The following is a 115,343-nucleotide window of genomic DNA, read 5'->3' on the forward strand; positions in this document are numbered from 1 at the left end:
TGATGGTGCATCCCAAGGTAGTCCATCTTATTTCGTTGAGGTGGATTTAATAGCTTGGCTATCATGATCGTTCGCCGCTGAGCGCCACAGCATATGAAACTGGACCGAAAACATCTCGACAATGTGAGTATCTCGAGACACTAAAACAATCGGATCCTGCCCGGTGCTTCTGAAATCCCAATTGAAGAGCACTTCCTTTTCGCCGCTTTTGTACTCCAACAGAATGAAATTTATCTGTGGCTCTGCATGGGTAAGTATTTTGAATTTATAGCGGCCCGCCTTACCTGAATTGATACTCATGGTTCGCTGATGAATATCACGAAGGCCAGCAGTCGCACCCAGATCGCCCAAATCTTTCCATATCAGTTCATCCCGACAGTAGGAGGGGATGTCTCGGTTGAGCCGATTAAAAATATTGCTTTCGTAAAGTTTTTCGGTGGCACGCTCGATTTCATCCGACGTGTTGAGTCGAGTGTTTTGTACCTCGCTAAGAATGGGCAAGCGGCTATGAATATAGCGAAATGCCGCCTCTGGCGAACCGATCTTCGTAACGTGAAGATAATTTTTGATCGCGTCATAAAGTCTGTCCGAATATTGAGCCGACTTTTGGACCTCCGTTACAGTAACCAGCCATTGCCCTATCATAAGTGTCACCATAGAGAAAAAGAAGGCCGCGATGGCCTTCGTTTCCTTAAGTCCGAGAGGGTCAATCCAATAGCTGACTACAAACGTAACAATGGCTACGATCGGCCCCCCGATGACTGGCAGCCAGACATTTAAGATTCGGCCTTCTTTGTCAAAAAATCTCACGATAATTCCTAGTTATTGATTGAAGTATTTTTTGTAATAACCACTAAACAACTTTTAGTTTTGCAGACAGTGAAAGTTATCGCTTATAGCTGTAAATTTCGATGTTCGCGCGAGGGTCTATCTTGCGAAGATAGCGCTGAAACGCCTCGCCATTTTCTGTCGTTAAAGCTGCAATTTTTGAGATTTTTCCACAAACGCGACACGTGAGTTTTTGTTCTTGGATAGGACGCGAACTGCTGGCGATTCGGATGACCGGCATCTGGCATTGGGGGCAAGCAAGGGCAATGTCATCCTTCATGGGATTTTCTCGTTATTGGCTAATTGTGGAGAGGAAGAATCTGAATTCGTCGGTCTGAGGGTAAGTTTATCTCAGATTATAGAAACGTATTGCTGCCTAGTCCTAGGATGGTCAAGAGTGATCGTACTACGTGCGTCCGAACTGCCGAATCGTGAAGATTTTCGTGCAATACTTGATGGTGCCTTGGTCGCGCGATTTCGTTTTTTCATCTCTTCGCAATCTCAGCGCCATAGATTTTTTGCTAGTTTTATGCCTGAATTTGGCTTTTTATAGTTGTTGAATTTGAGTGACTAGAATTCTACATTTCGCGGAAACGCTGTAAATCAGCACGACTGACGTCGAAGGATTGCATGCGTCAATACCCTTAAAGTTTGGCGAGCGAGCTCACCGCATGTTGAGTATGTAGGCGATCTGCCCCCTGCGCTAATTCAATATAAATTCAAAGGCGAGGGTAAAGAAATCATTTAATGGGGTCCGGCTTTTTTCTGCCTTCATTCGAATCAGAGAACCTTGCCAGGAATTGAGTAGAAAGCGGGCGATTTGATCCACATCTAGTTTTGAATTTATTTCTCTCGTGGCTTGGGCTTCACGCAAAACCTGTGCAATGAGACCACTCCAGATGATATAGCCATCCCGAACCGCCGCACGTATCCTTGGATGAGATCTGGACAGCTCTGTTCCAAAATCAGCGATCATGCAGCTACGCTCATACTCCCATTGATCATGCCGGCCTGCTAGAAATTCGAAGTGACAACGTAGCCGCTGCAGAGGTGCTTGCTTTTTGTCCAACAACATTTCTGTATGGGTTTGCTCCTGATAACGTGAAAGCGCTGCCAGCGCCATCAGTTCCTTGCTCTTAAAATGATTGAAGAATGAGCCCTTGGGTATCCCCGCCGCAGTTGTGATGTCTTGGACAGCGCTGGCATTGAAACCATAAATATGGAAGATTTCAAGACCGGCTGATATGACTTTTTCTCTGACGCTAGGTTTGCCCATCGTTTACTCCTGTAAAAGCGCTGACACTGATTTTCTCTATGTTGATGACGGAGCTATTTTCCGGATGACCTATCTGCCGGCAAGCTAAGGCAACTCACAATACTTCCAATGCCAGCGCAATTCCTTGTCCGCCACCAATGCACAGTGTGACAATCCCTCGCCGCAGACCATCTGCCAGAAGGGAATGAACAAGCCGTACAGTCAAGATTGCCCCTGACGCTCCGATCGGATGGCCATGCGCAATTGCGCCGCCATCCACATTTACCAGTTCTGGGTTGATTCCTAGTTTGCGAATCAACGCCAACGGCACCGCCGCAAATGCCTCGTTAATTTCAAATCGGTCTACATCGCCAATAGACCAACCTGCACGTGCGAGCGCTTGCTGGATGGCCGGAACTGGCCCCAGTCCAAATAGGCCTGGTTCCACAGCGCCAACACCGAAGGAGATTAGTCGCGCGACCGGTTCAAGACCTAAATGTTCAGCTTTTGCGCGGTTAGCCACGATCATGGCTGCAGCGCCAGAGTTCAATCCGGGAGCGTTCCCGGCCGTGATCGTGCCATCAGACCGAAAGGCAGCTTTGAGCTTTCCTAGGGTCTCAACAGTCGTCTCGGGACGATTGGACTCATCCTTGTCGAACACCTTTGTCTCGCGACCAACTTTGACATTGACGCCGACGATCTGAGAGCTGAAACGTCCAGCCGCCTGTGCTTGAGAAAAACGTTGCTGTGAGCGTGCCGCCCACTCGTCCTGATCCAATCTTGAGAGGCCAACATTTGTGACCAAGTCCTCCGTATGCCAACCAGAGTGCTGCCCCGAGAATGCATCGTTGAGGCCATCGCGTAGCATGCTGTCGTACATGATGGAGTCGCCCATGCGGTTTCCCCAGCGACCGTTAGGAACAAGATAGGGGGCTTGGTCCATGTTTTCCATGCCACCTGCGATCGCCACGTCGGCAAATCCCAGAAGAACCTCCTGGGCCGCGCTCGCGATAGCCTGAGCCCCTGAACCGCAGACGCGGTTCACCGTCAGGGCCGGCACCGACACGGGAAGATTGCCGCCAATGGCAGCTTGTCGCGCTGGATTCATGCGCCCGCCCGCTTGGATGACGTTGCCCATGATGACGGTATCGACCTTGTCTCCCGGTAGTCCAGAGCGCCACAATGTTTCGGCAATAACGACGCCGCCCAGTTCTGTTGCAGGAATAGCCTTGAGCGAACCGTTATACGTTCCGATAGCGGTCCGAACGGGATTGCAAATTACAATTTCTGTAGCACTCATTTTTTTACATCCTCATATAACTCTGAAAAGTTTCATCGACTGCATTTTTTTGATACATCTACATCGCCGTCTGTTCAAAAGTCCGCTGTTCCAGGAGAGCGAAGAAGTTGCTCATAACGTATACGCAAATGATCTCCAATCAACTTCTCTTCCTCAAAAGAACTCCGTAATGTTCGCCAAGTCGCAGTGGATTTAGGACTGCAAGTGCCTAAGGGGCCGCATTCATCGAAATTGCCGTACCTCGTGAAAAAACTACTGATATCCCGTGCGGCGGTCTCGCGATACTGGTGTTATGGGTTGATGGCCCATGCCAATATCAACCGTAATTTCTTTCGGATGTGTACGCACTGCTTTTTTTCTTAAAAATGCTTCGTCGAACTTGTTTCTGCGGGCGATCTCTTCATGAAGTGAGATCATCTCCACGCGCCTGACTTTTTCGGAATATATGTGCTGAGGAAGCTCATTATTCTGATGTTCAAATTCGTTTCTTCTCTTTTTAAAGATGTCTTTAAAGGCGAAGAAAAACACAACGCCTGTGCTGAACCAAATAAGTACGACGATCAATCCAAAATAGTGATCTAGAAAAGCCGTCACAACTCATTCCTTATATACGGGTACCTTTATGTCGTGTATTGAGACCTGGGATAGATTCATATCTCTTGATTGAACCGTCTGTTTCGATAAGCGCAATTGCTTGATCTACTAACGATTCTGTCGCAGTGGCCATTATTCTTCGACTAGGGAGTCGATCAGTTTTTCAATCATAGTTTCCGGTCGTGACGTGACACATTGACAAACCCTAGCTCTGCATTTTTCTTGATATCGAAGCACCGAGTCTTCAGTAGAACGGTTTAATTTCGAAACCTTCGTGTATTGTAGATATTAGAGTTTAATTCTGCAACCATTTGTGACGTTTTAATGGCACGGTGCTGGTCATTGGTTTGCATGCTCGGATGGACTCTGTGTTTAGGAGCGGCGCCATCGCCGGAACCGAAGTTCCGATGGTGGAGTACCTGCACGACAAGCCCCGTTGACGCATTTTTTCGTATAGCGTCCTCGCATTGGCGATGAGAAAAAATGGAGCTTATTTGTGCATAGTTGGATCTTTATTCCGTCAAGAAGAACTCTCCGTGTGCAAACACTACGTATCTGTTATTAAATTTGGACGTGCGAATACCGGCTGCATCCTTGGAAGGGGATGTAGCCGGTCAATTGAAGAAAAATCGTTTAAGCGATTTTGATGAGGCCGATATCCTTCAGAAAGAGTTGGACGCCAGGGTGAATATGGTCGAAGCTGGGGGCTGCAATCAGGGTATTTTGTGGTCGTGTCTCTGCCCCCTGTTCCACGAGTTGCGTTAGCTTGGCGTGACCGCGGTCGAGCGCCTTCGCAAAGCGATAAGCGACTTCGTCATCCAGACTTGTCCTACTAAGAATGTAGCTCCACGATCCTACCGCCAGAATCGGTTCAGATTGACCGGGATAGGAATTGGCGGGGACGGTAATGGGTGTCAAGAAGCTGTGCTTCGTGCGAATTTGCTTGATTTCGTCAGCTGTGAGACCGATCAATCGGCCGCCGGCCGTGGTAATTGCGGTGAAGCCAGGCCAGCCAATTCCCGCACCCCATTGTGCAGCCACGCTGCCTTCAGCGACCTTGACCGGGCCGTCTCCAGCTTTGTCGAGATAGACGGGCTGAAAATCTGTTTCGCGGTCCAGGCCAAGGCCATCCATTACATACTTGCCGAGCAGGGTAATGCCGGAGGCACGGGTTCCCCATGAGATCGGCTTACCGACCAGGTCCCGTACGGATTTCGCTGGACTGTCAGACCTGACGGCGAACATCCCTGGGCTGGAGTAGATTGCAGCAATGATCTTCAGTTTCGATGCTGGTCGGCCGATGCCAACAAAGGCCTCATAGGCGGGCTCACCTGCGACGAGTGCCATGTCGAGCTCGTCCGCTTCCAGTAGGCGAATATTTTCTGCGCTTCCCGCAGTATTTCGTGTTTGTACGAGTAGCGATGAATCGGTTTCGTTGATGGCGGCTGCCGCTGAGTCTCCGTACAGAGGGAAGCCTCCACCTGGCGTCGCCGTTCCCAGTACAATTTTTGTCGGTGAAAGTTTGATGTTCATATTGGTTTAGTAGAAAATTTCAATTGATAAGCGACGCACGCCACTCGCTGGAGAGCTAGCTTGCTAGCCTTCATATTGCAAAATGTGCAGGCCGGCATTCGGGTCCGTCAGGTAAATCAATCCTTCGTTGTCCACAAAAAGGTCACCCGATTGCACCACTGCGGGCGCGTTCGGCCGAGAGTCAATCATGCGTGCAGGTGGTGGCGGTACGTAGTGCGCCACTTCTGTTGGCTGGAATGGATCGCCAAGATCGTATACTCGTACTCCCGCATTGAGGTAGGACGCGAAGATGATCTCGGAACTTTGAAACGATCCAGGTCGATTCTCGTGTAAGTTGTGCGGACCGAATTTCCCGCCCTTGGCACAATAGTCAACCTCTCGAGGGACCGGCAGCGTCGCAATCGGCACCGGCGTCTCAGGTCGTCGGATATCCATTACCCAAATCCGAGGAATCCCATTGGCGCAATTCACCGTCGTTGCCTCATCCGCGACTACCAGCAGATTTCGATCAGGAAGGGGAAGTACGGTATGGGTTCCGCCGGTGAACGGCGGGGATAAATTCAGATGACTGACCATAGACGGCTTGCTCAGATCACTGATGTCGTGGATGGTAATGCCGCCGTCACGCCATGCGCCGTAGGCAATGTCGCCGGCAACGATTGCATGGTGAGCGGCGTAGCGACGTCCCTTTGGCAAGTCAGACTGCTCGCCACCCGCACTCCACTGACCAGGCAGCCACCATCTACTCACAATCTCCGGCCGCTCAGGGACCGAAAGATCGATCACTGCCATGACGTGATCGGTGTAGCCCTGCTCGTGAACTGCTACATACGCGTATCGACCACCGGTCCACCAGATGCGGTTCACGCCAAGACCTGGAATGTCAAGGAACGCAATTTCTCGAGGCGCCGATGGTACGCTGATGTCGTAGATTCGGACGCCGGCAGCGAAGGCAAGTTCGCTGTCTTTAAACGAGGTCGTTAGCGTACTGGCGAAATACTTACTCTGGTCCTGAAACTGAGCCAGAGTCCAGATACTTGGACCGTTGATTGCGAGAAGCAGGTTATCAGCGACTTGCAAGTGATGTGAGCGCGTATTCTTCGGCATTGGCACGAATGCCACTGCTTCCGGTTTTCGTGGGTCTCTGACGTCCAGCACGCTGAAGCCGTCACTGAACATGTGACCAACGTAGGCGTAACCTTTATGCACGATGACTTGCACACCATCAGGTCGTCCACCTTGGTCACTGTATGAGACAAGCGAAATGTTTTTCGCGGAGTCCGCTTTCGTCATAGTGCTCAAACCTCCGCAGCCTTACGCACACGTGCTACACCACGGATGAGCTCCACCAGTTGCTCAGCGTCGTCCGGCACCGAATTGCCACGCCAGGCGACATATTGATCCGGGCGCACCAGTGTTAGGCCCGTCTCATACTGACCATCTGCCTCCGAAGGCTTCAGATCAAGAACTTTGATCGGGACGTTGCGCTTGTGTGCTGCCTGAACCAGCGGGCCGATGCTGATCGTCGGATCGATCCGAACGAGGGTGTAGTAGGGACCCAGTTCGTCATAGAGCGAACGTCGGCCTTCTAACCACACATGGGGGGCCCGGCAACCAGGGACAGTCGATGGTTGGTATTCGTGCATCGAATATGCCGGATGGTCCGCGCCGTCATATGCAATGATTGGAGAGCCAGAGTAGAAGTAGCCGTAGTTGAGGCCAGCTGAGCACTGCTGTTGAAGTTCAAGTTCATGTGACTGCTCGCCGACACGTTTGCGAGATGCCTCGCCGGCAGGGCTATCCTCTTCGATATCTTCAGGCACGTTACGGCGCTGGTGCATGACTGCGACAGCCATTTCGGTGATGATGTTGGAGATCTGCTCGGTGATCGGCTTGCGCTCGGCTTCATAGGCGTCCAGGATGCCGGCATCAGCCCAGCCTTGCAGCGATGCTGCCAACATCCACGCCAGATCGGCTGCGTCCGCGATACCCGCATTCATGCCATAGCCGGCGGCAGGGATCCAAAGGTGACAGGCGTCGCCAGCGATGAAGACTCGGCCATCGCGCATCTTATCGGCCACCATGCGCCGTCCCACCCAGTTTTCCTGCGAGATGATTTCATACTCGAAGTCGGGACCCACGCCGAGGAGCTGGCGGATCGCCCAGTCACGATCAATGTCGTCGTAATCCTCGTTGTTGTAGAGGAAGTTGTGAACGTTCCAGCGTTCCTTGCCATCGATTGCAATGATGGTGCCACAGCGGCGCGGATTAAGGGCGTAGTACATCCACGCTGGATTCGATCCGATCAACTCCAGCAGTTTTGGCGCGCGAATGAAACTCGACTGCACTTTCTGAATTTGCGGGGTACCAATGAACGTGGCGCCAATCATCGTGCGGATGATAGAGCGGCCACCGTCGCAGCCCACGAGGTATGCGCCGGAAATTTCCTTGATCTCGCCGGAGTCCAGGTCGCGAACCCGGGCGACCACGCGATGCTTTTCCTGAACGTATTCAGTGAACTCGTGCCGGTTCAGGATCGTAATACGTGATTGTTTCGATGCGTGTTCGAAGATGACAGGCTCGAAAAATATCTGGTTCGCACGATGCGAAGGTTCGGGAGTGGGCCACCAGCTATCAGGGGACGGGACACCTTCCTTTCTGCCGTTACGAGACGGCAGGACCAAGCGAGACAGCGGGATGCCCGTGACGCTTGTCGTCGAGAGCACATCGGTGCTGTGGTCCGAAGGAAGGCCTACTTCGCGAATCTTCTTGGCGATACCAAGCCGTCTGTACACTTCCATAGAGCGCGACGAAATAGAGTTGCACTTGACCGCAGGAGCTTCTCCGGGGGCGCGCGTCTCGACCACTACCACTTCGATGCCCCGCGATGCCAGATCCATTGCCAGCGTAAGACCCACCGGACCAGCGCCGATCACGATTACTTTCGATTCAGTCATATTTTTGATTGCTTTCAGTCATGTTTGTGATTGCTTTGAGTTCTATGCAAAATTGGACCGGCTATCCATTAAGCCGCGGAGTGTCTCCTGAATATCCAATGTGCAGAAGAATCGTACTGAGCGACACCGGAGGGCGGAAGCTGCATATTCATTTACCCCTATCGGAAAGGCCGATGGGCTTCTTTGGTGGCGGGAGGGCTGTAGCCGGGTAGGCGAGATATTGCGAATTGCGAGTGGATAATTCAAAAATGCGTTCGGCCGAAGCCTAAAGGTGCGGGAATGACACTCGTAGTCGAGATCGTGCAGCGGTGCTTGGCAAAGTTCTCCTAGCGCGCGGCGGACGCATCCTCGCAGGGTTACTGCATGAACAAAACAGTACACGTCCTTGTTGGTCGACCTTGAGGTCGGGGTGTACAGCTTGCGAGCTCAGGTGTTGCCAGTGGGGTTCGCGCTGGGGGAGCGCGCCGTCCGATGCGGACTTTTTTGTGAGTATGGCGGCAGTGAGTTTTTGCACGCCCTACCTGCCAGTTACTTGAACGGATGGGAGTTATCGCGCCTTCCTATAGGGGTAACTGAATTTCCAGCTTCTTTAGTTGAAGCTTGTCCCGCTACCATCGAAACTATTCCATGCGGAGAGTGATTGATCCACATAGCTCAGAAGATCTGAGAGTCAACCGAGCCGGCACCTTCTCTTCCCTTGTTCATCCTAATAAGCTTGGCACCAATCGTACCTCCCGATAGGTTGCTGTTCATGCGACTGCATGGTACGGCACCATTTTGGGTGGGGAGGCTTCGTGAATCCTTTACCGTATCAGAGAAAAGTTTCCGTGCGACACAACATGAGCCTGAGCCGCATTACTAAGGCGCTAAAGATGCGATATTTGCGTGGGGTCGGCGTGATTCTTCCTGGATTGCTGAATTGCTTTCTTACTTGCGTCGCGGGAGCCTTTGCCAACGTTGCGTTTGAGCGTTGGAGTCAAAGCTCTTGGGATCTGCTGACGCGGCGAATTCTCGTGGGATATTTGGGTGCCGTCGGCGTCGTCATTTTAGTCTTGCCCTGGATTCATCAATTCTGGATGGCTCGTCGGCGAGCTCGTCAGCAGAACTAGTTATGTGTGGCAATGAATCAGCATTTCAGGGAAAGGCAGCAAGGAAATCTGCCTGTTGAAGCCGAATGCTTGCAGTAGGAGCTATAGGGAAAACAGATAGGGCTGGTCGAAATTCCAGCTTCCTGTCAATTTCGGTTACGCATATCATTTTTTCATCAAAAAGCCGTTAAAGAGGGATCGGTTCTAAGTTTTCAGAACTCCAGGCTGTATTTTCGCCATCCCTTTGCCTACCCTCTATAGTTCGCCTTAGGTGGGCTCGCGACAGGGGCGGCTTTGCAATCAACCAGAGTACTGCCTAAGTTAAAACAATAGAGGCAGACATCTGTGAAAAAAATATCAAAACGTGGAGACCACACAAATGCTTCGACAGACTTGTATTGCATGTAGCTTGCTCGTTTCCCAGGCCGCGCTCGCGCAAAGCAGCGTGACACTCTGGGGTTTTCTTGACGACGGCCTTGCCTATGTTAATCACTCGGCCCCCACGGGGACTGTGGTGGGCCAAAAAATCTATCGGGTTGCAAGCTCAAGCGAGTCGCGATGGGGCTTAAACGGTCGGGAAGACCTTGGCGGCGGCACGCAGGCGCTCTTGCAGCTCGAATCCGGCTTCAACATCAATAACGGCGGACTAAGCCAAGGTGGTCGACTATTTGGCCGGCAATCTATTCTAGGTCTTCAAAATCCTCGCTTCGGTAAGCTGGTACTGGGTCGTGACTACGACTTCGGCGCCGAGTATGTCGGGGCGCTGGCGTCTTCCAAGCAATGGGCAGGGGGCGTCGGCTCGCACGTAGGTGACTCGGATAACCTCTATAACTCGTTTCGACTGAACAACACTGTTAAGTACTCGACACCGGACATCGCTGGATTAATACTCGGTGGGGGCTACGCCTTCAGCGAACAAGCATCAGGTGGCACCGGTACAGGCTTCACCAATGACCGTGCCTATACGTTTGGTGCTCGCTATCAAAACGGCCCTTGGATTGCGGCGGCGGCTTACCTCCAAGTGGATCAGCCGGCAGCGGGGAACACTGGGGGCAGCAACCCGACTGGTGCCGTGTCCGGCGACTATGTGAATCTCCGGAATATCTTTTATGGCCCCGTGGCCAAGCAACAGGTCGCTACAGCAGGCGCAAACTATACGCAGGGGGCTTTCACGACAGGGTTCATCTCCAGCTGGGTGAGACTTAACTACGGCGACCGCACAGCTCTGAGGCTGATGAACTATGAGCTTAATGGTCGCTACAAATTTGCCCCTCAATGGCAGGCGAGCGTCGCATTCATTTATACAGACGGACAAGGTGAGGGAGGCAACAGCCTAGGGAAGTTCGCGGTCGGTAATCGGCCAAAATGGGAGCAGATCAACCTCGGAGTTGAATACACCTTGTCAAACCGTACTAGTTTGTACGGAATTACTGTCTGGCAAAAAGCGCTTGGCGATGCCACACAAGCTGCTATTTACAATGCCGGTGGCCTCTCGGGGTCAGCTGATCGTAGCCAACTTTACACTACGATAGGAATGCGCACTAAATTCTAGCAACTCACGCCAGTCACTGGCGAAGCCCCGAAGTGAGCGTATAAAAATTTCTACAGATCACTTCGGGGCAGAGAAATATTAAAAAAGGATGGAGATACACATGTCAGAACCTGTAGCAAAAAGACCGTCCCGCTGGTATCGCGGGCGTACGTTTCAAGTTTTCGTTGCGGTGCTCTTAGGTCTTATCGTTGGTCATTACTTTCCGGACATTGGAAAAGATCTGAAGCCCCTGGCAGATGTTTTCGTGCGTCTGATCAAGATGGTCATTGGGCCCATCGTCTTTATCATGATTGTCACAGGAATTTCAAGCGCGGGCGATCTACGTCAAACGGGCCGGTTGGGCTTTCTTGCGCTGATTTATTTCGAGATTGTCACTACAGTGGCCCTCGCGCTGGGTATGGTGGTCGCTAACTTTGCAAAACCTGGTGTTGGCGTCGCCATCGGAGACATAGCAAATGCGGCACTTCCTGCCGCTGCAAAGGTGGCTCCGAAGCCATGGGTCGAGACAGTACTGGCAATTTTCCCAGACAATGCAATTAAGGCATTTGCGAATGGGGACCTTGTTCAGATCATTGTGTTCTCAATCTTCTTTGGCTGCGCGCTGTCGTTGCTAGGGCCGCGTGGAAAACCTGTCGAAGAATTCTTCGAGAAGATCTGCGAGGTGTTGTTCGGCGTGATCAAGATCGTGATGAAATATGCTCCCATTGCGGCTTTTGGTGCGATCTCGTTCGCCGTAGGAAAATATGGTGCCAGCTCGTTGATCGTGCTTGGCCAACTGGTCATCTACGTGTACCTGACAATGGCCTTCTTTGTCTTCGTGGTATTGGGTTTGATTGCACGCTTCAACGGGTTGAGTTTGTGGCGTCTGTTGAAGTATTGCAAAGACGAAATCTTCCTCGTTCTCGGAACCGTACCAAGCGAAAGCGTACTGCCTACGCTGATGGCGAAGCTTGAAGCGCTGGGATGCTCCAAGCGCTCTGTGAGGCTCGTCATGCCGACCGGCTATTCATTCAACCAGGATGGCGCCGCAATCTATCTTTCGATGAGCGTTCTCTTTATCGCGCAGGTCTATGGCATCGAACTTGGAATGGCAGAGCAAATCGGGATCCTATTAGTTTTGATGCTCACATCCAAAGGATCCGCTGGTGTCACAGGTAGTGCCTTTGTCGTACTTGCATCGACTGTGGCCTCGACACACGTCGTACCAATTGAAGGTGTGGCGCTACTTCTCGGCATCGAGCCATTCATGTCCATTGGTCGAGCAACCCTTACTGCGATCGGCAACATAGTAGCGACAGTGGTCGTGAGTAAGGCGGCGGGAGAGTTTGATTCGGACATCGCACTGGAGCGATACAAGAAGCATTTTTCGGATGCGTCAATGGTCAGAATTTGACCGTCCTAACAGATGTGGCTCGGCTCTCTTCCTAGTGAGTCGAGTCAAGCTAACAATGATTTCTTTTTTAGGGATTTTATGAACAAGTCAAACACCAACGCGAAGATCGGCGCGGTCCTCTATATCATCTGGGCGCTCTTGCATGTCATGGCGGCAAATTCGGTCTACATGATGGGGCGATCCTTGGAGCCGTCTATGCTGCAAGGGCGAATTTTCCAGTCTGCCTGGAATCTTCTGTTCTTTTCGATCACCGGGATCGCCATCGCTATCACATTGAATTGGAAAAACAATGTGTGGGGATACTGGATCAACTTCGCCGTTGTTGGAGTGGCTGATGTTGGCTTCATCCTCTTCGTTCTCGTCCCGGGCTACATGCCCGTTTGGCCGGGAATTCTCGGTCCGTTGTTCTGGGTCCTCGCGATGTTTTTCTCGACAATAGCGTTACTGGCGCGAGGCCAGGACGTGACAAATGGCAAGCTGGGATCCGTATAAGCGATCGCAGGACGTCAGTGTCTAGTTGTACAAGTCTTACGGAAAAATACAACTTAAGCTGTCGTTTCCCTAGATTTTTTTTGTGAGAGAAAGTCGTGAAGGGAGGTACTGCACAACATGCTGATGAAATTTAGATTTGAGTTGTATCAGGTAGTGTAAGTCCCGGCGAGCTCGTCGCCTCAGTTTCAATGAAATAACCCGAATGCAAACCTGACGCACTCGCACTGGTTCAGAGCCAGTGTGTTGGTTTTGCTCGGCCGTACGAAACGTTGAAATCCCCAAAAGAGGTGATTCAACTCGAGCTGTTTTTACCGCTTGATAAATAAAACTATATACGGAGGAGACCATGAAAAAGATGAAATTGGCTGCGATCGGATGCGCTTTCATAACAAGCGCTTTCTGCATGCAAGCTCAAGCACAGAATGTGACGATCTATGGAGTCTTGGATACAGGGATCGAGTACATCAACAACGCGGCGGCCAAAAAGGCTTCTGTCGTGCGGATACCCATCAATACGGGGACGGCGCCATCGAGATGGGGGTTGACGGGGAAAGAGCCGTTGGGTGACTCGTGGCAGGCGCTGTTTACTTTAGAGAGCGGATTGGATGTCGGGACAGGCATCATGAAACAAGGGGGAAGATTATTTGGCCGCCAGGCATTTGTTGGAATTGAAGGGCCTTACGGAACCGTGACCCTTGGTCGGCAGTACTCAATGCTGCTGCAAGAGTTCAGTCAGTTTAGCTGGGTCGGATCCAATATCCATGGGTTCGGATCTCTGGATCCGTGGATTCCGAATTCACGTTCAGATAACACCGTGGCCTACAAGCACAGCATTGGTGCCTTGAACACCGGCTTGAGTTATTCATTCGGGCGAGACAATTCGCCACCTGGAGGCTTCAATACGCCCGGCGAAGGTACTTGTGCCGGCGAACTGCCAGGAAACGCTTCTGCTTGCCGAGAGTGGTCGGCCATGCTGAGCTTCACCGGAGACCCGTGGGGCGTTGGCATTGCTTATGACAGCCAATATGGTGGCCCCGGATCTGCTGTGAATATGTTCAATGGCGTGGCGCCGCTCACTTTCACATCAAACTCAAATCGGGATAATCGTCTGTTGACGAACCTCTACTACAAAACTGGCGCTCTCAAGATGTCGGCGCTCTGGGAACATCGATACGTCTCGCCCCAAACGCTGTCCGGGGCTTCAATTACTTCCAATCAAATGACGTTGGAGGCGCTGTATCAATTCACTGCTGCACTCTCAGTTCAAGGCTTGGTTCAGAGGATTATCAATTCTCAACAAAATACCCGGGCCACCATGGAGATGGTCAACGTTACTTATTTTTTGTCCAAGCGTACGGCCCTGTATGCGAATTTAGCGTTTCTGCAGAACAGTGCCAATGCCGCTTATTCAATCAGCCTCGGAGGAACGACGCCGGACAAAGGGACGAACCAGGTGGGCACCATGATTGGCATTCGGCATAGCTTCTAACGAGGTGGAAGTTTAGACACCAGACGGTTGTTCATCACCGACGAAGTTCGGGGGTATGAACACCGTCTACTGAAGGATGAAGAAATGCAGGCCTCAAAGGGTAGGACCGTGCCGATCTCCAATGCGCATAGTGAAGTACTTAGAGAATCGGCGTGAAGAGATCAGGCTGGACTAAGAGCGCATTGTTGCCAGGAGACGGCAGTATAAGTACGCGGTGTATAGATTCGAAAGGTAATAAATATGAAAGCGAGAAGATCGTGAAGAATTGGAAAGTAGTCACGCGGCTTGCGGTGCTTGCGGGAATTCTGTGCACGCTACTCATTGGGATCGGAACCTTCGGACTTTGGGGAATGCAAAGAGCGGAAGGGGGTATGAAGTCAATCTACGACGATCACATGCAACCTGCGCTTGTGTTAGGCGGGATCGGCGACCGCTTACTGAGTGCGCGTCTCTCTCTGACAATTGCGGTGCACACAAGAGAAGTGACTACACAGAATGCGCAAATCAGTTCCATCGAGGCGAATCTAGCAGATGTCGACAAGACATGGAAAGCCTATACGCAGCGTAGGGGAGATATGGAGGAGGCACGTTTGATTAAAGCCTTTTCAGACGCAAAACAAAAATTCATCAGCGCCGGCTTGCGAGCGACGTTGGAAGAGATCCAGAAGAATAACGCTGAGAATGCCAGGCGTCTCCTTGTCGAGTCCGCAGGACCATTGTTTTTGCCAGTGAGACAGAGTAATCAAGCGCTCCAAAAATATCATATTCAGGAAGCTCAAAAAACTTTCATTGAGGCACAAGAACGGAACGCCAGGTTACGGCAATATTTTCTCTCGGCCATCGTCGGGGGCGTATTCTTTGCCATCATTTTTGGAACTTGGGTTGTGCAATCTCTTAGTCGACAACTCGGAGCGGAGCCGTCGGAAGCGGCCGAATTTGCGAGGCGGGTGGCCAGCGGCGATCTAAGCGTGCCGATCGTACTGAAGATGAATGACAATACTAGCCTGATGGCGCAGCTTAGAAGCATGCAAGACAGCCTGGCTAGTGTCGTGAAGGGTGTTCGACAAGGAGCAGAAACGGTAGCCACCGCCAGCGAGGAAATTGCCCTCGGAAATCTCGACCTTAGCCAGCGAACGGAGGAGCAAGCCAGTGCGCTTGAGCAAACGTCTGCATCGATGGAAGAGTTGGGGGTGATTGTTCACAATAATTCCGACAACGCACACCATGCCAATGAGCTTGCTGTAACTGCATCGCAAGTTGCCACTGCGGGAGGCGAGGTCGTGGGGAAAGTTGTACAGACCATGAATGGGATCAATGATAGTTCTAAGCAGATCGCTAACATTATTGGAGTTATTGATGGTCTGGCATTTCAAACCAATATTCTGGCATTGAATGCCGCAGTGGAAGCTGCTCGGGCGGGAGAGCAGGGGCGTGGTTTTGCCGTCGTCGCGAGTGAGGTTCGCAATCTTGCCCAGCGCAGTGCTCAAGCAGCAAAGGAAATCAAGGAGCTGATTTCCAACAGTGTGCAACGGGTGGACCAAGGTATGGAGCTAGTTGGACATGCAGGGGCGGCAATGCAAGAGATTGTCGATGTCATTGCGGATCTTTCAAGCATCGTGAACGAAATCAGCGCTGCCGGTGCGGAGCAGAGTTTAGGCGTTGCTCAGATTAGCAAGGCTGTCAATCAAATGGATGAGGTTACTCAGCAAAATGCAGCGCTCGTTGAAGAAAGTGCAGCCGCTGCCGAGCAGTTGAAAGTACAAGCCCAGGGGCTTGTGCAAGCCGTAGCCGTTTTTAAGTTGTAAATTGTTTGGGCTTTCGCCGAGTCGGGGGACGAGTCGGCTAATCTCACTTCGATCAATTGTGGGTTCGTGACTAGTTAAACAACCTGCAGCGCTTAAGTCGCCCTCGGTTGCCAGTCTTTAATGTCCACGTCCGTCAACGGAATTTGTTTCCGGTCCCATTGTTTTGGCCAGGGTCCTAAGGTGCTCGACGAAGCGCTCTACCACGGGGCTTAGCATGCGTCTCTTTAGTGTAATGAGGGAGATCGGGGGCGGCGTCATGTGAACATCCTCCATATCTAGCGCTTTAAGTGACCATTGAGTGGAATTGCCCGACAACAGGGAAAGAGGCATCACGGAGATGTAGCGTCCTGTAGACAGGAGTTGATTACGGAGAAGGATAGACGCCGCGTTGACGCTCACATTTAAATTGAGCTCTCTTTTCTCGAATTCTGCTTTTACAAACTTTTCAATAATAGAAGACGGCGGCATGATCCACGGCTCATCGGCGAGATCCTTCAGGGCGATGTTAGTTCGCTGCGCCCAGGGACTGCTTGTCCCTGCAACGATGTAATGCGGATCTTCGAACAAGACCTCCACATTGAGATCGTCATCTGAAAAATTTCTTGGAGTGCGGGCAAGTACAAGGTCAACAGTACGTTCCTGCAACTCGCGATTTTCTAACGTAGTGGTGTCTTGTTGGACAACGCTAAAAACTACGTGTGGATATTGTTGGGAAAATTGACCGATCGCGTTTGGCAGGAAATTTGCCGACAAAAATTCTGCGCAAGCGATACGAATCTCGCCAACTTCTGGATTGGCAAGAAATTCAATGTCGTTGACGCCCTGCATCAACTCATCAAAGATCACCTGGCCTCGTTTGAGAAGCGCATCTGCGTAGATTGTGGATTCAACGCCTTGCGCATGACGATCCAGGAGCCGCACACCCAACGCTCCTTCCAGGCTTGCTATGGCCTCTGATACGGCCGGCTGAGACATGCCGAGGTGAGATGCGGTCTTTGCCATGCTTCCCCAACGAACGACAGCAGAGAGTATGTATATATCGCGCAGCTTCAATCGTCTGCCTATTCGATTCATCCAGTCTGCGGGTGTACGTGTCATCGGAAATGCCAATAAGGTTAAAGGTAATAGCTGCTTCTCGCTATTGGTTGCAAGTTATATCATTTTTTGAGTGGGACGCAAAGGTTGAGATTGTGATTCCACGGAGCAGAAATGTGCTTGTTAGTTTTTGATGCCGTTAGTTGGATATCTGGTGAGGAATATCAAGTTCGTCACGCGAGAGGATCTTACGCGGCATCGCTTTTTCAGAAAATATAAGGAGGTGGGCAGAAAGCCACTTTCCCGCACAGGAGATTCTTAATGCCGCCTTCCTCTGAATCGCATCACGCAGATTCAATCGTCAACGGTGCGCCGCTATGTGCTGCTCCTTTATCCAGCCTGATCACTCCTCGCGTCATCTTGCCGCCTAACGCGTGCGATAGCCACTTTCATATTTTCGGCCCTGAGAAGCGCTATCCCTATAGCCGCGGCCGAATCTATACGCCACCGGACTGCCTCTTGACGGACTATTTGGCCCTTCACAAGAGCCTGGGATTGACACGATGCGTGCTAATTCAGCCGAGCGTCTATGGCTCCGACAACACTGCGCTACTGGATGGCCTCAAGACACTTGATGGTGCCGGCCGTGGTGTCGTCGTTTTGAACGGACGGGAGTCTGCGAGCGAGCTGCGCGATATGGATGCCCTTGGGGTTAGAGGGGTGCGAGTTAATCTCGTGGATGTCAAGGCACCAAGCGCAGATATGCCAATTGAGTCATTGCTTCGTATGCAAGATCGTGTTGCTTCCTTAGGCTGGCATTTAGAGCTGCTTGTGCATGTGGATAACTACCCGAATCTCGATGAGGCACTTGATCCACTCGAAGTGCAGGTTGTGTTTGGTCACATGGGATATCTGTCGCGAGGCGTGAGCCCCGATCATCCAGGCATGAAAGCGATGTTGGCACTTCTTCAGGCTGGTCGTGCTTGGGCCAAGATTACAGGCCCTTATCGTATTGGCACGGAGGGGCCGCCTTACGACACGGCTGGACATATCGCGAACTGGCTTGCACAAACCAGCATGGATCGGTTGGTCTGGGGTAGTGACTGGCCCCATGTCATGGTGAAGGGCCACATGCCTCACGACACGGACCTTCTCAATGCCGTGGCTGAGTGGATTCCCGGCGAAGGTCCGCAGCGAGCCCTCTTTTCGGACAATCCTGCTCAGCTCTATGGATGGATCTGACGAATTTCTTTGAGGCTGTCATCAATTCAGGCGCAGAAGCATGAGGCCCTGTTCTTGATGTTCTTAAGGCTCATTTCATTTTTCTCTTTTCTTTGACCTATTGTCGACGGCTAAAGCTTTGGCTGTCGACAGTAAGGGCAGCGGAAATTCTATCAAGCAACTTATTGGAGTCAAGAAATGTCAAAATTGTGTGGAGGGGTATGGGTCCCCGCAGCAACCCCTTTTGCGGTTGATGGTCAGGTCGACCAGTCGCTGTTTCTTAAGCATTGTCAGTACCTGATTGATGAGGGTGCTGACGGCTTAGCTATTCTTGGAACGACGAGTGAAGCTAACTCACTCAGTGTTTCGGAGCGCCTCGATCAGCTCAATCTGCTACTCGCAAACGGTATTCGTCCGGACCAGCTGATGCCGGGCACTGGTTCTTCAGCGATTACTGATGCCGTTCAACTGACGAAGGCGTCAGTAGATGCTGGCTGTGCAGGTGTCTTGGTGCTGCCGCCGTTCTACTTCAAACCTGTCAGCGATGATGCCTTGTTTGCATATTTCAGCGAACTGATTGAGCGTGTGGGCAATGCAAATCTGCGGGTATATCTTTACCATATTCCACCGATTGCTCAAATTGGCTTTAGCTTGTCTTTAATTGCACGTTTGTTAAAGACGTATGGCCCGGTTATCGCAGGTCTTAAGGATAGTTCAGGAGACTTCAACAATACGCTCGCTGTCATCAAAGAGTTTCCTTCTATGGGTGTTTTCCCAGGATCCGAGGCTTTCCTGTTGGATGGTCTGCGCGCCGGCGGCGTCGGCTGCATCACGGCGACCGGGAATATCAACGTTCGTGAAATCAAGAATGTATATTCGAACTGGACCACTGCATCGGCAGATGCACTGCAAGAAGCTATTACTCGTCGTCGGAAAATTGCACAGTCCTATCCGTTAATTCCTGCTGTCAAGGCGGTATTGGCCCATCGCTACAATGAGTCAACTTGGCGTCGCACGCGAGTGCCATTGCTGCGACTCGACAAAGCACTTGAGGACAAGCTCATTCAGGAGCTGGTGCTAGATGGTTACGAGATTCCCGCTGCGAAGGTGTCGTAGCTTCGTCAGAATCAGGTCGTACGCGGGCGGTGGGTGAGAACATCGTCAGTAACGTGGTTTTTCACTCCCAGATTGAGGTGTTTCCGTTTGGTGGGACCACGTGAGGTTTCTTAAAAAGGGGCGTCGTTTAAGCCCCTTAGACATTTTAACTTTTATGTAAGAGGGTAGATTCATGAAAACCAAACCGGTACTCGAGATCGACGACGTCGAATTGATTCTCGCCGGCGCCCGGCGTGAGGCGGAGGAAAACGGATGGGTCGTATCCATCGCAGTTGTGGACGACGGCGGTCATTTACTTGGCCTTACTCGTCTCGACGGTGCCGCGGCACTTACTGCCTACATGGCGAGTGAGAAGGGGCGTACGGCAGCATTGGGCCGTAAGGAAACGAAGGTGTATGAGGATATGATCAATCAGGGGCGTTATGCCTTTTTGAGCGCACCCCTCAGCGCTACACTTGAAGGTGGTGTGCCCATTGTTCTGGGTGACCAGGTTGTCGGTGCCGTCGGTGTATCGGGCGTTAAGTCGGATCAAGATGCTCAGATTGCTAAGGCAGGTATTGTCCGTCTTGGCACCGAAGTTGGTTAAACGGAGACCTGATTAGAGGGGCTTCCGAGTAGGCGCCTCTACATTAAACCAATTGGTCGCATGATCAATAAGGCTCGGAAAAAAATCTTCCGAGCACTCCTTTGAACCGGGTAACAGCACCGCTTGTTCGAGACCGAACTGAATCATACAAGCTTTAAAATTCCAACACGCACAGATCTTTCTCCCTTTGACTAGTTGAAGGGGGAAAAGTCTTTATTGGGTTCTCGCAACTTAGCGTAGGCGCTGTCGACAATTGAACCCAGCTCAGTGGATAGACCTGTGCCAAGTTGCCGATCAACTTCATCTTGCGCCAATCGCCAATTCGGCCAAGCTTCTTCCAGCTTCCTCTGACCCAATGCGGTTAGTACCAACGCAAGAGAACGTCTTTCGGCATATCTATTCTTCGGTAGATCGACGGTCGTCACCCACCCTCGGACAATCAAGGGTTTAAGGGTACGACTGAGTGTACTGCGACTCATCCCTATATCGATCGCCAATTCAAGATTCGTCACCTGCCCCAAGCGCCCTATACTACTAATCAGCGAATACTGCGTAATGGTCAGTTTATTCGGAAGCAAGTAATGGTTGTAGATCGTCGTTATCTTCCGCGTGAGACGGCGCAATTCCGAACAAGAGCAGATGTCATAACTCATATGATTCTCAGGTCGTAAAGCAGATCAGATTTGTGTTTGCTTGAGGCATGCTCTTCAATCAGGACTTCAGGTTCTATTGAGTTCTTCAAGACTTCGTCAAGAGAAAAGCCACAACGAAATAAACAATAGAGAAATCCCTGGCCTATTAGCTAGACGCAGGGATTTTTGTCGCTATCGATAAAGTTCTTACTCCAGAATTAGTTTTGGATACTTTCGTGGTTGATGACCTTCCAGGACGTCACGTCCGCGGGCAGTATCAGCGTAGATACGGCCGTAGATGATTTTTCCATTCTTGATTCGGAACAGGAAGAGATGCTCGTTCTCCATCGAATAGCCTGTCTTGGTCTTCGCACGGGCAACTACTGGAACCAGAAGGTAGTCTCCAGAAGCTAGTACTGCACGAGCGTCATAGTTGAAGTATTCATACTCTTTGTAGACATGTTTCCAAAAGGCGAGGAACTCCTTCTTTCCGGAGTACGTACCGCCGTAGGGAAGCGAGTCGGAGAACTCGAATACCACATTGTCATCAAGCGCGGCGATCATGTCCCCCCGGTCGTTCTTGTCAAAACCAGTAAGTCCTTTGCGGACTGCTTCGATTAACTCGGGTGACACGGTGGTAGTTACGGTTGTCTGCACCATGCTTATTGCGTCCTTATCTGCAGCAACGGATAGGTGGGAATAGCCCGCAAATGTCATTGCCAATACAATGGTTGCCCCAAAAATGCTTTTGCTCATGATTTAATCTCCTCAGTATTTACGCTTATATGCGCGTATTTGCAAAAAAGCCATCCACAAATTGTTGGATTTGTGGTGACTGCTATGAGCGGTTCTGTGCTTACGCTTCGTCAGCCCAAGGTTCAAAGCCGCTATCTAACACCGAGCGTGCTGCAGTGCGCAAGGTCTTTGCTTCCTTTGCACCATATGCACGCTCGAATTTCTCTTGTACTGCCTCCCAAAGTGGAAAGGCTTCTTGGTAACCCAGCATGCCTTTCGGCGTCAATTTCACGTCTTTCGTACGGCCGTCAGTTGACGACGGCACGATTTTTACCAATCCATCACGCTCGATCGGCTTGAGATTGGCCGAGATTGTGGTGCGGTCCATTGCCATTGCGGTCGCCAGTTCGCCGATTGACATGGTGCCTTCTTTAGCGAGCCGGTACAAAATGGAAAACTGTGTAATCCGAAGTCCGACGTCCGACAGCGCCTGATCGTATAGCGCGGTTAAGTAGCGCGAGGCCTGTCGTAGCGCAAGACAATTACAGCGACCGTCTATGTTTTCAATTTTTACCGAAATTGTCATGCCATCTATTGTTTAGGATTGAGATCTCCCTAGTGTACGATGATATGCACGTAATTTCCAATCCCTGTTCGTTTTATGACACTGTTTGTAAAAACACCGTAATCAAACGTGCCGTCGTCCTTGGTTGCTCAAGGTGCGGCCAATGGCCGGAGTTCGGGATGAAACGCAATTGTGCTGATGGGAAACGCTGCGTATGAATCTTGCGTACCATCTCAGGAGCTATCACGGGGTCCTCTTCGGCGCCGATTATCAGGATGGGAGACTCACACGTCGTTGTCGAAAAACCTGCTGAATCACCACCCGTGAAGGCGTCGTAATAGCCGCGCGCAGCCTCTTTTCCCATCAGTACATTCGTCGTTGTTGAATTTCGAAGATCATCTGCACTGAGGTTTTTTGAGAACGCCTGACGTATTCCTTCTTGTGCGGGCGCATCGCCACCGCTCTCACGCAACATCGACCGAACAGCGTCCGGTAAATTGTTACCTTCTAGGGGGGTGGGGGTAAGCAATATCAATGCAGACACTTTGTTTTTTAGTCGTGCGGTCACCAATTCTGCAATCTGCGCTCCCATGCTGTGGCCAATGAGGATCACTGGCGTACCGTCTTCTCCAACATGGTCAACGATGTCTTTCGTAGCTCGATCAAGTGTATATGGTCCAAGATCAGACCGTCTTGCTCCGGCGCCTGGCAGGTCTGGAGCAGTACATTTATATCCGGCTGTAGTGAGTATGCTCATCAGGGGTTTCCAGAGTGAGGCGTTATCAAGGAAGCCGTGAATGAACACGAGGCGATGGTCGGTGACACTCGAAATTTTATCGCGCGACATGATGTGATCTCCTTTATTTTTTGGCTTGCTAACTGCTCTTGGTATGGATAATATGAGCATATGCGCGTAATGTCCAGAAAAAAGAGTTGAATATTTTTTTGTTGTTACAAATACGTTGATATCAACATTATTTACTGAAGAGAAGATATGGTTACTCGACACGATATTGAATTCCTTGGAGAGCAAGACGTCCTCTTGCGCGGTTGGCTATTTATTCCGGAGGGTACTGGATCTCACCCTGCGATCTCCATGTGTCATGGATATGCAGCAGTGAAAGAGCATGCACTCGAGAAATTTGCACAATCTTTTGCTGAGGAAGGTTTTGTCGTGCTGGTACACGATCATCGGAATTTTGGTGCCAGCGATGGAACCCCCAGGCACGACATCGATCCGTGGATGCAGATCGCCGACTGGCGCCGCGCCATCACCTTTCTCGAATCAAGGCCGGAGGTTGACGCCGCTCAGATTGGCATCTGGGGTTCTAGCTACAGCGGTGGCCATTCACTAGTGTTGGCTGCCACAGATCCAAGGGTGAAATGCGTGGTCTCACAAGTGCCAACCATAAGCGGTTTTGAGCAAGGCCGCCGCCGCATATCCCCTGACAATTTGCCGGGCTATCTTGACCATCTCATGGATGACATGCGTCGTAGTCATAAAGGACAACCGCTGACTATGCAAGCGATCGTCAGTGAAGACACCCAGGTCACGGCAGCGTATCGATCTAAAGAAGCCAGCGAATTTTACTTAAGAGATATCGGCGCGGCCGATTGGTCCAACACAGTGACGTTGCGATCAAGCTTTGCCGCGCGATTGTATGAGCCAGGCACCTGGATCAGCAGAATTTCGCCCCGTCCGCTGCTGATGATCGTGGCGACCGATGATCGAGTCACCATGACAGATCTTGAGCTTCGCGCTTACGAAGAGGCGTTAGAGCCGAAACGGCTGGTCACTATCGCTGGGAATCATTTTTCCCCTTATGACGCCGCATTTTCCGTTGCTAGCACCGCGGCGATCGATTGGTTCAGATTGCATTTGTCCGTGCCGCAGACCCATCCCGCCATTTGAACCGGCGGTTGTTAAATAAAAGGAGATTTTATATGCCAGTTTTTCACGCCCACATCCCTAAAGGCCGCTTTGGAAAAGAGCAAAAGAAAGCCATCGGTAATGCGCTTAATCAGTCCCTAATCCAGGGGTTGGGTATCCCACCAGGTGATCGCTTCATCATCATTAGTGAACATGCCGAAGATGAGTTGTTTATCGATCCTACTTTCATGGGTATGGAGAGATCGGAGAACGCAATGATCATCAACGTGCTTATCGGCATGCATCGCCCCTTGAGCGATAAGCGTACGCTGATGGCGGCAATTACCCGTCTTCTCGAGGAGTCCGTCGGTATCTCTCCTGACGACGTATTTATCGCGATGGTGCCGGTGCCGAATGAGAATTTTTCGTTCGGCAAGGGTATTCCGCAGCTCGCCGAGATTACGCCGAAATGGTGAAATGCGGGATGAAAGAAAAAGAAGATATATCTTTCATCGAGCGGGAATTGATAGCAGTTACGCTCTGATTCGCATTTGCAAAACGGCTATGCTGGAGAGGGATTGTATCGACGCTGCAGTCACTTCGTGACATGGTCGATACACCCGGCTCCATACGTAGGACATAACGCACTTAAATACAGTCGCCAATCACGACGTCTTCTTTTGTTTCAGGCGGAAATCGCTCGGTCCTAGGATTTTTCCGCTCTGAGTGGTCAGACGCAGTCTGGCGAGCGGTTGTTCATTGACTGTATCTACCATGACGTATCCCACTTCCCTTGGTTCGAAACAGTTCTCTTCTCCCCATTGCCAGAGAGCGACGAGAACCACCCCGAGTTGCTCGCCCTTGGGCGTCAATATGTAAAGATGACTTAATGCAGACTCGCTATCTGGTTCGATGCGAAGTATCCCTTCGTCAACGAGTTTCTTCAGTCGGACCGACAGAATATTCTTAGCAAGACCGAGACTTTTCTGAAATTCTCCGAAACGCCTCTGTCCGCGGAAAGCATTGCGGATGATGAGAAGCGTCCACCATTCGCCTACAACTTGGAGTGTTCGAGCAATTCCACAATCTGTTTCGCTCATGTCGGCTTTCTTGCCTTTCATTTCATTCTCCGTCGGACTTAATTGATATTGGTTGCAAAGATAAACCATTGCGCCTATTATGTCGAAAGGTTTTAAAATTAAACCATTCGCCGGAAACGTTCGGCTTTGATATGGAGAAATGCAGATGAGTAATTTATTGGAGCTGGCTATTACGGCTCATGGTGGCTGGGATCGGTGGCAAGCGGTGAAAAAACTGACTGCTCGGGTGGCAATCGGCGGCGGATTGTGGCATCTCAAAGGGTGGCCAGGCGTTCTTGCGGACTCCAGCGTTTCGATTGATCCACATCGGCAGCACGCCGAATACTCTCCCTTCACCGAAGTTGGGAGGCGTAGTATTTTCGAGACGGAACGAGTAGCAGTTGTTGACGTCAATGGTGCGACTGTCGAAGAGCGCACGTCGCCTAGGGAGGCATTCAATGGGCACACATTAACAACACCTTGGGACATGCATCATCTGAATTACTTCAGCGGGTATGCAATGTGGACTTACCTGACGACACCATTTCTGTTTCAGTTTCCAGGATTTCAATCTGAAGAAATTGCGCCGTGGAACGAGGATGGAGATACCTGGCGTCGCCTGAAAGTGATTTTCCCGCAGGACGTACATAGCCACTCAACCGAGCAAACGTTCTATTTTGACGCTACAGGTATTCTTCGTCGACATGACTACAGCGTCGACATTATGGGTGGAACCTCTAGCGCAAATTATGCTACTGAACCTAAGGAATTCGGCGGAATTATTTTCCCGACCAAGCGTCGAGTGTATGCAATCGGCCAAGACAACAAGCCACTTCTGGACCGCGTGGCTGTATCAATTGATTTTCTTAATATCGACGTCGTCTGAAGTGCAAGTTTGCCAGGCATCTTAGATGTCTGGCGTAGTTGTTTAAGGTAGTGTCGAGATCGGGGTTGGGCATTCTCAATCTGTACTCAAGATATTCACGCGTGCGACACCGGAACATTTTCATTTGTAATTGAGGTTTTATCTGTCACAGTCAAATTTACATTCAATGTGACGTGTGATGATGGGCGATGCTCGGAAGAGTCTGTGCTAAAACCGGAAACCTTATAGAAAAAGAGGATCCATGGACAGAATACAAGCAATGCGCATCTTCGTGAAGATAGTGGAGCAAGGAAGCTTCCAGCGTGCAGCGACTCTACTGCATCATTCAACAGCAGTAATCAGCAGGCATATTGCAGATCTCGAACATCAACTTGGTGTGCGCTTACTCAATCGCACGACACGCAAGCTCTCCCTCACCGAGGCAGGTCAAATTTATTACGTCAGGGTTCAACGTATCTTGTCCGACATAGAGGATGCTGAGTCACTCACATCTTCATCTGCAAAAGAACCTGGCGGGAAGTTTCGCCTCTATTCCCAACTGGGATTTGGTCAATTCTGTCTTCCTGAAATCTTATCCCGCTATGCGCATCTTCATCCAAAGACTACTTTGGAGGTGACTGTGTCCGATCGCAATATCAATTTAATTGAAGAGGGGTACGATGTAGGCATCTATAGCGGCATACAAAAGATCAATGGAAGCATGATTGGTCGCCAGCTGGCAATAACCGAAATTGTTTTTTGTGCCTCACCGATCTATTTGGAGGCCCACGGCATGCCAGAGCGGCCATCGGATCTGGGGCGCCATGACTGCCTCTGCTTCTCTTTCGAAAATCTCGACAAGAAATGGCCTGTTCTCGGGTACCAAGAAGAGCATCTTGTACCGATACAAAGCAAATTTGTGTTAAACAATCTGGAATTGCTCCGCCATTACGCTCGGAAAGGTATGGGTATTATTCTGAGTCCTTCCTATTCACTGGAAGAGGATCTGCGAAATGGTAGCTTGGTGTGCGTCCTACCAAAGTATCACGCAAGGAAAATTCCACTCATACTGGCCTATCCAAATCGCAAACTACTTTCAACTGCCGTAAGAAATTTTGTCGATTTTATGGCGAGAACATTCCCGTATCCAGAGATTGATCACTGGATAGACTTGGCTTCGCTGAAGGCCTCCTAAGAAGGTATTCATCGTCAGATATTCAGTCTCAAATCATCTTTCTGGCCAACCCGAAGTATCTCTTCCAAACCAGTTGAAAGCCTAATAACCCGATAAAGTGCCAGTACTATCGCGCCCCGATGATGATGATGAGCCCGATTCATATCTCGGGTATGGCAGTTGTGCCGAGTCGAGATAGCTTTCTTTTGTAGTTGGTAAATGAGCGGACGGATCAATTCATTTCGCAGGTAAAGAAGGCTTGAGGTCTTTTTAGGGGCGCCCTACGCAGGGTGCTCAGATTTTTTGGTGCGCTTCGTGCGTTGTACTTCGACTGCGTTGTGTACTTGAATGCCGAGCGTGATTTGCTCTCGATCAAATTTTTCAAGAGCGACGACGCCATCGGGTAAATTGGCATACACCATATCGTAGATTTCATAGCATCGAGTCGTCCATGGATAGCTAGTCCGCCAGACGAAACCGAGCGTTCTGCCGACATTCGGCGTACCCAATCGCTCCTGAAACCCGCCAGTCCCTGCAATCATCGGAGTGGCGGTGAGAGGAGCGATAACTACGCAATTGCTGCTGCTCAGCAGTGCATGGAGCGTGGCAATGCTGGCAACGTAGGGTACGGTATCGGATTTCCAGCCAATATGGTCCTGCAGACTGACCCGTAGACTGGTTGTTCCTCCGTATGCATAAGTGTCGACGGCGCCACCTTCATCAAGAATGTAGCTGGGAACATCCACTTCGGAGACGTTGTGTCGGACTGGGGCCTTTGCACCCTTGGGTACCTGGCCGCAGACAATGTAAGGCTCCCAGAATAGCGGTAGCCATCGAAGGCCAAGATCCTCGGCCGGCGCCGGGCCGATGATCAAGTCGATTTCGCAGTTCTTGAGTTGCGCAAAGAGATCCGACGCACTACCTTCCCTTACGTCGATCTTCATCTCAGTGAATTTTTCTCGGACGGCCCGTATAGCTGTCTTGAGAAGTGCGGGAGCAGCGCTGGGGACGACTCCCAGTCTAAGGCTTCCCCCGGGAAGTCCACCGGAATCACGCGAAACGCTCTTAATGGCCTGTGCCAGTTCAAGCAAGCCCCTGGCGTATTGAGCGATCTGCAGTCCAATCGGTGTTACATGAACGCCGCTACCGATGCGTTCAAACAGCGGGACCGCCAGTTCGTCCTCCAATTTCTTGATCTGCGCGCTCATCGTCGGCTGAGTCACTTCGCAGTGCTCGGCAGCGCGACTGATGCCCCCATGGTCGATGACAGCCAGTACATAGCGCAGTTGAGTAAGAGTCATGCTCGCTTCATTTCTAAATGGCCAGCACAGATTATTGCATAGATAAAACCCTATGAATATAAAGAAAAATCATGGTGGCCTGGCCGCTGAGGGGCGATCATTGCATAGGCTCGACCCAATGACGTTGTACGTGACGTAGGAATTCCACCATCTGTTCATGGGGGGCGTTGTGGTTGGCGGCTTCCATCACATACCCACTCCACGGTGCGCGCCACAAAGGAGGAGCAGAGCAGGAATATCTCTGAGCACTGCGGGAGGCCGCGCTCAATGTCGGCCAAGCTTTTGTGGTTCTGCTCAGATCTCCATGAGCATCCAGTGTGCCAAGTTAGTCATCAACAGTCGCTTGCAGGTCATTCAGAGGCGCTTTGATGGAGGTTAAGTATATAGCCAATAAACAATTGAATATAATAAATTCATCGTATATTATCTATGTTAGGCGATTTAACCAAAATGGAGAAAAAACATGGGACGACTAACGCTTACTTTTGACAACGGCCCCGAGCCGGAAATGACGTCACACGTCTTGGACGTGCTGAAAAAGCACGACGTACAAACGACTTTCTTTGTCATCGGAAAGAAAATGGCACACCCCGGAGCGCGAGAGGTCTTGGCGCGTGCCCGTGGCGAAGGCCACTGGATTGGGAACCACTCCTTCAACCATCGTGATTCGTTGGGTAATGCGCCTACCGAAAGCTTCTTCGACGATGAAGTGTCACGTACCTTCGATGCCTTAGGTGACCTGGCACACCCGGACCGCTTGTTTCGCCCCTTTTGTAACGCGGGCTTGATCGACCGCCAACTGTTCAAAAAAGAGGACATTCAAAAAATGTCGGCCGCCAAGATCACGTGCGTGCTGTTCAATTCCGTTCCCCGGGATTGGGAGCATGCCGATGCTTGGGTGGGCCGGGCTTTGTCCGAATTGACGACCAAGCCTTGGACGACGATGGTTTTACATGACATCTACGGGTATCCCGATGGCGTCGACGTTCGCGCAATGTTGCAATTGGATCGTTTCATATCCCTGGCGAAAGAAAATGGGCATGAATTTCTTCAAGAGTTCTCTCCCGACTGTGTCCCTATGCGCCGTGGAGAAATCCGCTTCGACATTCAGTCCCTCGCGAACTGAGTTTTGATTGCGGTCGCGCAAGCGTTGCGGGCAAGTGAAGTCAAGTCTCCCAGCGAGCGTGACGCCGAACTTTCTTGAATATTAAGAGGCGAAAACATGAAATTGTTACGTTACGGACAGGTCGGTTCTGAGCAGCCGGGTGTTCTGGATAGATCCGGAAACATCAGATCCCTGTCCTCAGTGATCAACGATCTGGGGCCGGCGACTCTGGGGTCGGTGCAGGCCAAGCTGGCCGGTTTATCTATCGAGAGTCTGCCGCTTTGTCCCCCGGGTACACGTGTGGGCGCGCCCATCGCCAGGCCGGGCAAGATCGTCTGCATCGGACTGAACTACCGAGCGCATGCGGTGGAAGCCGGGATGCCGATTCCGCTGGAGCCCGTGGTCTTCCTGAAGGCGTCGAGCTCACTGTCGGGCCCCTATGACCCCGTGATCCTACCCGTGAACTCCAGCAAATGCGACTGGGAAGTGGAGTTGGGAGTGATTATCGGCCGCAAGGCCAAGCGAGTGTCTCCAGATGCCGCGCTTGACCATGTTTTGGGCTACTGCGTGGTTAACGACGTGAGCGAACGGGCATTCCAACTAGAGCGTGGAGGGCAGTGGACGAAGGGAAAAAGCGCCGACACCTTCTGCCCGGTAGGCCCATATCTCGTGACAACCGACGAAATCGCTAACCCGCAGGCACTGCGTTTGCGATGCGAAGTCTCTGGCCGGGTGGCTCAGGATAGTAGTACCTCGGACATGATTTTCAGTGTAGCTGATGCGATCAGCTATCTGAGCTTTTTCATGACTCTCGAACCTGGCGATCTCATCTGTACAGGCACCCCGCAAGGCGTGGGTCACGGCCACAAGCCGCCGATCTACCTCCAAGACGGCGACGTTATGACCCTGTCGATTGAGGGCTTGGGCGAACAAAGGCAACCCGTGGTGGCGGAACGCTAGTGACAGCGATTCCCGCGCGCCTCGCGGGACTTTAAAAAATTAAAAAAACACACATAAATGATAGGAGACAAAAATGAGCAACGATCAGGTCGTATTGTCGAATACAGACAGCGCAGCCGGCAGGGACTCTCTTGCGACCAAGCGTCCCATGACGCCAGCCGAGAAGCGGGTGATAGCAGCTTCATCGATGGGCACCATTCTCGAGATGTACGATTTTTTCCTAGTCGGCGCGTTGTCGTCCGAGATTGCCAAGCATTTCTTCGCGGGGGTCAATCCTAGCGCTGCCTTCATTCTGTCGCTGCTCGGATTCGCTGCTGGGTTCGTCATGCGACCATTCGGGGGCATGGTGTTCGGCCGCTTCGGCGACATGTTTGGCCGCAAGCGCACCTTCCTGGCGACGATCTTGCTCATGGGCGTGGCCACGTTCGTGATCGGGCTGCTGCCAGGGTACGCATCGATCGGCTTGACGGCGCCAATATTGTTCGTGCTCATGCGGATGTTGCAAGGGCTCGCCATCGGCGGCGAGTTTGGTGGGGCTTTTATCTATGTTGCGGAGCACGGATCGAAGCATGATCGTGGGTTTCGCATATCCTGGGTTGTGTCGACGGGGGCCGGTGGGCTACTGCTGTCGTTGCTGGTTGTTCTGCCACTGCGCTATTTCTTGGGGGACGCTACGTTTTTTGATTGGGGGTGGCGCCTTCCTTTCTTGTTTTCCATCCTGATCCTGCTGGTTTCGCTTTGGATCCGGCTAAAGCTGGACGAGTCCCCCGAGTTCCTGCGTATGAAGGCCGAAGGCGGCATGTCCAAGGCGCCCATCGCTGAGACGCTTGGCGAATGGAAGAACTTGAGACTGATCCTGATCGCTGTGTTTGGCGTGATGATGGGCACGGTCATCATCTTCTATAACGGCCAACTGTACACGATGTTCTTCCTTACGAAACTACTGAAGGTAGATCCCACCACGACGAATATTCTCGTCATTAGTGCGACGTTGCTGACGGCACCGCTCTATCTCGTCTTCGGAAAGCTGACCGATGTAGTGGGGCGTAAGAAGGTTCTTGTCGCGGGCTGTCTGCTGGGCTCCCTGTTCACCATGCCCCTGTTTAAAGGACTGACTCACTACGCCAATCCCGCCCTTGAGAAAGCACAACTCGAAGCGCCCATCGTGGTCAGGGCCCGTCAGGATGAATGCGCCTTCCAGTTCGATCCGACAGGGACTGCCAAATTCACTAGTTCCTGCGACATCGTCACCAGCAGCCTTGCCAAGGCCGGTTTGAACTACAGCAGCCTACCGCTGGAGAGCGGAGAGGTCGCGCAGGTCCATATCGGTAGCGACATCGTGGAAGGCTATCGCGCTTCGGACCCCGATGTTGCAACCAAAGCCAAGCAGTTCAATGCGCAACTGCAGGCGGCCGCGGCCAAGCATGGCTACAATAACGGGATTGCCAGCAAGGACGATATCAATACACCGATGGTGCTTTTGATCTTAATGGCTTTAATTTCCTTTAGCGCCATGGTGTTCACCGCGAGCATTGCGATGCTGGTGGAGATGTTCCCGACTCGAATCCGCTACACAGCGATCTCCATTCCCTACCACCTGTCCTCCGCGGTATTTGGGGGCTTCCTGCCAGCAACCTCCTTTGCCATCGTGGCCGCGACAGGCAATATTTATTCCGGTCTCTGGTATCCCATCCTAGCTTCACTACTGTCTGCGCTAATACTGATCGCATTTGCGAAAGAAACCAAAGGCGCTAGTTGAGCGCACGAACCAGGTGCCCTCGCGTTGACGGCCACCTTCCTACTTTGTCCTAAGGAGTAAATCTATGTCTGCCTATTTCATCGTACGAGGCAATATTCACGATCGTGTTGCCTTTCAGGAGTATGCCAGCCGGTCACCCGGTGTGCTGGCGCGCTTTGGCGGCCGTCACATTGCCCGTGGCGGCAAGAGCATTTCATTCGAGGGAGCGGATGACCGCCCTCATGTGGTCATCGCCGAGTTCCCCGATTTCGAGTCAGCGGAGAAGTGCTATCGGTCCGAAGCTTATCAGGCGCTCATTCCTCTCAGGAGTGGCTGCGCAACGCTCGAATTCACGCTCATTGATGGGATGCCTACGTCACCCAGCACCTAATTCCAGCATGAGCCACCATGGCTCATAGCGCTATAGCTGAAACATTTGATCTACAACTGGTCGACAATCCGGCCCAAATAAACAGGTAAAAACAGTATGACTAAGCGAACATTTTTGATCACGGGAGCCAGTAAAGGCATTGGTCGAGCACTTTCCAACAGGCTAGCAACATCAGGGCATCACGTCGTCGGTATCGCTAGGCGTGCCGATGACGCCACTTTCCGGGGGACTCTCGTTTCGGCGGATCTGGCAGACCGTGAAGCAACGGACAAGGTTTTGCGAGAACTCACTACGAAATTCTCTTTCGATGGTGTGGTGAATAACGTCGGATTTATACGCCTCGGCCGAATTGGTGAAATTGATATCGATCACCTCGAGGAATCATTTCGACGCAACCTGACACCGGCGGTACAGACGGTTCAGGCTGTATTACCTGCGATGCTGGAGAAGAAATGGGGGCGTGTGGTCAACATATCGAGTCTGACGATTCTCGGCGTGGCCGATCGGACGTCATATGCAGGCTCCAAGAGTGCCCTTTCAAGCTTCACCCGTACGTGGGCGCTTGAACTTGCACAACACGGTATTACCGTCAACGCGGTCGCGCCAGGTCCGACTGACACGGAGATGTTCCGCGAGAATACCCCCGCCGGCAGCGACGCGGAGAGTCGCTTTCTCTCAATGATCCCGTTGAAGCGTCTCGGAAAGCCAGACGAAATCGCGGCTTTGATTGCTTTTCTCCTTTCCGAGGATGCAGGCTTCGTCACTGGTCAAACTCTATTCGCGGATGGTGGAGCGTCTATCGGCAAGGCAGCAGCTTAGAAAAAAGAGTGTCCGTCAACATCCAGTTTGTGGTCTTCGTCGGGACGGCGGCCATGGCCGTACTGCAGATCGGCTGCGCTCCGGGCGAACGAAATCACGACCTTTCGTGACGAGAAACTCTAGCGAAGGTGCTGGACGTTGACAGTGGCGCGGAATTGCCACTGTCGACGGGTAACATCCTCCTCAATATCGGGAATGACAAAAAAGGCAAAACTTGCGCAGAGTAGGGAGTACTTATGTGGACCCATGCGTGCTGTTTATTGACCAAAGCCGTTATAGATCGTACGGTGCGTCGACATCTATTACTTGGTATCCAGCTCCGGCTACTTGCGAACCATCAGTCTTAGTAATACTGCGCTCAATGTTTATATTCAACTTCGACCATAAAAACGGTGAGGCTGAGAAACTAATCCTCACTCCTTTACTATCGTCGCCATATCGGAGCCACTGTCCAGATTGTTCAGTTGTTTGCAATGTCCATGAGCTGAAAAAAAATAGACCTGGATCTAATTGAGCATTCCTGAACGGAACTTCAGCCGTATCATCAAGACAATCTGCCCGAGTAAATCGTAAAGTCCGATTTTTAAAATCAGAGGAAGAGTCAAAGCTTTCGTGTAGTGACGAATTCTCATTAGATCCATGCCATTTTCTTCGATGGATGGAATAGTCCTGTCCGACATCTCTAATTGGCCGTTCGCGGTCCGCTATTTACAGCGACTGAGCGTTAAAATCACGGCAGCGTAGCTGAGTTCGAAATTTCATGTTTGCTCTCCTTGAACTCCAGAAGCCAATTCGGGTTGAGAAATTCCACCTTCATTGAGGATCCATTTCTCAATTTTGTCGTGCCATGAGCGTAATAGGTCAAGAGGCCTACGTCGATAATGTTTTTCGGCTAAGGCACTAGGCTTATGTCCCATCAGTTGTGCGGAAATACCGCTGGGCATTTCAATCCATTCGCACAGCGTCCCAAAAGATCGTCTTAGGCCGTGCAACGTCAGATGGGGAAGTGCTGCCTGCTGCAAGGCCTTCTTATGCGACCACGTTGCATCCGCAATTTTTCCGTCCGCAGATGTATCGCTACTGAATACCCATTCCGATGCAGACCAAACTTCTCCACGTTCCGCCATGCGTTTTATCTGACGGGAGCTAGGAGGTATTGCATTTAATTGTTTCAATTGTTCGAGCAGTTGGCAAAGATAAGGTGTCAGAGGAATAGTGCGTCCATTTTTTTCTACTTTGTCGGAAATGGTCAGACTGCGCCACCGAAAATCGACGTCAGTCCATTTGAGGCAGGCAAGCTCTTCTCGACGTGCGCCTGTAATAAGTAGCCCCTGCAAATAGGTGCTGACGATGGGATTAGGGAGATTTCTTACTGCTGCAAACCAAGTAGCTAGTTGCTCCCGTTGAAGGACGTCTCCTTGTTTTGCACTAACGCGTGGTACTGCATCTTTTACGGTTCGACTTTGATAGGTTTTTTCGGGGACTAAGCCCTGAAATTCCGGCATATCCGCTGCCCACCTGATAAATGCTCTGAGTAAGCGAAAAGCAAGCGCCGCCACTGTTGGCCGTTCTTCGGTATGGCGAGATAGCCAGTCGGAAATGTGACTACTCGTGAGTTCGTCTAATCTGTCTGGTCGGAGATCAGCGAGAATTCCTGGTTTTGTAAGGCCCTTCCCGCGCCATTTAGGCTCTCCGCCAATTTGAGCGAGGACAATATGATCTTGATAATGTCGCTCGCTCCATCGAGGACGACGTAATTCAACGTAGCTGTCCCAGGCTTCGCCAAAGGTCATGTTCTTTCTTCGGCTTTCAACCTTTTGAACCTCATATGCCTTTTGCTGGGCGAGTTTTTCATCTCGAGGGTCTTTTCCTTCGTCTAACAGACGCTGGAGCCGCCGAGCTTCCTCTTTAGCCCTATCGATTGGCCATGCACTAGTGGAACCAATCGTGAGGCGAATTGAATTTCCGTGGATCTTTCCCTGAAAAATGAATGATTTGGCGCCCGACGAAGTCGCGCGCAGGCCTAGCCCTGGAGTGGTGATATCCCAAAGGAATGATTGGCTTTTCCCGACTGGACAGGTGTGAGCAGTAATTCGGGCAATCGTGAAATTGATTTTGGATGTCGTCGACATATGAATCCGTGTAACCGCCATGTAAGCGCTATGTAACCAGATTATGGCGTTTTTGATCAATCTGCGTCAACGCTGATACATGTCATTATTTTAATAAGTAATTGATAAATAAGGTTAATATTGTTTTTTGTATGCCCGGATCAATCCCGATAAATGCTCGAGGTAGCGGACTCATAATCCGTTGGTGCCGTGTTCGACTCACGGGGGGGCCACCAAAAAACTCTGAGTAATCAGGAAAAACGCCACTCTGAAGAGTGGCGTTTTTGTTTCTCCGGTTGAAACCAAGTCTGAGCATCTTATACAGGGTTACGCACTTCGCTTTTACCGCCCACATTGCTCTTGGTACTATAGTCAACGCCAAAACGTTCCATGTAATCGCGCATCAATTGTCGAATGACTTGGGATGGGGTCAAATCTTGGCTGAAGCACAGCTCTTCAAATGCCTTTTTCTTGATCGGGTCGACGAGTACCGTCAGTCGAGCGGTTTTATTTTCCATGATAGTCCCTGATGTGAATGATGAAAATTATAATCAAATTATAATAAAAATCTTTGAAAAATTTGATCAGTCGTGCCGCTGATGTGACTTGCCGCATCATTTCGCAACCGAATGGATGCCCGCACTGCTTCACTACTTTTTTGTGTTGTCATTTTCGACCAGCATGAGGGCGCTTAAAGGAATCATCCCTGACATGGCATTGAATTCCGCCTTTGTCTTGCCTTGCCCGGTCTGGAAACGTTCGGCCAACCCCTCGAACCCCAACTTGTAGAGATGATCCAGTACCACGGCCTGTTTCTGCAGGTCTGAGAGGGCCACATCCTGGTTGCCGTGTAATGCGCACACTACGCGATTTAAGCTGGCAGTTGCAGTACTCCACCAGAGTCGCGAGTCAAACGCCGACCAGAGTCGTTCCATCGATGAGGCCAGATCTTCGTCATCGCCCCAAAAATTGGAGACGAGGATGCCATTTTCAGACAGCGCTGCCCGGCAGGCGGTGTAAAAAGCAGTGGTGTTTAATGCTGGCACCAAACCATTTGCGTCGAAACCATCGTGCAAAATGACGTCCACTTTCGCTTCCATTGTTGCAATGTAGTCTTTCGCATCGGTGTGCAGCACCACGAAACGTTCACTGTCGGGGGGAACTGCAAAGTCCTCGCGCAATGCGATCACATCTTCATCAATTTCCAATACGGTGATGTTCGTATCCGGAAACATGCGATGGCAATATTTAGCCAAGGACCCGCCTCCCAAACCGATCATCAATATTGACCTCGGCTGGGGATTGAACAGCAAGAAAATCATCATGCCGCGTGTGTAACTGAGGAGAAGTTCGTCCGGATCACTCAGCCGCATGGCGCTTTGAATGAACCGGGCATCAAAATGCAGTGTACGCATGTCGTCACTGTCAAAAAAAAATGGTTTTCCTTTGCTGGCCAGATAAGCCTCCTCAAATGCACTGGCTTTTTTCTGAAAACTCTTGAGTAATGTATGTTTCATTTTCTTCAACTTCAACGGTAAACAAGGACATGCAATAAAAATCAGACCAGCACTTGGCGCGTCGCGGAAAAAAACTCGTGGATCTTTTTTTCGATGCCAGGTGCAATCATTACTTCCGGTTTGCAGCCATTGGGGCACGCTAACGATGGTGTCGTGCCAAACAGGCGGCAAATAAGTGGGCGGTCATCATAGACCTGGCAGCCATCGTTGCCCAGATGAGGGCAACTCAGATTTTCCAATGCAGTAGCGTGTTCCTTCGTTGTTTTAACCGGTAGCCGTGACATTTCTTCTGGCGAGGTTGTCACGGGGCCGCAACAATCAACGCATCCAGGTTTGCAAACGAAAGTGGGAATATGACGGCGAAAGAATTTTATTTTTTGGATGTTGGTTGTCATGAGTACTTCGCTGTGTTTGGGGCGATTACGAAAACTGATTCAGACCGCTGAAAATATCAGCATGCCGTTTTTCTCATAGGCCGTTGGTGCATCACCGACTCGAGCTGACGTTGCTGCAAGATGCTTTGTAGCACTTGGCATAGATCCACCGTATGCCCGCCAACGATTTCTTTTAAGCGTCTGATAAGCGTCTTATTGGATGTTTGAAGCGCGGTTCCCTTGCAGGCGAAAACAACTTGGTTCATGGAATCGAAAACAGGAATGACGATCACGGCATTGTCGAAACTGCGCCGAATGCGATCCACATACACCTGGCCGACATAGCCAATATCGATCAGATTGACGACCATAATGCCCCCGTCATCAAGCATCTGGTATGCGTTGTCGTAAAAGTCCTGACTGCACAATTGAGCAGGTTGGCCGACACGGTCAAAACCATCGACGATCAACACGTCGTATTTTTCTTTATGTCTTTTGACGAAATCAGCGCCATCCACGCATTGGACGGACAAGCGGTCATCGTCCTGCGGAATCAGAAAATGGTCACGCAAAGCGATTACGTCGCTATTATTTTCGAGCACCGTAATCAACGAGTTGGGAAGATGCTGATGACAGTACTTTGGTAAAGAACCTCCACCGAGCCCGATCATCGCAATTGACACGGGATCTTGATGGAAAAATAGAAATCCCATCATCGTTTGTGTATAGCCGAGTGCCAGGCGAAATGGCGCTTGCATATCCATTTCACTATGTACCGATAGCATATTGAAATGCAAATAAGCCGATTGGCCGTTGGAATAAATGAATGGCTTTCCATCTGCTGATGTGGACATCAGATCATCGAATCGATCGACCACCATCGGTATAAATTCTTCCGAAACAGGCGGATCTGCGTCTTCGAGCAACGCCTGTAGATAAAAACGGACGCGCTTGGGCAACAGCCGCAACGAGCGCGTGGATTTCCCTAGCAAGAAATTATTGGCCGTAATGTCTGCTCGTTTTGACGAATATATTGACGCTTCAGATGGATATTTTTTGTATTTAATCATGACCATTGCATTGTAATGTAAAACAAATATTAGAATAATTATATTGCAATGAAATGCATCTTTTCAGGCTCTTGCTTCCTTAAGCGTGAGGCGATTTTGCAGAGCATCTGAGCCAGTATTGCGCGGTTTAAGCATGTTGTTGCGTGTCAGTCAGCCGGGCGGGGCAAGCTGAGAGAAGGCGTTGTGGGTGGTATGGAAAATGCGCCGGCGGCGTTCATTGGTTTGCCGGAAGGGCGCAATCGGCAAGATGGTAGTGCGCGTGGCGGACTGATTGCCTGGCGTAGCGCAACTCTGTTTTCCCGCTCTCTGTATATAGAAGGCCTGGCAGTTTGCCGGGCCTTGGCTTTTTTGCGCTGTCCGGAGAAGCGCGGGATGGCGTCTTTCATTGCCATCAGGCACCACTCCCTCTTTGTCCCGAAAATCATTCGGTCCGGAAAGATGAAGTTCGCATCAGCAATATATTCAAACTCAAAAATGTAGTTTTAAAACTAACTATAAGTAGCAAAGCTACTTGTAACATTAGTACACATATTCTCCATTTCAGAGGCTATCGAGTGTTGTAATTCGCAATAAATCTATTGAATCTATGTAGTTACGGTAAAAAACCGTGGAAATTAATTTTTTAATGTGTAGAATTAAATAAAATTTTTAGTAAAACTACATGAAATGTAGAGAGGCAAAAAGAAGCGTAGCCGTCACATGGGTGCGTGGAAATAATGCCCATAAAAAAGAATTCGAGTGCAATGCTCGAAAAATAGTGGAAGTCCCCACAAGCATATTTAGGAGATGAAATGAAAAAAGCATCAAAGGTCGCATTCATTGCGAAGCCGCTCGCTATTGCTGCCGTCATGGCCGGCGCATGCGCAAGCGCTCAGGCTCAGACTAACGTCACCATCTACGGTCGTATCGACGCTGGCATCAATTACCAAAGCAACTTCACTCAACGCGATTCCACCGGCGCAGTCGTTGCGCGCGGCGGCAAATGGGGTGTTGACGGTAACGAATGGGGCACCAGCATGTTCGGCTTCAAGGGTAATGAAGATCTGGGCGGCGGTCTGAAGGCGATCTTCACACTGGAAAGCGGTTTTGACGCTTCCAATGGTCAAGTCAACGGCGGTTCGGGTCTGTGGACACGTCGTTCCTTCGTCGGCCTGAGTGGTTCGGCCGGTACCCTGAAGGTTGGTAAAGACCTGGCGATCCAAAGCGATCCGATCTGGGCGCTGGACCCGACCGGCCAACAAGCGCTGAGTACAGCGACGCTGGTCAAGGAACGCAACTGGCCGCAAACCAACAACATGGTCAGCTATGAATCGCCAAGCTTCGGCGGCTTCACGGCAACCGTGATGCACGGCTTCGGCGAAGCTGCAGGTTCGTTCACCAAGGGTGTGACGCCGACAACCGGTCCGACCAATATCAACAACGGCAGCCGTGACGGTATCTCGCTGGCTTACGTGCAACCGACCTACGAACTGCGCGCCATCTATGACGTGCAACGCGACACCAACGGCCAGTTCTCGACATTGTTCGCCTCCTCCAAAGAGCTGACACTGGGCGGCACCGTGACCATCGACAAACTGAAGCTGTTTGCCGGTTACGAAAACCTGCGTGCGCCTTCGGCAGCAGCAGGTTCGCCTGATCGCGCCAACCATTACTGGCTGGGTGCAAACTACCAGATCACACCGGCTCTGACGCTGATCGGTGCGGCTTACCACGTCAACGTCAACGGCGGCGTGGGTAGCGCCAACCTGTTCGTCCTCGGCGGCAACTACAGCCTGTCCAAGCGCACACTGTTGTACGCAACCGTCGGCACAATCCGCAACAGCTCGACTTCGGACTTCTCAGTCGAGTACGGCACCAACGGTGGCGCCGTGGGTCAGAACATGAATGCGCTGTACTTCGGTATCAGCCACTCGTTCTGATGCAAGACAAGCCCGGGGTCGTGTGATCCCGGCACCGTCCTCGCGGGCGTGATTCCATCGTTAATAGTCGCGATGGAATCATCCCGCGCAGGTCTGCAGCAAACGTGCTGTACTTTAGTCGGGCGGCACACGTAACGCAGAGTAATCGTAGGTGTAGTGACATCCTGAGGAACTCCCCCTCTTGGCCCGTTCGATGTTGAACGGGCTTTTTTATTGTCTGCGCGGATGGCGCTTCAGAATCCATCCGGCGGCGCCAAGAAGAGCAAGAAAGAAGCAAAGAACGCGACAAAGAAAAACCGGCAAGCCTTGCAGGCCTTGCCGGTTTATTTTTATGTGGAGGGCCGGCGCCGCACAGGCAGCCCGCCTTCCTGTCTCCGCCGCTTACTTGGTATGTGAGATCAGATTGGGTTTGTTGCCCTCGTCGCCGTGCTTTTCCACCGGATGATCGTCGGCTGCCGAGACCTTGTCGCCGAGGACGTCGTGCGTCGACGCGATGTGGGCCAGGATGCCGCGCTTGGCCTGGCGCTGCAGCTCCGCGAACGGGCTCGAGCGGTTCAGCGACACGCCTACCGCCAGCACGTCCACCAGCAACAGCAGCAGGATGCGCGACACCATCGGGATGTGCATCATGCTGCCTTCATCGTGCTCGACCGCCAGCGTGTAGTCGGCGCGCTTGGCCAGTTGCGAATTGCTCGGCGCCAGCGCGATGATGGTGGCGCCGGAGTTCACTGCAACTTCGACCGTGGTGGCCAGATGGCGCAGGCGGCCCGAGTTGGAGATGATGACCGCGACGTCGGTGTTCTTCAGCAGCGAGGCCGAGACTTCCTGCAATTGCGGATCGGTGTAGGCGGTCGACGGGATGCCGAGGCGGAAGAATTTCTGTTGCGCGTCTTCCGCCACCAGGCCGCAGCTGCCGAAGCCGTAGAACTCCACGCGCGTGGCATGGCTCAGCACTTCGATGACCTTGCTCAGCGTGTCCGCGTTGAGGCTGTCGCGCACTTCCATCATGGCGGCGATGGTGTTGTCGACCACCTTCACGCCGACGTCGAGCGCCGAGTCGCCGATATGCACCTGGCTGTGCGCGACCGGCACGGTGCCGGTGACGCCCGAGGCGAGTTTCAGTTTGAAATCGGCCAGGCCCTGGCAGCCCATGGTGCGGCAGAAGCGGATCACGGTCGGCTGGCTGACGTTGGCGCGGCGGGCGATTTCCGAAATCGGCTCGCTCATGACCGCACGCGGATGCGCCAGGATCAAGCCGGCCACGCGTTCTTCGGCCGGCGAGAATTGCGAGCGCGCCTTGCGGATGCGTTCCAGGAAAGGCACGGCATTGCCGCCGCCCAGGCGTTCGGCCAGGATCGCGGCGACGCCGACAAAAGCCGGGTAGGGCGCGGTGATGACGTAGGTCGGGATCTTTTGCATGTAGGCGTCGAAACGCCCCTTGCTTTCAAAGCGCGCGCGGAAGGCCGAACGTGCGAAGTAGTCGCCCAGATGCGGCACCACGCCGCCGCCGATGTAGATGCCGCCCAGCGTGCCGAGCGTGACCGCGACATTGGAAGCCAGCGTGCCGAGCATGCCGCAGAAGACGTCGACCACTTCCAGGCACAGCGCATCTTTCTGATTCAGCGCGCGGTCGACGATTTGCGGCGCCGTCAGTTCTTCGGCGTTCCTGATCTTGTTGATCTCGCACAAGGCGTTGTAAATCATTTCCAGACCGGGGCCGGAGATCAGGCGTTCGGCCGAGACGTGCTTGTAGGTGCGCCAGCAATATTGCAGGATTGCCGCTTCCTTTTCGTCGGCCGGCGAGAACGACACGTGGCCGCCCTCGCTGCCCAGCGCGATCCAGCGGCCTTCGCTCGGGATCAGGCCGCCCACGCCGAGACCGGTGCCGGCGCCGACCAGGCCGATCACGCCGCCTTCGAGTCCCTGGCCGCCGCCGATCTGCACGCAATGCGATTGCTCCAGATGCGGCAACGCCATCGACAGCGCGGTGAAATCGTTGACCACCAGCAGCGTATCGAGACCGAGCAGCTTGCGCGTCTCTTCAATCGAAAACGCCCAATGGTGATTGGTCATCTTGATCTGGTCGCCCTGCACCGGATTGGCGATCGCGATGGCGGCATGGTGGATGGCGGGGTGTTCGTTGGTTTCCAGGTAAGCCTTGGCCGCCTGCGAAAACTCCGCATAGTCGGCGCAACGCAAGGTCTGGATCGTATCTATCTGTCCGGGAGCACGTTCCAGCGCGAAGCGCGCATTGGTGCCGCCGATGTCTGCCAACAAACGCGGACCATCCATGAAGGTGTTCGACGCGTTGTAGCTGCCATGTATAAGCGATGCTGAAGACATGTAGTAAAACTTTCCGAAAAAAAACTGTTATGCGTATCGGTGAGGCTGTGCGCGGGCGTACTCTGCGATGCTTTTATTTTTGGTGGGCGTATATTAGCTCGCTTTGCGCAAATCCGTGGCCGTCACCGGTCTTCTGGCCAGTGCGCGCCGGCGCGCGACATCATCGCCGACGATGCACTGGGTCCCCAACTTCCGGCAAGATAAGATTTCGGCAACGCAGCAGTGCTCTGCCAATGGTTCAACAACGGTTCAACCCAGCGCCATGCCGCTTCCTGCTCATCGCGCCGTACGAACAGCGCGAGGTTGCCGCGAATCACATCCAGCAACAGCCGCTCGTAAGCATCTGCTCGTTTTTGTTTAAAGGCCTGGTCGAAGGCCAGATCCAGCGCTACCGGCTGGATCGTCATGCTGTCGCCGGGTTGCTTGGCGAAACAGTGCAACTGTATCGACTCCTCCGGCTGCAGGCGGATCACCAGCCGGTTGCTGTTTTCCACGCCTTGCGGCATCGGCAGGATTGCATGCGGGATCGGTTTGAAGGTGATCACGATCTCCGCCGTGCGTTCCGCCAGACGCTTGCCGGTGCGCAGGAAAAACGGCACGCCGGCCCAGCGCCAGTTATTGATCTCCGCGTGCAGCGCGATGAAGCTCTCGGTCTTCGACTGCGGCGCAATGCCGGCTTCCTGGTGATAACCGCCGACCGCCTGGCCGCGCACCGCGCCGGCGGCGTACTGGCCGCGCACGGCGCGGGATTCCAGGTCGTCGCGGCTGAACGGTTTCAGGGCGCGCAGCACGCGTACTTTTTCGTCCCGTATAGCATTGGCATCAAGCGAAGTCGGAGGTTCCATCGCCACCATGCACAGCAGCTGCAGCAAATGGTTCTGGACCATGTCGCGCAAGGCGCCGGTGCCGTCGTAGAACTCGCCGCGGCCTTCCACGCCGAGCTGCTCGGCAATGGTCAGTTGCACGTGCTCGATCGACTCGCGCCGCCACAGCGGTTCGAACAGGCTGTTGGCAAAGCGTAAAGCCAGCAAGTTCTGAACCGACTCCTTGCCCAGGTAGTGGTCGATGCGATAGATCTGGTCTTCGGCGAACACGCGCGCCACGGCGTCGTTGATCGCGCGCGAGGACTGCAGGTCGTGGCCGAGGGGCTTTTCCAGCACCACGCGGGCGTTGTCCAGCGCAATGCTGCTGGCGGCCAGGTGATTGCAGATCGGTTCAAACAGCTTCGGCGAAGTCGCCAGGTAATACACCGTGACGGCCTGGTTGTTCAGTTGCTCGCCAAGCAACGCGTAGTCGGCGGCGCTGGTCGCGTCCAGCACTACATAGGTAATGCGGCGCAGAAAACTTTGCCATTTGTCGGCGTTCTGATTGGCAATGCCTTCACTGACGTACAGGCCGGATTGCGTATGAACCCAGTCAAGATACGACTCCTGATTCAACTCCTGTTTGGCCACGCAGATGATGCGCCCATCTTGATGCAATTTGCCGTCAAGATGCGCGGAGAACAATGCAGGAAGGATCTTCCGCATCGCCAGGTCGCCTGTCGCTCCAAACAGGACGAAATTGAACAAGCACGCTTCTTCTTGAATGACTTGCATGAGATTTCTATGTAATTAAACAAAACTTATATTGCAATGTTACTGTAGCATTACTACAATTACAAGCGAGCGACGGGAGTTCGTCCTAATAATTAAATTTATTAAGGCAATTTTTGTAGTTTTACTAAAATGAAGTAGAAAAGAGTGCTCTGAAGCACCCGCCGTACCAACAGCAAGTTCTCTTCCCCGGGGAACCCAGACCTTGCCGCGGTGCAAGCCGACGGCAATTTTTAAAACACAGGAGATAAAAAATGATGTTGAAGCACGCCATTAAAAAAAGTCTGATCGCCACCACCCTGATCGCAGCTTCCACCGTAGCGTATGCCGCGGAAGTGGAGGTGCTGCATTACTGGACCTCCGGCGGTGAAGCAAAATCGGTTGCCGAACTCAAAAAAATCATGGAAGCCAAGGGCGTGACCTGGAAAGACTTCGCGGTCGCCGGCGGCGCTGGCGAGAACGCAACCACCGCCCTGAAGGCGCGTGTCATCGCCGGCAGCCCTCCGACAGCCGCCCAGATCAAGGGTCCTGCAATCCAGGAATGGGGCCAGGAAGGCGTGTTGGCCAATATCGATTCCGCCGCAACCGCCGGCAAGTGGGATTCCCTGCTGCCGAAGTCGGTCTCCAGCGTGATGAAATACCAAGGCCACTACGTCGCCGCACCGGTCAACGTGCACCGCGTCAACTGGCTGTGGATCAACCCTGAAGTGCTGAAGAAAGCCGGCGCCAAGACCCCGACCAACTGGGATGAATTCTTCGACGCTGCAGAAAAGATCAAGAAGGCCGGCTTCGTCGCCGTTGCCCATGGCGGCCAGCCATGGCAGGACGCCACCGTGTTTGAAACCGTCGCCCTGGGCGTCGGCGGCGCCGACTTCTATCAGAAGGCGCTGGTGAAACTGGACCAGACAGCCCTGACCAGCGCCAACATGGTCAAGACCTTCGACACACTGGGCAAGATCAAGACCTACATCGACAAGGATTCCGCAGGCCGCGACTGGAACCTGGCGACCGCCATGGTCATCAACGGCAAGGCCGGCATGCAATTCATGGGCGACTGGGCCAAGGGCGAATTCACCACCGCCGGCAAGCAACCAGGCAAGGACTATCTGTGCGTGGCAGCACCGGGCACCGACAAGTCCTACACCTTCAACATCGACTCGATCGCCATGTTCAAGGTCAAGAATCCTGATTCGCAAAAGGCGCAACTGACCTTGGCAACCGCCATCATGAGCCCGGAATTCCAGGAAGTCTTCAACCTGAACAAGGGTTCGATTCCGGTCCGTCCTGATATCCCACGCGGCAAGTTCGACAGCTGCGCCACCAAGTCGATGGACGACTTCGCGACATCAAGCAAAGCCAACACCCTGGAGCCAAGCATGGCCCACGGCATGGCCGTCAGCTCGGCAGCGCAAGGCGCGATGTTCGACGTGATTGCCAAGTTCATGAACTCCAACATGACTTCGCAAGCCGCCGTGCAAGCCCTGGCCAAAGCAGCCAAGACTCAGTAAGCAATAAGACGTAAATCAAAAGCAGTGTAATAAGGCCTGTTCCGCAGCACGCTCCGGCGTGCTTGCGAACAGGGTATTTACGGGGCGGGCGCAGCGGTCGGGCGCCCATCGTCGTGAAAGGCCGGCAAGATTATCCGGCCGGTTTCGCGATATTCCCCGGGTTCAGGAGACATGCATGTCCAACTCAACAGTTTCCCTGTCGTCGACTAGTTCGAGCGCTGCCGGCAAGCCCGCGCGTAGAAATGGCCGCAGTGGAAAATTCGCCGCGCTGGCCGACAACTGGCTGCCGCGCCTGGTCTTATCACCGACCATCATTTTCTCGCTGGTCTTTGTCTACGGCTTCATCGCGCTCACCGGCTATCTGTCGCTGACCAATTCGCGCCTGATGCCCAACTACACCTTCGCCGGCTTCGATCAATACACCCGACTGTTCGCGCTCGACCGCTGGTGGACTGCCGCCAGCAACCTGGGCATCTTCGGCGGCCTGTTCATCCTGCTGTGCCTGGGAATCGGCCTGTTCATGGCGATCCTGCTGGACCAGAAGATCCGTGCCGAAGGCGCACTGCGCGCCGTCTACCTGTATCCGATGGCGCTGTCCTTCATCGTCACCGGCGCCGCCTGGAAATGGATTCTCAATCCCGGCCTCGGCCTGGAAAAAATGATGCATGACTGGGGCTTCGCCAACTTCAGCTTCGACTGGCTGGTCAACTCCGACATGGCGATCTACACCGTCGTCATCGCCGGCGTGTGGCAGTCGTCGGGGTTTGTGATGGCGCTGTTCCTGGCCGGCCTGCGCGGCATCGACGACGCCATCATCAAGGCGGCGATGGTCGACGGCGCCAGCTTGCCGACCATCTATCGCCGCATCGTCATCCCGGCGCTGCGCCCGGTGTTCTTCAGCGTGCTGCTGGTGCTCGGCCACATCGCGATCAAGAGCTTCGACCTGGTGATGGCATTGACCGCAGGCGGACCCGGCACCTCGTCGGACTTGCCGGCGATCTTCATGTATCAGTTCTCCTTCACGCGCGGACAGCTCGGCCTCGGCGCCGCTTCCGCCGTGATGATGTTGGCGACCGTGCTGGCCGTGCTGGTGCCTTTGATGTATCTGGAAACGAAAGGAACCCGCAATGGCCGTTGATACTTTTGCTCCCAAGGGCAATCCCAACCAGGAGCGTCAGCCGCTGACCATCGGCCGCGTGCTGATCTATGTCTTGCTGGTGCTGGTGGCGTTGTACTACCTCGCGCCGCTGTACGTGATGATCACCACCTCGCTGAAGTCGCTCGACGAAATCCGCACCAGCAATCTGCTGGCGCTGCCGATGGCGCCGACCACCGCCGCCTGGGGCAAAGCCTGGGACAGCGCCTGCACCGGCGTCGACTGCGGCGGCCTCGCGCCGTTCTTCTGGAACTCGATCAAGATGACCATCCCGGCCGTGCTGATCTCCACCCTGATCGGCTCGCTCAACGGCTACGTGCTGGCGCACTGGCGCTTCCGTGGATCGGAGGCGCTGTTCGCCGGACTGATGGTCGGCTGCTTCATCCCGTTCCAGGTAGTGATCCTGCCGATGGCGCGTCTGCTGGGCATGTTCGACTTGGCCAACACGACGCCGGGCCTGATCTTCGTCCACATCGTCTACGGCATCGCGTTCACCACGCTGTTCTTCCGCAATTACTACGTCACCGTGCCGGAAGAACTGGTCAAGGCGGCGCGCATCGACGGCGCAGGATTCTTCCTGACCTACCGCAAGATCATCTTCCCGCTGTCGCTGCCGATTTTCATGGTGTGCTTCATCTGGCAGTTCACGCAGATCTGGAACGACTTCCTGTTCGGCGTGGTGTTCGGCGGCTCGGATGCAAAACCGGTGACCGTGGCGCTCAACAACCTGGTCAACACCTCGACCGGCGTGACCGAGTACAACGTCAACATGGCCGCGGCGATCATCGCGGCATTACCGACCTTGCTGGTGTATATCCTCGCAGGTAAATACTTTGTCCGCGGCCTGACAGCAGGCGCCGTCAAGGGTTAAGCAGTTCAAGACAAGAATTCATGGAGAAGTAGAGAATGGCAAGCTTATCAATTCGCAATGTACGCAAGGTCTACCCGAACGGTAACGAAGTCCTCAAGGGCATCGACCTCGAAATCGAAGACGGCCAGTTCCTGATCCTGGTCGGCGGCTCCGGCTGCGGCAAGTCGACGCTGCTCAACATGATCGCCGGACTGGAAAGCGTGTCCGAAGGCGAGATCATGATCGGCGACCGCGTCGTCAACAACGTCGCCCCGAAAGAGCGCGACATCGCCATGGTGTTCCAGTCGTACGCGCTGTACCCGACCATGACCGTGCGCGAAAACATTTCCTTCGGCCTCGGCATCCGCAAGATACCCAAAGCCGAACAAAAGGAAATCGTCGAGCGCGTCGCCAACATCCTGCAGATCACCCATCTGCTGGATCGCAAGCCTGCCCTGTTGTCCGGTGGCCAGCGCCAGCGTGTAGCGATGGGCCGCGCGATCGCACGCGATCCGTCGCTGTTCCTGTTCGACGAACCGCTGTCGAACCTGGACGCCAAGCTGCGCGTCGAAATGCGCGCCGAAATCAAGCGCATGCACCAGCGCCTGGGCAGCACCATCGTCTACGTCACGCACGACCAGATCGAAGCGATGACCCTGGGCGACCGCATCGCCGTCATGAAGGACGGCGTGGTCCAGCAGTTCGGCAGTCCGCAAGAGATCTATGACTCGCCGAGCAACCTGTTCGTGGCCGGCTTCATCGGCTCGCCGTCGATGAACTTCCTGCGCGGCAAGCTCACCACCGACGGCTCCGCCCCGGCATTCGAACTCGACCACGGCGGCCGCAAGACCTTGCTGACCCTGCCGCTGAACGGCCACACCGATGCAGTAGCAAAATGGGTAGGCCGCGACATCGTCCTCGGCATCCGTCCTGAACACGTCACCGACGCCATGAGCGCCCATAACGGTAAAGCGGGCGATCCGCTCAGCACCACCGGCAGCTACCGTCCGACCGAAGTTGATTGCGTTATCGAACTGACCGAGCCGACCGGCCCGGATACCTTGGTGGTGGCGCGTTTCAATGATGCGCCGGTGACATGCCGCACGCATCCGCGCGCAGGCGCTTTGCCGAATGAGCCGCTGAAACTGGCGTTCGATCTGACCAAGGCGCTGTTGTTTGATCCGGCTTCGGAGCAGCGGATTGCCTGAAGTGTTGGGTAGATAAAAGAAGCCCCGCGACAGTGATGTTGCGGGGCTTTTTTTCAAGCGAAATATCGATGATCGCAGCTAATGCTAGTCAAATTTTCTTCAGCAAGATTTTTTTGATACAGTTGCGATTCAGTCCGTAGATAAAGTCAGCTATCAGCCAGAATCTGTCTGATGAATTCGCTGTTAGGCATTAGGCGGGCTATGCATCAAATTCAAAATAAAGGGGAGTATGGAAAATTTAACGATAAGAGAGATCCTAGATTCCGTTTACCGTGGCCAGATTCGAATCCCGGCTTTCCAGCGTGGATTCGTATGGGAGCCAGACAGAGTAGCTTTTCTGATCGACAGTATTTACAAAGGGTATCCGTTCGGCGCATTGCTTTTTTGGCGTACCAACGAACAGCTCAGAACTGAGAACAAATTGGGGCCGTTTGATTTGCCGGAGCCGCAGGCAGATTTCCCCATAGACTATGTATTGGATGGTCAGCAGCGTGTCACATCTATATTCGGTGTGTTCCAAACAGAGCTTCAGGGAGAATCCGATACTTGGAAGGACGTCTATTTCGATTATCGTCTTATTGCTGACGTTCAGGAAACTCAGTTTTTTGCGTTGTCAGCGGAAGAGGTCGATCCTAGCCGTCATTTTCCTCTGAAGGCAATTTTCAACACAACTGAGTACCGTCGATTGACACGACCGATGTCGGACGAATTAGCGCTACAGATTGATGCGCTACAGACCGTATTTAGAGAAGCTCGAATACCTGTTCAGACCTTCCGCACCGATGAGAAAGAAAAAGTGGCAATTATCTTTGAGCGAATCAATCGCCAAGGAATTCCGCTTGATACGTTGCAACTGTTATCAGCATGGACGTGGAGCGAAGATTTTCAGCTGCAAGTCGAATTTGAAGAGCTTATCTCTGAACTTTCAGATTATGGATTTACCGGTTTATCAAACGATATTAGTCTGCTCCTTCGTTGTTCTGCTGCCATACTCACCGGCTCGTCCCGTCCTGAGAGCTTAGTTAGATTAAATGGTGCGGCTGTACGGGAAAGATTTGGGGAGGTTGTAAATGGAATTCGTGGTGCGTTAGACTTTTTGGATGGGGCATTGAACCTTCCGTCTATTGAAAATTTACCCTATGAAAATTCTTTAATTCCGCTCGCAGTTTTCTTTGCCAGCACTGGTAACGGGGAAGTGAGCATTAGCAATACCCAGCGGGAGACCTTGGTTCATTGGTTTTGGCGGTCAGCGTTTTCGGGGCGTTATAGCGCTGGTGTATTAAGACATCTTGATTCTGACATTCAAGAGGCACAACTTCTTCGTCGCGGAGAACCTTCGCGTTTGGCGCAAATTCCGGTTCATATTTCGGAGAGTTTTTTTCTTGATAACAGGTTCCTCGTTAGCTCAGTAAATACCAAGACGTTTATTGCTCTTTTAGCTCAATTAGGTCCCTTGAATTTTGTCAGTGGTGCCCCTATAGACTTACGTCAGAAGTTACAGCATTACAATCGAAAGGAATTCCATCATCTAATGCCAAAGGCATTTTTGACAGATAGCCGGCAAACGCAGTTTCATGAAAATATCTTGGCCAATTTCTGTTTCATCGCCCGAACAGATAATCGCCAATTAGGTGGCGGCGCGCCGAGTATTTACCGTCAACGCATGGCTGGCAATGTAACTGAAATTCTTCAGTCTCAATTGTGTCCTAATGCATTGTTTGATGACAATTACGCATCCTTTGTCCAAAATCGGGCGGCCTTATTAGCGAATAAGGCTATTGAACTTTGTGGATTGGTTACCGATTAGCACATGTCAAAAGGCCCGTGTGGAGTATTCCTTTGGCGCCGTTTATAGATGGTCGTGAAGATTGGTCGCATGCGACTAAACTGAAAATCGCAAAGAGGAATTTCCTGCGATTTTCGTGAGCGACCTTCTATCGATTATCGACCGACAAGGCAGACAAATGAGTACAGCTTTCTTTAGTCTAAAAAGCCCTCGGGATATGTTGGAAAAAGCAAAGCGAGAACGAAGTAGGCTTGAAGAGTCACTGACTATCGACAATGTTTTCAATTTCTTTGTCACGGCTCGGCATATCGTCGACTATGCAAAGAATGGGAGTCAAATTCCTTTGGCGGCAATAGAAAAGCTCGCGCAGGATACTGATCATAAGGCGCTGTGTGATGTGGGCGATATGGGCAAGCATCTGCTTTTGACGAAGCCAAAAACTGGTGCTTCTCCTGTTGCCTCACGAAAAGGAACTCATTTTTTTACTTCTCCATTCGGAACAGTCCCATTTGGAGACATCAAATATGAATGGGAGTTGATCGTAGGTGGGCAGGAAATCGTCTTGTTTGAGTTTGCGGATAGAGTTTTAGAAAAGTGGGAAACGCTATTATCCAGCTACGGATTATGAGTTAGAAACGCATATAGACGGCCTCCATAACTGACCAGAAATAGAAAAGAGAAATATTACAAAGCCGCCCCGCAACGACTACGTCACAGGGCGGTTTCATTTTAAGTTGTTGAAGCGCTGCGACGTTTTCCGCTACGGAGCGAACCGCGCAATCGGCTATACCAAGATGACGATGCTCGAACCGCATCGCCATCGTCAGCATTCTCCGAATGTACCAACCGATACAACAACGGCAACACCAGCAACGTCAACAACGTCGACGACAAAATCCCCCCAATGACCACGGTCGCCAGCGGCCGTTGCACCTCCGCTCCGGTGCCGGTCGCCAGCGCCATCGGCACGAATCCCAGCGACGCCACCAGCGCGGTCATCAGCACCGGCCGCAGGCGCGTCATGGCGCCTTCGAAGATGGCGTCGTCGAGCGAGCGGCCTTCTTCGCGCAGGGTGCGGATGAAGGCGATCATCACCAGGCCGTTGAGCACCGCCACGCCTGACAGCGCGATGAAGCCGACGGCGGCGGAGATCGACAGCGGGATGCCGCGCATCGCCAGCGCCAGCACGCCGCCGGTCAGGGCGAACGGGATGCCGGTGAAGACCAGCAGGCCGTCCTTGACGTTGTTGAACATCGCGAACAGCAGCACGAATACCAGCAGCAAGGCGACCGGCACGACGATTTGCAGGCGTTGCGTTGCCGACTGCAGGTTCTCGAACTGGCCGCCCCAGGCGATCCAGTAGCCGGCCGGGATTTTTACCTGCGCGGCGATGCCGGCGGCCGCGTCGTCGACGAAGGAGCCGAGGTCGCGTCCGCGCACGTTGGCGCTGACGACGACGCGGCGCTTGCCGTTTTCGCGGCTGACCTGGTTGGGGCCGGGGGCGATGTCGAAGTCGGCTACTTCGCCCAGCGGGATGTAGCTGAGCTTGCCGTCGTTGTGCGGCAAGGGGATCGGCAGGCGCTTGATGGCGTCGAGGTCGTTACGCTCATTTTCCGGCAATCGCACGATGATGTCGAAGCGGCGGTCGCCCTGGAACAGCGCGCCGGCTTCCTTGCCGCCGATGGCCATGGCGACGGTGTCCTGCACGTCGCCGATGTTGAGGCCGTAGCGGGCGGTTTTCTCGCGGTCTATCCTGACGGTCAGCATCGGCAGGCCGGTCGATTGCTCGACCTTGATTTCGGTTGCGCCGGGGACTTTGCCGAGTGTGCCGGCGATCTTGGCGGCGGTGTCGTTGAGCACGTCCATGTCGTCGCCGAAGACCTTGACCGCGACATCGCTGCGCACGCCCGAGATCAGTTCATTGAAGCGCAACTGGATCGGTTGCGAAAACTCGTAGCTGTTGCCGGGCAGGGCGGCGACGGTTTCCTGGATGGCGGCGATCAGTTCGTCGCGGGTCTTCCTCGGCTTGGGCCACTGGTCTTGCGGCTTGAGCATGATGTAGCCGTCGGAGATGTTCGGCGGCATTGGGTCGGACGCCACTTCGGCGGTGCCGGTGCGGGCGAACACGCGCTCAATCTCGGGGAAGTTGTCCTTGAGCGTGCGTTCGAGCTGCTGCTGCATCTCCACCGATTGCGTCAGGCTGGTGCCGGGAATGCGCAAGGACTGGATCGCCAGGTCGCCTTCGTTGAGGCTGGGTACGAACTCGCTGCCCAGCCTGGTGCCGAGCAGCGTGCACAGGACGATCACGGCGGCGGCCAGCGACAGCACCACCGGCTTGTTGCGCAGCGAGGCTTGCAGCAGCGGCGCATAGGCGCGCTTGGCGGCGCGCATCAGGGCGTTTTCCTTTTCGTCGACCTTGTCGCCGATGAACAGCGCAATCGCGGCCGGGATGAAGGTGACCGACAGGATCATCGCGCCCAGCAAGGCTGCCACCACGGTGAAGGCCATCGGCTGGAACATCTTTCCTTCGACGCCGGTCAGCGCAAACATCGGCAGGTACACGATCATGATGATGAGTTGGCCGAACAGCAGCGGGCGGCGTGCTTCACGCGAGGCGGCGAAGACTTCGTGGAAGCGTTCGCCGCGCGTCAGCGGACGGCCGTGATGCTGTTGCGCATGCGCCAGGCGGCGCACGCAGTTTTCCACGATCACGACGGCGCCGTCGATGATGATGCCGAAGTCGAGCGCGCCCAGGCTCAGCAGGTTGGCGCTGACGTGGTTGGACACCATGCCGGTGAAGGTGAACAGCATCGCCAGCGGAATCACCATCGCCGTGATCACCGCCGCGCGAATGTTGCCGAGGAACAGGAACAGCACCGCGATCACCAGCACCGCGCCTTCGATGAGGTTTTTCTTGACGGTGTTGATGGCCTTGTCGACCAGCACCGTGCGGTCGTACACGGTGACAGCCTGCACGCCCTCGGGCAGGGAGCGGTTGATCTCGGCCATCTTCTTGTCGACCGCTTGCGAGACCGTGCGGCTGTTCTGGCCGATCAGCATGAAGACGGTGCCGAGCACGACTTCGCGGCCGTTCTCGGTGGCGGCGCCGGTGCGCAGTTCGCGGCCGATGCCGACTTCGGCGACGTCGCGGATGCGGATCGCCACGCCTTGCACGTTGCCGAGGATGATGTTGCGGATGTTGTCGAGCGAGGCCACCTGGCCCGGTGCGCGGATCAGGTACTGCTCGCCGTGCTTCTCGATGTAGCCGGCGCCGACGTTGGCGTTGTTGCGTTCCAGTGCGGCGGCGACGTTCTGCAGCGTCAGGCCATAGGAGGCGAGCTTGGCCGGCGAGGGGGCGACATGATATTCCTTGGCGTAGCCGCCGATGGAATTGATTTCGGTCACGCCCGGCACATTGCGCAGTTGCGGCTTGATGATCCAGTCCTGGATTTCACGCAGGTCGGCGGGCGAGTAGGGCGCGCCGTCGGCGTTCTTGGCGCCCTCCTTGGCTTCGACCGTCCACAGGTAGATTTCGCCGAGGCCGGTCGAGATCGGCCCCATGGCGGGATCGATGCCGGACGGCAGCTTGCTGCGCGCCTCCTGGATGCGTTCATTGACCAGCTGGCGCGCAAAGTAGATATCCGTGCCGTCCTTGAAGATCACCGTTACCTGCGACAGGCCGTAGCGCGACAGCGAGCGCGTCTGTTCCAGGTTGGGCAGGCCGGACATGACGGTCTCGATCGGGAAGCTGATGCGCTGCTCGGTTTCTAGCGGCGAGTAGCCGGGCGCGGAGGTGTTGATCTGCACCTGGACGTTGGTGATGTCGGGTACGGCGTCGATGGGCAGCTTCTGGTAGCTGTAGACGCCATAGGCCGCCATGCCGAAGACGGCCAGCATGACCAGCCATCGATGCTCGATGGCGAAGCGGATGATGCGTTCAAACATGGGAGTGTCCTTCTCGCTTGGAGTGGGAGGTGCGGTCGCTATTCAGCAGATTTTTAATGCGCATGTTCGGCGCTCCCCTTGCCCAGTTCAGCCTTGATGACGAAGCTGCCTGCGGCGGCGTAGACGTCACCCGCGCTAAGGCCCTTGAGAATTTCGACGCGCTTGCCGTCGGTGCGGCCCAACGTTACTTCCTGTTTCCTGAAGCCGTCGGCGACACGCACGAAGACCACCTGTTTCTGCTCAACTGATTGCACTGCATCAGCGGCGACGGCGAGCGCGACGTCGGTTTCCTGCGCCAGTACGTCGACGTTGACGAACAGGCCGGGACGCCACACGTTGCCGGGATTGGGCAGGACTACGTGGGCCTTGGCGGTGCGCGTCTGTTCGCCCAGCAAGGCGCCGACGTAGGCGATCTTTCCGCTGGCGCTGGAGGCGAATGCGGTGGCATTGACGGTGACGCTTTCACCCACGCGCACGGCGCTCATGTCGCGGGCGGCGACGGTGATTTCAGCCCACACGCTGGAGAGGTCGGAAATGATGAAGATGCCGGCGTCTTCCTTCACGGCCTCACCGAGCGCGAGATGCTTCTCCACGACGATGCCGTCGAAGGGAGCGCGGATCTCGTAGCGGTTCAGTCCCGAGGACGCTGCGCCTGCGCCGATGGCGGCCAGCTTCTGCTGTGCGTTGCGCACGACGATCTCGGCCTCCTTCAACGCTTGTCCGGCTTGCAGATAGTCCTGCTCGGCGGAGATCTTTTCCTGCCACAAGGTTTTTTCACGGGCATGCGTCGATTGCGCCAGGGTCAGTCGCTGCTGCGCGTTCAGCAACTCGCTGCGTTGTTCCGACACCGTGCTGCTGCTGACGACGGCGAGCACTTGTCCCTTCTTCACCTGCTGGCCGAGATTGGCGCTGACCGATTCGACCACGCCGTTGACCTTCGGCACCACGTGCGCGGTGCGGTCCTGATTGAAGCGGATTTCGCCGGGCAGTTGCAGGCTGGTGCGGATGCGACCGGGCGCGGCGGTGTCGAGGACGATGCCGGCGGTCTTCAGTTGCTGTTCGCTGAAGGCGATCTTGCCGTCTTCAGCGTGATCCTTTTCAGCGTGACCCTTTTCGTCGTGGTCATCGTCTTTGTGATCGTCATGGTCGTCTTTGGCTTCCTTGTGATCATCCGTGGCCGTTTTCTCCGCGGCATGGGCGTCGGCCGGTGCGGATTTGCCGGCGCCGCTGAGCAGGATCAGCGCAGCCAGCAGCGCCGTGACGGCCGCGATCGCGGCGATGGTGAATTTCTGTTTCTTGGTCATGATGGCGTCCGGTTATTGGTTGGGGCCGGCGGAACCGAGCAGGCGCTCAAGTTCGGCCGAGGCAAGATGGGCGTCGGAGATCGCGCGCAGGTATTGCGAGCGCGCCTGGAACAAGGTGCGCTGGGCATCGAGCACTTCCAGGAAATTGAACTTGCCGAGTTCGAAGCCCTTGCCGGCGGCGGCATAGGCGCTCTGCGCACCGGGAAGGATGTCGCTTTGCAGGACGGCGACTTCGGCATGGGCGTTGCGCAGCTTTTCATACGCCTGCGCGATGTCGGTGCGCACGCGCGTCTCGGCGGCGGCCAGTTCGTCGCGCGCCTTGTCGGTGCGGCGCAAGGCTTCTTCCAGGTTGCCGCGATTGCTGTCGAGGAAAGGCAGCGGCATCGACACGCCGACCACCCACATGCTGCGGCCGGCTTCTTCGTCGCGCTTCCGGCCGAGGCTCAGCGTGGCGTCGGGAATGCGCTTGCTGCTCTCGATCTTGCTCAAGGCCTGGCGGCGTTCCACTTCGAGCCGGGCCAGCCGTAGTTGCGGTGCATCGGTACTGCGCTCTGCAATGTCGGCGATGGCCGGCAATGGCGGCAATTGCCCGGCGACGCCTTCGGCCAGCGTGAAGCGCGGCTGGGCCTTGCCCCACAGGCCGGCAAGTCGGCGGCGCGCCAGATCGAGTTCGCCCTCGGCCTGGCCCAGTTCGAGCCGTGCAGAGGCAGCGGCGACACGCGCCCGGGTTTCTTCCACCGGCGAGATCTTGCCGGCAGTGACGCGACGACCGGTGGCGTCGGCGGCGCTGCGGGCGAGCTCGGCGGATTCCTGCGCCAGGCGTCGGCGCTCTTGCGCGGTCAGTACGGCGAAGAACGCAGACGTGGCGGCGATGCGGATGTCATCGCGCCTGATCGCCAGCTCCATGCGGGCAGCCTCGCGTGAACGCTCGGCGGCGCCGATGCGGGCGGCGCGCTTGCCGCCGAGTTCGATGGGCTGATTGAGCTGAATGGTGGTGGTGCGCGTGCTTTTACGCGTGTCCTCCATCAGCGTCGACAGTTCCGGATTGGGACGCGCACCAGCTTGCGTGACCGTGGCGTCGACCGCCTCAAGTTCGTGCCGGGCGGCGGACAGTTCAGGATTGTTGTCGAGCGCGAGCGCGACGGCATTGTTCAGCGTGATGTTCAGCGTCGGGGACGTTGCCGCCTCCTGCGCATGCGTGTAGGCCGGACAGGCGAGCAGAAGCGCCAGTCCCAGCGGATAGAAACGGGTGTACATCGAATTCTCCGGATGAAAGGGAAAGAATTCGGCGAGCGGTCAGCAGTAAGAAAAAAGGGAAAGACGACTCGCCGGCTTAGGCGGCGAGAATCCAGTCGGGCTCATCAGGGGATTCCCCGATGTGGGAGAGATACAGTGGGGCTAAGGAGAGAGTGAAGCTGTTCTTTTCCTGCACGGGTGGCGTCCATGCGGTGTACGAATTCATCGGCTTGCTGCAGGAGAAATGGCAGAAGCTGCAATCGGCATCGCTGCCGGTGTTGAGTTTGCTGTCATCGCTGTTGTCCGCGTGTTGATCCTGCTTCTGTTGCTTGCTGTCGGCAGCGGCGTGATGGCCGACGTGTTGTGCAGCGGGATTGCTTTCATGCTGGCAATACGACGCCACCGCCGCCCAGGAAAACTGGAAGGGCAGCAGCATCAGCAGGAAAATGAGGACGTAGCGTTTCATGGCAGGGCATTATAGCTGCACTTTTTCAGGACCCGCCGAATCAAGCCGCAACGCGCGCTGCACGCCGATCCAGCAAGGCCGAGGTCAGCACCGTCAGGAAACCCAGCACCGACACGCCTGCGCCCAGCAGCGGCAGATCGGTCAGCGGCAAGCCGGCCGAGATCGCCAGCCCGCCGAGCCAGGCGCCGGTCGCATTGCCGACATTGAACGCGCCTTGATTGAGTGTCGACGCCAGGTTCGGCGCGTCCTTGGCTTTGTCGAGAACACGGATCTGCGCAGCGGGAACGACGGCAAACGAGAACGCGCCCCAGATGAACATGGTGATCAGCGTCGGCAGCGGGTAGCGGCTGCTCCACGAGAACTGCACCAGGATCAGCGCGATGCAGACGAACATCGAGAACAGCACCGGCATCAATCGCCAGTCCGCGAGACGGCCGCCGATCAGGCCGCCGACCGTGATGCCGGCGCCGAACAGCAGCAGCACCCAGCTCTCCTGATGCGCGGTGAAACCGGTGACGTCGAGCAGGATGTAGGCGATGTAGGTCAGCACGCTGAACATACTGACCGAGGCCAGCGTGCTGGTCAGCAGCGCGAACTGGACTTGCGGATGGACGATGGCGCGGAATTCCTTGAAGATGCTGCCGCCTTGCATGGCGATCTTTTTCGGCAGGCAGATCCACAGCATGATCACGGCAGCCAGGCCGATCAGCGTGATCGCGCCAAAGGTCGAGCGCCAGCCGGCGGCATGGCCCAGCGCGGTGCCGAACGGCACGCCGAGGATATTGGCGACGGTCAGGCCGGTGAACATCAGCGCCACGGCTTGCGCACGCTTTTCACGCGGCACCAGTTCGGCGGCGACCACCGAGCCGATGCCGAAGAACGCGGCATGGCAGAACGCCGTCACCACGCGCGCCACCATCAGGAAGTTGTAGCTCGGCGCAATCGCGCACAGCACGTTGCCGAGGATGAACAGGCACATCAGGCCGACCAGCGCGCGCTTGCGTTGCCACTTGGCGGTAAGGATCGCCAGCACCGGCGCGCCGGCGGCCACGCCCAGCGCGTAGCCGGACACCAGCATGCCTGCCGCCGGCGCAGAGACGCCGAGATCGCGGGCGACATCAGGCAAGAGCCCCATGATCACGAATTCTGTAGTGCCGATGCCGAAGGCGGCAACGGCGAGGGCGAAGAGGGGCCAGTGCATGATGAAAATCCTGATGGAGGAACTGCGGGGAAAACCGTTATTTTACGTGGCTGCGGCCCGATCTGCTGAGCAGATGCGGGCCGCATGGATGAAATATATTGAAGAGAATCGTGCGAACTCAAAGAGATCGAAACCTGTTCGCGGTCCGTAGCGAGGAGTCATCAGCCGCCGCCGACCGGAGCGCAAGGACCGGAACGTACTTCATGTACGTGAGGACTGAGCACCGTACGGTGGTGGATCATGGCTCCGCAGTAGGACCCCGGACAGGTTTTACCACTCTGCGAAGCTGCCGTCTTTATGCCTCCAAATCGGGTTGCGCCAGCGGTGTCCGACTTCGGCGCGCTGCCTTACATACTCTTCATTGATCTCGATGCCGAGGCCCGGACCGTTCGGGATGGTGACGTAACCATCCTTGTAGCTGAACACGTCGGCGTCGGTGACGTAGTCGAGCAAATCGTTGCTCTCGTTGTAATGGATGCCCAGGCTTTGTTCCTGGATGAAGGCGTTGTACGACACGGCGTCGACTTGCAGGCAGGCTGCCAGCGCAATCGGTCCGAGCGGGCAGTGCAGCGCCAGCGCGACGTCGTAGGCTTCGGCCATGGTGGCGATCTTGCGCGTCTCGGTGATGCCGCCGGCGTGCGAGACATCGGGCTGGATGATGTCGACGTAGCCTTCGCTGAGGATGCGCTTGAAGTCCCAGCGCGAGTACAGGCGCTCGCCCAGCGCGATCGGTGTGCCGGTGAGGTGGGCGATTTCCTTGAGTGCTTCGTAGTTTTCGCTGAGCACCGGTTCTTCGATGAACATCAGCTTGTACTGTTCGAGTTCCTTGACCAGCACCTTGGCCATGGGTTTGTGCACGCGACCGTGGAAGTCGACGCCGATGCCGACGTTGGGGCCGACCGCCTCGCGCACTGCCGCGACATTGGCCAGCGTGAGCTCGACCTTGTCGTAGGTGTCGATGAATTGCAGTTCTTCGGTGCCGTTCATCTTGACGGCGGTGAAGCCGCGCGCCACCGCGTCCTTGGCCGCCTTCGCCGTGTCGGCCGGACGATCGCCGCCGATCCACGAGTACACGCGGATGCTGTCGCGCACCGGGCCGCCCAGCAACTGGTTGACCGGCAGGCCGAGCGCCTTGCCCTTGATGTCCCACAGCGCCTGGTCGATGCCGGCCAGTGCGCTCATGTGGATCGCGCCGCCGCGATAGAAGCCGCCGCGGTAGAGCACGGTCCAGTGATCTTCGATGTTGCGCGGGTCCTTGCCGATCAGGTAATCGGCCAGTTCTTCGACGGCGGCGGCGACGCTGTGCGCGCGGCCTTCGACTACGGGTTCGCCCCAGCCGACGATGCCTTCATCGGTTTCGATCTTGAGGAAACACCAGCGCGGCGGTACGATAAAGGTGGTCAGTTTTGTGATTTTCATCGGAGATGATCCGTTCTGAGAAAAAGCGCCCAGTCTTGCTGCGGGCTGGTTGAGGAGCGGCCGGTCGTCAGATCATGATGGTGATCTTGCGACCGGCTTCTTTTATGCAATGTGATCTGGGTGCTAAGTGGTCGGCGTCGAATCGCCGTTGCGTGTCTGCCAGGCGCTGACGAAGGCCTTGGCGTTTTCGCCGACCGTGGCGGCCGACATGCCCGGCTTGAACAGCGCCGAGCCGAGACCGAAACCGGACGCGCCGGCATCGACGAACACCGAGACGCTGCTGGGCATGATGCCGCCTACCGGGAGCAAGGCAACCGAGGCCGGGATCACGGCGCGCCAGGCTTTGACGACGTGGGTGCCGAGCTGTTCGGCGGGGAACATCTTGAGCACGTCGGCGCCGGCGGCCAGCGCGGCAAATGCTTCGGTCACGGTGGCCACGCCCGGGGCACTGCACAGGCCGGCCTCCTTGGCGGCGTGGATCACGCGCGCGTCGCTGTGCGGCATGACGATCAGCTCGCCGCCGGCAGCCTTGACCTGGGCGACTTGTTCCGGACTCAGCACGGTGCCCGCGCCGATCACGCAATCGGCCGGCAACGTGCGGCGCAGCGTGGCGATGCTTTGCAACGGCTCGGGCGAATTGAGCGGCACTTCGATGACGCGAAAGCCGGCTTCATACAAGGCCTTGCCGATGGCTTCGACTTCATCGGGACGCACGCCGCGCAGGATGGCGATCAGGCCGCAGTGCTGCAGGGCGTTCTGGAAAAGATTCTTCAGCATGGTTCTACTTTCTTTATGTTCGCGGTGACGCGGAAACCAGGCCGGCATGCGCCGCCAGTTTCCACAAGCCGTGCTCGGTGGCGGCAGCGGCGATTTCAACTTGGATAAGGTCGTACAGCGCCAGCGCCTGGCGGTAACGTTCGCACAGCACATCGTCGCCGATGAGGGCGATGCGCTGTTGCCGGATGCCGCCGGTGGTCGCCAGCAGCGCGGCGATTTCGTGGCCGATCAGCAGGCCGGACAGGTAATGCGCCTGGGCGCGCGGCGACAGTTCGCCGGTCAGTCCCAGCGTGCGGCTGCTGAAGATGTTGGACAGCATGCCGGCGCGGCCGTCGGAAGATTTCGCCACCAGTGCGCCACGCACGAAGGCGGCATCATCCGTCGCATCCACGGCGCCGTCGCGCTGCATGGTGCGGCCGAGGATGCTGTGGTTGCTCAGTACCGCGTACATCTCGCCGGTCATGAAGGTGTCGAAATGCTCGATGCGCTTGCCGCGTACATGCACCCATTTCGAGTGCGTGCCGGGCAGGCCGATCAGGATGTCGTCGACCTGCAACTGGTCGAGGATGCCGGCGACCTGGGTTTCTTCGCCGCGCATTACGTTGGGCAGCGCCGAGCGTTGCAGCAATCCCGGCACGATGTGCAGCGGCACGCCGAAACCGGTGTCGACCACGGTCATGGTGTTGCCGACTTCGCTGACGGCCAGCGGCACGTCGAGGTAGGGCGCTTCACGCCAGCCCTGTTTGCTGCCGACCATGCCGGCGGCGATCAGCGGCGTGGCCGGGAAATCGCGCAGCCAATCGCCGCATGCGGCCTGCAGCGCGCGACGGAAGCCGGCGTCGGCAGAGTTGGCAGAAGCACCGGCACCGTCTTCCGCCGGCGGCAGGTTCATGACCCCCCACGGCAACGCGCGCCTGTCGGCCACGCGGCCGTCGGCATCGAAGCGATAGGCGCGCAGCGAGGTGGTGCCCCAGTCGAGCGCGATCAGGCCGGTGGAGGAGGTGGAAGGAGTTGCTTGCGTCATTGTGCGTTCGGTTTTAAAACAAATTCAAGGCAGGTTCAAAGCGGATTCAAAGCTCGCTCACGATGAAATGCGTGAGCAATCGCATGGACGCGTCCGGCGCCAGATTGACCAGGCCGTCACGGTCGGGCATGTGGAAGGCGTCGATCGGATGCGTGATCGGCTCCAGGCAAAAATAGTCAAGGCCGGGCGGGCGGTACATGAGGCTGTAACCCTTGCAGTTTTCCATCTGCATGCTCAGGCGCAGGCCGCGGTCGGGGTAGTCGATGTGCGACAGACCGTCCCAGCCGGTGAAGCAGTTGTCGATCAGCGGACCGTCGGCGGGGAACTCCACCGGCGCAAACCGGTTGTAGTCGAAGGTGGCCGGGAAGTCGCGCGTATGTCCGGTCGGAATCGGATCGGCGCCGCACAGCCAGACGCCGTCGGCGCGCGATTGCAGGCGCGTTTCGGCGTTGCGCGGAAAGTAGGGATGCAGGCCGAGGCCGAACGGCAGTTCTTCGGCGCCGCGATTGGTGACTTCCAGATCAATGGTCAGGCCGTCGTCGTTCAGCGTCAGGGTCTGCGTCGCGTGGTAGGTATACGGATCGCCGTCGTATTGCGCCGAGTCCAGCGCCAGCACGATGCGGTTGTCGGTTTTTCCGGCGACGCGCCAGGCTTGCAGCCAGCCGTCGCCATGGATGGGATAGTTTTCGCCGGCGCGGTTTTGCAGCACCGGGTAGTGTGCGCCCTTGTGCATGAAGCCGCCTTCGGTGATGCGGTTCGACCACGGCACCAGCGGGAAGCAGGCTGTCGTATAGAGATCGTCGGCGCCGGCCCAGGGGCGGAACAGCGGCGTCCATGCGCCGCGCCATTCCAGATCCCAGGCCGCGATGCCGGCGCCGAGCCCGGGCAGCACGCTCAGGCGTTGACGTCCGGAGCGAAGGGTCACGGTCTCAATGGCGGCCGCGCCGCCGCGCTGCGCTGCTGGGGTTGTGGTCATGGCGTCTCGGTTGCTGTCTCGATTATCTGGGCGGATGCTGTGCGGTCTGCTCCGCCTGGGCTGCTATCTGAAGCAAAAACAGCGCCGATCCTAACATCGGCTACCGATGCGGAATAATGAAAAATTTGTGAACATTGATATCGAAAACGATCTAGCTGTCAGCATTTCGTCATCGATGTAGTTGACTAAAACACCATGCCTGTTTCGGTATCGGAAATCGCTAAAAATTCATTGGATAGATATTTCTCGCTCTCCTACTATTGACCGGCATATTTCGCTGCACATCAGATGCCGGCGAAGACGCAAATGACGGCGCCTCCGTTCCCCCACGACAGCGCCGGACACCAAATAAAAATAGTACGTGTTGATAAACATAATTGGAGACAAGCAATGAAAATGACTCGCAGAACCCTGCTGGGCGCCGCCGTTTGCATGACCCTGGGCTGGAGCGCCCTGTCCGGCGCTGTGGCTGCCGACAAACCATTGACGATGGGCTTCTCGCAAGTCGGCGCCGAGAGCGAATGGCGCACTGCCAACACCGCCTCGATCAAGGACGCCGCCAAGAAAGCCGGCGTCAACCTGAAGTTCGCAGATGCGCAGCAGAAGCAGGAAAACCAGGTCAAGGCCATCCGCTCCTTCATCGCGCAAAAGGTCGATGTGATCGCCTTCTCGCCGGTGGTTGAATCGGGCTGGGACACCGTCCTGCGCGAAGCCAAGGCCGCCAAGATCCCGGTGATCCTGACTGACCGCGCCGTCAACGTGAGCGACAAGTCGCTGTACGTGACCTTCATCGGTTCCGACTTCGTCGAAGAAGGCCGCCGCGCTGCACGCTGGTTGCTGGATCGCGCCAAGACGCTGCCGGCCGGCGACATCAACATCGTCGAATTGCAAGGCACGGTCGGCTCGGCGCCGGCGATCGACCGCAAGGCCGGTTTCGAACAAGAAATCAAAGCCAATCCGAACCTGAAGATCATCCGCTCGCAGACCGGCGACTTTACCCGCGCCAAGGGCAAGGAAGTCATGGAAGCCTTCCTCAAGGCCGACGGCAAGAAGATCAACGTGCTCTACGCGCACAACGACGACATGGCCATCGGCGCCATCCAGGCCATCGAAGAAGCCGGCCTGAAACCGGGCAAGGACATCCTCGTGATTTCGATTGACGGCGTGAAGGGTGCGTTCGAAGCCATGATGGCCGGCAAGCTCAACGTCACCGTCGAGTGCAGCCCGCTGCTCGGACCGCAACTGATGTCGATCGCAAAGGACGTCAAGGCCGGCAAGGAAGTGCCGAAGCGGATCACTACTGAAGAAGGCGTGTTCCCGGCCGAAGTCGCGGCCAAGGAATTCCCTAATCGCAAGTACTGATGCTTGATATCGGATATTGATCGGTCTCCCGCCCGCATGCGAACCATGAGGGCTCCGATCGTATGACCGGGGAAGCAATTTCCCGGTGTTGTTTCTCCTCTGCTCTGGAGTAACCCCTGGGCCTGGAACGATGCGTCGCAATGCCCCTTTGTGTTGCGGCGGATCTGCTCAACAGGCTTTGTGCGGCGGGCTTCGGCCCGCCGTTTTTTCACTTGCGGTAACGCCATGTCGAACGCAACTTCAGAAAACATTCCTGCCATCGGCGCCGAACCGGCGCTGGAACTCACCGGCATCCATAAATCCTTCACCGGCGTCAAGGCACTCAGCAACGTCGGCCTGCGCCTGTTTCCGGGCGAAGTCCATACCCTCATGGGCCAGAACGGCGCCGGCAAATCGACGCTGATCAAGGTCCTGACCGGCGTCTACACGCCCGACGACGGCTATATCCTGCTGCGCGGCCGCGCCATCCGGCCGGGTTCGACGCTGGAAGCGCAACAGTTGGGCATCAGCACCGTGTACCAGGAAGTCAACCTGTGTCCCAACCTGACCGTGGCCGAGAATATTTTCATCGGCCGCTATCCGCGCAAATGGGGCGGCGTGGGGCCGATCGACTGGGCCGCCATGCAACGCCGCGCCGCCAAGTTGCTGGCGAAGCTTGACTTGCACATTGACGTAAAAAAACCTCTGTCCGCGTATCCGCTGGCGATCCAGCAGATGGTGGCGATCTCGCGCGCGGTGAGCGTATCGGCCAGCGTACTGATCCTCGACGAGCCGACTTCCAGCCTCGATGAGGCGGAGGTGCAATTGCTGTTCAAGGTCTTGCGCAGTCTGCGCGAGGAAGGGATGGCGATTCTCTTCGTCACGCATTTCCTCGACCAGACTTACGAAATCTCCGACCGCATCACGGTGCTGCGCAACGGCGTGCGCGAAGGCGAATACGCCGCCAGCGAATTGTCGCGCCTCGATCTGGTCAACAAGATGATCGGCGTGCAGGTCGACGCCACCGCCGCCGGCGAGGCGCTGGCCGATAATGCCGAGATCACGCCGGCCGCCAACGACGGCGAAGTGTTCCTGCAGGCGCGCGGACTTGGCCGCAAGGGGGCATTGACGCCGCAGGATTTCGACCTGCGCGCCGGTGAAGTATTCGGCTTGTGCGGTCTGCTCGGCTCCGGCCGCACCGAGACTGCACGACTCCTGTTCGGCGCCGACAAGGCCGACAGCGGCGAGATCAGCATCAAGGGCAAGCCGGTGAAATTCTCCACCCCGCGCGACGCCATCGCCGCCGGCATCGGCTTCTGTTCCGAAGACCGCAAGAAGGAGGGCGCCATCCTCGACCTGTCCGTGCGCGACAACATCATCCTCGCGCTGCAGGCCCGCAACGGCCTGCTGCACGTGATCCCGCGCAAGCGCCAGCAGCAGATCGCGGCCGACTACGTCAAATGGCTCGGCATCAAGACCGCCGACATTGAAACCCCGATCGGTCTGCTGTCCGGCGGCAACCAGCAGAAGGCTTTGCTGGCGCGCTGGCTGGCGACCGACCCCGACATGCTGATCCTGGACGAGCCGACACGCGGCATCGACGTGCGCGCCAAGCAGGAGATCATGGATTACGTCATGGCCTTGTGCCGCAAGGGCATGTCCATTCTTTTCATCTCTTCCGAAATCCCCGAAGTGCTGCGCTGCAGCGACCGCATGCTGGTGCTGCGCGATCGCCATGGCTGCGGCGAGTACCTGCGCGGCGAGCTGGACGACGCCTCGGTGCTGCAGGTGATTGCGGGTGAAAATGCTGAAGTGGCAGCAGGAACAGCAACATGAGCGCATCAATGAATTCCAATCTGGTTTCCAATCGCAATCCGTCTTCGGACGCCGCCGTCAACCGGCTGCGGCGTGCCTTCTTTCATCCGCTGAGCCGTCCGCTGGGCGCACTGGCGGTACTGCTGCTGATCGACTTCTTCATGATCCCCGGGTTCTTCCGCATCGAGATGAAGGACGGCCATCTGTACGGCAGCGTGATCGACATCGTCAACCGCGCGGCGCCGCTGATGCTGGCGGCGCTCGGCATGACGCTGGTGATCGCCACGCGCGGCATCGACATTTCGGTCGGGGCAGTGGTGGCGATTTCGGGGACGATCGCTGCGATGCTGATCGGCGGCACCATGGTCGTCAACAACGGCGTGCCGGAATACGTCAGCAACATCCCGATGGGCTGGGCGCTGGCTGCCGCGCTCGGCGTGGCGCTGCTGTGCGGCGCGTGGAACGGCCTGCTGGTGGCGACGCTGGGCCTGCAACCGATCATCGCCACGCTGATCCTGATGGTGGCCGGGCGCGGGCTGGCGCAGCTGCTGACCGACGGCCAGATCATCACGGTGTATTACAAGCCGTTCTTCTATCTCGGCAGCGGTTACCTGTGGGGCTTGCCGTTCTCGCTGTTCATCGTCGCCGGCATGTTCGTGGTGCTGGCGCTGCTGATGCGCAAGACGGCGCTGGGCCTGTTCATCCAGTCGGTCGGCATCAATCCGGTGGCGTCGCGCCTGGCCGGCATCCGCACTGCGGCGCTGATCTTCTTCGTCTACATCTTCTGCAGCCTGTGCGCCGGCCTGGCCGGGTTGATGATCAGCGCCAACATCAAGAGCGCCGACGCCAACAACGCCGGCCTGTTGCTGGAGCTGGACGCGATCCTGGCGGTGACGCTGGGCGGCACTTCGCTGGCGGGCGGCAAGTTCAGCCTGGTCGGCAGCGTGATCGGCGCGCTGATCATCCAGGCGCTGACCTACACGATCTATTCATTGGGCGTGCCGCCGGAAGTCAACATGGTGGTCAAGTCGGTGGTGGTGTTCCTGGTTTGCCTGTCGCAGTCGCCCGAGTTCCGCCGCCTGCGCTTGTTCAAATCCGGCAACCAAGCTTAAGCATTCAGGAAAAATCATGAAGAATTTTCGTTCTCTTTTTCATCAGTTGCTGGCAACGCCGTATTTCACCTCGCTGGTCACCGTCGCCTTGCTGGTGGTGCTGTTCGCGATGGGGTCGGTCGCCTACGACGGCTTCTTTTCGGTACAGGTGGTATTGAACCTGCTAATTGACAACGCGTTCCTGCTGGTGATCGGCATCGGCATGACCTTCGTGATCCTGTCCGGTGGCATCGATCTGTCGGTCGGTTCGGTGCTGGCGCTGACCACCATGATCTCAGCCTACATGCTGCAGTCGTGGCACTGGCATCCGTTGCTGGTGATCGTCTGCGTGCTGGCGCTGGGCGGCCTGTTCGGCGCGGCGATGGGCGTGCTGATCCATTTCTTCAAGCTGCAGCCCTTCATCGTCACGCTGGCCGGGATGTTCCTGGCGCGCGGCCTGTGTTATCTGATCAGCATCAATTCCATCACCATCGACGATCCGCTGTTCGTGGCGATGTCGCAGACGCGGCTGGAGTTCGGGCTCGGCGACGCCTTCGTCTCGCCCAGCGTGGTGATCGCCGTGCTGATGCTGGCGCTGGCGATCTACCTGGCGCATTACACGCGCTTCGGCCGCGCGGTCTATGCGGTGGGCGGCAACGAGCAATCGGCGCTGCTGATGGGTTTGCCGGTGGGCCGCACCAAGGTCGCGATTTATGCATTCAGCGGTTTCTGCGCGGCGCTGGCGGGTGTATTGTTCTCTTTCTATATGTTGTCCGGTTACGGCCTGCATGCGCAAGGCACGGAGCTGGACGCCATCGCGGCGGTGGTGATCGGCGGCACCTTGCTCACCGGCGGCTACGGCTACGTGGCAGGGACGCTGACCGGCGTGCTGATCCTGGGCGTGATCCAGACTTTGATCGCTTTTGACGGTACGCTGAGCTCGTGGTGGACCAAGATCGTGATCGGCGTGCTGCTGTTCGTGTTCTGCCTGGCGCAAAGGTTGATGTCGCTGGGCGCGGCCAAGGCGGCAGATGCGAATGCCGGCGGCGGTTCCGTCAAGCCAGCCGCGCAGGCAGCGTAAGACGTAAATATTGCAGACGCGAGTTAAGGGGAGTCACGGCGTTTGCGCAACAAACTGATGTTGAAAACAATATGGGTTTTAGCAAAAAAATCATTAGAAATGTATTGCTCTAATGGTTATCGTAGAGGCCTTGCAAAACATCGAGCGTTCCCCGCGCGTTTTGACATGTTTTGCATTGCCAGTAAAACAACAAACTACTAGGAGACGAGAAGTATGAAACTCAAATCGGTATTGGCCGGGCTGACGCTTGGCCTGAGCATGGGTCTGATGGCAGTGAGCGCGCAAGTGAGCGCCCAGACCAAGGGCCTGATCGGGATCTCCATGCCGACCAAGTCGTCGGCGCGTTGGATCGCTGACGGCAACAACATGGTCAAGGTATTCAAGGAAAAGGGCTACCAGACTGACCTGCAATACGCGGAAGACGACATCCCGAATCAGTTGGCGCAGATCGAAAACATGGTGACCAAGGGCGTTAAAGTGCTGGTCATCGCCGCCATCGACGGCACCACGCTGTCCGACGTGCTGCAAAAAGCCGCCGACAAGGGCATCAAGGTCATCGCTTACGACCGCCTGATCCGCAACTCCAAGAACGTCGACTACTACGCGACTTTCGACAACTACCAGGTCGGCGTGCTGCAGGCTTCGTACATCGAAAAGGCGCTGGACCTGAAGGGCGGCAAGGGTCCGTTCAATATCGAACTGTTCGGCGGTTCGGCTGACGACAACAACGCTTTCTTCTTCTACAACGGCGCCATGTCGGTCCTGAAGCCATACATCGACAAGGGCAAGCTGGTTGTGCGCAGCAAGCAGATGGGCATGGACAAGGTTGCAACGCTGCGTTGGGACGGCGCGACTGCGCAAGCCCGCATGGACAATCTGCTGAGCGCCTACTACGGTAACGCCCACGTCGACGCAGTGCTGTCGCCATATGACGGCATCAGCATCGGCATCATCTCTTCGCTCAAGGGCGTCGGCTACGGTACGCCGAAGCTGCCAATGCCGGTCGTGACCGGTCAAGATGCGGAAGTGCCTTCGGTCAAGTCCATCATCCGCGGTGAACAACGTTCGACCGTCTTCAAGGACACGCGTGAACTGGCCAAGGTCACCGTTTCCATGGTCGATGCCGTGTTGTCGGGCAAAGCGCCAACCATCAACGACACCAAGACCTACAACAACGGCGTCAAGGTCATCCCTTCGTACCTGTTGAAGCCGGTCAGCGTTGACGTCAGCAACTGGAAAGAAGTGCTGGTCGGCAGCGGCTACTACACCGAAGCGCAAGTGAAGTAATTCGCTTGTTTCTCTGAGTGAATGTGTCCCGGTCGGCAAATGTTGACCGGACAAGAAAGCAACCCCGCGCCGCGCGCGCGGGGTTGGTGTTTCCGGAGGCGGCGTTGTTGCGGCTTGCAACGGCGCCGGCCGGACGCCAGGATAGCGGCCCGCAGTATCCCACCACAACGGCAGGCCGGAGCAGAAGAAGAGGTCAGAACACATGAGTACAATTCTGGAAATGCGCGGAATTGAAAAGACATTCCCAGGTGTCAAGGCGCTCAACAACGTCAACCTGGCAGTGCGCACCGGCGAGATCCACGCCGTGGTCGGCGAGAACGGCGCCGGCAAATCCACCCTGATGAAAGTCCTGAGCGGCGTCTATCCGCACGGCAGCTATTCCGGCGACATCATCTATCAGGGGCAGACCCGCGAATTCAAGGATATCGTCGACAGCGAAAGCGTCGGCATCATCATCATCCATCAGGAGCTGGCCTTGGTGCCGCTGCTGTCGATTACCGAAAATCTGTTCCTCGGCAACGAGCAGGCCAGCGGCGGCGTGATCGACTGGGAGCTGTCCTACGCCAAAGCCAAGGAACTGCTGGCCAAGGTCGGCCTGAAGGATCCGCCATCGACGCTGATCACCAACCTCGGCGTCGGCAAGCAACAGCTGATCGAGATCGCCAAGGCTTTGTCGAAAGAGGTCAAGTTGCTGATCCTCGACGAACCGACCGCCAGTCTCAACGAAAGCGATAGCGATGCCTTGCTCGAACTGCTGCTGGAGCTCAAGGCGCAGGGCATTTCGTCGATCCTGATTTCGCACAAGCTCAACGAGATTTCCAAGGTCGCCGATTCGATCACCGTGCTGCGCGATGGCGCCACGGTCGATACCTTCGACTGCCGCAAGGAAGAAATCAGCGAAGACCGCATTATCCAGAACATGGTCGGCCGCGAGATGGCGGACCGCTATCCCAAGCGCGAGCCGCAGATCGGCGAAACCATTTTTGAAGTCAAACAGTGGCGCGTGCATCATCCGATTCATCCCGATCGCGTGGTGATCAAGGACATCGACTTCAACGTGCGCAAGGGCGAAATCGTCGGCATCGCCGGCCTGATGGGCGCCGGCCGCACCGAGCTGGCCAAGAGCATCTTCGGCCGTGCCTACGGTACCAAGATCAGCGGGGAAGTGTATTTGCACGGCAAGAAGGTCGATGTCGGCACGATTCAGAAAGCCATCAACCACGGCATCGCTTACGTCACCGAAGACCGCAAGGGCGACGGTCTGGTGCTGGACGAAGACATCAAGAAGAACATCTCGCTGGCCAACCTGGGCGCGATCTCCGACAAGTCGGTGATCGACGAGGCGCGCGAGTTCAAGGTGGCGGCGGATTTCCGCACCAAGATGCGGATCCGCTGTTCGAGCGTGCTGCAAAAGGTGGTGAACCTGTCCGGCGGCAACCAGCAGAAGGTGGTGCTCAGCAAGTGGCTGTTCTCGAATCCGGAAGTGCTGATCCTCGACGAGCCGACGCGCGGCATCGACGTCGGCGCCAAGTTCGAGATCTACACCCTGATCAACCAGCTGGCCGCGGAAGGAAAATGCATCATCATGATCTCGTCGGAAATGCCGGAATTGCTGGGCATGTGCGACCGGATCTATGTCATGAACGAAGGGCAATTCGTCGGCCAGTACACGGCGGCGGATGCATCGCAGGAAAAAATCATGCGTTCCATCGTAAGGAACGAAAGGATTGTGAAGAATGGAGAACAATGAAATGAGCAAGACACCTACGCTCGACGCGGTCCCTGAAGCCAAGCGGGAATACGCCGGCTTCCTCAAGAACAACATGCGCGAATACGGCATGCTGCTGTCGCTGGTGGCGATCATGGCCTTCTTCCAGGTCATGACCGACGGTACGCTGATGCAGCCGCTCAACCTGACCAACCTGGTGCTGCAAAACAGCTATGTGGTGATCATGGCGCTGGGCATGCTGATGGTGATCGTGGCCGGCCACATCGACTTGTCGGTGGGCTCGGTGGTCGGTTTCATCGGCGCGCTGGCGGCGGTGCTGATGGTCAACTATGAAGTCAACTTCATCCTGACCACCGTCATTTGCCTGATCGCCGGCGCCGCCATCGGCGCGGCGCAAGGTTACTGGGTGGCGTTTTTCCGCATCCCGTCCTTCATCGTCACGCTTGCAGGCATGCTGGTGTTCAAGGGCCTGACGCTGGCGCTGCTGGAAGGCCAGTCGGTTGGGCCTTTCCCACGCGGTTTCCAGTTGCTGAGCTCGGGTTTCATTCCTGAATTCTTCGCGGATACCGACACCGGCAGCGTACGCCTGACGTCGCTGCTGGTCGGCATTGCCGCGGCGGCAATCCTGCTGGCGGTCAAAGTCCATGGTCGCAGCAAGCAGGTCAAGCACGGCATGGAAGAAGAGCCGGCTGTGTTCTTCCTGCTCAAGAACATCCTGTTCGCCGCAGGCATCATCGCCTTCAGCTACCTGATGGCGTCCTACAAGGGTATGCCGAACGTGCTGATCATCATGTTCGCACTGATGGTGATCTACACCTTCGTGACCAATCGCACCACCATCGGCCGCCGCGTCTACGCCGTCGGCGGCAATGAAAAAGCCGCCAAGCTGTCCGGCATCAAGACCGAACGCGTGAGCTTCTACACCTTCGTCAACATGGGCATGCTGGCAGCGCTGGCAGGGCTGATCTTCGCTGCGCGCCTGAACACGGCGACACCGAAGGCCGGCACCGGCTTCGAGCTGGACGTGATCGCCGCCTGCTTCATCGGCGGTGCATCGGCCTCGGGCGGCGTCGGCAAGGTCATGGGTGCGGTCATCGGCGCCTTCGTCATGGGCGTGATGAACAACGGCATGTCCATCATGGGCATCGGCATCGATTACCAGCAGGTGATCAAGGGCCTGGTGTTGCTGGCCGCCGTATTCTTTGATGTCTACAATAAAAATAAATAACAAGAAATAAAGGTTCTGCCAGAGGGGGGCTGTGAGAGGAGTTTCTCGCAGCCGTTTTCATCAGCGTCGCCACAACGGGAGTGGCGACCGCACTATTCCAACGGATGAGTAAATGACTATCGACAAGAAGCGCACACTGCGTTCCGCAGCCTGGTTCGGTACAGCCGACAAGAACGGTTTCATGTATCGCAGCTGGATGAAGAACCAGGGTATTCCCGATCATGAATTTCAGGGCAAGCCGGTCATCGGCATCTGCAACACCTGGTCCGAACTGACGCCGTGCAATGCGCATTTCCGCAAGATCGCGGAACACGTCAAGCGCGGCATCATCGAGGCCGGCGGTTTCCCGGTCGAGTTCCCTGTGTTCTCCAATGGCGAATCCAACCTGCGCCCGACTGCCATGTTGACGCGCAACCTCGCCAGCATGGACGTTGAAGAATCGATCCGCGGCAATCCGCTGGATGCGGTGGTGCTGCTGGTCGGCTGCGACAAGACCACGCCGGCCTTGCTGATGGGCGCGGCGAGCTGCGACGTGCCGGCCATCGTCGTCACCGGCGGCCCGATGCTCAACGGCAAGCACGAAGGCAAGGACATCGGCTCCGGCACGGTGGTCTGGCAACTGAGCGAGCAGGTCAAGGCGGGCAAGATTTCCATTCATGAATTCATGGCGGCCGAAGCCGGCATGTCGCGTTCGGCCGGCACCTGCAACACCATGGGTACGGCTTCGACGATGGCTTGCATGGCCGAGGCGCTGGGCACTTCGCTGCCGCATAACGCCGCGATTCCCGCCGTTGATGCGCGCCGTTATGTGCTCGCGCACATGTCCGGCATGCGCATCGTCGACATGGTCTGGGAAGGCCTGACCTTGTCCAAGATCCTGACGCGCGAAGCGTTCGAGAACGCCATTCGCGTCAACGCCGCCATCGGCGGCTCGACCAACGCCGTCATCCACCTGAAGGCCATCGCCGGCCGCATGGGCGTCGACCTGGAGCTGGAAGACTGGACCCGCGTCGGTCGCGGCACGCCGACGATTGTCGACCTGCAGCCGTCGGGACGCTTCCTGATGGAAGAGTTTTATTACGCCGGCGGCTTGCCGGCAGTGCTGCGCCGTCTCGGTGAAGCCGACCTGATCCCGCACAAGGATGCGATGACAGTCAACGGCAAGACGCTGTGGGAAAACAACCAGGATGCGCCGCAGTACAACGACGAAGTGATTCGCACGCTGGACAATCCATTGATCGACGACGGCGGCATCTGCATCCTGCGCGGCAACCTGTCGCCGCGCGGCGCCGTGCTGAAGCCGTCGGCGGCGTCGCCCGAACTGATGAAACATCGCGGCAAGGCGGTCGTGTTCGAAGACTTTGCGCATTACAAGGAACGCATCAACGATCCCGATCTGGACGTCGACGCCAGCTCGGTGCTGGTGATGAAGAATTGCGGTCCCAAGGGTTATCCCGGCATGGCCGAAGTCGGCAACATGGGCTTGCCGCCCAAGCTGCTGGCGCAAGGCGTCAAGGACATGGTGCGCATTTCCGATGCGCGCATGAGCGGCACCGCCTACGGCACCGTGGTCCTCCACGTGGCGCCTGAAGCTGCTGCCGGCGGCCCGCTGGGCATCGTGCAGGACGGCGACTGGATCGAAATGGATTGTGCCGCCGGACGTCTGCATCTCGACATTAGCGACGAAGAAATGGCGCAGCGCCAGACCGCGCGCGCCGAGAAGCTGGCACAGGCCAAGCCGGCGATGCAGGGCGGCTATCAGTCGCTGTACATCGACCGCGTGTTGCAGGCCGACGAAGGCTGCGATTTCGACTTCCTGGTCGGCTGCCGCGGCGCCGCCGTTCCGAAACATTCACACTAAGATTCATATTAATCCGGAGTGACAACCATGTTGCTGGTGCAATTCAAACAAGCTGACGGCAGCCGCCAGGTCGGCGTTCTCGAAGACGACGGCAAGAAGATCCGCGTCGTTGACGGCTATCGCAGCACTTATGCCTTGGCGCGCGCCGCCATCGCCAAGAAAAGTTCTCTGCAGGATTTCGCCAACGCGGCACTCGGCTCGACCGTGGTCGATTACGCGCAGGTTGCGGCGAGCGGCGGCCTGCTGGCCCCGCTGGATCATGAAGACACGGCCCACTGCTACGTCACCGGCACCGGCCTGACTCATCTGGGCAGCGCCGATGGTCGCGACGCCATGCACAAGAAACTCGACGGCGCCGGCGACAACCTGACCGACAGCATGAAGATGTTCCGCATGGGCCTGGAAGGCGGCAAGCCTGCGGCCGGCAAGATCGGCGTTCAGCCGGAATGGTTCTACAAGGGCGACGGGTCCATCGTGCGCGCTGCGGAAGAGCCGTTGGCGATGCCTCACTTCGCGCTCGACGGCGGTGAAGAGCCGGAGATCGCCGGTCTCTACATCATCGGCGACAACGGCCAGCCGTACCGCCTCGGTTTCGCCATCGGCAACGAATTTTCCGACCACGTGACCGAGCGCCAGAATTACCTGTTCCTGGCGCATTCCAAGTTGCGCGTCTGTTCGGTTGGTCCGGCATTGCTGGTAGGCGAACTGCCGGCGCACGTGCAAGGCATGTCGCGCATCCGTGCGCAAGACGGCAAGGTCCGCTGGGAGAAACCCTTCGTCAGCGGCGAGGACAACATGTCGCACACGGTCTCGAACCTGGAATATCACCACTTCAAATATCCGCTGTTCCGCCGTCCCGGCGACGTGCACATCCACTTCTTCGGCACGGCGACGCTGAGCTGCTCGGACAACATCACGGTGGCGCCGGGCGAGACGTTTGAAATCGACGTCGCCGCGTTCGGTCCTGCATTGCGCAATCGCCTCAGTCTGGACGATGTGCCGCACCCGCAGGTCAACGTGCTCTGAGCAAAATCCAATTCAGGAGAATTCATGTCTGCAACATATCAACTGGCGAGCTACCCCAGCCTCAAGGGCAAGCGCGTCTTCATTACCGGCGGCGGCACCGGCATCGGTGCGGCCATCGTCAGTGCGTTGGCTGAACAGGGCGCGGTCGTCGCCTTCGTCGACATCGCCAAGGACGCCAGCGAAGCCTTGTGCAAGCAGATCGCCGACGCCGGTTTCACCGCGCCGTCGTTTCGCTACTGCGATTTGCGCGATATCGCCTCGTTGCAAAACACCATCAGGGAACTGGCTGCACAGCTGGGCGACTTCGACGTGCTGGTCAACAACGCCGCCAACGACGAGCGTCACAAGCTGGAAGACGTGACGCAGGAATACTGGGACAACCGCATCGCCATCAATCAGCGCCCTTCGTTCTTCGCGGTGCAGGCGATAGCGCCGGGCATGATCAAGAAGAAGGCCGGTTCCATCATCAACTTCAGCTCAATCAGCTGGCATACGTCGAGCGGCGGCTTTCCGGTCTACACCACCGCCAAGTCGTCGGTGCTGGGCCTGACGCGCGGCCTGGCCCGCGATCTCGGCGCGCATAACATCCGCGTCAATACCGTGACGCCGGGCTGGGTCATGACGGAACGCCAGATCGAATTGTGGCTGGACGAAAAGGGCAAGGAAGACATCGCGCGCAATCAATGCCTGCAAGGCGAATTGCTGCCGTGGCATCTGGCGCGCATGGTGCTGTTCCTGGCGTCGGATGAAAGCGTCATGTGTACGGCACAGGAATTCATCGTAGACGCCGGCTGGGCCTGAGATTGTCCAGAAACACCGCTGGCGGCGTTGCCCCTCCAAGGTCTACGTAAATTAGGTACTTGCGTACTGTCTGCGTCGGGGCGCCTTGCCATCGGCGCTTCTGGACAATCTCAGTAGCACTGGCAGGAAAACAAAAAAGCGAGACTTCGGTCTCGCTTTTTTTATGCCTGAAAATTCGAAAACTAGTAAATCGTTTTCGCCACATCCCTGATCGCCTGCTGCAGAATCGTCGCGCCCGGCGACAGCAATTGTTCGCGGCGGGTGATGATGCCGAAGCCGTCCATCTTGCACGGCAGTTCTATCGGCAACAGATCCATCAGGCGCGCCTGGGAATAATAGCGCGCGACTTCGGTCGGCATCGCGTACAGGAAATCGGTCTGCTGCAGCAGGCTGGTGATGGTCAGGATCGCCGTGGTGTCGACCACGTTGGCCGGCGGCGTCAGGCCGCTCTTGCGGAACATCAGGTCGACGCGGCTGCGCAGGATGCTGCCCTTGGGCGCCATGATCCAGGGATGGTCGACGATGTCCTTGAGCGTCATGTTCTTGTGCTCGTGCAACGGATGACCGACGCGGGCGACAGCGCAGATCGGTTCGTCGGATAATTCTTCGTAGTGCAGGTTGTGGCTGACTTCTTCATCAAGGATGCGCGCCACCAGAAAGTCCAGATCGCCGCGTAGCAACCGCGCCAGCAAGATGTTGCTGCTCTCGACTTCGACCCCGATGCGCAGCATGGGTGAATGTTCCTTGACGCGTGCAATCGCCGCCGGCACCAGCGACAGGCCCGGCGACAGGATCACGCCGACGTCGACCTGGCCGGACAGGCCGGACTTCAGTGCGACGATGTCTTCGTGCGCTTTCGACAGGCTGGTGAGCGCCATGCGGGAGTGGCGGATCATGGCTTCGCCGTAGATGGTCGGACGCATGCCGCGCGGCAGGCGATCGAACAAGGTCACGCCTAGCATGTCCTCGAGATCCTTTAGTTGCTTGGATGCCGCAGGCTGCGTCATGTTGAGTTCGTTGGCGGCGCGATGGATGTTTCGTTCATCGTCCAGAGCGATCAGCAACAACAGTTGCCGGGTCTTCAGACGCGCGCGCAGGAACCAGTTTGGGTCGCTGTTTTTCATTTGTCTCGGCTACCTTTTTTATATCTCAGGATGATATCAAATCAAGTATCGGCTGAGGCAAATAATTCATTAGAAATATATCCCGCAAATCCTTAGTATCTAGCCCAGTCCAGACGGTTTCACGCTCTGGACTTCACGTTGAAATGAAGCTGACGAAATGCTGATCGAACGGTTGTAAAAACCGGTATCGAGGAGGATTTTTGCGCGTCAATTCAGCGCGGGTTTCATACAAAAAAAGCGAGGGTGCAGCAATCGACTCCACCCTGTTGACTATAAAAGATCTACGGAGACTTCAAGATGACTCAGTCCATCTCAACCAAAACCATCCTCAAGGCCTTGGGCACGGCCTCCTTGTTCGGCGCATGCCTGGCATCTGCGCAAGCGGAAGACAGCGTCACCATCTACGGTCGCGTCGTCGCCGGCATCGACGTGCAGAGCAACGTCCATCAGGTCAACGGCAACACCGGCACGCAGGTGCGCGCAGCCAGCAATCAGTGGGGCACCAGCATGATCGGCTTCAAAGGGAAGGAAGATCTGGGCGGCGGCCTGAACAGCTTCTTCCTGCTGGAATCGGGCTTCGGCGCGACCACCGGCAAAACCAACGGTCCTGAACTGTTTAACCGTCGTTCTTACGTCGGCCTGAACGGCAGCGCCGGTTCGATCAAAATCGGCAAAAACCTGTTCATCGACAACGACGTATGGTTCCTCGATCCGACCGGTCAGCAATGGATCGGCACCGCCAATCTGGTGCGTGGACGTAACTGGGGCGGCGCCAGCAATATCATCGAATATCAGACCCCGACCTGGGGTGGCTTCAACGCGACATTCCAGACCAGCCTCGGCGAGAAAGCCGGCTCGACGACCAAGGGTCGCAAGGATGGCGTCTCGCTGGTCTATCAAAACCAGGGACTGGAACTGCGCGCGATCTATGATCTGGTGCGCGACGCCAATGGCAAGTACGGCAGCATCAAGACAAACCAGGACGGAACCACAACTGTCGGCAACGTGTATGACTCGTCCAAGGAACTGATCCTGGGCGGTACTTACACCATCGACAAGCTGAAGTTGTATCTGGGCTATGAAAACCTGAAAGCGCCGGATGTTGCTCCTGGTTCGACGGACAAGGTCAATCACTATTGGGTTGGCGCCAACTATCAGCTGTCGCCTGCATTGACGCTGATCGGTTCGGTGTTCCACGTCAACGCCAACAACAACGGCGGCTCGGCCAACCTGTACATGGCCGGCTTGAACTACAACCTGTCCAAGCGCACTTTGCTGTACGTTGGTGCGGGCACGGTTCGCAACAGCGGCGCAGGTACTTTCTCGCTGGAAGCCGACGAAGCCGGCCCGCCACTGGCTGGCCAAAGCCAGACCGGCGGCTACGTGGGCATTGCCCACTCGTTCTGATCGTATGAGGATCCGATCGTAACGAGCGGCAGAGCGCAGTAAAACGCAGCAGCGAAAAGAGGCAAGCCGTGGCTTGCCTCTTTTCGTTTAAAGTTTCGTATTTACTCTTCATCATTCTTCATCACCGGGAAATCAGCGGCAGGATTTCCCCATCACGGAGCAGACACCCATGCAAGCAAGCCTGATCGTTGACGGCAAACATGAACTCGGCGAATGCGCGATCTGGTGCGACAGGACGCAATCGATATTCTGGACCGACATCCAGGGCGCCACGCTGTGGAACCACAATCCGGCCAATGGCGCCACACGCAGCTGGCCCATGCCGGAACGGCTGTCGGTGTTCGCCTTGACTGCGCAAACAGACCGGCTGCTGATCGGTCTGGCGTCGCGTCTGGCGTTCTTCAATCTGGACAGCGGCGAGATCACGACTATTCGCACGGTGGAAGAAGACCTGCCGGCCACGCGCCTGAACGACGGCCGCTGCGATCGCCAGGGGCGTTTCGTGTTCGGCACGCTCAATGAAGACCAGGGACGCGCGCCGATCGGCAGCTTCTACCGTCTCAATACGGACCTCAGCCTCGAGCGCTTACCGTTGCCTGGCGTGGCGATTTCCAACAGCATTTGTTTCAGCCCGGATGGCGCGCGCATGTATTTCTGCGACACCATGCAGGGCAAGATCATGTCCTGCGATTACGATCCGGTCAGCGGCGCCATCGGCGCACAGGATGTGTTCGTCGACCTCGCGGGCGAGAAGGGCAGCCCTGACGGCTCCGCCATCGATAGCCAGGGATATCTGTGGAATGCGCAATGGGGCGGGGCGCGGGTGGTGCGCTATGCACCGGACGGCCTGGTCGATCGCATCGTCGCGGTGCCGGTGTCGCAACCGAGTTGCCCGGCGTTTGGCGGTGCTGATTTGGATACCTTGTACGTGACTACTGCGCACGAAGGGATGAACATGCTGCAGCGCGTGGAGGAATCCAAGGCGGGTGGATTGTTTGCCGTGAGGCTGGACGGCATACGCGGATTGCCGGAAGTCCGTTTTGGCGGCTGATGCCGGTTCATCGCCATTAAAAACGCCCGGACATGTCCGGGCGTTTTTGATCAGGGCTGTATTTGCTGCAATGCCTGTTGGACTTCGCTAACGACGGTGCTCCAGTCGCCGGCCTTGCTCTGGCGGAAAATCCGCATGCTGGGATACCACGGCGAGTCGCTGCGTTCGAGCAGCCAGCGCCAGTCGGGGTTGTAGCGGTTGAGCAGCCATACCGGTTTGCCGAGTGCGCCGGCGAGGTGGGCGACGGCGGTGTCGACCGAGATCACCAGGTCGAGGTTGTCGATCAGCGCGGCGGTATCGGAGAAGTCGCGCAAGTCGCGTGAGTAATCGGCAACGCGCTTGCCGTCGCCATGCATGCGCAATTGCAGGACTGCGTTGTCGGCGACCTGCAGCGAGTAATAATCGACGGCATCGTTTTGCAGCAGCGGCGACAAGGTCGCGAATGGCATCGAACGTACGGCGTCGAGGCGCTTGCTCGCCGGACTGTTGGCGCGCGGATTGCTGCCGGACCAGACCAGGCCGATGCGCGGCTTGCGTTTGTCTCCCAGCCGTACGCGCCAGCTTTCCGATTTGAGCGGATCGACGGCTAGATATGTCTGGTTAGGGATATCGGAGAGGGTGAATGTTTCGCAGGCGAGCGGCAGGCTCATCAGCGGGCAATGCAGGTCGAACGGCGGCGATTGTTCGCCGGTCGCCAGCAGGATGGCAACGCCCTTGAGCTTTGCCAGCAGCAGTTTCAAGGCCGGTTGCACCTGCAGGATCACGCGTGCGCCGCGTTCTGCCAGCAGCGGGACGTAGCGCACGAATTGCAGCGTGTCGCCGAAGCCTTGTTCGGAATGCAGCAGGATGGTTTTGCCCAGCAGCGATTCCTGGCCGAGCCACAGCGGCTGGGTGAAATAGCGTTGGGTCTTGCGCATCTGTTCGGTTTGCCAGCGCTGTTCATACTGGCGCCAGCCGGCTTCGAGATTGCCCAGCTTCAGGTTGGCCAAGGCGGTGTTCCAACACGCCGACTGGAAGTTCGGATCGTTCTGCGGCACCCGCTTGTAAGCCTCGATGGCTTCGTCGTAACGCTGCAGTTCTTCCAGCGCCGCGGCGCGGTTGTACAGTGCTTCGGAGGAATCAGGCAACAGGCGCAGGGCGTGGTCGTAATCGGCCAGCGCTTCTTCCACCCTGTTTGCTCCGACCAGCAGGAAGGCGCGATTGGCGATCGCTTCGGCGAAATCCGGTTCGATTGTCAGCACCTTGTCGTAAGTCGCCATGGCTTCGTCGAGGCGGCCGAATTCCTTGAGCGTGTTGGCCAAATTGAACAGCGCTTCCGGATATTCGGGTGCCGTTTCGACCGCTTTTTCGTAGCAGGTCAGCGCTTCGCGCAGGCGGCCCAGGTCGTTGAGCGAATTACCCTGCTTGAGCCAGGCCTGCGCATGGTCGGGTTTGACGGCCAGCACGCGCTTGTAGCAATCCAGCGCTTCCATGTGGCGCTTCATGGCGCGCAGCACGTTGCCGCGCCGGTAGAGCGCCTCGGTGAAATCGGATTTCAGCGCCAGCACCAGATCATAACCGCGCAGTGCCTCGGTGTAGCGCTCCGTGTCTTCGAGGATGGTGGCGCGGTCGAACAGGGCGTCGATATGGGTCGGGTTGATCTTCAGCGCGGCGTCGATCAGGTCCAGCGCTTCCTTGAAATTCTTGCGATGCAGTTCGAGCATGCCGAGCAGGTACAGCGCCTGGAAATGCCGGGGGAATTTGGAAAGTACCTTGGTATACAGCGCTTCGGCCTTGTCGAGCTCGCCGCTCTGATGCAGTGCGACTGCTTGTTGGATCTGGACTGCTGCTGCAGCGGGATTTTGGTTAGGGCGCATAGTGAGGTCGGTTACTGAATTCGGTTGCTGGATCGCATGACAATGCGTCAAACGAGGCGTCAAGTCTGCCGATGCTACACAAAAAATCCTCTGTCATGTCGGAATTCGCCGCAGGTCGCCTGCACGGGCCGGCGTTTTCTTTTACACTCGCAGAGCCTCTGCGGTCCCCCGCATCCCCGTTTCATCAGAAATCTGCATACTCACGGAGCTCCAGCATGTCTTACGCCATTCCCGTTCCCGCCGTCACCACCGTACCTGTCGTGGGCGGCGATCCTTTCCCGGTGCGTCGCATTTACTGCGTCGGCCGCAACTACGCCGCGCATGCGCGTGAAATGGGCCACGATCCGAATCGTGAAGCGCCGTTTTTCTTCATGAAGCCGACCGACACCATCGTGCCGACCGACAGCGCCGTACCGTATCCGAGCAAAACCAACGACTACCAGCACGAGATCGAACTGGTCGTCGCGCTGGGTAAGGGCGGCCGCGACGTGCCGGCTGACCAGGCGCTGGATCTGGTGTTCGGCTACGCCGTCGGGCTCGACATGACGCGCCGCGACCTGCAGGGCGAGGCCAAAAAACTGGCGCGCCCCTGGGACATGGGCAAGGGCTTCGATCACTCCGCGCCGTGCGCACCGCTGCTGCCGGTGTCCAGGATCGGCCATCCCGAACAGGGGGCAATCTGGCTCAAGGTCAACGGCGAAGTGCGCCAGCAGGGCGATTTGTCCGACCTGATCTGGAACGTGGCGGAGACCATTTCCTACCTGTCCGGACTGGTTGAGCTGTTCCCGGGCGACCTGATCTATACCGGCACGCCGGAAGGCGTCGGCGCCGTGGTCAGGGGCGACAAGTTGCACGGCCACGTTGACGGGCTGGTCGACCTGAACATCACGATCGCCTGATTTTCCCCTATGGAGGCCGCGCCGTTTGCCGGAGCGGCCTCGGCTTCGTGTTGCCATGTTGACATCGGCGATGCAAAGCGACATGAAACTGTCATGAAGCCAAATTGCCGGGGGCGTATAATAGAGGTTTGCCGGAGGATTTCCTGTCGGCAATTTCTTGACGCGAGCCTCCTGTCCTTCCTGCGTGATTTTGCATGAGTGGCATCGCGCGATATGTCAAACATCCGTTTTTACTGAAAGTTACAGAGCCTCTTGGCGAATGTGTCGGCCGCAATCTTCTGTGCAGAATATTGTGTCGCATTGCATTTGATTCCACGCAGGGTTCGCCTGAGGACACTCTCCAAACATGCCTGAGCAATTGCCCGAAACCGCAACACCAGAAACGCCTGCCGTCCGCTTCGAGGACTTTGGCCTCTCTCCCGATATCCTGAAGGCGCTCACGGCGCAGGGCTACATCCATCCGACGCCGATCCAGGAGCAGGCGATTCCGATCGTGTTGCAGGGCCGCGATGTCATGGGCGCTGCGCAAACCGGCACCGGCAAGACGGCCGGCTTCTCGCTGCCGATCATCCAGTTGTTGCTGGCCCACGCCAGCACCAGCATGTCGCCGGCGCGCCATCCGGTGCGCGCGCTGATCCTGACGCCGACCCGCGAACTGGCCGACCAGGTCGCCGACAACGTCAAAGCCTATTCCCGTTTCACTCCGCTGCGTTCCACCGTGGTCTTCGGCGGTGTTGACATGGCACCGCAAACCGCGACCCTGCGCGCCGGCGTCGAAATCGTCATCGCCACGCCGGGCCGCCTGCTCGACCACGTCCAGCAAAAGACCGTGAACCTGTCGCAAACGCAGATCCTGGTCATGGACGAAGCCGACCGCATGCTCGACATGGGTTTCCTGCCGGACCTGCAGCGCATCATCAACCTGCTGCCGAAGCAACGCCAGAACCTGATGTTTTCGGCGACCTTCTCGCCGGAAATCAAGAAGCTGGCCGCCAGCTTCCAGAACAATCCGGTCACCATCGAAGTGGCGCGCAGCAACGCCACCGCCGATCGCGTGACGCAGATCATTTACAAAGTCAACGAAGACGCCAAGGGCGATGCCGTTGCGCACATCATCCGCGAGCGTCAGTTGAAGCAGGTGATCGTGTTTTCGAATACCAAGATCGGCGCGTCCAAGCTGGCGCGCCAGCTTGAGAACGAAGGTGTCAAGGCTTCCGCGATCCACGGCGACAAGACCCAGGGCGAGCGCATGGCCGCATTGGAAGCCTTCAAGCAGGGCCAGGTTGAAGTGCTGGTGGCGACCGACGTCGCCGCGCGCGGTCTCGACATCACCGACCTGCCCTGTGTGATCAATATCGACCTGCCGTACAACGCCGAAGATTACGTCCACCGCATCGGACGCACCGGCCGTGCGGGCGCGTCGGGCGATGCGATTTCCTTGTTCTCGGACAAGGATGAGCGCTTGCTGGTCGACATCGAAAAGCTGATCAAGATCAAGTTCGTGCGTTCGGAACTGACGGGCTTCGTGCCGCGTCAGCGCAGCGAGCGCGGTGGTGAGCGTGGCGAGCGCTCCGAACGCAGCGGCCGCGGCGAGCGTACTGAACGTGGCGATCGCGGTGAGCGCAGCAGCACTGGCAGCACCAGCGCCGAACGCGATGGCGAACGTTCCGGTGTGCGTCGCGATACCCAATCCTACGGCCGTAGCGGCGGGGGCGGTGCGCGTCGCGAAAAGCTTGATCCGTGGTTCCTGAAGCCTTACGAACCGACTGTTGCCCCGGCGCCGGTTGATGCTTCCGTCAACGCGGCAGGCGCAACCAAGTCGGCAAGCAAGCCATCCAAGCACAAGGTGGCGGCACTGTTGGGCGGCATGCCCAAGCGCTGATCAGGACCTCAGCGTAGCCAAGCGACGCTGCCATGCAGGCAGCGCCTGCTCCCAGAATGCGGCGACTTCGGTCGCCGTTGTCATGTCCAGGCCCAGGAATGTCGCCGCCCGTTGCAACTCTTCCAATGGCCGCGCAAGGTCGAGCGCCTGCGCACCGTTCTGCTTCGACAGTTTCTCGCCGTCATTGTGCAGTACCAGCGGCACATGCAGATACGCCGGCGTCGGATAGCCGAGCAAACGCTGCAGGTAAATCTGGCGTGCGGTTGAACCGAGCAGATCGGCGCCGCGCACCACATGCGTCACACCCTGTTCGGCGTCGTCCACCACCACCGCCAATTGATACGCCCAAAAACCGTCGGCGCGTTTCAGTACGAAATCACCCGCTTGCGTCGCCAGGTGCTGGCGTTGCCGGCCCAGCCAGCGATCCATGAAGCTGATCTCTTCGTTTTCTTCACCCGTATCCGGCACGCGCAAACGCACTGTGCGTGCCTGCTTGCCGGGCGCCAGTCCATGGCGGCAGGTGCCGGGATAGATGGCGGCGCCGTCGGCCCCGGTGCCGAGGCTGGAATCGGCGATTTCCTTGCGCGTGCAGCCGCAGGGGTAGACGTGTCCGGCGAGACGCGTGCAGGCGTCGAGGTAGCGTTGCTTGCGCTCGCTTTGCACCAGCACCGGACCATCCCAGCGCATGCCCAGCGTATGCAGCGCGGTTTTTATTTCGTGCGCGGCGCCGTCCACGGTGCGCGTCTCGTCGATGTCTTCGATGCGCAGCAGCCAGCGCCCGCCGTGTGCCCGCGCATCAAGGTAGCTGGCCATGGCGGCGGCCAGCGAGCCGGCATGCAAGGGGCCGGAAGGGGACGGGGCGAAGCGGCCGATGTAGTGTTCGATATTATTCATGAGGGGGAGCGCCGCTCAGCAGCGCGCGCTGGACTTCGGGTTGCGCCAGGTGCTGCAAAAACCATTTCAGCGATTTTCCCTGCTCCGCCTTGGGCCAGGCGATCAGGAAGTTTTCATGCGGTTTGCTCATCTGGGTTTGTTTTTCGATCAGCGCGCCGCTGGCCAGGTAAGGCGCAGCCCAGTAGCGCGGCAAATGGCCGCAGCCGAGTCCGGCCAGTTGCGCCTGCAGTTTGGCCGCGACCGTCGGTACGGTCAGCGTTTCCTGGCCGGCCAGCAGACCCATGGTCAGGCCGGGATGATTGCGGCTGCTGTCACCGACGGCGACTGCGCGATGCCGGCGCACCAGCTCCGGCGACAACGGTTCCGGCGCATCTGCCAGGGGATGGTCCGGCGCCACAGCAAATATCCAGTCGATCGTGCCCAACTGGCGCGTCTGGAAGCGGCCGCTGGTGCGCACGATCTCGGGACCGTCCAGCGTCGCGCCGATGACCAGGTCGGCGCGTCCGGCCAGCATATCGTCCCAGGTGCCGGACAGCACCCCGGGCGTGAAGCGCAGGCGCGTGCCGCCGCCTTCGCGGTCGAAGGCGGCGATCAGCGGCAGCATGTTGGCGAACGGAATGATGCTGTTGAGCACGATGCGCAACTCGGTCTCGCGGCCGGTGGCGGTGCGTTTGACACGTTGCTCGAGATCGTCGGCGGCAGCCAGCAGATGGCGGCCCTCGGTCAGCAATTCGCGCCCGGCCGGGGTCAGCTTGGCGCGGTGGCCGCGGCGGTCGAACAGCAGCACGTCGAGATCATCCTCAAGCTTGCGCACGCTGTAGGTCAGCGCCGACGGCACCCGGTCCAGCACCACCGCAGCGGCGGCAAAGCTGCCTTTGCGGTCGATCATGTCGAGAATTTGCAGGGATTCCAGCGTCAGGTTCATGCACTTGTTTAAATTTTTTGAATGAGATGTCTAAAACGCAGTGCTTATCCTGCGGCAGGCCATTGGATATAGTGTAAATCAGCACCAAAAAATTTGTATGAACGCTGCACAACGCATGGCAAAAGGTTATCCTCCGCAGTGCCGCATCGTTCGCCTGTTTTCCCATCGGTTTATACTCACACAACAAGGAAATCAACATGAGCAAAGTCGCCATTGTTTACCACTCCGGCTACGGCCACACCAAGAAACAGGCCGAAGCCGTCCAGGCGGGAGCAGCATCGGCTGCCGGCGCCACTGTCGACCTGATCGCCATCAACGCAGAGGGCAACATCACCGACGCTGACTGGGCTACGCTGGACGCCGCCGACGCCATCATCTTCGGTTCGCCGACCTACATGGGTTCGGTGTCCTGGCAATTCAAGAAATTCGCCGACGCCACCTCCAAGCCGTGGTTCACGCAAAAATGGAAAGACAAGATCGGCGCCGGTTTCACCAATTCAGCGACGATGAACGGCGACAAGCTGTCGACCCTGCACTATCTGTTCACGCTGGGCATGCAGCAGAGCATGATCTGGGTCGGCACCGGCCTGATGCCGTCCAACTCCAAGGCGGCGCAACGCAATGACATCAACTTCGTCGGTTCTTTCTCCGGCCTGATGGCGCAAAGCCCGTCGGATTCGTCGCCGGAAGAAGGCCCGCTGCCGGGCGACCTGGAAACTGCCAAGCTGTTCGGCAAACGCGTTGCCGAAACGACGGCGCAGTTCAAGAAGTAAACCGTTTCAGGTTGTACGCTCCCATGCAAAAAGCCCACCGCGAGGTGGGCTTTTTGTTGGCCGGAACCGGATGAGGTCAGACGCTGGCGATCGTCGTTGCATCGGTAGCCGTAGTAGCCGCCGCAACTGTTTCCTTTTCCGGCGCGCAATGCGGGCATGACTTGCCGGGCACATAGGCGGGCGACAATTGTTCGCGCGGCGTCACCACGGCGCGGCAGGCGAAGCATTGCGCGGTCTGGGTTTCCTGCAGTTGCGGATTGAGCGCGGTGCGATAGTCGAACACGAAGCAATCGCCCTGATAATGTGCGCCGCCGACTTCTTCAAAGTATTTGAGGATGCCGCCCTCAAGCTGGTAGACGCTGTCGTAGCCGATGTTCTGCATGTGGATCGCGGCCTTTTCGCAGCGGATGCCGCCGGTGCAGAAGGTGACCACGGTCTTGTCGTTGAGCTCGTCCTTGTGGTCGGCGATGACTTGCGGAAACTCGGTGAACTTGTTGATACGGTAATCAATGGTGTTCTCGAAGGTGCCGACATCGACTTCAAAGGCGTTGCGCGTGTCGACCATGACCACCGGCTTGCCGTTGTCGTCGTGGCCCTGGTCCAGCCAGCGCTTGAGCGTCACGGCGTCGACGAAGGGTGCGCGGCCTTCTTCCGGCTTGATCAGCGGATGCTTCATCGTGATGATCTCGGCCTTGAGCTTGACCAGCATGCGGTTGAACGGCTGGTGCTCGGAATAGCTTTCCTTGACCTGGATGTCGGCGAAGCGTTCATCGGCGCGCAGCCATGCCAGGAAGGCGTCGATGTCGGCGCGCGTGCCGGCCAGGAACAGGTTGATGCCTTCCGGACTCAGGATGATGGTGCCGCGCAAATTGTGTTTTTGACAAAACGCCAGAAACACCGGACGTTGTTCCACCGTGTCGCTGAAGGTGATGAACTTGTACGCGGCGATGTTGACGTACGAATTCTCGGATTCTTGCGGTTGTCGGGTTTGCTGCGCTTGGCGGGTTTGTTGCATTTCTTGCATGATGGTATTGCCTAAGTCTTTGAATTAACAGCATTATAAACGCCTCGCGCCGGTTCTGCGATGGCCGCCGGGCGCAATCTGCGCGCGCCATGATGCAGATCAAACAAGCCGGCGGCGAATTCACGGCGGATGAAGGGCGTCGGCAAGTCCCCTCAACACGCAAATTCGGGACGGACCCCATGTCACGGCACGGTAAAATAGCGGGCTATGACTACACCGCAATTCGTACATCTCCGGCTCCATTCCGAGTACTCCATTGTCGACGGCCTGGTCCGCATCGACGACGTCGTCAAAGCAGCCGCCAAAGACGGCCAGGCCGCACTGGCGATCACCGACCTGGCCAACCTGTTCGGCATGGTCAAGTTCTACAAGGGCGCGCGCGGCAAGGGCGTCAAGCCGATCGCCGGCTGCGACGTCTGGATCAGCAACGATGACGACCGCGATAAACCCTCACGCCTGCTGTTGCTGGTCAAGGATCACCACGGTTACCTGCAACTGTGCGACCTGCTCAGCAGGGCCTGGCTTACCAACCTGCATCGCGGCCGCGCTGAACTGCGGCCGGAATGGCTGGAGCAATTGCGTCACGATGAAGGAGGCAACGGCCTGATTGCGTTGTCGGGCGCCCATTTCGGCGACGTCGGCATCGCCATCGAGAACGGCAACGTGGCGGCAGCCGAGCGCGCCGCCCAGCGCTGGAGCGAGGTTTTCCCGGGGGCGTTCTACGTGGAAATCCAGCGCGCCAACCAGCCCAACATGGAAGTTCAGGTACGTCAGTCGGTCGCCTTGGCGGCGCGCCTCGGTTTGCCGGTGGTGGCCACGCATCCGATCCAGTTCCTGTCGCAGGACGAATTCGTCGCCCACGAAGCGCGCACCTGCATCGCCGAAGGCGAGATCCTGGCCAATGCGCGCCGCGTGCGCCGCTTCAACGAGCAGCAGAATTTCAAGACCCAGGCCGAGATGGCGGCGTTGTTCGCCGACTTGCCGGGCGCAGTGCAGAACACGATTGAAATCGCCAAGCGCTGCAACCTCATGCTGACGCTGGGCAAGCCGCAGCTGCCGAATTTCCCGACGCCGGACGGCATGACCATCGACGATTTCCTGGTGGCCGAAACCAAGATCGGCCTGGAAGCGCGCCTCAAGCATCTGTATCCCGATGAGGCTCGTCGCGAGAAGGAACGTCCGCGTTACGAGGCGCGCCTGAAGTTCGAGAACGACACCATCATCAAGATGAAATTCCCGGGCTACTTCCTGATCGTGGCCGACTTCATCCAGTGGGCCAAGAACAATGGCGTGCCGGTCGGTCCCGGCCGGGGTTCAGGCGCCGGTTCGCTGGTGGCGTATGCGTTGTCGATCACTGATCTGGATCCGCTTGAATACAACCTGCTGTTCGAACGCTTCCTTAATCCTGAACGGGTATCGATGCCCGACTTCGACATCGACTTTTGCCAGGAAGGGCGCGACCGCGTCATCCAGTACGTGAAGGATCGCTACGGCAAGGAGGCGGTCTCGCAGATCGCCACTTTCGGCACCATGGCGGCCAAGGGGGCGGTGCGCGACGTCGGCCGCGTGCTCGATCTGGGCTACAACTTTTGCGACGGCATTTCCAAACTGATCCCGTTCAAGCCGGGCAAGCTGGTCACGCTGGCCGACGCCATCGAGGAAGAGCCGCTGCTGAAAGAACGCCTCGAGAACGAAGAAGAAGTGAAGCAGCTGATGGGCCTGGCCCAGCAGGTCGAAGGCATCGCACGCAACATCGGCATGCACGCCGGCGGCGTGCTGATCGCGCCGGGCAAGCTGACCGATTTTTGCCCGCTGTATACGCAGGGCGGCGACGCCGGCGTGGTATCGCAATACGACAAGGACGACGTTGAAGCCGTCGGCCTGGTGAAGTTCGACTTCCTGGGCCTGACCACGCTGACGATCCTCGATCGCGCGGTGCGCTACATCAAGCAGCTCGATCCGGGCATGGCCGATTTCGACCTGGCCCGGCTGCCGCTGACCGATCGCGCCTCGTACGACTTGCTGACCAAGGCCAAGACGGTTGCCGTGTTCCAGCTGGAAAGCCGCGGCATGCAAGGCATGCTGAAAGACGCGCGGCCCGACCGTTTCGAGGACATCATTGCGCTGGTGGCGCTGTACCGTCCGGGTCCGATGGACCTGATCCCCGATTTCTGCAAGCGCAAGCACGGCGAAAAATTCGACTATCCCGACCCGCGCACCGAAGGCATTCTGTCGGAGACCTACGGCATCATGGTCTATCAGGAGCAGGTGATGCAGATGGCGCAGGTGGTCGGCGGCTACTCGCTGGGCGGTGCCGACTTGCTGCGCCGCGCGATGGGCAAGAAAAAAGCCGAAGAGATGGCCGAGCATCGCAACATCTTCCGCGAAGGCGCCGCCAAGGACGGCCTGTCGCAGGAGAAAGCCGACGAAATCTTCGACTTGATGGAAAAGTTCGCCGGCTACGGCTTCAACAAGTCGCACGCCGCCGCCTACGCGCTGCTGTCGTATCACACCGCTTATCTCAAGGCGCATCATCCCGCCGCGTTCATGGCCGCCAACTTGTCGCTCGCCATGGATGACACCGAAAAGATCAAGATCCTGGTCGAGGACTCGCTCGACGTCTGCGGCCTGAGCCTGCTGCCGCCCGACATCAACCTGTCCGACTACCGCTTCATCCCGGTCGGCGAACCGGGCAAGAAGGCCGTGCATATCCGCTACGGCCTGGGCGCCGTCAAGGGGTCCGGCCAGAGCGCCATCGAAGCCATCATCGCGGCGCGCCAGGACGGCCCGTTCAAGGATTTGTTCGACTTCGCCAAACGCGTCGACAAGAAGCAGATCAACCGCCGCACGGTCGACTCGCTGATCCGCGCCGGCGCCTTCGACTGCTTCGGCGTCGACCGCGCAATTTTGCAAGCCACGGTCGGTCTGGCCTGGGAAAACGCCGAACAGATGGAAGCCTCGGCCAACCAGGTCAGCCTGTTCGGCGGTGACGACAGCGATCTCGAGACGCCGCTGGAATACGTGCAGGTGCGCCCATGGAGCGACAAGCAGCGCCTTACCGAAGAAAAGACCGCGCTCGGTTTCTACCTGTCCGGCCATCTGTTCGATGCCTACGAAAAGGAGGTGCGCCAGTTCGTGCGCACCAAGATCTCCAGCCTCGAACCCTCGCGCGACCCGCGCTCGCTGGCCGGCATCATCACCGGCATTCGCGTCCAGATGACCCAGCGCGGCAAGCTTCTGATCGTCTCGCTCGATGACGGCAGCGGCACGGTCGACGTCACGGTCTACGGCGAACTGGCCGAACCGAACAAGGCCTTCTTCAAGGAAGACGAGTTGCTGATCGTGCAGGGCAAGGTGTCGGAAGACCGCTTCAACGGCGGCCTGCGCATCTCGGCGGAAAAGGTCATGGACATCGGCGCCGCGCGCATCCAGTACGGCCAGCGCGTGGTGGTGTCGCTCAACAAAAGCGTTGACCCGGTGCACCTGCGCGACACATTGTCATCCTACCGCCAACCGCAAGGCCTGCCGTTCGTGATGAAGTACGTGCAATCGGGCGTCGGCTGCGAAGTCATGCTGGGGGATGCATGGCGGGTGGTGCCGAGCGACGGCTTGCAGGTATCGTTGCGGGAGTCGTTCGGGCAGGAAGCGGTTGTGGTGGAGTATTGACTCCGCTATTTCGAGTAAAAAATCAGAAAACAGAAAGTATCTTCAATGAATAGGTATACCTCTCTTGCCGTCTTCCTTTATTCGGCGATTTCCCTGATTGTACCGAGCGGTTTTTCGGTGGGTGCGGGCATGTTGGTACTGGGTAGCCTCGTACTGCTGAAGAACCCGAATGTTGCCGTGAGTCGCGACGACAAGCTGATCATGGCGGTATTTTGTTTTTATTTCGTGGTGTCAGTGGCAATGAATTTGTTGCACGGCGAAATTGTCAAGGAATATGATTTACCGTTGCGGTTCCTGCTTGCGGTTCCTGCCTTGCTGTTGCTACGCGCCTATCCGCCTTCGCCAGCGCTGTTCTGGTCCGGCCTGATCATCGGCGGTATCCTGGCCGGCCTGTATACCGGCTGGCAGAATCTGTTCGTATATGCGGGTACGATGATCCGCTCCGGCGGGCATACCAATCCTATCCAGTACGGCAATATCAGTTCACTCGTCGGCATGCTTTGCCTGGCTGGCCTGGGATGGGCCATACAGCAGAAGAGTTCAGTCTATTGGGTGATCTTCTTGCTGTGCGGCTTCTTCATGGGCATGCTCGGTTCGTTGTTTACCGGCAGTCGTGGTAGTTGGGTCGGATTGCCGTTTTGCCTGTGGATACTGTACCGCGCCTATGGCGGAGAAGTCAGCAAGCGGTATGTACTGGGCGGTTTCACAGCCGTGGTCGTTGCCATTGCCGTGGCGTATGCGATCCCCCGTACTGCTGTCAAGGAACGCGCGCATCTGGCGGTGAGCGAGACATTGTCCTATCTGAAAACCCGCAATGCAGATTCGTCGCTGGGCACACGCATGGAAATGTGGCGCGTCGGGTTCATGGCAGCGACCGAGCGTCCCCTGCTTGGCTTCGGCAAGGCCGGTCTCGTCAAGTGGGAAAGCGCCGAAATTGCGGCTGGTCGCATTGATCCGCTGATGGAAGGCAACAACCATGTCTACAATGAATGGCTGGACGCCATCGCCAAACGCGGCTTGCCGGGCCTGATCGCGCTGCTGGTGCTGTATGCAATTCCCTTGCGGCTGTTCATGCAGCATGCCAAAACGGCGAGCCGGCGAGCAAAACCCTACGCGATCGGCGGCATGATGCTGGTCGTCAATTACATCTGCTTCGGTTTTTCGCAAGTATTCATGGCGCATAACACCGGCGTGATGACGCTGGCATTCTCGACGGTGATTCTATGGGGCTTGCTGCGCGGCGAAGAGGCGAAGGAAAACGCGCAGCGCTGAACGCGCGTTCTTGCTCCGGTGTGGCGCGGAAAAGGCTGCATCCTTCACGGGACGCAGCCTTTATTTTTTGAGTTTCTTGCGAATGACGGCGGCGATATGCGCCAGATACCAGCAGGCGCCCTGGAGGGGTTTGCCGCGGCTGAACAGCGAGCGCGAATGGATGCGCATTTCCTTGTAGTTCAGAGGGGCCTGGTCCAATGGCACATCGCTCCAGGCCGACTGCCGATGATACTTCACGAACAGCTCGCGGGCCTGATGGCCGCTCCAGTCGTTCCACGGTTTGATCAATCCGGCGAAGTGAATGAACACGGCGTCGCCCACTGAGTCCATGGCAAGTTTGCCGCGCTTCAGATCGACGATCATGCTGTAGATGTAATTCCACTTGATCGCAACATAACGAGCTTTGCCGTCGAGCACGATATTGAGTGCATCCTGATCATTGAAGGCGAGTTTTTCACTGTCGCGCAACAGCGTCTGGATTGCCTGTTCGCTGATCTTGTTTTCTTCCCACTTCGGGATGTTGATGTAGAGCACGCCGGCGTTGAAGTACTGCTTGTTCTTCAGGTTGAGTACGGAATAGCGGCCGTCGCGGCCGTCTTTGGTGGCCCAGCCGACGTCCGGCACCACCAGTGCAATGGTATCGCTGATGTCGGTTGCGGCCAGCTCGTCAACGTTGCCCACGCATAGCATATCGGCATCCAGATACAGCACCCGATCAGTGACGTCCTTGAGCATCGTCGGGATGATCAGGCGCGAGAAGGTCGACAGCGAATAATAGGACTTGGCGATCATCGCCGAGAATTCCTGGAATTGCGCACGCTCGATCACATGCGTGACAACGCGGACCTTGTCGTTCTGTTCCATTGTCTTCATGCGGCGCGCCTGATCGGCGGTGACCGAAAAGGCGAACACATGGAACGTGAAGCGGCGTACCGGATTGTTGGCGACGATCGACGCGATCATCGCACCCATGCTGCGGAAATAGTGATTGTCTACGCAAAAAGCGATGTGGAAGGAGTCGTCGTCGCGCGTCGTGTCTGTTGTTGATGTGAGCATGAAAAATTCGCCGGTCGGTCTCTGTCTGTCTTGATTGTCGGTCTGCAAGCTGTGCGATAGGGCGATGCCGCGACTACCTTGCCGCGCGCTTGCGCAGATACCGGATATACCACTTCAGGCTTTCCAGCGGCCGCCCCTGGCGGTACATGAAGCGCGAGTGCATGCGCATTTCCTTGGTATTGCGCGGCTCCTGATCGAGCGGCATGTCGGCCCATGGCGTCAGCGACAGGTACTTGCGGAACAAGTGACGGGCGTCATGGCCGCTCCAGTCGGTCCAGGGTTTGACGGCGCCGGCGAAATGGACGAACACCGCCTTGCCCACCGGACGCAATGCAAACTTGTTGACGTTGAGGTCGTGGATCAGGTCGTACAGGTAATTCCAGCGCGGCGAGATGTAGCGCGCGCGGCCGTTGAGGACGATGTTGAGTGCGTCCTGGTCGTTGAAGCGCATGTCGGTCTTGCTGTCGAGAAGCGCATCCAGCGTTTGTTGGGTGATATCTTCGCTGATCCACTTTTCGATATTGATGAAGATCACGCCGCCGTTGAAGTATTCGTTGTGTTTCAGCTTGAGCGCGGCGACGCGGCGCTGCAGCGTGACCGGCGCGTCCGGCACCACCACGGCGATGTCGCCGCTGATGTCCATGTCGACCAGCTCATCGAGCTTGTTGACGCACAGGATATCGGCGTCAAGATACAACACGCGGTCGGTCTGACCCTTGAGCACGGTGGGGATCACCAGTCGCGTGAAGATCGACAACGAGTAGTGCGAGTGGCCGATGAAATGCGAAAACTGCGTGAACGAACCTAGGTCGAGCAGGTGCAGCTGGGTGCTGACCGGGTACATCTCTTCCAGCTTTTTCAGGCGGCGCTGATGCTCATCGGAAACCTCGAACGCCAGCACATGGAACGTGAAATGCTGGCCCGGATTGTTGTCGATGATGGACGAGATGGTGCCGCCCATCGCACGGAAATAGTTATTGTCGACGCAGAAGGCGATGTGGAAGGACGGCTTGCCGTTGCTGCCCACGGGTGCAGTTTGCTGACTCGCTGATTGATTCATTGGATGGCTTTCAATACTTGCTCAACGGTGACGGCCTTGACCCAGTCGCGGCGGTTGGGGGCGGTGATGACGGTACTGTTGGCGCGGTCGATCGGCACCCATTCCGGGTTTTTCTGACGCATCAGCGCGATCACGGGCACGTGCACGGCATTGGCCAGGTGCATCACCGCGGTTTCTACCGAAATGATCAGGTCGCAGCGTTCCAGGATGGCCGGCAGCTGAAAGAAGTTCTCCTCGGCGCTGAACAGTTCGGTGCGTTCCAGCTGGTAGCCGCTGATCACGGCGCGTGCGTGTTCCAGCTCCTGCGGCACCGCGTTGACGATGAAGCTGCTGTCGCGCCAGGCGTCCAGCTTTTTCATTTCAATGATCAGTTCGGCGACATGCTCCAGCGGCCAGCAGCGCTTTTTGGTCTTGGCGTAGGGATTGATGAACACCAGCTTGCCGGTATTGCCGTCCGCCGCTTTGAACCCCCAGGACGCCAGTTTTTCCTGTGCGTAGTCGCGCCACTGCTGCGGAATCTCGACAAAGGGGAAGCGTTCGGCAGCGCCCACTACCAGACCGCTGAGCTGATTGAACCAATGCGCATAGACGTCGCTGATGTGTTGCGGATTGGCGCGATCGACACTGTACGGCGGAATCGCGGCATTGAGCTTGCGGTAGGCCAGCTGGTGATGCGGCTGGTAGAACTTGACGCGTTTCTTCATGCCGATCACCAGTCCGTCCGGACTGATGCTGCGCGCCAGCCCGGCGTACAGGTGCGGCCGCAACGTCGCCAGCGATACCACGATGGGGTAGCGCTCGCGCTGTGCTTCTTCGATGGATTCCTGGTACAGCGCCGGGCTGTAGGTGCGGGTATAGATCTTGTCGAAGAACGGGCAAGCCGCGACCCAGTCGTAGAGTGAATATTTTTCCAGATGCTTCCATTGCGCAGGATCGCTGGTGCGGCGCACTTCATCGACCCAGAGATGGACTTTCAGGTGCGGGTTGGCGCGCGCGAAGGCCTGGAAGAAATTCTGCAGGTAAGTGAAATCGCCCAGCGCCAGGTGAGCGATGAACAGGATCTTGTCCGACTTTTTCAGCAGCGCTGGCGGGATCAGTGTCTGGGGCATGGTTGACGTTTGTTGTTGTCTAAGCGGAGTCAATCGGCTTGTTGAGAGAACTGCAGGCGGTAGAGATTGGCGTAGACGCTCTCGTTGGCCAGCAACTGCTGATGGTTGCCGACTTCGACGATCTGGCCGTGCGACAGCACCACGATGCGGTCGGCGCGTTCTATGGTCGACAGGCGGTGGGCGATGACGAAAGTGGTGCGGCCTTCCATCAGTTGATCCAGCGCGGCCTGGACGGCGCGTTCGGATTCGGTGTCGAGCGCCGAGGTGGCTTCGTCGAGGATCAGGATCGGTGCGTCCTTGTAGATCGCGCGCGCGATCGCCACGCGCTGGCGCTGGCCGCCCGACAGGCGCGAACCGTTGTCGCCGATGCGGGTTTCCAGTCCTTCCGGCATGCCTTCGACGACATCGGTCAGGTGCGCCGCCACCACCGCTGCGCGTACGCGTTGCGGATCGGGGTGGGCGTCGCCGTAGGCGATGTTGGCGGCCAAGGTGTCGTCGAACAGCACGGTGTTCTGGCTGACCATGGCGATCTGGCTGCGCAGGCTGGTCAGCGAAATCGATTCGATCGGTTTGCCGTCCAGCAGGATCTGACCGCCGGTGGCGGAATAGAAGCCGGGGATCAGGCTCACCAGCGTCGATTTGCCGCCGCCGGACATGCCGACGAAGGCGATGGTTTCGCCCGGTTGCACGTTCAGGTTGATCTTCTGCAGCGCCAATTGGGTATGACCGGGATAAGAGAACTCGACGTCGACGAGGTCGAGCTTGCCGGTGCTGCGCGCGCTCAGTGTTTCGCCGCCGGTGCGTTCGGTCGTCTTGTCGATCAGGTTGTAGACTTCTTCGGCCGCCGCCATGCCGCGTTGCAGGGGGCCGTTGATTTCCGCCAGTTGCTTGAGCGGCGCCAGCAGCATCAGCATCGCAGTGAGGAAGGAGACGAAGCCGCCGACAGTGATCTGGCCGTTGCCGGACTGGATCAGCGCCATCACGATCACGACTGCCACCGCGCAGGCGGTCATCAACTGCGTAATGGGGACCGTGGCCGAAAATGCCGTGGTCATGCGCATGGTGTAGCGGCGCAGGTTTTCGGCGCGATCGTGGAAGCGGCCTTTTTCGTATTCATGGCCGCCGAAGACCTTGATGACCTGCTGGGCGCGCGTGGTTTCTTCGATGACCTGGGTCAGTTCGGCGTTGACCGCGAGCGAATCGCGATTGAGCTTCTTGAGGCGCTTGCCGGTGGTGCGCACGACGATGCTCACCAGCGGCAGCAGCACCAGCGTGACGATGGTGAGCATCCAGTTGAGGTACAGCAGCCAGGCCAGCAGACCCAGCACGGTCAGCGCCGAACGCACGATGGAGGTGAATACCTTGGTCACCATGTCGATGATCTGCTGCACTTCGAACATCATCGAATTGATCACTTTGCCGACCGTATTGGTGGCGTAAAAATTGATCGGCAGGTCGAGCATGCGCGCAAACATCTGGCGCCGCAATTCATTGAGGATGCGTGTCGACACCCAGGTCATCATGTAGGAGCTGGTGAACGTCGCGATGCCGCGGATGAAGAAGATGCCAATCACCGCCACCGGCACCAGCCACAGCGAGAAAGCCGGTTTGCCGACGAAGCCCTTGTCCAGCAGCACCTGGAAGATGTAAGGCACCACCGGTTCGGTGGCCGCCGTGACGATCATGGCCAGGAACGCGATGGCAAGGCGTTTCTTGTGGGGCCAGTGCAAGGCGGCGAGCCTCTTCATGTTATGCGACAAAAGCATGTTGTTCCTTACTGATTGCTGCTGATGAAAATACGATGGCGATCACGCCACAGCCAGCCGTTTGCAGGACTCACAGGATGACCGTCAAGAGGGGAGAAGTCATGCGCTCGTGGCTTGGTCGGCTGTTGTCTGGCTGGCCTGATTTCCTCCGCATGGGCCCGTTCAGACCGTAAATCGGGGAAACCGCACATTGTAATGCAACGGCAGGCCGAATTGACCGGCGCGGGCATGTAAAACGGGGGAAGGGAAGCGTTGCTTCCAAGGCAAGTATTTGCCTCTGGATGACGTTTCAGACGGGGATGTGCCGATCTTGCTGCAGCAGGCGTTCGGCTTCGCCGCCCCGTTCCAGTAGCGCCAGGTCGGCGCCGCGGCGCGCCACCAGTTGCACGCCCAGCGGCAAACCGGCGGAAACGCTGCAAGGAAGGTTCAGGCAAGGTGCGCCCAAGACGTTCCAGGGATGGTTGAACGCAAAAGAAAAATCAAATTGTGCATTGTATGAATAAAATATTTGCACTATAGTAAACACGAAACAACCCGGGCAAGACAAATAAAACAGGAGACGAGAGACATGGAGATGCAGATGCAAACGGCGGCCAGCCCAGGCTGGACGGCAGGATTGAAGCGTACCGGACTGGCAGCGCTGCTGGCGTGCGCCTTCGCCGGCGCACAGGCGGCGCCCGGTGTTTTTTCCGGCGATGTGGTGAAGATCGGCATTCTCAACGACCAGTCGGGTTTGTACGCCGACCTGGCCGGACTGGGTTCGGTCGAGGCCGCCAAGATGGCCATCGAGGAGATGGGCGGCACGGTCGCCGGCAAGAAGATCGAGCTGGTGTCGGGCAACCACCAGAACAAGGCCGACGTCGGCGCGGTGATCGCGCGCGGCTGGTTCGACAAGGATGGCGTCGACATGATTGCCGATTTCTCGAATTCGTCGGTGGCGTTCGCGGTCCAGGGGCTGGCCGCCGAGCGCGGCAAGATCGCCATGATCGCGGCGGCGTCGTCGGACTTCACCGGCAAGTCGTGCACCGCGACCTCGGCGCAATGGGTCTACAACAGTTACACCAACGGCTACGGCCTGGCCAAGGTGCTGACCGAGCAAGGCTATAACAGCTGGTTCCTGCTGACGGTCGACTACGCGTTCGGCCACGCCTTCGCGAGCGACATGAAGGCGGCGATCAAGGCCGCCGGCGGCACCGTGGTCGGCGAGGCGCGCCACCCGCTCAATGCCTCAGACATGAGTTCCTTCCTGCTGCAGGCGCAGGCCTCGAAGGCCAAGATCATCGGCCTGGCCAGCGCCGGCGCCGACATGACGACGGCAATCAAGCAGGCCGGCGAATTTGGCGTGACGGCCAACCAGGCGCTGGCGGCGCCGGCGGTGTTCCTGACCGATATCCACGGCATGGGACTCAAGGCGGCACAAGGTTTGCGTTTCATCACGGCGTTCTACTGGGATCGCAACGAGCGCACGCGCGAGTGGGCCAAGCGATTCCACCAGCGCCGCAAGGCCATGCCGACCATGACCCAGGCCGGCGTGTATTCCTCCGTGCTGCATTACCTCAAGGCGGTCAAGGCGGCCAACACCGACAACGCCGCCGAGGTCATGAAGAAGATGCGCGAGTTGCCGGTCGACGACATGTTCGCGCAGAACGGCCACTTGCGTGAAGACGGCCAGATGGTGCACGACATGTTCCTGGTCGAGGTCAAGAAACCGTCGGAGTCGAAGGCGCCGTGGGATTACTACAAGGTGCTTTCCACCATCCCGGGCGACAAGATCTTCAAGCCGCTGGCACAGAGCGATTGCCCGCTGGTCAAGAAATAATCAACGTTCACAAAGGAGATGACGATGTCTGAAGCTGCAAGGAAATCCGATCGGAAAGACCCGCCGCCGCAGGTGCGGCACGTCGACGAGATGGAATGGGAAACTATCCGCTGGCCCGGCGAAACCGGCAAGATGCTGTTCCACCCGAGCGAAGAAAACCCGACCGCGCCGAACGCCGGCCTGCTGCGACTCGCGCCGGGTGCGCATCATCCGTGGCACCGCCATGATTTCGCCCAGGTCTGGTACATCCTCGAGGGCGAGTTCACCATCGGCGGCAGGGTGTGCACGCCCGGCACCATGCTGTGCCACGGCGACCCGCATTGCGAAGAAGAGCTGCATACGGAACACGGCGGCATGATCCTCATCGTGCAGTATCCGGGACCAACCACGGGCGGGCGGCCGATCTACGACAAGCGCTTCAACATGGACAAGCGCATTGAAATGGCCTTGGAGCGGACCGACGTCTAAGCGTCGAGAAGTTCACGCACTCACCCGCTGTACAAACGGTCGCATGGACGCATGCGGCCGTTTGTCTTTCCTGCGGCGGAGGACGGGTACAATGCCGGAAACAGGCGCAGGCCTTCGTCCCTCACCAAAAATAACGCATGGATAATCCAGAATTAGTGGCGATACAGATCGGCAGCCGCATCCGCGAATGCCGGCGCGCGAAGAACATCACCTTGCAAGTCCTGAGCGACGAGACCGCCTTGTCCACCGGCTTCCTGTCGAAGCTGGAGCGCGGTGAAGCCAGCGCCTCGATCGCCAATCTGATCTCGATATCGAAGTACCTCGGCTTGTCGCTGCAGGACCTGTTCCAGACGTCCACCGAAGCAGCGCCGCCACCGCCCGATTACGTCCTGTCCAAAGCCAAGGCGCGCAACGACGAAGCGCCGCTGTCGGCGGCCGGGTACACCTTCCATCGCTCCTGCGGCGATTTGCCTGGGCAGCAACTGGCGGCGTTCGAACTGGAGTTTCCCGCCAACCAGGAAAACCAGCCGGTGCTGGTGTCGCATGAAGGCGAAGAAGTGCTGTACATGCTCGACGGCAAGCTGGAATTCCATATCGGCGACGACGTGCTGATTCTCGAGCGCGGCGATTGCCTGCACTTCAATTGCGAAAAGCCGCACATGGGCCGCAACATCGGCGCCAAGACCGCGCGCCTGATGATGGTGGTGTCGAGCGCCTCGCCGATCAAGCGGCGCTTCGGCAAGGGCTAGGCAATCACGCAGGATACTTGCGGCCCGGTCTTCGCAAGTTCCTCGCGCAACTCCCGGTAAGCCTGCACCAGCATATCCTGGCTGAATCCACGATTCAGTCCGCTGGGGTTCGGCAGGAGCCATACCATCGCACCGCCGAACTTTTCCGGCTGCTTTCCCCAATCGACTTTGGGTTGTCCCGCGATGGCCTGATAGGCCGGCTTGCCCAGGAACGCCAGGCACTTTGGCTTGAGCTTCTCCATTTTCTTGCGCAGTGTTTCGGCGGAGCGAATGAACTCGTCCCGCAGCAATTCATCAGCGCGCGCCGTCGGCCGTTCGACCACGGTCGTCAGGCCGCAGCGATGGTCAAGAATGCGGCAGTCGTCGAGCGGATCGATGAGATCCGGCGTGAAGCCCGACAGATGCACGGTCTTCCAGAAACGATTGCTCCTGCCCATGAAATGGTGACCGCTCGCTGCCGCGCGCATGCCCGGATTGATGCCGCAGAAGACGACATCGAGTCCGGGAGCAAGTAGATCAGGAAGAGGGGATGTAACGGTAACGGATGGCATCATGTGCGGTGCTGTTCAGACATGGTCAGGGTGAGTGCGGGCAGATCGGCGATCTGCGCAGCGACGCTGATTATGGGCAAGGATATGGTCAGGGACAACCGCCGTCATGCGCGGTTATCGGCCATTCCACGCCTGATTCGGGCCACCCGCCGGGCGCATGCTTTTTCTATCCTCTTTCTATCCTCTTTCTGTCCTCAGATTTTCCAAGGCGAACTTGATCAGTTCGCTGCGTCCTTCGATGTCCAACTTGCGTTTGATATTCAGGCAATGAGTTTCAACAGTACGCACGCTCAGATCCAGCGTCTCCGCGATGCTTTTGTTTGACGCCCCCCTCGCTATCTGCTCAAGAACCTGGCGCTCGCGCACCGTCAGCGTTTCTTCTTTCAGGCGCGGCTGGGCGATGATGGGCATCAGCGCAGCGCTGTAATAAACGCCTCCGTTCAGAACCGCTCCGATGGCGCGCACGATGTCGCTTCCCGGTGCGTCTTTCAGCACATAGCCTCGCGCGCCTGCACGAATCGACTGCAAGACATACTCGGCTTTGTTGTGCATGCTGAGGATCAGTACAGCGATATCGGGGAAGTTCAGCTGAAATTTCGCCGTAAGCTCGATCCCGCTGCTGCCTTGAAGATTGATGTCCATCAACACCAGGTTGATCGACTGGTGCGCTGCATGTCTCAGGGCTTCGTCCGCAGTACCGGTTTCAGCAACCACCCGTACCCCGGGCATACTTTCCAGCCGGGCGCGCAGGCCATCCCTGATCATCGGATGATCGTCCACGATCATGACATTTGTTATTGGCGTTTCTTCAGGCATGAAATTCTTCCTTTGTCTGTAGAGGAACTTGCGCCGACACCACCGTTCCTTCAGAACTTGAGGATACGGAGAAGCTGCCGCCAACCGCTTGCAGGCGTTCGGCCATGTTCCGCAAGCCTATGCCGCGTTTGGGGTGCTTGGCGATCTGGCCTGTGTCGAAGCCGATGCCGTTGTCGCGAATGGTCAGGAGAAACAAGCCCGGGTCCTCGGTCAGTTCCAGCGAAACGGAGCTGGCCTTCGCATGGCGCCAAATATTGTTCAAGGCTTCCTGTGCAACCCTGAACATCACGGTATTGACGACATCCGGCGATACGTTGCTTGTCTCGCTGAAGGAGAAGTCGATTTGAAGTTCTCCATTCGCGTTCCATTCGTCGCACAAAAACTGCAGCGCACTGATCAAGCCCAGATCATCCAAGAGAGCAGGCCTCAGGCCGTGAGAAATATGCCTGATTTCGCCGAGCAGGCGATTCATTTGCTCCACGGTGTGTTCAAAGGCATCACAGGCCGGTGCGATTTCCCGGGTGGCCTCGAGCTTGATGATCGCAGCTTCAGTCTGCAGCTTGATGGAGACCAAATGTTGGCTAATCCCGTCGTGCAGATCGCGTGCGACACGCGCCCGTTCTTCCTCTTGCGACAAAACGACTCGCTGGGCCAGCTCCCGGAGTTTGGCGTCGGCAACACGCTGTTCACTGAGGTTGAACATCAGGCCGAAGCCGGCTACCGCCGCAACGCTGAGCAGGGCGATGATTGCGATCAGTCGCATGGTGTCGAGATTGTGTCCGGATATCTGTCGGTCGACGTTGGCAAGCGCCGCATCCACATCGTCGAGATACATTCCAGTGCCGATAATCCACCCCCACTTCGGCAGGGCAATCACATAGGCAAGTTTCGGCGCGACCGTACTGCTGGATGGCTTACGCCACAGATAGCGTTCATAGCCGCCGCCCTCTTGAGCGCGAACAATGAGGCGCTGGATGGTTTTGGTGCCATCCACGTTTTCCCAGTCCCACAAGTTTTTTCCAAGCAGCTCAGGCTGGCGTGGATGAACCAGCGTATTACCGGAAAAGTCATACGCAAAGAAATAGCCGTCATCGCCGTAGTCGAGCCTGGCCAGGATATCGAGTGCTTCCCGTTTGGCGTTTTCCACATCGCCACGTTCATAGAGATGCGCGATCGAATGCTCAGCGAGATCGACGTAATGGCGGAGCTCCGCATCTTTGCTGCTCCGATAGGCTTCCTGTATTGACTGGCGCTGCTGTTCGCCGAGCCTGATGGTCTGGTGCCAAACGACAACCGCAATGACCCCGAAAGAGATCAGTAATGGTGTGACGGCAAAGAAAATAATCTTGTGTCTTAGTTTCATTCTGGCAACGTCTCCTCGGGCTTGAAAAGCCTCGCGCACTCTTCTGCTATGAATTCTGCCGCAATTCTATGCCGGATCAGACGCCGCCATCTACGTGTTCCTACGTAGCTTTACTAAGTATTCTCCCGCTTGTTCCAAGCCGCGTATATGCGAATACTACGGCACATAAAAATAATAAAAATTGATATAAAAATTTCTTTTGTATCGGAGACATCCTCATCACGACAACTCCGGACGCCATGTGTATGCGCGCCGACAGTCGTCCTTCTTTTTTGCGGATGCATCCAAAGCGGCCATTTTTCATAACAACACAGGAGATCTGATGTCCACCGACACGTCCTCAAGAACAGTGGAGCGAGGCTATCTGCGCGCGTTGCTGTTACTGCCTTTCATTGCACTGCTGTGGGTTCCGTTTTACAACGACGAATTGCCCATGCTGCTCGGCTTCCCGTTTTTCTACTGGTATCAGTTTGCGTGGGTTCCGCTCACTGCGCTGATCATCTGGATCGTCTACAAAGACGGCCTTAAAAAGGGAGTCGAATGATGAATTCCTCTTCCATCAACTGGACGGCACTCGGCGTCTTCATCTTCTTCTTCGCACTGGTCACCGTGATGGGCTTCTGGGCCTCGCGCTGGCAAAGCGGCGGCAAGGCCAACAAGGGCGCCCACCTCGATGAATGGGGCCTGGGCGGCCGCAACTTCGGCACCTGGATCACCTGGTTCCTGGTCGGCGGCGACTTCTACACCGCCTATACCGTGATCGCGGTGCCGGCGCTGGTGTATGCGGTCGGCGCCTACGGCTTCTTCGCGCTGCCGTACACCATCCTGGTCTACCCTATCGTGTTCCTGATCATGCCCAAGCTGTGGCACGCCGCGCACAAGGCCGGTCACGTCACCGCTGCCGATGTCGTCTTCGGCCGCTACAAGTCGCGCAAGCTGGAGCTCGCCATCGCCCTGACCGGCGTCGTCGCGACCATGCCCTACATCGCGCTGCAACTGATCGGCATGGAAGTCGTCATCAAGGCGCTCGGCGTCACCGGTGAACTTCCCCTGCTGGCGGCCTTCGTGATCCTGGCGCTGTACACCTATTCGGCCGGCCTGCGCGCACCGGCGCTGATCGCCTTCGTCAAGGACCTGATGATCTACATCGTGGTGCTGGTGGCGGTAGTGCTGGTGCCGATGAAACTGGGCGGCTACGGCGTGGTGTTCGCTTCGGCGCGCGATGCGTTTGCAGCCAAGGGCGGCGCGACCGGCCTGACGTTGAAGCCGGCGCAATTCCTGCCGTTTGCTTCGCTGGCGCTGGGTTCGGCGATGGCGGCCTTCATGTATCCGCATACCCTGACCGGCATTTTCGCAGCCAAGAGCGCCGACACGATCCGCAAGAATGCCGTGTTTCTGCCTGCGTACACCGTGCTGCTGGGCCTGATTGCGCTGCTGGGCTACATGGCCTACGCTGCGGGCGTCAAGGTCGAAGCCAACAACGACGTCGTGCCTGCGCTGTTCAATGCCATGTTCCCGAGCTGGTTCAGCGGCTTCGCGTTTGCGGCGATCGCCATCGGTGCGCTGGTGCCGGCGGCGGTGATGTCGATCGGCGCCGCCAACCTGTTCACGCGCAACTTCTGGAAGCCGTACGTGAACCCGAACGTGTCGCCGCAAGGCGAAGCCAAGGTCGCCAAGATCGTCTCGCTGGTGGTCAAGTTCGGCGCGCTGGTGTTCATCCTGTTCCTGCCGACCAAGTTCGCGCTTGATCTGCAGTTGCTGGGCGGCGTGTGGATTCTGCAGACCTTCCCGGCGCTGGTGTTCGGCCTGTTCATCGGCTGGTTCGGCGCCAACGCGCTGCTGACCGGCTGGGCCGTCGGCATCGTCGGCGGCAGCTGGCTGGCGTATGCGGACGGCATCAAGCCGGTGCATACCTTCCACATCGGTGCCGACTCCTACACGCTCTACACCGGTCTGATCGCGCTCGCGCTCAACATCGTGGTGGCAGTCGTGGTGCAACTGGTGTTCGGCAAGGGCGGCGCCAAAGCGCCGGCTTTGAAACGTTGATACAGTAGCCTTATCCGCAACAAAAAAAGCCACGTTCGCAAGAACGTGGCTTTTTCATTGTCTTTATGTCTGCAAACGGCAAGAAGCAGGCTTCGACTACCGGTATTTTGATCTAAACAAATTTATTGTCACATCAAAATAATGTCGTACTGCTCCTGCTGGTAATCGGTTTGCACCTGCAATGAAATCGGCTTCTTGATGAAGTCGCCGAGCATGGCCAGGTGTTGCGATTCCTCTTCGAGGAACATGTCGACCACCACCTGCGCCGCCAGGATGCGGAATTCGCGCGGGTTGAATTGCTTGGCTTCGCGCAGCACCTCGCGCAGGATTTCGTAGCAGACCGTACGCGAGGTCTTGACCTGGCCCTTGCCCTTGCAGGCCGGGCAGGTCTCGCACAGGATGTGTGCAAGTGATTCGCGGGTGCGCTTGCGCGTCATTTCCACCAGGCCCAGCGCCGAGAAACCGGACACCGAAATCTTGGTGCGGTCGCGGTGCAAGGCCTTGTTCAGCTCCGAGAGCACGGCGGTGCGGTGCTCGAGGTTTTCCATGTCGATGAAGTCGAGGATGATGATGCCGCCCAGATTGCGCAGCCGCAGCTGGCGCGCGATGGCGTGCGCAGCCTCGAGATTCGTCTTGAAGATGGTGTCGTCGAAATTGCGGCCGTTGACGAAGCTGCCGGTATTGACGTCGATGGTGGTCATCGCTTCCGTCTGGTCGACGATCAGGTAGCCGCCCGACTTGAGGTCGACGCGGCGTCCCAGCGCCCGTTCGATTTCTTCTTCCACGCCGTACAGGTCGAACAGCGGACGCTCGCCGCGGTAGTGCATCAGCTTGGGCAGCACCGACGGCGTATAGAGCGTGCCGAACTCCTGCAGCATCTGGAAGTTCTCGCGCGAGTCGACCTGGATGTTCGAGGTGTCGTCGCTGACGAAGTCGCGCAGCACGCGCTGGGCCAGGCTCAGGTCCTGGTACATCAGCGTCGGCGCAGGTTTGGTCTTGGTCTGGGCGATGATGCTGGCCCAGGTCTTGCGGAGGTATTCGACGTCCATCTGCAGGTCGGCGTCGGAGGCGTCTTCGGCCATGGTGCGGATGATGAAGCCGCCTTTTTCTTCCGGCGGCAGCAGGCCCTGGACCTTGCTGCGCAGCTGTTCGCGTTCGGCCTCGTTCTCGATGCGCTGCGAAATGCCGATGTGCTTGTCCTGCGGCAGATACACCAGCATGCGGCCGGCGATCGAAATCTGCGTCGACAGGCGCGCGCCCTTGGTGCCGATCGGATCCTTGATCACTTGCACGGTGATGGTCTGGCCGTCGAACAGCAGTTTTTCGATCGGGATTTGCGGCACATTCTGACCGTGCTGGCCGTGTTGCCCATCATGCGGCTTGGCTTCCCAGATGTCCGCGACATGCAGGAAGGCGGCGCGTTCAAGGCCGATGTCGATGAAGGCCGACTGCATGCCGGGCAGCACGCGCACGACTTTGCCGAGATAGACGTTGCCGGCCAGGCCGCGCGACAGCGTGCGCTCGATGTGCAGCTCTTGCACCGCGCCCTGCAGGATGAGCGCCACGCGCGTCTCCTGCGGCGTGATGTTGATCAGGATGTCTTCGTTCATGGTCTGGAGACCCTAAAATGATGAATGCTGGAAAGGGGCTGGAACGGACCGGCATGGAAGCCATCCGGTGCAGCTCACAATGTGGCTTGCGGCAAGATGCGCATGCCGGTCTTCTGCAGCAGTTGCGCCGTCTCGAACAGCGGCAGGCCCATGATGCCGGAATGGCTGCCGGCGATGTCCTTGATGAAAATCGATGCCAGGCCCTGGATGCCGTAACCGCCGGCCTTGTCGAACGGCTCCTGGGTCGAGCAGTAGGCGCGGATCATGTCGTCGCTCAGGGCCTCGAAGGCGACGTCCGAATATTGCGTGATCTGCCACATCTGTTCCTGGAAGGCCACTGCGACGCTGGTCAGCACCTGATGCGTGCGGCCGGACAGGCGCGTGATCATCTCGACGGCTTCCCTGACGTCGGCGGGTTTGCCGAGGATCAGGTCGTCCACCACCACGGTGGTGTCGGCCGAGAGGATGGGACGCATCGGCAATTGCCGGTACAGCATGGTCTGGCGTGCGCTGAGCAATTTGTCGCGGGTGACGCGGGCGACGTAGTCGGCCGGCTTCTCGTTCGGCAGGACTTGCTCATCGACTTCCTTGTCGTTGAGCAGCAATTCGAAGTCGATGCCGATCTGGCGCAGCAGTTCGCGCCGGCGGGGACTCTTGGAGGCGAGGTAGATTTTTTTGTCAGCAAGTTTCATGAAGCAACACTTCTCAGTATTTATCCGTACAACGTCTTCGATGGTCGAAGGTGTTGTGCTTGCTTGTCTTTCGTTTTCACTCGGTACCTGATCGGTTTCCTATACGCGGTGATACGGATGATTCTGCGTAATCGACCAGGCGCGGTACAGCTGTTCCGCCAGCAGCACGCGCACCATGCCGTGCGGCAGCGTCAGGCTGGAGATGCGCACCAGCATGTCGGCATTGGCCTTGAGGCCGGGATCAAGTCCATCGGCGCCGCCGATCACGAAGGCGACGTCGCGGCCGTCCTGCTGCCACTGCGTCAGCAACTGCGACAACTGCATCGAAGTAATGTCTTTGCCGTGCTCGTCCAGCGCCACGATGCGCGCGCCTTTCGGCAGCGCCGCTTCGATCTTGCTGCGTTCCTGCGACATGACGGTTTCTGCGGTCCTGCTGCCGGAGCGTTCGATCGGTTTGATTTCTTTCAACAGGACGCGGCACTCGGCCGGCATCCTCTTGGCGTATTCGTTAAATCCCGATTCGATCCAGCCCGGCATTTTGTGGCCGACGGCGGTAATGATGAGCTGCATGGCTCACACTACCGGGGTCAGGCCTTGGCTTTTGGACGTGCCGGACGCTTGGCTGCGGCCGCTTTCTTCGACGCCACGGCACTTTTCGGCATGGCGACCTTGACGGTGGTGCCGACTGCTTTTTTGGCCGGCGCCTTGCGCTTGACGGCTGTACCAGTCCCAGCAGCAGCCTTGTTCTTGGCGGCGCTGAGCGTGGTCGATGCGCGTGGTGCACGAGTGGGCGCGGTCTTCGGCGCCGGCTTGGCGTCGGAGGAGACCGAAGTGGTGCGCGGCTTGCGTGCCGGCTTCTTCGGTGCTTCGTCGTCGTCGATCGCCTGGCTGGCTTCAACCGCTTCGGCTTGCTCGCGGGTGCGGCGGATCTTGGCCGGCTTCTCGTCTTCGGACGCTTTCTTGGCGGCGGCGCTGGAGGCGACACGCTTGGCCGCGCCCATCTTCACTTCCTTGTCGCCCCAGATTTCTTCCAGGCGGTAGTAGGCGCGGATGGCCGGTTGCATGATGTGGACGATCATGTCGCCCAGATCGACCAGCACCCATTCGCCGGTGTCTTCGCCTTCGACGCTGACGACATGGCCGCCCTTGGCCTTGACCTTGTCGCGCACCGAAGCGGCCAGCGCCTTGGTCTGGCGGTTCGAGGTGCCGGAGGCGATCGCCACGCGGTCGAACAGGCTGGTCAGGTGAGTGGTGTCATAGATCTTGATGTCCTGAGCTTTGACGTCTTCCAGCGCGTCGACGACGGCGGTTTGCAGTTTTTTGATATCCATTAGTTTTGATAGAGATGATGTTGTTCGATATAGTCTAGCACCCTCGCCGGGATCAGCGACTCCGGTCTTTCGCCGCGTTGCAGCAAGGAACGGATCTCGGTCGATGAAATGTCGACGTCGAGACTGGATGCCAGATAGGCTTTGCCGTGCGAGGTGGTGCGTATTTCCTTTTCAGTGCCGGCACGGCGTGTGAATTCCTGCATGACAACATCGGGCACCTGCGCCGCGTCGATGCCGAAGCCCGGGCGCGCAGCGGCGCACAGGTGGGCATGGTCGAACAGCTGTTGCCAGCCTTGCCAGGTATCCAGATGCTGCAATTGGTCTGCGCCCATCAGGAAAACGATGGAGACCTCGGGACCGAGCTCGGCCCGCAAGGCCTGCAAGGTATCGATGGTGTAAGTTGCCGTCGTGCGGCGAATTTCCTGTTGGTCAATCACCACAGGCACGTGTTCGTGGCTGAATGCCAGTTCGACCATTTCCACGCGTTGCGCCGCCGTGGCTTGCAAGCCGTGCTTTTGCCACGGGTTGCCGGCCGGGATCACGCGCAACTCATCCGGTTGCAGCAACTCGACGAAATGATCGCCCAGCGCGACGTGGCCGTTATGCACGGGATCGAAGCTGCCGCCCAGGATCGCGATGCAGCGCGTGGCGTGCACGGGCAAAGGGGGCAAGGAGGACAAAACCGCGGCCGCCATCAAATCCATTCCTTGTGCGGCAGGAAGTCGCTGTACAGGCGCGCTTCCGGGCTGCCGTCTTGCGGCTGCCAGTCATAGCGCCACTTCACCACCGGCGGCATCGACATCAGGATCGATTCGGTGCGTCCGCCCGATTGCAGGCCGAACAGCGTGCCGCGATCGAACACCAGGTTGAACTCGACATAACGTCCGCGCCGATACGCCTGGAAATCGCGTTCACGTTCGCCGTAAGGCGTGTCCTTGCGCAGCTCCAGGATCGGCAGGTAAGCGCCGATAAAGCCGTCGCCGACGCTGCGCATCAGCGCGAAGCTCTCGTCCAGCGGCAGCGCGTTGAAATCGTCGAAGAAAATCCCGCCCACGCCGCGCGCTTCCTTGCGATGCTTCAGGTAGAAATACTCGTCGCACCACTTCTTGAAGCGCGGATGCAGCTCGTCGCCGAACGGCACCAGCGCGTCGCGGCAGCTGCGGTGGAAATGCGTCGCGTCTTCCGCGAAGCCGTAATACGGCGTCAGGTCCATGCCGCCGCCGAACCACCAGACCGGTTCCTGGTTCTGGCCGTCCGCCTTGGCGACGAAGAAGCGCACATTCATGTGCACCGTCGGCGCGTAAGGATTGCGCGGATGCAACACCAGCGACACGCCCATGGCTTCCCATTCGCGGCCGGCGATTTCCGGACGGTTGGCGGCAGCCGAGGGCGGCAGGTTCTTGCCCATCACGTGCGAGAAACCGACGCCGCCGCGTTCGAATACATTGCCTTCCTCGATGATGCGCGAAGTCCCGCCGCCGCCTTCAGGGCGTTCCCAGGAATCGGTCAGGAAGGATTTGCCGTCAACTCCTTCCAGCGCCGCGACGATGCGATGCTGGAGGTCTTGCAGATAGGCTTTAATGGTTGATGCGGTGGCGGTTGCTGTCACGGAGTGTCGTCGCTAGGGAGGCGTGGTGGCAGCCGCAAAGGCGCTCTTGGTGCACGCAAGAAAAATTACCCCCGCGATTGTACCCTGACGGAGCCGCCAGCGGGTAGCCCGAAGCCGTTTTGAGCGGCTTCGGAGCAGGCTTGGGGTGGTTTATGCAGCGCTTGGCGGGACTGACGCAGCTGGTGCAGGCTGATTCGGATTGGCGACACTGACCTGATACGTGGCGGGCGCAGGCCAGCCCGCTTCGGCGCAGGTTTGTGCGATGGCGCGGTTGGTGTCGTTGTAGACCTGGCCGAAGTTCGGCGTCGGCGCGAACAGGCGCACCGCCAGCAGCGTGCCGGTGGCGTTGAACTCCTGAATCACCACGGCCGGAGCCGGATCGACCAGCACATTGGGAATCTGCGCCACTGTTGCACTGAGCCGCGCAATGGCGTCGGCCGGATCGACGCCGTAGGCGATCTGGCAGCGCAGGTCGACACGGCGGGTCGGCTGGACGTTGTAATTGGTGATGATGTCGGAAAACAATTTGTTGTTGCCGATGATCACGCGCAGATTGTTGTCGGTGAGCATGGTCGTGGTGACCAGGCCGATGTCGGTGACGGTGCCGGTCTGGCCTGCGGCCGTGATGTAGTCGCCGACCTTGAACGGACGCAGCACCACCAGGAAGATGCCGGCCGCGAAATTCGACAGCAGGCCTGACCAGGCCACGCCCAGCGCCACGCCGACCGCGCCGATCATGGCCGCGAACGAGGTGGTCGGCACGCCGCAGACTTCCAGGATGCCCATCACCAGCAACACGCGCAAGACCACGTGGATCGCCGAAATGGCGTAATTCACCAGCGTCGGTTCGAGCTGGCGCGCGGCCAGCACGCGCCGCACCACTTTTGCGAAGGTACCGATCAGCATGCCGCCGACGAACCAGATGACCAGCGCCGCCAGGACCTTGAGGCCGAACGGCACCAGGTAGAGATTGATCAGCGTATCGAGGTTGAGCAGGTGTTGTTGCATGCGGTTTTCCTATATTGAATGCGTTGTTGACCGGTATTAGGCGGTTACAGGCTATTTTTGTTGCAGGTTTTCAGTCATTTTATGAAAAACCAGCAGTTTTAAAGAAAAAACCTCGCAAAACCCGAGGTTTGCGAGGTTTTCCACGATTCCGGATGCCGTGATCAGCGCTTGATGGCGCGCCAGCCGATGTCGCGGCGCAGTTGCGCGCCTTCGAAATGGATCAGGTCGGCAGCGGCGTAGGCCTGTTTCTGAGCAACCTTGACGCTGTCTCCCAGACCGACCACGCACAGCACGCGACCGCCGGCCGTGGTCAGTTTGTTGTCGTTGAGGATGGTGCCCGCATGGAAGGTGACGCAGTCATCGGTTTCAGCCGGGATGTCGGTGATCAGGTCGCCCTTGCGCGGCGCGTCCGGATAACCGGCGGCGGCCATCACCACGCCCAGCGCGGTGCGACGATCCCATTCCAGTTCGATGGTGTCGAGCGTGCCGTTGACGGCATGTTCCATCACGGCGAGCAGGTCGGTCTTGAGGCGCGCCATGATCGGCTGCGTCTCGGGATCGCCCATGCGGCAGTTGAATTCCAATGTCTTCGGATTGCCCTTGTCGTCGATCATCAGGCCGGCGTACAGGAAGCCGGAGAACGGGATGCCGTCCTTGGCCATGCCTTGCACGGTCGGCACGATGATTTCGCGCATCACGCGGGCGTGCAGCGCCGGCGTCACGATCGGGGCCGGGGAGTATGCGCCCATGCCGCCGGTGTTGGGACCCTGGTCATTGTCTTGCAGGCGTTTGTGATCCTGGCTAGTGGCCAGCGGCAGGATGTTCTTGCCGTCCACCATGACGATGAAGCTGGCTTCCTCGCCGGCCAGGAATTCTTCGATCACGACGCGGGCGCCGGCGTCGCCGAGCTTGTTGTCGGACAGCATCATGTCGACCGCGCCGTGCGCTTCTTCCAGCGTCAATGCGACGACCACGCCCTTGCCGGCAGCCAGGCCGTCGGCCTTGATGACGATCGGCGCGCCTTTTTGAGCGACGTAGTCGTGGGCCGCCTTGACGTCGGAGAAGGTCTGGTATTCAGCGGTCGGGATGGCGTGGCGCTTCATGAAGGACTTGGAGAAATCCTTCGAGCTTTCCAGTTGCGCCGCTTCCCTGGTGGGGCCGAAAATCTTCAGGCCGCGGGCGCGGAACAGGTTGACGATGCCGGCGGCCAGCGGTACTTCCGGGCCGACCACGGTCAGCGCGACGTGTTCTTTTTCGACGAAGTCGGCGAGTTCGTTCAGGTCGGTAATCGCCACGTTTTGCAGGCGTTCATCGAGCGCGGTGCCGCCGTTGCCCGGGGCAACATAGACGGTTTGGATGCGCGGCGATTGGGCGATTTTCCAGGCCAGTGCGTGTTCACGACCACCGGAGCCAACAACGAGAATTTTCATGATAGGGACAAGGTAAGAATGGTTGGCCGGCGGCTTTAATTTTCAATAACGGCGTTGCTGTAAATCTCTTGCACGTCGTCGAGGTTTTCCAGAGCATCCAGCAGTTTTTGCATCTTGACGGCATCGTCGCCGGTGAAGACGGTTTCGGTCGCGGGCTTCATGATGATCTCGGCCATCTCGGCCTTGAAGCCGGCCTTTTCCATCGCGGTCTTGACGGCGCTGAAGTCGTGCGGCGGCGTCAGCACTTCGATGCCGCCTTCGTCGTCGGTGAGGACGTCATCGGCGCCGGCTTCGAGCGCGGCTTCCATGATGGCGTCTTCGCTCACGCCCGGAGCGTACAGCAACTGGCCGCAGTGCTTGAACATGAACGACACCGAGCCCTCGGTGCCCATGTTGCCGCCGTACTTGGAAAATGCGTGGCGCACGTCGGCCACGGTGCGGATGCGGTTGTCGGTCATGCAGTCGACGATGATCGCTGCGCCGTTGATGCCGTAGCCTTCGTAGCGGACTTCTTCGTAGTTGACGCCGTCCAGGGTGCCGGTGCCGCGCTGGATCGCGCGGGTGACGTTGTCCTTGGGCATGTTGGCGTCGGCGGCTTTGTCGACGGCCAGGCGCAGGCGCGGGTTGGCGTCAACGTCGCCGCCGCCCATGCGGGCCGCCACGGTGATTTCCTTGATGAGGCGGGTCCAGATCTTGCCGCGCTTTTCGTCCTGACGGCCTTTACGATGCTGAATATTGGCCCATTTGCTGTGTCCAGCCATGATGAATCTTTCCTGCCTTGATGGAACGCGCTCCGTCCGGATGAGCGCCAGATCCGGCAGACTTTGCCTGAACTTTGCGCGAATATCGCGAATTGACGAAGTGGGTTCTAGTTATAATCGACCGAGGATTTTACCATATCGCCCGACCTCCAAGCCCATCACCGGCCCTCCCTTTTATTGATTTTCTATCATGATCAAGCCCCTTTCCATCGCCCAAAATCAGATCCAAGGCCAGGTTCAGCAACTGGCCCTGCTGCCCAGCCTGGTCAATCGCCACGGCTGCATCACCGGCGCCACCGGCACCGGCAAGACCGTGACCCTGCAAGTGGTGGCGCAGGCGCTTTCGGACATCGGCGTGCCGGTGTTCATGGCCGACGTAAAGGGCGACTTGTCCGGCCTGTCCAAGGCCGGGGTGCTGTCGGCCAAGGGCAAGGAGCGCCTGAGCTCGCTCGGCATGGACGAACCGGCCTGGGAAGCCTTGCCGGTGACCTTCTGGGACGTCTTCGGCGAAAAAGGCCATCCGGTGCGGGCGACGATTTCCGACATGGGGCCGCTGATGATCGCGCGCATGCTCAACCTGAACGACACCCAGGAAGGCGTGCTGCAACTGGTCTTCAAGATCGCCGACGATAGCGGCCTGTTGCTGCTCGACACCAAGGACCTGCGCGCCATGCTGCAGCACGTCGGCGACAACGCCGCCACCTTCAAGACTGAATACGGCAACATCTCCGCCGCCAGCATCGGCGCCATCCAGCGCGGCCTGATCGGCATCGAGGAGCAGGGCGGCGACAAGTTCTTCGGCG

101 protein-coding genes (2 of these 101 only partly in view) are annotated in these 115,343 nt (G+C 57.2%); 48 read left to right on the forward strand and 53 right to left on the reverse strand.

What is annotated here, in order from left to right; all coding sequences use genetic code 11:
• Positions 1-67, forward strand: the 3' portion of a protein-coding gene (locus DXT88_RS06320) for a class I SAM-dependent methyltransferase (RefSeq protein ID WP_265212035.1). Its footprint begins 740 nt before the window's first position; the window shows 67 of its 807 coding nt (coding positions 741-807); its start codon lies off the left edge, out of view; its stop codon occupies positions 65-67.
• On the opposite strand, the gene DXT88_RS06325 is transcribed toward DXT88_RS06320, so the two are convergent.
• The 8 genes from DXT88_RS06325 to DXT88_RS06360 form a co-directional block, all read right to left on the reverse strand.
• Positions 28-810, reverse strand: coding sequence for a hypothetical protein (locus DXT88_RS06325; RefSeq protein ID WP_265212036.1), 783 nt, complete (start codon positions 808-810; stop codon positions 28-30). The two genes, DXT88_RS06320 and DXT88_RS06325, sit on opposite strands and share 40 nt — an antisense overlap.
• A 76-nt stretch (positions 811-886) precedes the next feature.
• Positions 887-1,108: a hypothetical protein gene (locus DXT88_RS06330; protein WP_265212037.1), complete on the reverse strand. Its 222-nt coding sequence runs from the start codon at positions 1,106-1,108 to the stop codon at positions 887-889.
• 423 nt (positions 1,109-1,531) lie between these two features.
• The gene (locus DXT88_RS06335) at positions 1,532-2,104 is read right to left on the reverse strand and encodes a TetR/AcrR family transcriptional regulator (RefSeq protein WP_265212038.1); all 573 of its coding nucleotides are present in this window, start codon (positions 2,102-2,104) and stop codon (positions 1,532-1,534) included.
• Positions 2,105-2,198: 94 nt separating this feature from the next.
• Positions 2,199-3,383 (reverse strand): thiolase family protein, encoded by a 1,185-nt coding sequence (locus DXT88_RS06340; RefSeq protein ID WP_265212039.1) that lies wholly within the window; start codon positions 3,381-3,383, stop codon positions 2,199-2,201.
• Positions 3,384-3,635: 252 nt separating this feature from the next.
• Positions 3,636-3,977: a hypothetical protein gene (locus DXT88_RS06345; RefSeq protein ID WP_265212040.1), complete on the reverse strand. Its 342-nt coding sequence runs from the start codon at positions 3,975-3,977 to the stop codon at positions 3,636-3,638.
• 633 nt (positions 3,978-4,610) lie between these two features.
• Positions 4,611-5,510: a TAXI family TRAP transporter solute-binding subunit gene (locus DXT88_RS06350; RefSeq protein WP_265212041.1), complete on the reverse strand. Its 900-nt coding sequence runs from the start codon at positions 5,508-5,510 to the stop codon at positions 4,611-4,613.
• 63 nt (positions 5,511-5,573) lie between these two features.
• Positions 5,574-6,803, reverse strand: a complete 1,230-nt coding sequence (locus tag DXT88_RS06355) for an LVIVD repeat-containing protein (protein WP_265212042.1) — start codon at positions 6,801-6,803, stop codon at positions 5,574-5,576.
• Positions 6,804-6,808: 5 nt separating this feature from the next.
• Positions 6,809-8,467 carry an FAD-dependent oxidoreductase gene (locus DXT88_RS06360; protein WP_265212043.1) on the reverse strand — a complete coding sequence of 553 codons (1,659 nt, stop codon included), beginning with the start codon at positions 8,465-8,467 and terminating at the stop codon, positions 6,809-6,811.
• Positions 8,468-9,964: 1,497 nt separating this feature from the next.
• Here DXT88_RS06360 and DXT88_RS06365 point away from each other — a divergent pair.
• The 5 genes from DXT88_RS06365 to DXT88_RS06385 all read left to right on the forward strand — a co-directional run bounded on the left by DXT88_RS06365 (position 9,965) and on the right by DXT88_RS06385 (position 16,286).
• Positions 9,965-11,107: a porin gene (locus DXT88_RS06365; RefSeq protein WP_265212044.1), complete on the forward strand. Its 1,143-nt coding sequence runs from the start codon at positions 9,965-9,967 to the stop codon at positions 11,105-11,107.
• Between the two features lie 100 nt (positions 11,108-11,207).
• Entirely contained in the window at positions 11,208-12,500 is a 1,293-nt protein-coding gene (locus DXT88_RS06370; RefSeq protein ID WP_265212045.1) for a cation:dicarboxylate symporter family transporter, read from the forward strand.
• A 78-nt stretch (positions 12,501-12,578) separates the two neighbouring features.
• Positions 12,579-12,992, forward strand: coding sequence for a hypothetical protein (locus DXT88_RS06375; protein ID WP_265212046.1), 414 nt, complete (start codon positions 12,579-12,581; stop codon positions 12,990-12,992).
• Positions 12,993-13,338: 346 nt separating this feature from the next.
• Complete coding sequence (locus DXT88_RS06380) at positions 13,339-14,481, forward strand: porin (protein WP_265212047.1); 1,143 nt, start codon at positions 13,339-13,341, stop codon at positions 14,479-14,481.
• Positions 14,482-14,738: 257 nt separating this feature from the next.
• On the forward strand, positions 14,739-16,286 hold the full coding sequence (locus tag DXT88_RS06385) for a methyl-accepting chemotaxis protein (RefSeq protein ID WP_265212048.1): 1,548 nt from the start codon (positions 14,739-14,741) through the stop codon (positions 16,284-16,286).
• A 117-nt stretch (positions 16,287-16,403) separates the two neighbouring features.
• Here the strand turns inward: DXT88_RS06385 and DXT88_RS06390 are convergent, their stop codons facing one another.
• Positions 16,404-17,384: a LysR family transcriptional regulator gene (locus tag DXT88_RS06390; RefSeq protein ID WP_321161103.1), complete on the reverse strand. Its 981-nt coding sequence runs from the start codon at positions 17,382-17,384 to the stop codon at positions 16,404-16,406.
• Between the two features lie 258 nt (positions 17,385-17,642).
• On the opposite strand from DXT88_RS06390, the gene DXT88_RS06395 reads away from it, so the two are divergent.
• The 3 genes from DXT88_RS06395 to DXT88_RS06405 all read left to right on the forward strand — a co-directional run bounded on the left by DXT88_RS06395 (position 17,643) and on the right by DXT88_RS06405 (position 20,244).
• Positions 17,643-18,563, forward strand: a complete 921-nt coding sequence (locus DXT88_RS06395) for an amidohydrolase family protein (RefSeq protein WP_265212049.1) — start codon at positions 17,643-17,645, stop codon at positions 18,561-18,563.
• A gap of 177 nt (positions 18,564-18,740) precedes the next feature.
• Positions 18,741-19,658, forward strand: coding sequence for a dihydrodipicolinate synthase family protein (locus DXT88_RS06400; protein ID WP_265212050.1), 918 nt, complete (start codon positions 18,741-18,743; stop codon positions 19,656-19,658).
• A 172-nt stretch (positions 19,659-19,830) separates the two neighbouring features.
• Positions 19,831-20,244 carry a heme-binding protein gene (locus tag DXT88_RS06405; protein ID WP_265212051.1) on the forward strand — a complete coding sequence of 138 codons (414 nt, stop codon included), beginning with the start codon at positions 19,831-19,833 and terminating at the stop codon, positions 20,242-20,244.
• A gap of 191 nt (positions 20,245-20,435) precedes the next feature.
• Here the strand turns inward: DXT88_RS06405 and DXT88_RS06410 are convergent, their stop codons facing one another.
• The 4 genes from DXT88_RS06410 to DXT88_RS06425 form a co-directional block, all read right to left on the reverse strand.
• Entirely contained in the window at positions 20,436-20,897 is a 462-nt protein-coding gene (locus DXT88_RS06410) for a MarR family winged helix-turn-helix transcriptional regulator (RefSeq protein ID WP_265212052.1), read from the reverse strand.
• Between the two features lie 186 nt (positions 20,898-21,083).
• Positions 21,084-21,632 carry a nuclear transport factor 2 family protein gene (locus DXT88_RS06415; RefSeq protein WP_265212053.1) on the reverse strand — a complete coding sequence of 183 codons (549 nt, stop codon included), beginning with the start codon at positions 21,630-21,632 and terminating at the stop codon, positions 21,084-21,086.
• 100 nt (positions 21,633-21,732) lie between these two features.
• Positions 21,733-22,197 (reverse strand): MarR family winged helix-turn-helix transcriptional regulator, encoded by a 465-nt coding sequence (locus DXT88_RS06420; RefSeq protein ID WP_265212054.1) that lies wholly within the window; start codon positions 22,195-22,197, stop codon positions 21,733-21,735.
• Positions 22,198-22,270: 73 nt separating this feature from the next.
• On the reverse strand, positions 22,271-23,209 hold the full coding sequence (locus DXT88_RS06425; protein WP_265212055.1) for an alpha/beta fold hydrolase: 939 nt from the start codon (positions 23,207-23,209) through the stop codon (positions 22,271-22,273).
• Between DXT88_RS06425 and DXT88_RS06430 the strand changes: the two genes are divergently transcribed.
• Complete coding sequence (locus tag DXT88_RS06430) at positions 23,171-24,088, forward strand: alpha/beta hydrolase (protein ID WP_265212056.1); 918 nt, start codon at positions 23,171-23,173, stop codon at positions 24,086-24,088. The two genes, DXT88_RS06425 and DXT88_RS06430, sit on opposite strands and share 39 nt — an antisense overlap.
• 32 nt (positions 24,089-24,120) lie before the next feature.
• Positions 24,121-24,522: a tautomerase family protein gene (locus DXT88_RS06435; protein WP_265212057.1), complete on the forward strand. Its 402-nt coding sequence runs from the start codon at positions 24,121-24,123 to the stop codon at positions 24,520-24,522.
• Between the two features lie 189 nt (positions 24,523-24,711).
• Here DXT88_RS06435 and DXT88_RS06440 read toward each other — a convergent pair whose 3' ends face one another.
• Positions 24,712-25,167 carry a winged helix-turn-helix transcriptional regulator gene (locus DXT88_RS06440; RefSeq protein WP_265212058.1) on the reverse strand — a complete coding sequence of 152 codons (456 nt, stop codon included), beginning with the start codon at positions 25,165-25,167 and terminating at the stop codon, positions 24,712-24,714.
• Between the two features lie 124 nt (positions 25,168-25,291).
• Here DXT88_RS06440 and DXT88_RS06445 point away from each other — a divergent pair, with 124 nt between their 5' ends.
• Positions 25,292-26,011, forward strand: a complete 720-nt coding sequence (locus tag DXT88_RS06445; protein WP_265212059.1) for a hypothetical protein — start codon at positions 25,292-25,294, stop codon at positions 26,009-26,011.
• 241 nt (positions 26,012-26,252) lie between these two features.
• Positions 26,253-27,185 carry a LysR family transcriptional regulator gene (locus tag DXT88_RS06450; protein ID WP_265212060.1) on the forward strand — a complete coding sequence of 311 codons (933 nt, stop codon included), beginning with the start codon at positions 26,253-26,255 and terminating at the stop codon, positions 27,183-27,185.
• 260 nt (positions 27,186-27,445) lie between these two features.
• Here DXT88_RS06450 and DXT88_RS06455 read toward each other — a convergent pair whose 3' ends face one another.
• Positions 27,446-28,465 carry a LysR family transcriptional regulator gene (locus DXT88_RS06455; protein WP_265212061.1) on the reverse strand — a complete coding sequence of 340 codons (1,020 nt, stop codon included), beginning with the start codon at positions 28,463-28,465 and terminating at the stop codon, positions 27,446-27,448.
• A gap of 463 nt (positions 28,466-28,928) precedes the next feature.
• Here DXT88_RS06455 and DXT88_RS06460 point away from each other — a divergent pair, with 463 nt between their 5' ends.
• The 5 genes from DXT88_RS06460 (at position 28,929) to DXT88_RS06480 (ending at position 33,478) form a co-directional block, all read left to right on the forward strand.
• Positions 28,929-29,591 carry a polysaccharide deacetylase family protein gene (locus DXT88_RS06460; protein WP_265212062.1) on the forward strand — a complete coding sequence of 221 codons (663 nt, stop codon included), beginning with the start codon at positions 28,929-28,931 and terminating at the stop codon, positions 29,589-29,591.
• Positions 29,592-29,687: 96 nt separating this feature from the next.
• The gene (locus DXT88_RS06465; RefSeq protein ID WP_265212063.1) at positions 29,688-30,530 is read left to right on the forward strand and encodes a fumarylacetoacetate hydrolase family protein; all 843 of its coding nucleotides are present in this window, start codon (positions 29,688-29,690) and stop codon (positions 30,528-30,530) included.
• Between the two features lie 148 nt (positions 30,531-30,678).
• Positions 30,679-32,289: an MFS transporter gene (locus tag DXT88_RS06470; protein WP_265212191.1), complete on the forward strand. Its 1,611-nt coding sequence runs from the start codon at positions 30,679-30,681 to the stop codon at positions 32,287-32,289.
• A 64-nt stretch (positions 32,290-32,353) separates the two neighbouring features.
• Complete coding sequence (locus DXT88_RS06475; protein ID WP_265212064.1) at positions 32,354-32,659, forward strand: DUF1330 domain-containing protein; 306 nt, start codon at positions 32,354-32,356, stop codon at positions 32,657-32,659.
• Between the two features lie 96 nt (positions 32,660-32,755).
• A complete protein-coding gene (locus DXT88_RS06480) occupies positions 32,756-33,478 on the forward strand; it encodes an SDR family oxidoreductase (RefSeq protein ID WP_265212065.1) in 723 nt (240 codons plus the stop codon).
• 758 nt (positions 33,479-34,236) lie between these two features.
• On the opposite strand, the gene DXT88_RS06485 is transcribed toward DXT88_RS06480, so the two are convergent.
• The 5 genes from DXT88_RS06485 to DXT88_RS06505 all read right to left on the reverse strand — a co-directional run bounded on the left by DXT88_RS06485 (position 34,237) and on the right by DXT88_RS06505 (position 38,550).
• Entirely contained in the window at positions 34,237-35,610 is a 1,374-nt protein-coding gene (locus DXT88_RS06485; protein WP_265212066.1) for a tyrosine-type recombinase/integrase, read from the reverse strand.
• 296 nt (positions 35,611-35,906) lie between these two features.
• The gene (locus DXT88_RS06490) at positions 35,907-36,107 is read right to left on the reverse strand and encodes a CopG family transcriptional regulator (RefSeq protein ID WP_265212067.1); all 201 of its coding nucleotides are present in this window, start codon (positions 36,105-36,107) and stop codon (positions 35,907-35,909) included.
• 132 nt (positions 36,108-36,239) lie between these two features.
• On the reverse strand, positions 36,240-37,106 hold the full coding sequence (locus DXT88_RS06495) for a fused MFS/spermidine synthase (RefSeq protein ID WP_265212068.1): 867 nt from the start codon (positions 37,104-37,106) through the stop codon (positions 36,240-36,242).
• A 41-nt stretch (positions 37,107-37,147) separates the two neighbouring features.
• A complete protein-coding gene (locus DXT88_RS06500) occupies positions 37,148-37,501 on the reverse strand; it encodes a YkgJ family cysteine cluster protein (RefSeq protein WP_083831049.1) in 354 nt (117 codons plus the stop codon).
• 56 nt (positions 37,502-37,557) lie between these two features.
• Positions 37,558-38,550, reverse strand: coding sequence for a fused MFS/spermidine synthase (locus DXT88_RS06505; protein WP_265212069.1), 993 nt, complete (start codon positions 38,548-38,550; stop codon positions 37,558-37,560).
• 791 nt (positions 38,551-39,341) lie between these two features.
• On the opposite strand from DXT88_RS06505, the gene DXT88_RS06510 reads away from it, so the two are divergent.
• Positions 39,342-40,469: a porin gene (locus DXT88_RS06510; RefSeq protein ID WP_265212070.1), complete on the forward strand. Its 1,128-nt coding sequence runs from the start codon at positions 39,342-39,344 to the stop codon at positions 40,467-40,469.
• A gap of 381 nt (positions 40,470-40,850) precedes the next feature.
• On the opposite strand, the gene DXT88_RS06515 is transcribed toward DXT88_RS06510, so the two are convergent.
• Together DXT88_RS06515 and zwf are read right to left on the reverse strand one after the other, a co-directional pair.
• Positions 40,851-42,812, reverse strand: a complete 1,962-nt coding sequence (locus DXT88_RS06515; protein ID WP_265212071.1) for a glucokinase — start codon at positions 42,810-42,812, stop codon at positions 40,851-40,853.
• 122 nt (positions 42,813-42,934) lie between these two features.
• Positions 42,935-44,410, reverse strand: coding sequence for a glucose-6-phosphate dehydrogenase (gene zwf / locus DXT88_RS06520; protein ID WP_265212072.1), 1,476 nt, complete (start codon positions 44,408-44,410; stop codon positions 42,935-42,937).
• A gap of 251 nt (positions 44,411-44,661) precedes the next feature.
• Between zwf and DXT88_RS06525 the strand changes: the two genes are divergently transcribed.
• The 6 genes from DXT88_RS06525 to DXT88_RS06550 all read left to right on the forward strand — a co-directional run bounded on the left by DXT88_RS06525 (position 44,662) and on the right by DXT88_RS06550 (position 51,543).
• On the forward strand, positions 44,662-45,915 hold the full coding sequence (locus DXT88_RS06525) for an ABC transporter substrate-binding protein (protein WP_265212073.1): 1,254 nt from the start codon (positions 44,662-44,664) through the stop codon (positions 45,913-45,915).
• A 175-nt stretch (positions 45,916-46,090) separates the two neighbouring features.
• Positions 46,091-47,053 (forward strand): carbohydrate ABC transporter permease, encoded by a 963-nt coding sequence (locus tag DXT88_RS06530; RefSeq protein ID WP_016836580.1) that lies wholly within the window; start codon positions 46,091-46,093, stop codon positions 47,051-47,053.
• Positions 47,043-47,942: a carbohydrate ABC transporter permease gene (locus DXT88_RS06535; RefSeq protein WP_016836581.1), complete on the forward strand. Its 900-nt coding sequence runs from the start codon at positions 47,043-47,045 to the stop codon at positions 47,940-47,942. The genes DXT88_RS06530 and DXT88_RS06535 overlap by 11 nt, the downstream gene beginning before the upstream one ends.
• Before the next feature lie 35 nt (positions 47,943-47,977).
• Positions 47,978-49,129 carry an ABC transporter ATP-binding protein gene (locus DXT88_RS06540; RefSeq protein WP_265212074.1) on the forward strand — a complete coding sequence of 384 codons (1,152 nt, stop codon included), beginning with the start codon at positions 47,978-47,980 and terminating at the stop codon, positions 49,127-49,129.
• A 229-nt stretch (positions 49,130-49,358) separates the two neighbouring features.
• Positions 49,359-50,936, forward strand: a complete 1,578-nt coding sequence (locus DXT88_RS06545; RefSeq protein ID WP_265212075.1) for a DUF262 domain-containing protein — start codon at positions 49,359-49,361, stop codon at positions 50,934-50,936.
• Between the two features lie 157 nt (positions 50,937-51,093).
• The gene (locus tag DXT88_RS06550; RefSeq protein ID WP_265212076.1) at positions 51,094-51,543 is read left to right on the forward strand and encodes a hypothetical protein; all 450 of its coding nucleotides are present in this window, start codon (positions 51,094-51,096) and stop codon (positions 51,541-51,543) included.
• Positions 51,544-51,644: 101 nt separating this feature from the next.
• On the opposite strand, the gene DXT88_RS06555 is transcribed toward DXT88_RS06550, so the two are convergent.
• The 9 genes from DXT88_RS06555 to DXT88_RS06595 all read right to left on the reverse strand — a co-directional run bounded on the left by DXT88_RS06555 (position 51,645) and on the right by DXT88_RS06595 (position 63,263).
• Positions 51,645-54,860: a CusA/CzcA family heavy metal efflux RND transporter gene (locus DXT88_RS06555; protein WP_265212077.1), complete on the reverse strand. Its 3,216-nt coding sequence runs from the start codon at positions 54,858-54,860 to the stop codon at positions 51,645-51,647.
• Between the two features lie 53 nt (positions 54,861-54,913).
• Positions 54,914-56,164, reverse strand: a complete 1,251-nt coding sequence (locus DXT88_RS06560; RefSeq protein ID WP_265212078.1) for an efflux RND transporter periplasmic adaptor subunit — start codon at positions 56,162-56,164, stop codon at positions 54,914-54,916.
• A 12-nt stretch (positions 56,165-56,176) separates the two neighbouring features.
• Positions 56,177-57,421: a TolC family protein gene (locus DXT88_RS06565; protein WP_265212079.1), complete on the reverse strand. Its 1,245-nt coding sequence runs from the start codon at positions 57,419-57,421 to the stop codon at positions 56,177-56,179.
• Between the two features lie 76 nt (positions 57,422-57,497).
• The gene (gene czcI / locus DXT88_RS06570; RefSeq protein ID WP_016836732.1) at positions 57,498-57,866 is read right to left on the reverse strand and encodes a cation efflux protein, CzcI family; all 369 of its coding nucleotides are present in this window, start codon (positions 57,864-57,866) and stop codon (positions 57,498-57,500) included.
• A gap of 40 nt (positions 57,867-57,906) precedes the next feature.
• Entirely contained in the window at positions 57,907-59,067 is a 1,161-nt protein-coding gene (locus DXT88_RS06575; RefSeq protein ID WP_265212080.1) for an MFS transporter, read from the reverse strand.
• 270 nt (positions 59,068-59,337) lie between these two features.
• Positions 59,338-60,486 (reverse strand): galactonate dehydratase, encoded by a 1,149-nt coding sequence (gene dgoD / locus DXT88_RS06580; RefSeq protein WP_016836730.1) that lies wholly within the window; start codon positions 60,484-60,486, stop codon positions 59,338-59,340.
• A 123-nt stretch (positions 60,487-60,609) separates the two neighbouring features.
• Positions 60,610-61,263, reverse strand: coding sequence for a 2-dehydro-3-deoxy-6-phosphogalactonate aldolase (locus DXT88_RS06585; protein WP_016836729.1), 654 nt, complete (start codon positions 61,261-61,263; stop codon positions 60,610-60,612).
• 13 nt (positions 61,264-61,276) lie between these two features.
• Positions 61,277-62,287 carry a 2-dehydro-3-deoxygalactonokinase gene (locus tag DXT88_RS06590; RefSeq protein WP_265212081.1) on the reverse strand — a complete coding sequence of 337 codons (1,011 nt, stop codon included), beginning with the start codon at positions 62,285-62,287 and terminating at the stop codon, positions 61,277-61,279.
• Between the two features lie 46 nt (positions 62,288-62,333).
• Positions 62,334-63,263, reverse strand: coding sequence for an aldose 1-epimerase (locus tag DXT88_RS06595; RefSeq protein WP_265212082.1), 930 nt, complete (start codon positions 63,261-63,263; stop codon positions 62,334-62,336).
• Between the two features lie 390 nt (positions 63,264-63,653).
• On the opposite strand from DXT88_RS06595, the gene DXT88_RS06600 reads away from it, so the two are divergent.
• From DXT88_RS06600 to DXT88_RS06645, 10 genes are all read left to right on the forward strand, one after another.
• The gene (locus DXT88_RS06600) at positions 63,654-64,625 is read left to right on the forward strand and encodes an ABC transporter substrate-binding protein (protein ID WP_016836727.1); all 972 of its coding nucleotides are present in this window, start codon (positions 63,654-63,656) and stop codon (positions 64,623-64,625) included.
• 225 nt (positions 64,626-64,850) lie between these two features.
• Positions 64,851-66,440, forward strand: a complete 1,590-nt coding sequence (locus DXT88_RS06605; RefSeq protein WP_265212083.1) for a sugar ABC transporter ATP-binding protein — start codon at positions 64,851-64,853, stop codon at positions 66,438-66,440.
• A complete protein-coding gene (locus DXT88_RS06610) occupies positions 66,437-67,531 on the forward strand; it encodes an ABC transporter permease (protein ID WP_265212084.1) in 1,095 nt (364 codons plus the stop codon). The genes DXT88_RS06605 and DXT88_RS06610 overlap by 4 nt, the downstream gene beginning before the upstream one ends.
• 16 nt (positions 67,532-67,547) lie before the next feature.
• Positions 67,548-68,591, forward strand: a complete 1,044-nt coding sequence (gene yjfF, locus DXT88_RS06615) for a galactofuranose ABC transporter, permease protein YjfF (protein WP_016836724.1) — start codon at positions 67,548-67,550, stop codon at positions 68,589-68,591.
• A gap of 213 nt (positions 68,592-68,804) precedes the next feature.
• Positions 68,805-69,878 carry a multiple monosaccharide ABC transporter substrate-binding protein gene (chvE, locus tag DXT88_RS06620; RefSeq protein ID WP_016836723.1) on the forward strand — a complete coding sequence of 358 codons (1,074 nt, stop codon included), beginning with the start codon at positions 68,805-68,807 and terminating at the stop codon, positions 69,876-69,878.
• Between the two features lie 202 nt (positions 69,879-70,080).
• Positions 70,081-71,628, forward strand: coding sequence for a multiple monosaccharide ABC transporter ATP-binding protein (gene mmsA / locus DXT88_RS06625; RefSeq protein WP_265212085.1), 1,548 nt, complete (start codon positions 70,081-70,083; stop codon positions 71,626-71,628).
• A gap of 1 nt (position 71,629) precedes the next feature.
• Positions 71,630-72,835, forward strand: a complete 1,206-nt coding sequence (gene mmsB / locus DXT88_RS06630; RefSeq protein ID WP_193365596.1) for a multiple monosaccharide ABC transporter permease — start codon at positions 71,630-71,632, stop codon at positions 72,833-72,835.
• Positions 72,836-72,947: 112 nt separating this feature from the next.
• Positions 72,948-74,696: an IlvD/Edd family dehydratase gene (locus DXT88_RS06635; protein WP_265212086.1), complete on the forward strand. Its 1,749-nt coding sequence runs from the start codon at positions 72,948-72,950 to the stop codon at positions 74,694-74,696.
• Positions 74,697-74,723: 27 nt separating this feature from the next.
• Positions 74,724-75,722, forward strand: coding sequence for an AraD1 family protein (gene araD1 / locus DXT88_RS06640; protein WP_265212087.1), 999 nt, complete (start codon positions 74,724-74,726; stop codon positions 75,720-75,722).
• Between the two features lie 24 nt (positions 75,723-75,746).
• Positions 75,747-76,523 (forward strand): SDR family NAD(P)-dependent oxidoreductase, encoded by a 777-nt coding sequence (locus DXT88_RS06645; RefSeq protein WP_265212088.1) that lies wholly within the window; start codon positions 75,747-75,749, stop codon positions 76,521-76,523.
• A 182-nt stretch (positions 76,524-76,705) separates the two neighbouring features.
• On the opposite strand, the gene DXT88_RS06650 is transcribed toward DXT88_RS06645, so the two are convergent.
• Entirely contained in the window at positions 76,706-77,647 is a 942-nt protein-coding gene (locus DXT88_RS06650) for a LysR family transcriptional regulator (protein ID WP_265212089.1), read from the reverse strand.
• 297 nt (positions 77,648-77,944) lie between these two features.
• Here DXT88_RS06650 and DXT88_RS06655 point away from each other — a divergent pair, with 297 nt between their 5' ends.
• Together DXT88_RS06655 and DXT88_RS06660 are read left to right on the forward strand one after the other, a co-directional pair.
• Positions 77,945-79,054, forward strand: a complete 1,110-nt coding sequence (locus tag DXT88_RS06655) for a porin (protein WP_265212090.1) — start codon at positions 77,945-77,947, stop codon at positions 79,052-79,054.
• Positions 79,055-79,223: 169 nt separating this feature from the next.
• A complete protein-coding gene (locus DXT88_RS06660) occupies positions 79,224-80,105 on the forward strand; it encodes an SMP-30/gluconolactonase/LRE family protein (RefSeq protein WP_265212091.1) in 882 nt (293 codons plus the stop codon).
• Between the two features lie 50 nt (positions 80,106-80,155).
• Here the strand turns inward: DXT88_RS06660 and DXT88_RS06665 are convergent, their stop codons facing one another.
• Entirely contained in the window at positions 80,156-81,961 is a 1,806-nt protein-coding gene (locus tag DXT88_RS06665) for a tetratricopeptide repeat protein (RefSeq protein ID WP_265212092.1), read from the reverse strand.
• A 215-nt stretch (positions 81,962-82,176) separates the two neighbouring features.
• Here DXT88_RS06665 and DXT88_RS06670 point away from each other — a divergent pair, with 215 nt between their 5' ends.
• Together DXT88_RS06670 and DXT88_RS06675 are read left to right on the forward strand one after the other, a co-directional pair.
• Positions 82,177-82,860: a fumarylacetoacetate hydrolase family protein gene (locus tag DXT88_RS06670; protein WP_265212093.1), complete on the forward strand. Its 684-nt coding sequence runs from the start codon at positions 82,177-82,179 to the stop codon at positions 82,858-82,860.
• 346 nt (positions 82,861-83,206) lie between these two features.
• A complete protein-coding gene (locus DXT88_RS06675) occupies positions 83,207-84,742 on the forward strand; it encodes a DEAD/DEAH box helicase (protein WP_265212094.1) in 1,536 nt (511 codons plus the stop codon).
• On the opposite strand, the gene gluQRS is transcribed toward DXT88_RS06675, so the two are convergent.
• A complete protein-coding gene (gene gluQRS / locus DXT88_RS06680) occupies positions 84,743-85,636 on the reverse strand; it encodes a tRNA glutamyl-Q(34) synthetase GluQRS (protein WP_265212095.1) in 894 nt (297 codons plus the stop codon).
• Positions 85,629-86,561, reverse strand: a complete 933-nt coding sequence (locus DXT88_RS06685; protein ID WP_265212096.1) for a LysR family transcriptional regulator — start codon at positions 86,559-86,561, stop codon at positions 85,629-85,631. Before DXT88_RS06685 ends, gluQRS begins: the two co-directional genes overlap by 8 nt.
• A gap of 197 nt (positions 86,562-86,758) precedes the next feature.
• On the opposite strand from DXT88_RS06685, the gene DXT88_RS06690 reads away from it, so the two are divergent.
• The gene (locus DXT88_RS06690) at positions 86,759-87,334 is read left to right on the forward strand and encodes a flavodoxin family protein (protein ID WP_265212097.1); all 576 of its coding nucleotides are present in this window, start codon (positions 86,759-86,761) and stop codon (positions 87,332-87,334) included.
• Between the two features lie 76 nt (positions 87,335-87,410).
• Here DXT88_RS06690 and DXT88_RS06695 read toward each other — a convergent pair whose 3' ends face one another.
• A complete protein-coding gene (locus tag DXT88_RS06695; protein ID WP_050977781.1) occupies positions 87,411-88,349 on the reverse strand; it encodes a sulfurtransferase in 939 nt (312 codons plus the stop codon).
• Between the two features lie 216 nt (positions 88,350-88,565).
• Here DXT88_RS06695 and dnaE point away from each other — a divergent pair, with 216 nt between their 5' ends.
• Both dnaE and DXT88_RS06705 read left to right on the forward strand, forming a co-directional pair.
• Positions 88,566-92,024 carry a DNA polymerase III subunit alpha gene (gene dnaE, locus DXT88_RS06700; RefSeq protein WP_265212098.1) on the forward strand — a complete coding sequence of 1,153 codons (3,459 nt, stop codon included), beginning with the start codon at positions 88,566-88,568 and terminating at the stop codon, positions 92,022-92,024.
• A 129-nt stretch (positions 92,025-92,153) separates the two neighbouring features.
• On the forward strand, positions 92,154-93,296 hold the full coding sequence (locus DXT88_RS06705; RefSeq protein WP_016836707.1) for an O-antigen ligase family protein: 1,143 nt from the start codon (positions 92,154-92,156) through the stop codon (positions 93,294-93,296).
• Positions 93,297-93,356: 60 nt separating this feature from the next.
• Here the strand turns inward: DXT88_RS06705 and DXT88_RS06710 are convergent, their stop codons facing one another.
• The 5 genes from DXT88_RS06710 to DXT88_RS06730 all read right to left on the reverse strand — a co-directional run bounded on the left by DXT88_RS06710 (position 93,357) and on the right by DXT88_RS06730 (position 98,732).
• Positions 93,357-94,352 (reverse strand): glycosyltransferase family 8 protein, encoded by a 996-nt coding sequence (locus DXT88_RS06710; RefSeq protein ID WP_265212099.1) that lies wholly within the window; start codon positions 94,350-94,352, stop codon positions 93,357-93,359.
• Positions 94,353-94,425: 73 nt separating this feature from the next.
• Positions 94,426-95,412: a glycosyltransferase family 8 protein gene (locus tag DXT88_RS06715; protein WP_265212100.1), complete on the reverse strand. Its 987-nt coding sequence runs from the start codon at positions 95,410-95,412 to the stop codon at positions 94,426-94,428.
• Entirely contained in the window at positions 95,409-96,521 is a 1,113-nt protein-coding gene (locus tag DXT88_RS06720) for a glycosyltransferase family 9 protein (protein ID WP_265212101.1), read from the reverse strand. Before DXT88_RS06720 ends, DXT88_RS06715 begins: the two co-directional genes overlap by 4 nt.
• Before the next feature lie 29 nt (positions 96,522-96,550).
• A complete protein-coding gene (msbA, locus tag DXT88_RS06725) occupies positions 96,551-98,287 on the reverse strand; it encodes a lipid A export permease/ATP-binding protein MsbA (RefSeq protein WP_265212102.1) in 1,737 nt (578 codons plus the stop codon).
• A 289-nt stretch (positions 98,288-98,576) separates the two neighbouring features.
• The gene (locus DXT88_RS06730; protein ID WP_265212103.1) at positions 98,577-98,732 is read right to left on the reverse strand and encodes an amidase; all 156 of its coding nucleotides are present in this window, start codon (positions 98,730-98,732) and stop codon (positions 98,577-98,579) included.
• 129 nt (positions 98,733-98,861) lie between these two features.
• On the opposite strand from DXT88_RS06730, the gene DXT88_RS06735 reads away from it, so the two are divergent.
• The 3 genes from DXT88_RS06735 (at position 98,862) to DXT88_RS06745 (ending at position 101,323) form a co-directional block, all read left to right on the forward strand.
• Positions 98,862-100,106: an ABC transporter substrate-binding protein gene (locus DXT88_RS06735; RefSeq protein ID WP_265212193.1), complete on the forward strand. Its 1,245-nt coding sequence runs from the start codon at positions 98,862-98,864 to the stop codon at positions 100,104-100,106.
• Positions 100,107-100,130: 24 nt separating this feature from the next.
• Entirely contained in the window at positions 100,131-100,574 is a 444-nt protein-coding gene (locus DXT88_RS06740) for a cupin domain-containing protein (RefSeq protein ID WP_016836699.1), read from the forward strand.
• 137 nt (positions 100,575-100,711) lie between these two features.
• Positions 100,712-101,323: a helix-turn-helix domain-containing protein gene (locus DXT88_RS06745; RefSeq protein ID WP_083831055.1), complete on the forward strand. Its 612-nt coding sequence runs from the start codon at positions 100,712-100,714 to the stop codon at positions 101,321-101,323.
• Here the strand turns inward: DXT88_RS06745 and mug are convergent.
• The 3 genes from mug to DXT88_RS06760 form a co-directional block, all read right to left on the reverse strand.
• A complete protein-coding gene (mug, locus tag DXT88_RS06750; RefSeq protein ID WP_265212104.1) occupies positions 101,320-101,874 on the reverse strand; it encodes a G/U mismatch-specific DNA glycosylase in 555 nt (184 codons plus the stop codon). The two genes, DXT88_RS06745 and mug, sit on opposite strands and share 4 nt — an antisense overlap.
• A 177-nt stretch (positions 101,875-102,051) precedes the next feature.
• Complete coding sequence (locus DXT88_RS06755; protein WP_016836696.1) at positions 102,052-102,690, reverse strand: response regulator transcription factor; 639 nt, start codon at positions 102,688-102,690, stop codon at positions 102,052-102,054.
• The gene (locus DXT88_RS06760) at positions 102,683-104,053 is read right to left on the reverse strand and encodes a cache domain-containing protein (protein ID WP_265212106.1); all 1,371 of its coding nucleotides are present in this window, start codon (positions 104,051-104,053) and stop codon (positions 102,683-102,685) included. The genes DXT88_RS06755 and DXT88_RS06760 overlap by 8 nt, the downstream gene beginning before the upstream one ends.
• Before the next feature lie 364 nt (positions 104,054-104,417).
• Here DXT88_RS06760 and DXT88_RS06765 point away from each other — a divergent pair, with 364 nt between their 5' ends.
• Together DXT88_RS06765 and mctP are read left to right on the forward strand one after the other, a co-directional pair.
• On the forward strand, positions 104,418-104,597 hold the full coding sequence (locus tag DXT88_RS06765) for a DUF3311 domain-containing protein (protein WP_029364043.1): 180 nt from the start codon (positions 104,418-104,420) through the stop codon (positions 104,595-104,597).
• A complete protein-coding gene (mctP, locus tag DXT88_RS06770) occupies positions 104,597-106,099 on the forward strand; it encodes a monocarboxylate uptake permease MctP (RefSeq protein ID WP_265211728.1) in 1,503 nt (500 codons plus the stop codon). The genes DXT88_RS06765 and mctP overlap by 1 nt, the downstream gene beginning before the upstream one ends.
• 128 nt (positions 106,100-106,227) lie before the next feature.
• Here mctP and rng read toward each other — a convergent pair whose 3' ends face one another.
• From rng to DXT88_RS06815, 9 genes are all read right to left on the reverse strand, one after another.
• A complete protein-coding gene (gene rng, locus DXT88_RS06775; RefSeq protein ID WP_016834525.1) occupies positions 106,228-107,709 on the reverse strand; it encodes a ribonuclease G in 1,482 nt (493 codons plus the stop codon).
• A gap of 74 nt (positions 107,710-107,783) precedes the next feature.
• On the reverse strand, positions 107,784-108,401 hold the full coding sequence (locus DXT88_RS06780) for a Maf family protein (protein ID WP_016834524.1): 618 nt from the start codon (positions 108,399-108,401) through the stop codon (positions 107,784-107,786).
• 99 nt (positions 108,402-108,500) lie between these two features.
• A complete protein-coding gene (gene rlmH / locus DXT88_RS06785) occupies positions 108,501-108,971 on the reverse strand; it encodes a 23S rRNA (pseudouridine(1915)-N(3))-methyltransferase RlmH (protein WP_016834523.1) in 471 nt (156 codons plus the stop codon).
• Between the two features lie 17 nt (positions 108,972-108,988).
• A complete protein-coding gene (gene rsfS, locus DXT88_RS06790) occupies positions 108,989-109,732 on the reverse strand; it encodes a ribosome silencing factor (RefSeq protein ID WP_265212111.1) in 744 nt (247 codons plus the stop codon).
• The gene (locus tag DXT88_RS06795; protein ID WP_265212113.1) at positions 109,732-110,427 is read right to left on the reverse strand and encodes a nicotinate-nucleotide adenylyltransferase; all 696 of its coding nucleotides are present in this window, start codon (positions 110,425-110,427) and stop codon (positions 109,732-109,734) included. Before DXT88_RS06795 ends, rsfS begins: the two co-directional genes overlap by 1 nt.
• The gene (gene hemF, locus DXT88_RS06800; RefSeq protein ID WP_265212115.1) at positions 110,427-111,341 is read right to left on the reverse strand and encodes an oxygen-dependent coproporphyrinogen oxidase; all 915 of its coding nucleotides are present in this window, start codon (positions 111,339-111,341) and stop codon (positions 110,427-110,429) included. Before hemF ends, DXT88_RS06795 begins: the two co-directional genes overlap by 1 nt.
• A 150-nt stretch (positions 111,342-111,491) precedes the next feature.
• Positions 111,492-112,349 (reverse strand): mechanosensitive ion channel family protein, encoded by an 858-nt coding sequence (locus DXT88_RS06805; protein WP_016834519.1) that lies wholly within the window; start codon positions 112,347-112,349, stop codon positions 111,492-111,494.
• Positions 112,350-112,510: 161 nt separating this feature from the next.
• A complete protein-coding gene (gene purD, locus DXT88_RS06810) occupies positions 112,511-113,779 on the reverse strand; it encodes a phosphoribosylamine--glycine ligase (protein WP_016834518.1) in 1,269 nt (422 codons plus the stop codon).
• A 35-nt stretch (positions 113,780-113,814) separates the two neighbouring features.
• Positions 113,815-114,540 (reverse strand): YebC/PmpR family DNA-binding transcriptional regulator, encoded by a 726-nt coding sequence (locus tag DXT88_RS06815; RefSeq protein WP_016834517.1) that lies wholly within the window; start codon positions 114,538-114,540, stop codon positions 113,815-113,817.
• Between the two features lie 190 nt (positions 114,541-114,730).
• Between DXT88_RS06815 and DXT88_RS06820 the strand changes: the two genes are divergently transcribed.
• Positions 114,731-115,343, forward strand: partial view of a helicase HerA-like C-terminal domain-containing protein gene (locus DXT88_RS06820; RefSeq protein ID WP_265212119.1) — the beginning only. 941 nt of this gene lie beyond the right edge of the window; only the first 613 of its 1,554 coding nucleotides appear in the window; the start codon lies at positions 114,731-114,733; its stop codon lies beyond the right edge, outside the window.

Origin of the sequence: Herbaspirillum lusitanum, assembly GCF_026127345.1 — a bacterium.
Lineage (GTDB): Bacteria > Pseudomonadota > Gammaproteobacteria > Burkholderiales > Burkholderiaceae_D > Herbaspirillum > Herbaspirillum lusitanum.

Coding starts and splice junctions, on each gene's coding strand:
- DXT88_RS06330 (WP_265212037.1), bottom strand. CDS start 1,108: ATGAAGGATGACATTGCCCTTGCTTGCCCCCAATGCCAGATGCCGGTC.
- DXT88_RS06335 (WP_265212038.1), bottom strand. CDS start 2,104: ATGGGCAAACCTAGCGTCAGAGAAAAAGTCATATCAGCCGGTCTTGAA.
- DXT88_RS06340 (WP_265212039.1), bottom strand. CDS start 3,383: ATGAGTGCTACAGAAATTGTAATTTGCAATCCCGTTCGGACCGCTATC.
- DXT88_RS06350 (WP_265212041.1), bottom strand. CDS start 5,510: ATGAACATCAAACTTTCACCGACAAAAATTGTACTGGGAACGGCGACG.
- DXT88_RS06355 (WP_265212042.1), bottom strand. CDS start 6,803: ATGACGAAAGCGGACTCCGCGAAAAACATTTCGCTTGTCTCATACAGT.
- DXT88_RS06360 (WP_265212043.1), bottom strand. CDS start 8,467: ATGACTGAATCGAAAGTAATCGTGATCGGCGCTGGTCCGGTGGGTCTT.
- DXT88_RS06370 (WP_265212045.1), top strand. CDS start 11,208: ATGTCAGAACCTGTAGCAAAAAGACCGTCCCGCTGGTATCGCGGGCGT.
- DXT88_RS06375 (WP_265212046.1), top strand. CDS start 12,579: ATGAACAAGTCAAACACCAACGCGAAGATCGGCGCGGTCCTCTATATC.
- DXT88_RS06380 (WP_265212047.1), top strand. CDS start 13,339: ATGAAAAAGATGAAATTGGCTGCGATCGGATGCGCTTTCATAACAAGC.
- DXT88_RS06390 (WP_321161103.1), bottom strand. CDS start 17,384: ATGACACGTACACCCGCAGACTGGATGAATCGAATAGGCAGACGATTG.
- DXT88_RS06395 (WP_265212049.1), top strand. CDS start 17,643: ATGCCGCCTTCCTCTGAATCGCATCACGCAGATTCAATCGTCAACGGT.
- DXT88_RS06400 (WP_265212050.1), top strand. CDS start 18,741: ATGTCAAAATTGTGTGGAGGGGTATGGGTCCCCGCAGCAACCCCTTTT.
- DXT88_RS06405 (WP_265212051.1), top strand. CDS start 19,831: ATGAAAACCAAACCGGTACTCGAGATCGACGACGTCGAATTGATTCTC.
- DXT88_RS06410 (WP_265212052.1), bottom strand. CDS start 20,897: ATGAGTTATGACATCTGCTCTTGTTCGGAATTGCGCCGTCTCACGCGG.
- DXT88_RS06415 (WP_265212053.1), bottom strand. CDS start 21,632: ATGAGCAAAAGCATTTTTGGGGCAACCATTGTATTGGCAATGACATTT.
- DXT88_RS06420 (WP_265212054.1), bottom strand. CDS start 22,197: ATGACAATTTCGGTAAAAATTGAAAACATAGACGGTCGCTGTAATTGT.
- DXT88_RS06430 (WP_265212056.1), top strand. CDS start 23,171: ATGGTTACTCGACACGATATTGAATTCCTTGGAGAGCAAGACGTCCTC.
- DXT88_RS06435 (WP_265212057.1), top strand. CDS start 24,121: ATGCCAGTTTTTCACGCCCACATCCCTAAAGGCCGCTTTGGAAAAGAG.
- DXT88_RS06440 (WP_265212058.1), bottom strand. CDS start 25,167: ATGAAAGGCAAGAAAGCCGACATGAGCGAAACAGATTGTGGAATTGCT.
- DXT88_RS06445 (WP_265212059.1), top strand. CDS start 25,292: ATGAGTAATTTATTGGAGCTGGCTATTACGGCTCATGGTGGCTGGGAT.
- DXT88_RS06450 (WP_265212060.1), top strand. CDS start 26,253: ATGGACAGAATACAAGCAATGCGCATCTTCGTGAAGATAGTGGAGCAA.
- DXT88_RS06455 (WP_265212061.1), bottom strand. CDS start 28,465: ATGACTCTTACTCAACTGCGCTATGTACTGGCTGTCATCGACCATGGG.
- DXT88_RS06460 (WP_265212062.1), top strand. CDS start 28,929: ATGGGACGACTAACGCTTACTTTTGACAACGGCCCCGAGCCGGAAATG.
- DXT88_RS06465 (WP_265212063.1), top strand. CDS start 29,688: ATGAAATTGTTACGTTACGGACAGGTCGGTTCTGAGCAGCCGGGTGTT.
- DXT88_RS06470 (WP_265212191.1), top strand. CDS start 30,679: ATGACGCCAGCCGAGAAGCGGGTGATAGCAGCTTCATCGATGGGCACC.
- DXT88_RS06475 (WP_265212064.1), top strand. CDS start 32,354: ATGTCTGCCTATTTCATCGTACGAGGCAATATTCACGATCGTGTTGCC.
- DXT88_RS06480 (WP_265212065.1), top strand. CDS start 32,756: ATGACTAAGCGAACATTTTTGATCACGGGAGCCAGTAAAGGCATTGGT.
- DXT88_RS06485 (WP_265212066.1), bottom strand. CDS start 35,610: ATGTCGACGACATCCAAAATCAATTTCACGATTGCCCGAATTACTGCT.
- DXT88_RS06490 (WP_265212067.1), bottom strand. CDS start 36,107: ATGGAAAATAAAACCGCTCGACTGACGGTACTCGTCGACCCGATCAAG.
- DXT88_RS06495 (WP_265212068.1), bottom strand. CDS start 37,106: ATGAAACATACATTACTCAAGAGTTTTCAGAAAAAAGCCAGTGCATTT.
- DXT88_RS06500 (WP_083831049.1), bottom strand. CDS start 37,501: ATGACAACCAACATCCAAAAAATAAAATTCTTTCGCCGTCATATTCCC.
- DXT88_RS06505 (WP_265212069.1), bottom strand. CDS start 38,550: ATGATTAAATACAAAAAATATCCATCTGAAGCGTCAATATATTCGTCA.
- DXT88_RS06510 (WP_265212070.1), top strand. CDS start 39,342: ATGAAAAAAGCATCAAAGGTCGCATTCATTGCGAAGCCGCTCGCTATT.
- DXT88_RS06515 (WP_265212071.1), bottom strand. CDS start 42,812: ATGTCTTCAGCATCGCTTATACATGGCAGCTACAACGCGTCGAACACC.
- zwf (WP_265212072.1), bottom strand. CDS start 44,410: ATGCAAGTCATTCAAGAAGAAGCGTGCTTGTTCAATTTCGTCCTGTTT.
- DXT88_RS06525 (WP_265212073.1), top strand. CDS start 44,662: ATGATGTTGAAGCACGCCATTAAAAAAAGTCTGATCGCCACCACCCTG.
- DXT88_RS06530 (WP_016836580.1), top strand. CDS start 46,091: ATGTCCAACTCAACAGTTTCCCTGTCGTCGACTAGTTCGAGCGCTGCC.
- DXT88_RS06535 (WP_016836581.1), top strand. CDS start 47,043: ATGGCCGTTGATACTTTTGCTCCCAAGGGCAATCCCAACCAGGAGCGT.
- DXT88_RS06540 (WP_265212074.1), top strand. CDS start 47,978: ATGGCAAGCTTATCAATTCGCAATGTACGCAAGGTCTACCCGAACGGT.
- DXT88_RS06545 (WP_265212075.1), top strand. CDS start 49,359: ATGGAAAATTTAACGATAAGAGAGATCCTAGATTCCGTTTACCGTGGC.
- DXT88_RS06550 (WP_265212076.1), top strand. CDS start 51,094: ATGAGTACAGCTTTCTTTAGTCTAAAAAGCCCTCGGGATATGTTGGAA.
- DXT88_RS06555 (WP_265212077.1), bottom strand. CDS start 54,860: ATGTTTGAACGCATCATCCGCTTCGCCATCGAGCATCGATGGCTGGTC.
- DXT88_RS06560 (WP_265212078.1), bottom strand. CDS start 56,164: ATGACCAAGAAACAGAAATTCACCATCGCCGCGATCGCGGCCGTCACG.
- DXT88_RS06565 (WP_265212079.1), bottom strand. CDS start 57,421: ATGTACACCCGTTTCTATCCGCTGGGACTGGCGCTTCTGCTCGCCTGT.
- czcI (WP_016836732.1), bottom strand. CDS start 57,866: ATGAAACGCTACGTCCTCATTTTCCTGCTGATGCTGCTGCCCTTCCAG.
- DXT88_RS06575 (WP_265212080.1), bottom strand. CDS start 59,067: ATGCACTGGCCCCTCTTCGCCCTCGCCGTTGCCGCCTTCGGCATCGGC.
- dgoD (WP_016836730.1), bottom strand. CDS start 60,486: ATGAAAATCACAAAACTGACCACCTTTATCGTACCGCCGCGCTGGTGT.
- DXT88_RS06585 (WP_016836729.1), bottom strand. CDS start 61,263: ATGCTGAAGAATCTTTTCCAGAACGCCCTGCAGCACTGCGGCCTGATC.
- DXT88_RS06590 (WP_265212081.1), bottom strand. CDS start 62,287: ATGACGCAAGCAACTCCTTCCACCTCCTCCACCGGCCTGATCGCGCTC.
- DXT88_RS06595 (WP_265212082.1), bottom strand. CDS start 63,263: ATGACCACAACCCCAGCAGCGCAGCGCGGCGGCGCGGCCGCCATTGAG.
- DXT88_RS06600 (WP_016836727.1), top strand. CDS start 63,654: ATGAAAATGACTCGCAGAACCCTGCTGGGCGCCGCCGTTTGCATGACC.
- DXT88_RS06605 (WP_265212083.1), top strand. CDS start 64,851: ATGTCGAACGCAACTTCAGAAAACATTCCTGCCATCGGCGCCGAACCG.
- DXT88_RS06610 (WP_265212084.1), top strand. CDS start 66,437: ATGAGCGCATCAATGAATTCCAATCTGGTTTCCAATCGCAATCCGTCT.
- yjfF (WP_016836724.1), top strand. CDS start 67,548: ATGAAGAATTTTCGTTCTCTTTTTCATCAGTTGCTGGCAACGCCGTAT.
- chvE (WP_016836723.1), top strand. CDS start 68,805: ATGAAACTCAAATCGGTATTGGCCGGGCTGACGCTTGGCCTGAGCATG.
- mmsA (WP_265212085.1), top strand. CDS start 70,081: ATGAGTACAATTCTGGAAATGCGCGGAATTGAAAAGACATTCCCAGGT.
- mmsB (WP_193365596.1), top strand. CDS start 71,630: ATGAGCAAGACACCTACGCTCGACGCGGTCCCTGAAGCCAAGCGGGAA.
- DXT88_RS06635 (WP_265212086.1), top strand. CDS start 72,948: ATGACTATCGACAAGAAGCGCACACTGCGTTCCGCAGCCTGGTTCGGT.
- araD1 (WP_265212087.1), top strand. CDS start 74,724: ATGTTGCTGGTGCAATTCAAACAAGCTGACGGCAGCCGCCAGGTCGGC.
- DXT88_RS06645 (WP_265212088.1), top strand. CDS start 75,747: ATGTCTGCAACATATCAACTGGCGAGCTACCCCAGCCTCAAGGGCAAG.
- DXT88_RS06650 (WP_265212089.1), bottom strand. CDS start 77,647: ATGAAAAACAGCGACCCAAACTGGTTCCTGCGCGCGCGTCTGAAGACC.
- DXT88_RS06655 (WP_265212090.1), top strand. CDS start 77,945: ATGACTCAGTCCATCTCAACCAAAACCATCCTCAAGGCCTTGGGCACG.
- DXT88_RS06660 (WP_265212091.1), top strand. CDS start 79,224: ATGCAAGCAAGCCTGATCGTTGACGGCAAACATGAACTCGGCGAATGC.
- DXT88_RS06665 (WP_265212092.1), bottom strand. CDS start 81,961: ATGCGCCCTAACCAAAATCCCGCTGCAGCAGCAGTCCAGATCCAACAA.
- DXT88_RS06670 (WP_265212093.1), top strand. CDS start 82,177: ATGTCTTACGCCATTCCCGTTCCCGCCGTCACCACCGTACCTGTCGTG.
- DXT88_RS06675 (WP_265212094.1), top strand. CDS start 83,207: ATGCCTGAGCAATTGCCCGAAACCGCAACACCAGAAACGCCTGCCGTC.
- gluQRS (WP_265212095.1), bottom strand. CDS start 85,636: ATGAATAATATCGAACACTACATCGGCCGCTTCGCCCCGTCCCCTTCC.
- DXT88_RS06685 (WP_265212096.1), bottom strand. CDS start 86,561: ATGAACCTGACGCTGGAATCCCTGCAAATTCTCGACATGATCGACCGC.
- DXT88_RS06690 (WP_265212097.1), top strand. CDS start 86,759: ATGAGCAAAGTCGCCATTGTTTACCACTCCGGCTACGGCCACACCAAG.
- DXT88_RS06695 (WP_050977781.1), bottom strand. CDS start 88,349: ATGCAACAAACCCGCCAAGCGCAGCAAACCCGACAACCGCAAGAATCC.
- dnaE (WP_265212098.1), top strand. CDS start 88,566: ATGACTACACCGCAATTCGTACATCTCCGGCTCCATTCCGAGTACTCC.
- DXT88_RS06705 (WP_016836707.1), top strand. CDS start 92,154: ATGTTGGTACTGGGTAGCCTCGTACTGCTGAAGAACCCGAATGTTGCC.
- DXT88_RS06710 (WP_265212099.1), bottom strand. CDS start 94,352: ATGCTCACATCAACAACAGACACGACGCGCGACGACGACTCCTTCCAC.
- DXT88_RS06715 (WP_265212100.1), bottom strand. CDS start 95,412: ATGAATCAATCAGCGAGTCAGCAAACTGCACCCGTGGGCAGCAACGGC.
- DXT88_RS06720 (WP_265212101.1), bottom strand. CDS start 96,521: ATGCCCCAGACACTGATCCCGCCAGCGCTGCTGAAAAAGTCGGACAAG.
- msbA (WP_265212102.1), bottom strand. CDS start 98,287: ATGCTTTTGTCGCATAACATGAAGAGGCTCGCCGCCTTGCACTGGCCC.
- DXT88_RS06735 (WP_265212193.1), top strand. CDS start 98,862: ATGCAGATGCAAACGGCGGCCAGCCCAGGCTGGACGGCAGGATTGAAG.
- DXT88_RS06740 (WP_016836699.1), top strand. CDS start 100,131: ATGTCTGAAGCTGCAAGGAAATCCGATCGGAAAGACCCGCCGCCGCAG.
- DXT88_RS06745 (WP_083831055.1), top strand. CDS start 100,712: ATGGATAATCCAGAATTAGTGGCGATACAGATCGGCAGCCGCATCCGC.
- mug (WP_265212104.1), bottom strand. CDS start 101,874: ATGCCATCCGTTACCGTTACATCCCCTCTTCCTGATCTACTTGCTCCC.
- DXT88_RS06755 (WP_016836696.1), bottom strand. CDS start 102,690: ATGCCTGAAGAAACGCCAATAACAAATGTCATGATCGTGGACGATCAT.
- DXT88_RS06760 (WP_265212106.1), bottom strand. CDS start 104,053: ATGAAACTAAGACACAAGATTATTTTCTTTGCCGTCACACCATTACTG.
- mctP (WP_265211728.1), top strand. CDS start 104,597: ATGAATTCCTCTTCCATCAACTGGACGGCACTCGGCGTCTTCATCTTC.
- rng (WP_016834525.1), bottom strand. CDS start 107,709: ATGAACGAAGACATCCTGATCAACATCACGCCGCAGGAGACGCGCGTG.
- DXT88_RS06780 (WP_016834524.1), bottom strand. CDS start 108,401: ATGAAACTTGCTGACAAAAAAATCTACCTCGCCTCCAAGAGTCCCCGC.
- rlmH (WP_016834523.1), bottom strand. CDS start 108,971: ATGCAGCTCATCATTACCGCCGTCGGCCACAAAATGCCGGGCTGGATC.
- rsfS (WP_265212111.1), bottom strand. CDS start 109,732: ATGGATATCAAAAAACTGCAAACCGCCGTCGTCGACGCGCTGGAAGAC.
- DXT88_RS06795 (WP_265212113.1), bottom strand. CDS start 110,427: ATGGCGGCCGCGGTTTTGTCCTCCTTGCCCCCTTTGCCCGTGCACGCC.
- DXT88_RS06805 (WP_016834519.1), bottom strand. CDS start 112,349: ATGCAACAACACCTGCTCAACCTCGATACGCTGATCAATCTCTACCTG.
- purD (WP_016834518.1), bottom strand. CDS start 113,779: ATGAAAATTCTCGTTGTTGGCTCCGGTGGTCGTGAACACGCACTGGCC.
- DXT88_RS06815 (WP_016834517.1), bottom strand. CDS start 114,540: ATGGCTGGACACAGCAAATGGGCCAATATTCAGCATCGTAAAGGCCGT.